This window comes from Microbacterium sp. PAMC22086, from assembly GCF_019443525.1.
Classification (GTDB): domain Bacteria; phylum Actinomycetota; class Actinomycetes; order Actinomycetales; family Microbacteriaceae; genus Microbacterium; species Microbacterium maritypicum.
Map to the genome: position 1 here is coordinate 571,869 of NZ_CP080380.1, position 112,201 is coordinate 684,069.

Sequence of the window (112,201 nt, forward strand, 5' to 3'; positions counted from 1 at the left end):
GACGAGGTCAGCGGGGAGTGGGCGTCGACCGCGGTCGGACTCGCCGGCAACCACGCCAAGATTGCCGTGCTGCAGACCCCCGACGGGCGCGGCCGGATCGAGCTGTTCGAGTACATCCACCCCGCCGCGATCGAGACCGAACCGACACTGCCGAACGAGATCGGCATGCTCCGCATCGCCTTCTCGGTCGACGACATCGACGAGTCGCTGGCGATCGCCGCCCGTCACGGCTATCACCCGCTCCGCGGCGTCGCCGACTATTAGGACGTCTACAAGCTGACCTATCTGCGCGGCCCGAGCGGCATCCTCGTGATGTTCGCGCAGGACCTGACGAAGAGCGGAGCCCGCCGAGAAGTAGGCTGAACTCATCATGGACGAGTTCATCCAGGGCTTCTGGAACTTCGCGCAGCACTACTGGTGGCTCATCTTCCCCATCATGGGAATGGCTGGCGGCGCCGCGAAGGCATGGGAGCGCAGCTCCAAGCGCCGACACGAGCGCCGTCTGGAGACTCTCCGCATGAAGGCGCAGCTGCAGACCGCCGAGATCGAGGCGCGTGCGCTGACCCAGCAGGCCCGGCGCCGCGGGCCCTCCGTCGTCGACACGACGGCATCCGTCGCCCCGAACGACCTGGTAGCGCGCCTGTTCAGCGAGCACGACGAGATCACCGCACGCTGGCTCGACTACGAACTCGACGTGGCGAAGCTCATCGCCTTCCCCGCCATGAGCGATGGTCGCCAGCCCCTGACCGCCGCGTTCCTGCGCGCCAAGAAGACGGCGGATGCCCTGCGACCGGCCTCGGCAGACGCGAAGGTGTCGGAGCAGCAGGTCACCGAGTATCTGCAAGCCGTCGGCGACTACGCGGTCGCGTTCGAGATCGCCGAGAAGGACGCCAGACGCCTGCGCGATTCGACCTTCACCGAACCGGAGCGCAAGCGCCTCGACCGCGCGCAGCAGCTGCTGAAGGTCGCGGTCGATGAATCAGCCACACAGGCCGAACGCAACGTCGCCTACAAGCGCGTGCGTGAAGAGCTCGACGGGCTCATCCTGCTCTCCGACGACGCGGTCACCGTGCTCGAGAAGCAGGTGGCCAGAGAGATCTCCGCGCCGGCAGCACCATCAGTGTCTGAGCCCGCCGCGCCTGAGCCCGAGCGGATCCGGCTCCCCCGCCGCGACGAACAGTCCTGAAGCACAGGTACAGCCGCGGGTTCTGCCCGCATCCCGCCCACCCGGGCGGACGACGACGGAGGCATGCCGCAGTGATCACTCGGTTCGAAGAGCTCGACTGGCAGTCCACCCCGATCGGCGACCTCACTCTGCGCCGGCGCACCGAGCCCGCTGTGGGACAGGAGATCTACGAGGTCAAGCTCGGCGACGAGTACCTGATGTCGAGCCTGTTCACCGTGGCGGAGGAAGAGCTCGCCGACCTGGGGTTGGCAGCGGTCGACGGCGACAACCTCTCGGTGCTGGTCGGCGGGCTCGGGCTCGGCTACACCGCCGTCGCGGCCCTGCGGGATGAGCGGGTGAGCGCCCTCAGGGTGATCGACCGGCTGGGCGCCGTGATCGGGTGGCATGAGCGCAAGCTCCTCCCGGTGTCGGCGGAACTCGTCGACGATCCGCGCACGACCCTGCTCGAAGACGACTTCTTCGCGGTGATGCGCTCCGCGCCCGTCGAGGGTCGCACCGGGTACTCGGCGATCCTCTTGGACGTCGACCACTCTCCGCGGCACCAGCTGGATCCGACGCACGCCGACCTGTACGACGCCGCCGGTCTGCGCGCGCTCGACCGTCATCTCGCCCCCGACGGCGTCTTCGCCCTGTGGTCGGATGACCCACCCGACGAGGAGTTCATGGTCGAGTTGACGGCCGTGTTCGATGACGCCGTCGCTCATGTCGTCGACTTCGAGAACGCCGTCACGGGCGGCACGTCGTCGAACACCGTGTACGTGGCGCGCAGTCGCAGAACGGGTGCCGAGGCGCTCGATGCCTCCGCCCCGCACGCGGGCGAGGACGCATGACCCCGGAGAACGTCACCGGTCCGATCGCCCACCACGCCGAAGCACCCGTCTGGTGGGCGGGCTGGGGCGGCTTGCGCTGGGTCGACGGAAGCGCGGGCGACCTGCTCGCGCTGCGTCCCGAGGGTGTGACCCGCCAGCACATCGACGACGAGTACCTGGCCTTCGCTCGCCCCCGATCCGGTGGCGGCCTGGTGGCGGTCGGCGCCCGCACGCTCTACCTCGCGGACGACGTCGACGGCGACACCAGGGCCGTGGCCTCGCTGGGCGACGACCCTCGTGTGCGCATGAACGACGGCTGCTGCGATCCTCGCGGCCGACTGCTGGCCGGTTCGATGGCCTACGACGCCGCGGCCGATGCCGGAGGCCTGCTGCGCCTCGACGCCGACCTGAACATCGCGACCGTGCTGGCGCGGGCGACGATCTCGAACGGCGTCGGCTTCTCGCCCGACGGACGACGCGCGTACTACGTCGACACCGCGACGCACCGCATCGACGTGTTCGACGTGGCCGAGGGGGAGCTGCGCGGGCGACGCGCCTTCGTCGTGATCCCCGAGGAACAGGGGTCACCCGACGGCCTCACGGTCGCCGCCGACGGCAGCGTGTGGGTCGCCCTCTGGGGCGGAAGCGCCGTGCACGGCTACGACGCCGCCGGACAGCGCATCGCGACGATCGATCTCCCGGTGCCCCAGGTCAGCGCGTGCACGTTCGGCGATGACGACCTCGGCACGCTCTACATCACCACCTCGGCGCAGGGCCTGGGGCCCGACCACGGCACCGAGGCGGGTTCGCTCTTCGCCGTGCGACCGGGCGTGCGCGGCCTCCCCGTCATCCCCTCGCCGGCTGAGACCTCGCGGCAGCACCGACGGCCTCTGCCCGAGGCACGGTGCACTCAGCGAAAGGAACCGTGCCCCGGACACAGGCCGCCGGGTGGAGGACGCAGGTCAGCGCAGGTGCACCCGCTCGGTGCGCTGGTGCTGGCGACCGAGGCCCTCGATCTCGATCGTCATCTCATCGCCGTCCTGGAGGTACGGGAACCGGCCGGAGAGCGCGACGCCCTGCGGGGTGCCGGTGTTGATCACGTCGCCGGGCTCGAGCACCAGGTAGTGGCTCAGCTCGTGCACGACCTGCAGCACCGGGAAGATCATGTCGGCGGTCGACGAGTCCTGCCTCGGCTCGCCGTTCACGAACGACCGCAGCCGCAGCGCCTGCGGGTCGACCTCGTCGGCGGGGACGAGCGCCGGCCCGAGCGGGTTGAACGTCTCGGAGCACTTGCCCTTCGACCACTGCCCGCCCGACACGTCGAGCTGATAGGCGCGCTCGGACACATCGTTCGAGATCGTGTAGCCGGCGATGACCTCGCGGGCGGCATCCGGAGACGACAGGTAGCGCGCGGTCTTGCCGATCACGACCGCCAGCTCGACCTCCCAGTCGACCTTTTCCGCACCGGGCGGCAGCAGCACGACATCGTCCGGGCCGACCCGTGACCCCGCAGACGATCGTCCTCACCGGAGCCTCCGACGGGATCGGCGCAGCGGCCGCCCGCCAGCTCGCCTCCTCCCCGCATTGCCTCATCCTCGTCGGCCGGTCGGTCGAGAAGACCCGCGCCATCGCCGAGGAGACCGGCGCTGCGTGGTTCACCGCCGACTTCGCGCGCCTCGACGACGTGCGAGCACTGGCCGCGAAGATCAGCGATGCCGTCGGCGACAGCGGCATCCACGTGCTGGCGAACAACGCCGGCGGCATCTTCGGGGATCAGACCCCGACGGTCGACGGCTTCGAGAAGACCATGCAGGTCAACCACCTGGCGCCGTTCCTGCTCACGAACCTGCTGCTCCCCCACGTGCTGAAGGCCGAAGGCTCAGTCATCAACACCTCCAGCATCGCCCACCGCCTGTTCGGACATCTCGACGTGGACGACCTCGACAACCGCCACCGCTTCAGCCCGAACAAGGCCTACGGCGACGCCAAGCTCGCGAACGTGCTGTTCGCCAAGAGCCTGCACACGAAGTTCCACGCCCAGGGGCTGAGCGCGGTCGCCTTCCACCCCGGCACCGTGCAGACGAACTTCGCGTCCGACTCGTCGAGCATCATGCGGCTGCTCTACCGCACCCCGCTCAAGCACCTCATGCTCATCGGTGCGGACAAGGGCGGTGCGACACTGCGCTGGTTCATCGAGGGAACCCCCGGTGAAACCTGGTTCTCCGGCGCCTACTACGACGAGCACCAGCTGACCACGAAGATCAATCCGCAGGTGAACGACGCCGCCCTCGCCGAGGCCCTCTGGCAGCGCAGCGCCGAGCTCGTCGGCATCCCTGCCACGTAGCCCGAACGCATCGAGCGGCCCCGGCTCGCGTGCCCGTTTCGCGCCCTCGGTTCGTCTCCCCGGAGTGCGCACCTGTCGGGAGATCTCACGGATGTCGGACCGGAACAGGCTTACCGGTCCGACATCCGGACATTCTCCCGACGGATGACCCTCCCGACGGATGCCCCTCCCGACGGATGCACCTCCCGACGGACGCACCACCCGGGGGTGCCCCGCCCGAAGCCAGGCGCCCGGGAGAGCGTCAGACCACGACGTTCGCGGTATCCACCACACGCGGGCCCGCGGCGGGGAAGGACGTGCGGGTCACACCCGACTCGACGTTGCCGGTGTGCAGCAGCGTGGACGATGCGCCGAACGCGGCATCCGCCAGCTCGATCGCGCCGCCTTCGAAACGGTTGCCGACGGCGCGGTAGTGGGTCGCGCCCTTCGTGACCGCGACATGCGTGGCCGACCCCTCCGCGCGGAAAGTGCTATCGGAACGACGGTGGCGCAAGCGCTCCCCAGTCATCCCCGTACATTGCAGACGGAAGATCCCGACCTCGATGACGCGATACTCAACTTTTTTCATCGGGCATTGCCGCTGCGACGAGTGAATTCCGGAATACCGGCCGTGCGCGTCATCGCCTGCGATCTCGCGTGTCTGTAATGCACAAGTCACTTTGACCGGAGGCTGTGCAGATGATTGCGACACTGGGGTTTGCTCGCCGTCATCCTGCGCCCGACGGTCATCGACTTGCGCCTCACCGGACGCGAGAACCTCGTGCTGGTCGCGAAGCTGCGGCACCTGTCAGACGCCGGGAAGGTCGCCGACGACCTGCTGGCGACCTTCCGCCTGACGGATGCCGGCGCCCGCAAGGTCGGCACCTACTCCGGCGGCATGCGTCGCCGCCTCGACATCGCGATGAGCCTGGTCGGACACCCCGAGGTCATCTACCTCGACGAGCCGACCACGGGCCTCGACCCCGAAGCCCGCATCGAAGTGTGGGGCGTGGTCAAGGAACTCGCGAACACGGGCACGACCGTGCTGCTGACCACGCAGTACCTCGACGAGGCCGAACATTTGGCCGACCGCATCGCGATCCTGCACGAGGGCCGCATCATCGCCGGCGGCACGCTCGCCGAGCTGAAGAAGCTGCTCCCGGCCGCGAAGGTCGAGTACGCACTTCGCCGCCGACACGGCGACACTCACCGGCCGCTCCATGCGGCACATCTTCCGCAGCCCCGACACGATCATCACCACGGCGGTCACCCCGATCGCGCTGATGCTCCTCTTCGTCTACGTCTTCGGCGGTGCGCTCCAGCAGAGCACCGGCACCGACAACTACGTGAATTACCTGCTCCCCGGCATCCTGCTCATCGCGATCGCCTCGGGCATCGCGTACACGGCGTTCCGGCTGTTCACCGACATGCAGAGCGGCATCTTCGAGCGGTTCCACTCCATGCCGATCGAGCGTGCTGTGGGCGCACGTGCTCACGTCGCTGACGGCGAACGCCATCACGCTGGCGATCATCTTCGGCGTCGGATTCCTGATGGGTTTCCGCACCGGGGCGAGCTTGTGGGCCTGGCTCGGAGTGATCGGCATCCTGATGCTGTTCACCCTGGCACTCACCTGGCTGGCGATCATCGCGGGTCTGAACGCCAAGACGGTCGACGGCGCGAGTGCGTTCTCGTACCCGCTGATCTTCTTGCCGTTCATCAGCTCGGCGTTCGTGCCGACCGACACCATGCCGGCTCCGGTGCAGTGGTTCGCCGACAACCAGCCCGTCACCTCGATCGTCAACACCGTCCAGGCGTTGTTCGCCGAGAAGCCCGTCGGCTCCGACATCTGGGTGGCCCTCGTCTGGTGCGTCGGCATCCTCGTGGTCGCCTACGTGTTCGCGATCATCTCCTACCGGAAGAAGGTCAGCTGATCTTCGCCCAGCGAGACGGGACGCTCCGACCGGGTCACTCGACCCGGCCGGGGCGTTTCGCCGCGCTCGGCGAGGTTCTACCGGCGCCGGAACGCAGAAGCTCCGGTCGCACTTCCTGCCGCCCGGCGGACCGGGAAGCGGCAGCAAGTGCGACCGGAGCGAACCTCTGAGAGGCGTGTGTGTGAGGCGGGTCAGCTGGTGACGGTCCAGTCGAACTGGTCGCCGTACTCCTTCAGCCATGCGTCGACCGCATCCGCTTCCTTGCCCTCGCCGTACTCGTTGACCACGAGGTCCTCGAGCGCGCCGTACTGCTCGTCGTCGAGCTTGATCTTCTCGATCAGCTCTGCAGCCTCGGGGAACTCCTCGGCGAAGCCCTTGGTACCCAGGAAGTGCAGGCCCTCGGCCTTGCCCATCGCGCCCTTCGGGTCTTCGAGGTCCTTCATGGCGAAGGCATCGTTGGCCCAGAACGGACGCCACAGCGTGACAACGAGGTCTTCCTGCTTGTCGGTCGCGGTCTTCAGCTCGGTGAGCATCGCCGCGGTCGACGAGGTGACGAGCTGGTACTCGCCGTCGAGGCCGTACTCGGGGATCATCTTCTCGGTCTGGGCGGTGAGGCCCGCACCCGGCTCGATCCCGATGATCTTGCCGTCGAACTCCGCACCCTTGCCCTTGAGGTCCTCGATCGAGTTCAGCTCGGAGTACTCCGGCACCGCGATCGTGAGCTTGGCGTTGTCGTAGTACGTGCCGATGTCCTCGATGTCGTCGCCGTACTTCTCCATGTACGTGGCGTGGGTGAGCTCGGGCCAGGCCGACGGGTACATGTCGACATCACCCTGCGCGAGGCCGGTGTAGAGCGGGCCCGCCTCGGTGAGCGTCTTCATCTCGACCGTGTAGCCGATCTTCTCGAGCTGGTCCTGCAGCAGGTATGCGGTGCTCAGGCCGTCGGTCCACGAGGGCAGGAAGCCCAGGGTGATCGTGCCCTTGTCGTCGGCGTTGCTGTCGCCGCCCGTGCCACCGGCGCCGTCACCGCTGCATCCCGCGAGGGTGAGGGATGCAGCGATGCCGACTGCTGTGATTGCGAGGATCTTCTTCTTCATGTGATTTCTCTCTCTCGGTTTCGTATGTGTGTTGTTCCGTAGGGGTGAAACTCTCAGTGCACTCCGCCGCCGATGGGCGCCCGACGCGGCGACGCCTGGACGCGCTCCGCCTCGTCCGCGGCATCCTGCTGCGCGGTGACCTCGGGGGCGGGGGCGGATGCTGTTCCGCCACCACCGTCGCGCGGCGCGCGGCGCCGCGCGAGCATGCCCAGCAGCGAGGAGCGGTTCTCGCCCGGTGCGCCCAGCGCTGCGGTGACGCGGTCGAGGAAGACGGCGATCAGCACGACGCCGAGACCGGCCTCGACACCCTTGGGGATGTTGATGGTCGAGATCGCCTCGACCACCATCTTCCCGAGGCCGTCCGCACCCGCCATTCCGGCGATGACCGCCATCGACAGGGCGAGCATGATGACCTGGTTGACGCCGGCCATGATGGTCGGCATCGCGAGGGGGAGCTGGATGCCGCGCAGGATCTGACCCGGCTTGGCACCGAACGCGTGTCCGGCCTCGACGGTCTCGGAGTCGACACCGCGGATGCCGAGCTCGGTCAGTCGCACGCCCGGGGGCAGCGCGAAGATCACGGTGGCCACGAGGCCCGGCACCACGCCGATGCCGAAGAACACGATCGCCGGGATCAGGTACACGAACGCCGGCATGGTCTGCATGAAGTCGAGCACGGGCTTGAGCACCGCGCGCACGGTCGCGTTGCGTGCCGACCAGATGCCCAGCGGCACGGCGATCAGCACCGCGATCACGGCGGCGACGAGCACGAGCGCAAGGGTCTGCATGGCGGGGATCCACAGATCCATCGCCACGATCAGGCCGAAGGAGACGACCGTTCCGATCGCGAGCTGCCACGAGCGCACGACCCAGGCGATGAGCGCGGCGATCACGATGATGACCGCGAAGTGCGGGGTCAGCAGCATGCGCGTGAGGCCGTCGACGAGGAAGCTCATCACGAACGAGATCACGTCGAGCAGACCGTCGAGGTTGTCCTTGATCCAGTCGACGCCGGATTCGATCCAGGTTCCGACGGGGATGCGGAAGTCATCCATCAGCGCACCTCCTCCGTGGTCGGGGCATCGGCCGGGTCGGCGGTCCACCCGTCATCGAGCACGGCATCGATCTCGGCCTGCGGCATCGGCATCAGCGGGAGGGTGATCTCCTCGGTCGCACCGGGGCCGGGGCCGAGGGCGGCGAGCAGGGTCACACGCGGGATCACGCCCACCAGGCGGCCGTCGGCATCGGTCACCGCGAGCGGCAGCGGTGATTCGACGGCGGGGACGAACAGGTTCATCAGCACCTCGTCCTCGCGCACGCTCTGCAGCACGGGCTTGAGGATCGAGTCGAGAGTGGTCGCGCCGTTGCGCACGAGCTTGACCGCATCCCGGTCGGTGACGACACCGACGAGCTGGCGGTCGCGACCGACCACGTAGGTCGCCGACATGTACGCATCGCGCATCTGGCGCAGCGCGGTGCGCGGACCTGCGGTGTGCGGCACGACGGGGCGCGGGCGCTCCATCACGTTCGCGGCGGTGAGCACGCGAGCGCGGTCGACGTCCTGCACGAACTGCTCGACGTAGTCGTTGGCCGGGTCCATCAGGATGTCCTCGGGGGTGCCGATCTGCACGATGCGGCCGTCGCGCATCACGGCGATCCGGTCGCCGAGGAACATGGCCTCGTTCAGGTCGTGCGTGATGAAGACGATCGTCTTCTGCAGCTTCTGCTGCAGTTCGAGCAGCTGCTCCTGCATCTCGCGACGGATCAGCGGGTCGAGCGCACTGAATGCCTCGTCCATCAGCAGGATGTCGCTGTCGGCGGCGAGCGCACGGGCGATCCCCACGCGCTGCTGCATGCCACCGGAGAGCTCGGACGGGAGCTTCTCGCCCTGGCCCTCGAGACCCACCAGGGACAGGATCTCCTCGGCCTTGGCCAGGCGCCCGACCTTGCCGACGCCCTTCAGCTCGAGCGGGTAGGCGACGTTCGCGGCGACGGAGCGGTGCGGCAGCAGGGCGAAGTGCTGGAAGACCATCGAGATGCGGTCGCGACGGATCTCGCGGAGCTTCGACGACGGAATGCCCGTGATGGGATCACCGTTCACCGTGACGGTTCCGGAGGTGACATCGTGCAGCCCGTTGAGCATGCGGATGATGGTGGACTTGCCCGATCCGGACAGCCCCATGATGACGAAGATCTCACCGCGGTTGACGGTGAAGCTGGCGTCGATGACCGCTGCGGTACCGGCATCCGCGACGGCGGTGCGGCTCTCACCGGCTTTCAACCGACGGACGGCGGTGCTCGGATTCTTACCGAAAACCTTGTACAGATTGCGCGCTTCGAGAGCGATTTCGGACACGTTTCCCCCGCGGCTCGCCTTCGGGTGGCTGAGCCTGCTCCGGTTACGCCCGGGTGAGCTCTCGGGGCCGTTCGACATGATCGCTGTGGCGGCACAGGCGGCGGATTTCGGATCCGCCGCGATAGAGCATCGACCGTACGTCCACGCCTCTTCGCAGCACAGCTCATCGAAAGAAGGACGTGGTCGCGGACTGGTCTTCGGGCCGTCAGGCCCACGTTCCAACGTAACGAAATGGCCGATCAGGGGCAAATCCCCGGTGCTCGACCTGCGCGAGTTTCAGCGGCTGACCGGGGAATTGCACGGGTATTCAACAATCCCCCTGACGAGGGCCCCGGCGTCAGGAATCGGGCGTGTCGGAACGGCGGATGCTGCGCGTCACGGTGAACTTCGCCGTGCGTGTCACCTGCGTGGTCGCACCGATCAGCCGGGTGAGTTCCGGACGATACGCGAGCGAGGAGTTGTAGACCGTGAAGAGCTCTCCGCCGGGTCGGAGCACGCGCGCCGCGGCCTCGAACAGGCGGGTCGCCGCCCCCGTGTGGACGCTCGCCCCGAGGTGGAACGGCGGGTTCAGCAGCCCCACGTCGACGCTCGCATCCGGGACGTCCGAGGCAGCGTCGTCGAGGGTGACCACGACCCGGTCGGCGACCCCGTTCACGGCCGCCGTCGCCCGCGCGGAGGCCACGGCCGCTGCCGACCGGTCGGTCGCCGTCACGCGCGCCTCGGGATGGGCGAGCGCGTACGAGACCGCGAGCGCCCCGGTGCCGCAGCCGAGGTCGAGCACGTCGACCGCCGCCCCCGTCGCCTGAGCGCCGAGCACCTCCAGCAGCACCCGGGTGCCGATGTCGAGGCGCGCGCCCGCGAAGGCCCCGCCGTGCGCCACCAGAGTGAGCCCGTCGTGCTGCGCGCTCACGGGGAACGGCGGTGTCGACGGGGCGGGGAGCGGCTCCGACGCCACGATCAGCCGCGACTTGCGCTCCGCGCGCTGGGCCTGCACCTGGGCGAAACGGTGCGCGAGCACCTCGTTCTGGGTGAGGGTCATGTGCTTCACACGACCTCCCGCGATGAGCACGACGTCGGACGCCGCCCAGCGGACCACCGCATCCGTGATCTCCTCGAGTTCCGCGAGTGCCTTCGGCAGCTGCAGCAGCACGACTTTCGCCCCGGCGAGCAGCTTGGCGTCGAGCTCGTGTGCGGTGAAGCCGGCGAGCCCGAGCTCCTCGGCATTGCGGCTCAGGGCTCGACGACCGGTCGCGAGGTCCTGATGCACCCGGATGCCGTGTCGTCCGGCAGCCGTCAGCGCCAGGGTGATCGCGCCGTACTCGTCACCGATCACGACGGTCTCGGAACCCGGGGCATCGAGGGCGAGCGCCCGTTCGACGAGCAGCAGATCGGTCGCGTCATACGCCTGGAGGTTGTCCGCCTCGACGTCGGGCCAGCGGCGCAGGCGGCTGTAGGGGAACTCCGGCACCAGCCCACTGTACGCGGGGGCCGTGAGGATTTCGCATGCGTCGTCTTCGCCCGATTCACAACTTCCTGAATCGGGCGTACGCTCCCGCGCATGACCACCGTCATCGCCACCCAGGACCTCGCCAAGCACTACGGCACCGTGTACGCGCTCGACGGCCTCGACCTCACCGTCGAGCACGGTCAGGTGCACGGCTTCCTGGGGCCGAACGGGGCAGGCAAGTCGACCGCGATCCGCATCCTGCTCGGCCTCGCCCGGCGCACCTCCGGCCAGGCGACCGTGTTCGGCGAAGACCCCTGGGAGCGCGCCGTCGACCTGCATCGACGCATCGCGTACGTTCCCGGCGACGTCAGCGTGTGGCCGAACCTGTCCGGAGGCGAGGCCGTCGATCTGCTCGCCCGTCTGCGCGGCGCCCGCACGAACGACCCCGGGTACCAGCGCGAGAAGAAGCGGCTCCTGGACGCCTTCCAGTTCGACCCACGCAAGAAGGGCCGCGCCTACTCGAAGGGCAACCGGCAGAAGGTCGCGTTGATCGCGGCGTTCGCGGTGCCCGCCGACCTCTACATCTTCGACGAGCCCACCAGCGGACTCGATCCGCTGATGGCGGTCATCTTCCAGCACGAAGTCGCCCGCGCCCATGCGAACGGCGCGACCGTGCTGCTGTCGAGCCACATCATGAGCGAAGTCGAGCAGCTGTGCGACCGGGTGATGATGGCGCTGATCGCCGCGCCCGCGGGTGGGTATACGGCCTCCCAGCTCGGCGAGCGTCTCGGCGTCTCGGCTGCGGCCGTCTCCGGTGCGGTGCGCTACCTGCAGCAGCTGCACTTCGTCCAGCGCCGCTCACGGCCGGGGGAGCGCCGCGACCGCTACGAGTTCGTGCACGACCCGTTCACGACTTCGATCGCGGGGAACATGCCCGTGTACTTCCGCCTGTCCGCGTACATCGACGACATCGCCGCCGCTCACACCGACGACCAGGGCGCCCACGACCGGGCCGTCGAGCTCGCCGAGTTCTTCCGCTTCCTCTCCGCGCGCATGCTGCAGATCGTCGACGACTGGCACGAACAGCGCCGCGAGACCGACCCGAGCTGACTCCCGCCCGCCCCTTTCCATCCCACCCCGCTACACCGTCCCGCCCGCCGTTCCGTCTCGCCTCGGATCATTTGTCGGGAGGATGCACGACTGTCGGGGCATTCGGTGCATTCTCGCCCGACATCTGCCCGCCCTCCCGACATCCGTTCCGCCAGCCTCCGGAACCGGCGCCCGGGTAGGGGTTGACACTCGTCTGGGTTATGTGGTTACTTAGTCGAGTAAGTAACCCACTAACCACGCGGAGGACTCGTGATCGAAGAAGGCAAGCCGCTCTTCGTCCAGATCGCCGAGCAGATCGAGGACTCGATCATCGACGGCTCACTCGCCGAAGAGGCCCAGGCCCCCTCCACGAACGAGCTGGCCGCTTTCTACCGGATCAACCCCGCCACCGCAGCGAAGGGAGTCGCCGTGCTCACCGACAAGGGAGTGCTCTACAAGCGCCGAGGCATCGGCATGTTCGTCGCGGAGGGCGCCAGGGATCTCCTCCTCGGCGAGCGCCGCGCCGCGTTCGCCGACCGCTACATCGACCCGCTCCTCGCCGAAGCCCGAACTCTCGGGCTCGGCGCCGAAGACCTCGCGGCCCTGCTCCGGCAGCGTGCCGCACTGACCACTGACGCAGAAGGGAAGACCTCCGCATGACCGCCGTCATCGAGGTGCACAACCTCAGCAAGCGCTACAAGGAGAAGCGAGCGCTCGACAACGTGTCGCTCGCCATCGAGGGAGGCGCGATCTACGGCCTCCTCGGCCGCAACGGTGCGGGGAAGACGACACTCATGTCGATCCTCACCGCTCAGAATTTCGAGTCGTCCGGCACCGTGAAGGTGTTCGGTGAGCACCCGTACGAGAACGCGCACGTGCTCAGCCGGATCTGCTTCGTCCGCGAGAGCCAGAAGTACCCGGACGACGCCCACCCCAAGCACGCGTTCAAGGCCGCGAGCCTGTTCTTCCCGAACTGGGATCAGGCCCTCGCCGACGAGCTCATCGCCCAGTTCCAGCTGCCGATGAAGCAGACCATCAAGAAGCTCTCCCGCGGTCAGCTCTCCGCGGTCGGGGTGATCATCGGACTCGCCTCGCGCGCCGAGATCACGTTCTTCGACGAGCCCTACCTCGGCCTCGACGCCGTCGCCCGGCAGACCTTCTACGACCGCCTGATCGAGGACTACGCCGAGCACCCGCGCACCGTCATCCTCTCGTCGCACCTGATCGACGAGGTCTCGAACCTCATCGAGAAGGTCATCGTGATCGACAACGGCCAGATCCTCCTGAGCGAGGACACGGATGCGGTGCGCGACCGCGCCGTGACCGTGGTGGGCGACACCGCGAAGGTCGACGCCTGGGTCGGCACCCGAGAGGTGCTGCACCGCGAGGCGCTCGGGCGCGTGGCATCCGTCACCGTCCTCGGCGCGATATCCGTGGAGGAGCGCGCGCAGATCGCGGCAGCAGGGCTCGATCTCGCGCCGGTCTCGCTGCAGCAGCTGATCGTGCGTCTCACACAGAAGGTCGACGCTCAAGCGACCAGAGACGCCGCCACGAGAGAGGAGGTGCGCTGATGCGACGCACATTCAACGTCATCCGTCTGCAGCTGATCAACAAGGGCACTTTCGTCTGGTACCCGCTGATGATCCTGGGTGCGGCGGTGGTGATCTCGTTGATCATCTACGCGATGATTCCGGGCGACGGCCCCAAGTACGGCGGCGGCGGCCAGGCACCTCTCTGGTACTTCTTCGCGATCGGCATGTCGGCGATGACTCTCACCTTCCCGTTCTCGCAGGCGATGAGCATCACGCGTCGGGAGTTCTTCTTCGGAACCCTGCTCACAGCCATCCTCGGCAGCACCCTCATGGGCATCCTGTTCCTGATCGGTGGCGGCATCGAAGTGGCCACGAACGGTTACGGCGTGAACGGCTACCTGTTCTACCTGCCGTGGCTCTGGCAGGCCGGTCCGCTCGGCGCCTTCGTGGTCTACTTCACCCTCGCGCTCTTCTTCTTCGTGATCGGATTTACCGGCGCGACGATCTACAAGAGCTGGGGGCAGCTGGTGCTGCTCATCGTGAGCATCGGACTCTCCCTGGTCCTGGTGGGACTCGTCTTCCTGGTGACACGCCTCGAGCTCTGGGGTGACGTCGGAGCGGGGATCATGAACCTCGGCGCGCTCGGCATCGCACTCTGGGGACTCGCGGTCGTCGCGGTGCTCACCGCCGTCTCGTTCCTCGCATTCCGCAGAGCCATCCCGTAGGAGAACACCTCCCGACGACGCCGGCCGCCCTCTTGGGCGGTCGGCGTCGTCACGTGCACGCGCTACCGGTACGTCGCCGAGCACGCAACCCGCTCGCCTCCTGCGCGCCGGAGCGCCTACGCTCGCGGAACCCCTGCCCCCGACAGAGAGGATGCCGTGACGCAGACCCGCACCCGGCTCCGGGTACGACGAGCGGGCGCCCGACGTGCGCTCCACGACGCCGTCCGTCCTGCCCGGCTGCTGCTCGTGGCCAAGACGACCCTGGCCGTCGGACTGGCCTGGATGATCGCTCCGCACATGCCCGGGGTCACCGACCAGTACCCGTACTACGCACCCCTCGGGGCCCTGTTGAGCATGTACCCGACGCTGATGGGTTCGGCGAAGTCGAGCCTGCAGACGCTGCTCGGTCTCGCCACGGGAATCGGTCTCGCCACGATCGTGGTGCTGACGGTCGGCCCGACCTGGTGGACGATCCCCCTCGTGGTCGGCGTCGGAGTGCTGCTCTCGGGCACGGGCTGGTTCGGCGTCGGCCGCGAATACGTGCCGATGGCCGCGCTTTTCGTGCTGATCATCGGCGGACAGAATGCCGACGACTATTCGCTCGGCTACCTCACCCAGACGGCGGTCGGCATGGTCGTCGGGCTGGTGGTGAACCTGGTGATCGCACCCGCACCACTCACCGTCGCCGCGGCGGGACGGGTGACGGCGTTCCGGGAGCAGTTGGCCGCGCACCTGCACGACATCGGATCCGCGGTCGCGGAGGCATGGCCGCCCGAGCACGCGCAATGGGCCGACGATGCGGCCTCTCTCGGCGACACCTCCTCCGCACTGCGAGCGGCGCTGACGGAGGCGGACGAGAGCCGAAGGGGCAACCCTCGCGCCAGGGGGCATCGCACGCGGATCCAGCATAGCCACGACGAGCTCGCGGCTCTCGATCGCATCGCCCACCTCATCCGCGACATCTCCGACGAGATCGCCGACACGATCTGGGACCGGCCGTCGGCACTGGCGCTCGACCCCGCTCTGCCTGCGCCCCTCTTTGCGGCCTGTCACGCGGTCGCCGATGTGATCGCGCGGGGGGATGCCTCCTCGAGCGACGATCATCGCGCCCGCGGTGAAGCGGCGCGCGCGATCCGACTGCTCCTCGAGACGGTCGACGACCGCACCATCGATGTGCGGCGTTCGATGGGACCCGGTGTGCTCACCGCGATGCACCTGCGTCGCATCCTGATCCTGAGCGGTACGCGCCCTCCGGCCGAGGATTGATCCGACCCGGGCCGCCGCCTCAGATGGTGTCGTCGGCGACGACCAGGTCCATCTGCCAGTAGCGGCCGTCCGGGTCCGCGCTGTCGTGCGCGTCGTCGGCCGCACTCAGGATGTCGTTGATCTTCACCATCACGTCGTCGAACTCTGACTCGGTGAGCCGGATCGTGCGCTGGGTGAAGGCGGCGTGCACCTCCCTCGTGCGTCCGGCGACGTACTCCGGGGTCCAGGCCATCACCCGACGGATCAGATCCTGATGGTCTTCGACGAGCGCGGCGACCACCGCGACGCCGAGGGCCTCATCCGGGACGGGGCTCTCCGGACCGCCGACGTTGAGCGCGCCCTTGTGCCCCGTCCAGACACGATCACGTCGGTCACGAGCTTTGTCTGGTGCCTCTTCGATGAGCCCGGCATCGGCGAGGGCGCGCAGATGGAAGCTGGCGCTGTTCGCCGGAACGCCGAGCTCGGCGGCGATGTCGGCAGCGCGGAGGAAGTCCCGCCGTGAGAACAGCCGGATCATCTGGCGTCGCAGGGGGTGCGAGTAGGCCTTGAGCATGGCCGAGGTCATCCAGACGGGATCGGTGCTCGTGCTCTTCGCGCTGTCCTCCGTCATGTGCCGATCCTACTCGCACCCACTATTGCGCAATAAGACTTGCGCAATAGTTCTTGCGCATCTACTCTCGTCCCATGACCACCGTCACCGAGCCCCACCGTCTGTGGCGCAACACCCGCTACCTCACCTGGTTGGTGAGCGACACGAGCAAGGGCCTCGCGGCCTCCCTGTTCGGCTTCGCCATCCCCCTGCTCGCCCTGATCGTGACGAACGACCCCGCCCAGGCCGGCATCATCGGCGGAGCCGGAATGGTCGCGCGACTGCTCATGACCCTGGCCGGCGGCGTGCTGGCCGACCGTCATCGCCGCATCGCGCTGATGCTCCTCGGCTCGCTCATCGGCATCGTGCTCGCCGGCGGCTTCACCCTCCTCGCCCTCGGCGACGCGATGACGTTCGGATCACTGCTCGTGATCGACGTGCTGCTCGCCGCGCGCAGCGGACTCTTCGACGTCGCCGGTGAGAGCGCGATCAAGGAGATCGTGCCCGACGACGCGATGGGCCGAGCGCAGGCGGCGAACCAAGGGCGCGACGCTGCGCTCCAGCTCGCGGGCGGACCGCTCGGCGGTCTGCTGCTGGGCGTCGGCGGATGGCTCGTGGGCGCGGTCATGACGCTGTGCCACGCGATCGCAGCCCTGACCGCGTGGATGCTGGGGCGTCAGACCCGTCGTGCAGGAGTGGTCGATGCGGGCGCGGACGACGACGTCGCTCCGGCCCCGACGACGAAGCCCAACGCCTGGGCGGAGCTGCGCGAGGGGTTTGGCTGGCTGCTCTCCCGCCCCGACCTCGGCGGTGTGCTGCTCATCACGACGGTCATCAACCTCGGCTTCAACGCCACGATCACGACCGTCATCTACGCCCTCCAGCAAGACGGGTACTCCGAGCTGTTGATCGGCACCCTGAGCGCATCGATCGGGTCCGTGATGCTCGTAGGCGCCGTGTGCGCTCCGCTGCTCGTCCCGCGGATCAAGACCGGGATCCTGACCATCGCCGGACTCTCGGTCGTCTCGGTCGGCGCGATCGTGCTGTCGATGGTCACCGGGCCCTGGGCCATCGCGGTGGTGCTCGGCGCCTCGGTCCTGCTCGTGCCCGCGCTCAACGCCGGCATGATGGGCTACTTCATGGTCGCCACCCCGAGCCACCTGCTCGGTCGAGCCAACAGCGCCGCCGGAGTACTCGGCATGGGTGCGATGCCACTCGCTCCCCTGATCGCCGGCTTCGGACTCGCCTGGATCGGCCGCGAAGGCACCATCCTGATCTGCGCCGCGCTGTGCCTGGTCGCGGTCCTCCTCGCCTTGGGCAACAGGGCGCTGCGGGCACTGCCGGTCGAAGCGCGCTGGGCCGCGCACGCGAAGCAGTACGAGACGGCTTGATGCCGCAGAGGTGTGCGCCGGCAGCCGTACGGGGCTAGAGCGCGCCGGTCAGTGCCGCGATGCCGGCGAGCAGGGAGACCAGGGCGAGCACGAGAGCGATCGCGATGAGGACGGCGTGCACCTTGAGGAATGCCGTGGCCCTGCCGTTCTCGTCGCGCGCCCGCGGATCCTTGGCGACGCGCGTGTAGAACCGCGGCCAGACGAGGGCGTTGAAGGCGGCGTTGAGCAAGAGCAGGATGGCGAGCGGGATCACCCCTCAACGCTATCGACATCGCCCGTGAGCGCCGACCGCCGCGGGGATGCGGAGTTCTTGGATGCGGACTTGTATCAGAAAGCCCTTGCCGCGCTCCTGGTAGGTGTGATCACAATGGGCTTCATGATCGACGGTGCACCCGGCGCCGGTCTCGATCATGCCTCGGATGACGGGCGTGCACGCTGGGAGCGCGCCGCAGATCTGTTCGACGCATGGCGCGAGAGCGACAGCCGCGCGATGGACGAGCTCGTACGGCTGATGACGCCCGTGCTCTGGCACGTCGTGCGCGCTTACGGACTCGAACGCACCCTCGCCGAAGACGTCGTGCAGACCACCTGGCTGCGGCTGGTGCGCGGTCACGGATCGATCAGCGATTCGCGGGCCGTGTCAGCCTGGCTCACCACCACCGCACGCCGCGAGGCCTGGAAGGTCGCGAAGGCACACGGCAAGGTCGACACGACCGATGTCGACGACCTCGACACCCTGCTCCCCGAGCAGGCTTCGGCCGAGGAGCACGCGACCATCGGCGACGAGAACCGTCGGCTGTGGTCGGCCGTGCGCCGCCTGAACGACCGCTGCCAGAGGCTGCTGCGCGTGATCGCCTTCGAGGACCGCCCGGACTATGCGCACATCGCCAGCGACCTCGCGATGCCCATCGGCAGCATCGGCCCCACACGGAACCGGTGCCTCGCGAAGCTCCGCGCCCTGCTGGACGCACCGCCGACAGCGCCGGCGGGGGGACTCGCATGACCGACCACGAAGACGCCAGGATGCTCGCCCGGCTCCGCACGCACTGGAGAGCGGTCGACCCGGTGCCCGCGGGCCTGATCGACCGCATGGTCGCCGCAGTCGCTTCGGACGGCCTGAACAGCGAGTATGCGCTGCTGACCCTGGTCGAGGGACAGCTCGGCGAGGTGCGCGGCGAGGCGGATGCACTCACCCTGCAGTTCAGCGACGGCTCCACCAGCATCCTGCTGCATGTGACGACCACCGCTTCCGGCCGCCGCCGCGTCGACGGCTGGGTCGACACCGCGGCCGCCGAGATCGTCCTGACGCAGGGAGAGAAGGCCAGGTCGGTCTCGCCAGAGGAGACCGGACGCTTCGTGTTCGACGAGGTGCCGCCCGGTCTCACGCGCGTGCGCCTGACGACCGTGGTCGGGGACGAGACGCGCACGCTCGCGACCCCGCAGTTCGAGCTGTGACCACGGGCGCCGCCCGTCGATGAGGACGCGGGACGACCCGCAGGGAGAGGATGACGCATGGATCAGCCCAAGGGATGGACCTGGCAGGACCGCGCGGAGGGATCGATCCGCCGGGGAACCGCGCTCGATCCGAGCACGGAGCCGGTGGACGGCATCCGCGCGTTTCCGACGGCGTATCTGCCGGAGCGGCTGCTGATCACCCGCGCCCTCGGCGACGGGGAGGCCGACGACCGCGAGGTGCGCACTCTGCGTGATGCCGCCGACACCTTCGGATGGCAGCTCGAGATCGAGGACGGCACCCGCTCGGCGGTCGACGGCGAGCTGGTTCCGGGGGTTCCCGGCTTCCTGCGCGCACGGCTGCGGACTCCCGACGAACCAGTCAGGGGCGAGTCACCCGTCGCCCCCGACGCCTGGCGAGTGCTCCAGCGCGCACGCCGCATGTCGCGCTCGACGATGCCGCGGACGAGCCTCGACCACGTGCTGTCCATCGATCCGGTCGGGCTCAATCCCTTCACCAGGACGAACCCCTTCACCCGCACCAACCCGTTCACCCGCACGAACCCGGTGCGCGGCGCCGGAGGGGGCGCGGGCGGCAGCGACGACTACCTCGAGCCCGGACGCGGCGCACGGCAGCCCGTGAGCTGGTTGGGCCCCGCCCCTGTGCGCGGACCCGCGCCGAAACGCGGACGGCGCCCGGTGGTCGCGGTGCTCGACACCGGTTGCGGCGAGCACGCCTGGCTGCCTGCCGACATCGTCACGCGCACGGTCGACCTCGACGGCGTGCCGGTCGGGCTGACCGACGACGCCGATCCGGAACGCTACCCCGACCTGTACGGGCAGCTCGACGGTGAGATCGACGCGGTCGCCGGACACGGCACGTTTATCGCCGGCATCGTCAGACAGGCGGCTCCGGAGGCGGACATCCTCTCGATCCGGGTGGCGGGAGCCCTCGGGGTGGTCGACGAGAGCACTCTGCTCGAGACCGTGGCCCAGGTCGTGACCCTGCTGGCCCGCCACCGGGAGGATCCGAAGACCGGCTTCCCGATCGATGTGCTGAACCTGTCGCTCAGCTACTACCACGAGACGCCGATCGACGGATTGTTCAGCCTCACGCTGTACCAGCTGCTGGCCAAGGCACGCGAGCTCGGCTGCGTGGTCGTGTGCTCGGCCGGCAACGACGCGATCGACCGCCCCTCGTTCCCGGCGTCGCTCTGGTCCTGGCCCGGCGCCGACAACGGCATCCGTCGGGACAGAGACGCGCCGCTCGTGTCGGTCGGAGCACTGAATCCCTCGGCGCAGTCGGTCGCCCTCTTCTCGAACATCGGCCCGTGGGTTCAGGCCTACGCGCCGGGGGCCGCCGTGGTGAGCACGTCGCCCGCGTTCGTGGGCGGCACCCAGGCGGTCACGAGAGCCGACGTCGAGGGCCTCCGCCGCGAGACGATCGATCCCGACGACTATCGGGGCGGGTTCGCGGTGTGGAGCGGCACCTCGTTCTCGGCCCCGTACGTCGCAGCGCGCATCGCCGCCCAGCTCGGCACCGTCCCCGCCGGCGGTGTCAGCCCCGCCGCTGCGGCGAAAGCCGTCGCCGCCGTCCTGAAGTCCCTGCCGACCCCGGTCGACCTCGACTGACGCACCCCCGGGACGAGCCGTCCGTACCGATGCGGGCGGCTCGTCCTGGTGCCGAGCGCCGCCCGAGCGGCTCGCGGGACACGCTCCGGCGGCTCGTCCTGGTGCACCTGTCGGGCGGATGTTCGGCTGTCGGATCCGAACGCGGCGTGTCGCCCGACACGTGCTCTTCCTCCCGACAGGTGTCCACTGCCTCACCCGAGCGATCACGCACCGCTCCCGCTCGGAATACGCGCTCTTCCCTGCAGCCCCGAGGCAGGGCATTCTGAAGGGATGCCCCTGTCCGCGATCGAGCTGCACCGGCGCGGGGTCGAAGCGGCCAACGCCCGGCGATTCACGCAGGCGCAGCGCGCTCTCGACGCGGCATCCGCCCGCACCGAAGACCCTGATCTTCGTGCGCGCATCGACGGCACGACCGCCTATGTCCTCGCCCAGACGGGAGAGCCGGCGGCCGCAGAGCAGCTGTGTCGCGACGCCCTCGGCCGATCCGGGCTGCGCGCCGAGACCATCGCGGTGCTCAGCGGCCAGCTCGGCACGCTCCTGACGCACAGCGGTCGTCTGGGCGACGCCGAGGCCGAACTCACCCGTGCGATCGAGACGCTCACGGCGGTCGGAGACGAGACGACCGAACTCGCGAACTGCCTCATGAACCGATCCGTGGTGCGGATGCAGCAGCGCGAGCTCGACTCCTGCATCGCGGATCTGCGGCGCGCGGTGGCCGTGTACGAGGCGAACGACGACGAGGAGCCGCTGGCGGAGGCCCGGCACAATCTCGGGTACGCGGCGCTGCTCGGCGGAGACCTCGTCACCGCGCTCACCCTGATGACCCGCTCCCGACCGAAGCTCGCCGCGATCAGCGACCTCGCGGCGGCGATCAGCGACCTCGACCGGGCTGAGGTGCTGCGCGACGCGGGCCTCACGACCGAGGCCGAAGCGCTGCTGGAGCAGGTCGCCACCCAGTTCGGCGCGCAGCGGATGCGGCAGGCCAGAGGCGAGTCCGAGTTCCACCTCGCCCGCTCGCTCCTGCGCCACGATCCCGCCGCCGCCGAGCGCGCAGCCCGCACCGCGGCGCGACGGTTCACGGCACTCGCGAACCACGGGTGGGCGGCGCGAGCCGAGGCGGTGCGTCTCGAGGCGCAGCAGCGGGCGAGACCGCACCGCCCCATCGACGAAGCGGAGTTCGCCCGCACAGCGAAAGCCTTGGACCGGGGAGGTTTTCGCACCGAGGCGACAGGACTGCGACTGAGTGCTCGACGCGACGGCACCGGACGCCTCCCGCGACTGGACGACGCCGCCCCCACGCCTCTGCGCCTGCGCGCCCAGGAGGTGCGTGCTGCACGCGCCGCGGCTGCCGGCCGTGACCGCGACGCGCTGCGTGCGGCTGCCGAAGGCCTCGACCTGCTCACCGCCTGGCAGCAGTCCTTCGGTGCACTCGACCTGCAGGCATCCGTCGCGATGCACGGCAGCGACCTGATGTTCGCCGGCCTCGCCGCTGCTGCCCGGCTGCGCAACCCCGCGATCCTGTTCGAGTGGTCCGAACGCGCGCGCCACCTCAGCCAGCAGGTCGCCCCGGTGCGGCCCCCGCGTGACGAATCCCTGGCGGTGGATCTGGCGGAGTTGCGAATGCTGCGCGCCGAGCTGGCCGGCGCCGATTGGACGACGGATGCCAGGGTGCGCACCCTCCGCGACCGCGTGCGCGAGCGGCAATGGGCGGCCACAGGATCCGGCGGCACCCGCGAACGATGGGGACTCGCCGAGGCGACCTCGATGCTCGACGCCGACGTCGTCGTCCTGTCCTACGTGTTCACCGGTGCGACGCTGCATGCCATCGTGGTCACCTCGTCGGGGGCGACCATCGTCGACCTGTCATGGGAGCGGGTGCAGTCGGCTCTCGACGGCCTCCGCGCCGACCTCGACATGGTCGCACTGACCCGTGGCGGGCTGATGGGGGAGGTCACCGCGCGGGCGCTCGCGTCACGGCTGGCGATCCTCGACGCCGAGCTGCTCACCCCGCTGCTGCTGGCGGTGCCGACCACGGCGCGGCTCGCGATCACCGTGCCAGGAGCACTCGGCGGCGTGCCGTGGGCGATGCTCCCCGGCATGTCCGGCATCGCGTTCACCCTCGCGACGTCCGTGTCGCGTCTGCTGGCCGCGCCCGCCCGCGACCGGGCCCGGCCGACGACGATCGGCTTCGCCGCAGGCCCCCGCGTCCCGCGCGCCGGAGACGAGGTCGCGCGTGCGGCTGCGGCCTGGCGTGAGGCGGGCCGCGCACCGCGGATCCTGGAGTCCTCCGCGGCGACGGTCGCGGCGGTCACCGAGCTCGCCGCCGCCACCGACGTGCTCCACATCGCCGCCCACGGCCGGCACGCGGTGGACAACCCGCTGTTCTCCGGGTTCGAGCTCACCGACGGCATCCTCTTCGGCTACGACGTCGACCTGATACCGCGCGTACCGACGACCGTGATCCTCTCGGCCTGCGAACTCGGGCGCTCCTCTGTGCGCTGGGGAGAAGAAGCGCTGGGCATGACGCGGGTGTGGTTGCACGCCGGAGCCGACTGCGTCATCGCCGCCCCCGTCGCCGTCCCCGACGATGTGGCCGGGGAGCTGCTCAGCGCCGTGCACACCGGTCTCTCCGAAGGCGCAACGCCCGCTGTCGCGCTCGCGAGGGCAGGCCTCGACACCGGTCTGAGCGCGCCGTTCCAGTGCCACGGCGACGGATTCTGAACTTTTTCCTCCATTCGGTGTATCAGAACGGATGCCGCACGCTCCTGTTCTTCGGAAGGTGCCAGGCGAAGGGCCTCGAAGGGTGAGGCGCGAGGGAGGCGCTGTCGGATCTGGGGATCATGCGCACTGGGGAGCGCGAACACGACACGGACACCATCTACTCGGGGGCATCGCGGCGCACAGCCGTGACGCCCTCAGAGGGCCTCGACGTTGTGGGGACGTCGAGGCCCTCGGGGTGTCCGGGGCGTCAGGCGACCAGCACCGCGTACCCGGCCGCCCGCAGCGACGCGAGTGCTTCGGCGTCCGCTCCGGCGTCGGTGATCACGGTCGGGAAGAGGTCGACCCCGCCGACGGCCGTGAACGCCTCGACACCGAGCTTGCTGGCGTCGGTCACCACGACCGCCCGGCGGGCACGCTCGGCCATCATGCGGTTGACCGCGGCCTCGCGCTCGTCCTGCGTGGTCGCACCGGCGGCGGCATCCATCCCGTTCACACCGATGAAGGCGATGTCGAGCCGCACCCCGCGCAGCAGCTGCTCCACGAACGGACCGACGAGTTCGTAGCTGCGCGAGTGGATGACGCCGCCGGTGACGACGACCTTGATCTCGGGCCGCGTGGCGAGCTGGGCGGCGATGTTCACGGCGTTGGTGACGACGGTGATGCCGCCGTTCGCTGCGAGATCGTCGCGCGCGGCGAGGGCTGCCGCGATGGCCGTGGTGGTCGTGCCACCGGAGAGCCCCACCACCATGCCGGGTGCGACGAGGCCGGCGGCGGTCTGCGCGATGCTCTCCTTCTCGTGCGTGCGCAGGTGGCTCTTGTAGCGGATGGGCAGCTCATAGGCGACGGTCTGCGCCACCGCACCGCCGTGGGTGCGGGTGAGCAGGCGCTGGGGATGCGGCGCGCAGCTGCTCGGGGTTCCAGCGCACGCCGAGCGCACCGGTCAAGGCTGCTTGCGCCGCCCCGGCCGCGAGCGACGCACGAGGGTCGGCGTAGCGCACCGGCACCTGGGCGGTTCCGCGAGCGGGGTACTCGGTCTCTTCCCGCACCCTGTCGAGGAAGCGCGGTCCGAGCTCGGTCGCGGGTCCGCCGATGACCACCTCGATCGGATCGAGCAGAGCGCTGATGAGCTTGACCGCCCTGGCCAGCGCTCGTGCGCCCTCGTCGCGCTGCTCTTCGTCGGCCTGCGCGGCGAGCGCACGGATCTCGGACGCGTCCATGGCGTCGGAGAACTCCTCGCCCAGCATCGCACCAAGAGCGGCGGCCGACTCGAGGCATCCGCGCTGACCGCATCGGCATGCACGGGCCGCCTCGCCGAACACGACCTGCACGTGCCCGATCTCCCCCGCACGATCGCGCGGCCCCGGCGCCAGCTCGCCGTCGAGGGTGACGGCCGCACCGACGCCGCCACCGAGGTGGATGAAGAGCCGGTAGCCGGACGGCGACTCCTCCATGCCGGCTTCGGCGATGGCCTCGGCGTCGACGTCGTTGATGAGCAGCACCGGAGCACCGAGCACCCGCTCGAACCGCTCCGCGAGGGGGACGTCCTGCCACTTCAGCTGCACGCTCTCGAGCACCACACGTCCGTCGGTCGTGCCCGGCAGCTGCACACCGGCGGCGAGGAGTCGACCGCCGAACTCCGCTGCCACAATGAACCTCAAGCTCCGGACGGGCGAGTGCTGCACACACCGTCGCCCGTCCGGCACCTCCTTCTCAGCGACTCTCGGCCGCTTCGGTGTGGTGACGGATGACCTCCGCGACCACGAAGTTGAACCACTTCTCCGCGAACTCCGGATCCAGGTGCGCTTCCTCGGCGAGGGCACGCAGTCGTGCGACCTGCTGCTCCTCCCGGTTCGGGTCTGACGCCGGCATCTCGTGCTCCGCTTTCAGATGCCCGACCTGCTGGGTGGCGCGGAAGCGCTCCGCCAGCATGAAGATGAGTGCAGCGTCGATGTTGTCGATGGTGGCACGAAGACGGAGCAGTTCGGCCTTCGGGTCTTCGGCGGCGGTCATGCCCCCTACTCTAGAGCCGCGTGACAACCTGGTTTCGATCCGGGCCACCGCTATCGTGAGCACATGAGCAACGAAGAGTCGCCGGAAACCGCGCCGCACGACGAGGACGCACCCGCCACCGCTCCTGCCGCACCGGCCCCCGGGCGCCGTCGGCAGTCCGCATCCGGCTCCGCCGCCGCGGTGATCGCGTCGGCGGCCGACTCGCCTCGTCCGGTCGTGATCGAGCCGACCACGCCGAGCCGCTCCTTCTGGACGCGCATCGACCGTCCGTTCGTCTTCGGGTTCCTGGTGACTCTCGGCGGCCTGGGCGCGATCGTGATCGGTCTCGCGCTGTCGAACCTGTCCACGGTGCTGATCTACATCGCACTGGCCCTGTTCGGTGCGCTCGGGCTCGACCCCGCCGTGCGTTTCCTGGAGCGCCGCGGTCTCTCCCGCGTCATCTCGGTCGTCATCACGATCCTCGCGCTCATCGTCGTGTTCGCCCTGGTGATCTGGATGATCGTCCCCGTGGTGATCGATCAGATCGTGAGCTTCGTGCAGTCCGTGCCCGGCATGATCAAGGACTTCACCCACAGCGACATCTACGGAACCCTGGAAGCGCAGTTCGGCGATCAGTTCCAGGACCTCGTGGCCCAGGTGCAGTCGTTCCTGACCGACTTCGGCAACCTGGCCACGATCGGCGGCGGCGCCCTCGCCGTCGGCGCCTCGATCGCCACCAGCATCTCCGGCGCCATCGTCGTGCTCGTCCTCACGCTGTACTTCCTCGCATCGCTCCCCACCATGAAGCAGGGGATGCTGCGTCTCGCTCCGGCCCGCGACCGGGCTCGCGCCGGAGACATCGCCGACCAGATCACCGACTCGGTGGGCGGTTATGTGATGGGGATGGTGATCCTGGCGTTCTGCAACGCGACGCTGGCCTTCCTCCTGTACCTGTTCCTCGGACTGCCGTTCCCGCCGCTGATGGCGGCGATCGCCTTCTGCATCACGCTGATCCCGCTGGTCGGCTCCGTGCTCTTCTGGATCCTCGGCACCTGTCTCGCGCTGTTCACCAACCCGATCGCCGCCCTGGTCTTCGCGGCGATCTACCTCGTCTACATGCAGATCGAGGCGTACGTGATCACCCCGCGTGTGATGAACAAGGCGGTGTCTGTCCCCGGTTCGCTGGTCGTGATCGGTGCCCTGGCCGGAGGCACCCTGCTCGGTCTGCTCGGTGCCCTGGTGGCGGTGCCGGTGACCGCGTCGATCCTCATCATCATCAAGCAGGTCCTCGTGCCGAAGCAGGACGCCAGGATCTGACCCCCGCAACGACGAAGCGCCCGGACCCTGTGCGGGTCCGGGCGCTTCTGTCTGTGCGACTCAGCTGAGGTCGTTGTCGGACAGCCACTTCTTGGCGATGTCCTCCGCCGACTTCTGGTCGACCGTGCTCTGCACGTTGAGGGCGACGAGCTCTTCCGCGGTGAGCTTCTTGCTGACCGCGTTGATCACGTCGGAGATCTCGTCGGCGACGTCGCTCGATGCGATCGGCACGACGTTCGAGGCCAGGATGATGTTCTCCGGGTCTTCGAGCGCGACGATGTCCTCGGTCTGGAACGCCGGGTCGGCCGAGTAGATGTCCGCCACCTGGATCTCACCGGCGAGCAGGGACTCCAGCGTGGTCGGGCCGGTCGCGGAGAATCCGAGGTCGACGCCGTAGACCTCCTTGGCCTTCGCGGGGCCGTAGGGGCGCTGCTCGAACTCCGGTGCGGCGCCGATCGTGACCGGGGTGGTCACCTTGGAGAGGTCGCCGATCGAGGTGAGGCCGTTCTCCTCCGCGAAGCTCTTGAGCACCGTGTAGGTGTCCTGGTCGGAGGCTTCGGCGTAGTCGAGAGCGGTCAGGCCGTCGGGCAGGGCGTCCTTCAGCGCCGCGTACACGTCGTCCGGGCTCGTGGCGGTCGCATCCTTGTCGAGGTACTCGAGCAGGTTTCCGGTGTACTCGGGGAACAGGTCGATCGCGCCGGACTCGACGTCGGGCATGTAGGCGTCGCGCTGGCCGATGCTGAACTCGCGGTCGACCTTGATGTCGGCACCCTCGAGCGCCTGGGCGTAGATCTCGGCGATGATCTCGTTCGAGTAGTAGGCCTGCGAGCCGATGACGATGGTGTCGTCTCCGGAGCTCGATCCTTCACTCGGGGTGTCGAGCGGGTTGCTGTTCGCGCAACCGCCGAGGACGAGCACCGCGGCGAGCGCTGCTCCACCGGCGAGGGCGAGACGTGACTTCCGTGCTGTGAACATGGGACTTCCTCTTCTCTGGGACAACGGGGGTGAGACTGTGGGACGATGTTGCGGCTGTGGGAGGTGTGAGGCTGTGGTGCGCGTCAGGCGGCGGCCGGTGCCGGCGAGGCGGCGGCGGCACGGGAGCGGCGCGTGGTGGTCGGAGCGCGCACACCCTTGGGGACGGCGGCGTGCTGGAGGAGAGCGAAGATCAGGTCGACGACCAGCGCGAGCACGGCCACGAGGATCGCACCGCCGAGCACCTGGTCGAACTTGCGCAGGGGGATGCCCTGGATGATCGGCCAACCGAGGCCGCCGAGGTTCACGTATGCGGCGATGGTGACCGTGGCGATCACCTGCAGCAGGGCCGCGCGGATGCCACCGACCAGCAGCGGGAGCCCGAGGGGCACCTCGACCTTCCAGAACACCTGCCACTCGGTCATGCCCATCGAGCGCGCGGAGTCGAGCACGCGACGGTCGATGGCCTCGAGCCCGGTGTAGGCGCCGGCGAGGAGGGAGGGGATCGCGAGGAGCACGAACGTGATGATCGCGGCCTCGGGCACCCGCAGCACGCCCAGGAGGAGCACGAGCAGCACCATCAGGCCGAACGACGGGATAGCGCGCGCCGCACCCGACACCGCGACGGCGATCTCGCGACCCTTGCCGGTGTGGCCGATGAGCCACCCGAGCGGTATCGCGATGACGCCGGCGATCAGCACCGAGATCAGCGTGTAGTACATGTGCTGACCGAACAGGACCGGCAGCGAGTAGGTGCCCACCCACCGGTCGGGGGAGAAGAGCCAGGCGAAGGCTTCCGTGAAGACGTTCATGCGGCGGCCCCCCGTGCGGCGGTCTGCTTCGCGGCGGACGGCGTCTTGGTGGCGCGAGTCCAGGGCATGAGGGCGCGGCCAAGGAGCATGAGCAGCAGATCGATGAGGAGGGCGATCACGACGACGGCGATCACTCCGGCGAAGACCTCGGCGAGGATGCGTCGCTGCAGACCATTGGTGAAGAGGTAGCCGAGGTTGGTCACCCCGACGAGGATGCCGACCGTGGCGAGGGAGATGGTGCTCACTGCTGCCACGCGGAGGCCGGCGAGCACCACGGGACCGGCGAGGGGGAAGTCGACGGTCCAGAACCGGCGGAAGCCGCCGTATCCCATCGCGGTGGCCGACTGGCGGATGGCGGGGTCGACCGAGTCGAGGCCGTCGGACACGGCCCGCACGAGGATCGCGACCGCGTAGATCGTGAGGCCGATGATGAGGTTCACGGGGCTGCGGGCGGGATAGCCGGCGACCGAGGGGAGCAGGATCAGCAGCGCGAGGGAGGGGATCGTGTAGAGCAGTCCGGTGAGGACGATGACCGGCCCCTTCACCAGCTGATAGCGCCACGCGACCCACCCGAGGGGCAGCGACAGCACGAAGCCGAGCACGATCGCGATCGCACTCTGCTGCAGGTGGATGGCGGTCAGCTCGAGGATGAGGCCGATGTTGTCGACGATCCAGTTCACGGAGCGCCCTTCGTCACGCTCTCCTCGCTCAGGAGCGCGTCGGTCACCGCATCCGGCACATCGACGATCGACCCCTGGGTGCGCCCCTCGGAGTCGACCACGACCGTGCCGCGGGGAGTCTGCTTGAGGTGCAGGGCGCGGCGACCGCGGTCGGCGCCGATGAACGCCGAGACGAAGTCGTCCGCAGGGTTCTCGATGATCTCGCTGGGGCTGCCGACCTGCACGATGCGGGCGCCCTTGTCGAGGATGACGACCTGGTCTCCGAGCAGGAACGCCTCGTCGATGTCGTGCGTAACGAACACCACCGTCTTGTCGAGTTCGCGCTGCAGCCGCAGGGTCTCCTGCTGCAGGTCGGCCCGCACGATGGGGTCGACCGCGCCGAAGGGCTCGTCCATGAGCAGGATGTTCGGGTCGGCGGCGAGTCCGCGGGCGACACCGACGCGCTGCTGCTGCCCACCGGAGAGCTGGCTGGGGTAGCGGTCGGCGAGCGCCTGGTCGAGGCCCACCGTGTCGAGCAGCTCACGCGCCCGCTTGTGGGCAGCCGTCTTCTTCACGCCGGTCAGCCGCAGCACCGTGGCCACGTTGTCGATCACCGTGAAGTGCGGCATGAGGCCGGAGTTCTGCATGACGTAGCCGATGCGTCGGCGCAGGGCCACCGGGTCACCCTGGAGCACGCTCTCGCCGTCGATCTCGACCTCGCCGGAGGTGGGTTCGACCATGCGGTTGATCATGCGGAGCAGGGTGGTCTTGCCGCAGCCGGACGAGCCGACGAACACCGTGGTCTTGCGCGAGGGCAGCACGAGGCTGAAGTCGTCGACGGCGAGGGCGCCGCCGGGGAAGCGTTTGGTGACGTTGCGGAACTCGATCATGGGCTGGTCTCCAGTCGGTCGATCGATGTGCGAGCGGACGAGTCTTGGCTCTTCAGATGGCTACGGGCCGACCTCGACGCGGGGATCGAACGCGACGTACCCGGAGAAGTCCTTGCCCACGCGATCGAACGCGGAGGGGAAGGGGTTCGGGTAAGACCAGGCGTAGTCGGTGTAGAGCTCTCCGTCGGTCTGCACCGAGAAGTACTGCGCCGCGCCCTTCCACGGACAGGTGTACGGCGTGGGACTCTCGACGAGTGCCCCGGGTGTGATGGATGCGGGCGGGAAGTACCAGTTCCCTTCGATGCGGGCGAGATCGCTCTCGTCGGCCTCGGCGATGACGGTTCCTGCGAGTACAGCCTTCATGGTCCTGCCTCCTCGGATGTGAGTTCGAGCGTATAAGACGGCTGCGACATCGGGGATGAGGGTTGCGTCGCGGCCGTCAATATGAGAAACAATCCCGTTCCTGTTCGGCACGATCACGCGAACGGATTGCTCCCGATGTCGGGATCGACTCCCTCCACGGCTCAGGCGGAGTCGCGGCCGTATCCCTCGAGCAGCCGCAGCCAGATCTCGCTGATCGTGGGGTACGACGGCACCGCGTGCCAGAGGCGGGCGATCGGGACCTCGCCGACGATCGCCACGGTGGCGGCATGCACGAGCTCCGCCACCTCGGGACCGACGAACGTCGCACCGACCACGACGTCGCGGTCGGTGTCGATCACGAGCCGCGCCTGGCCCTCGAAGCCGTCTTCGTAGAGGCTCGCGCCGGCGACCCAGCCCAGGTCGTAGTCGACGGCCTTCACCGCGATGCCGGCCTTGACCGCCTGGGCCTCGGTGAGCCCGACGGAGCCGACCTCGGGAATCGAGAACGTGACCTGCGGCACGGCAGCCTGGTCGGCTGTGGCGACGTGACGGCCCCACGGGGCGCCGTCCACGTCTTCGCCCTGGGCGCGGGCCACGATCACGTCACCCGCGGCGCGCGCCTGGTACTTGCCCTGATGGGTGAGGAGCACGCGCCCGTTGACGTCGCCGACCGCGTAGAGCCAGTCCGATCCGGGGACGCGGAGCGTGTCGTCCGTCTCGATCCAGCGGCCGGGTTCCAGCCCCACCACGTCGAGGCCGATGTCACCGCTGCGCGGCGAGCGACCGGTCGCGGCGAGCACCTCGGTCGCAGTGATCTCCTCGCCACCGTCGAGGGTGATGGTGACGCCGTTCGCGCCGCGGTGCACGGATGTCGTTCCCGCACCGGTGCGCACATCGACGCCGAGTTCCTTGAGGCCTGCCACGACGCGCTCGCCCGCGAAGGGCTCCATCCCGCCGAGCAGACCGCTGCGGGCGATCACGGTGACCTTCGAGCCCAGTGCAGCGTAGGCGGTCGCCATCTCGACGGCCACGACGCCTCCGCCGATCACGGCCAGGCTCTCCGGAAGCTCCTCGGCGCTGGTCGCCTCGCGGCTCGTCCACGGGGTGGCCTCGCGCAGGCCTTCGATGGGTGGGATGACGGCATCCGATCCGGTGCTGATAGCCACCGCGTGCCGGGCTTTGAGCACGCGCTCTGCGCCGTCGGCATCCGTCACGGTCACCTCGCGCTCGCCCGTGATGCGTCCGTGGCCGCGGGCCAGGTCGATGCCGGCCGAGTCGAGCCACTTCACCTGACCGTCGTCGGACCAGTTGCTGGTGAACGAGTCGCGGCGATCGAACACGGCGCGCACGTCGAGCTTCCCGGTCACCGCCTGCGAAGATCCGCCCACGTGCTGAGCGGCACGGAGCGCCTGCGCCGAACGCAGCAGCGCCTTCGACGGCATGCACGCCCAGTAGGAGCACTCGCCTCCGACGAGCTCGCTCTCCACGATGATCGCGGTGAGTCCGCCCTGCACGGCCCGATCGGCGACGTTCTCTCCCACCGGCCCTCCGCCCAAGACGATCAGGTCATACTCGTCGGTCTTCTCCGCAGCGTTCATGCGTCGCACCTCTCCGTGAGCCGGTTACGTGGCCCAGTCTCGCTCATGAGCAACGTCGAGTCACGGGTGTGTTGTTCCCTGCGGCGTGGCGCGGGTGGCGAGGATGCCGGCTTGCGATGGGGCTTCTCCGTGTGCTGTCGGGCACGGGGAAAGAGCGCCGGCCGAACCTACACCGCCGCCACCGCGGCCTCCCGCATCCGCCGGTTGTCGGCGAAGGCACGAGGGTAGGCACGACGGAGCGCGACCACGACCAGCGTCGCTGCTGTCACCTTGATCAGATCCCCCGGGAGGAACGCCAGGCTCGACAGAGCCGTCGGCCCGAGCGGCACTGCCGTCACGAGGGCCTGCACGGGGATGCCGAACGCGTAGACCACGAACACTCCGCCGATGAGCGCGGCGCCAGCGGAACGCCACCACGTGAAGCGCCCGGTGCGCATGAGGAGGCCGATCACCACGACACCGGCGATCCAGCCGAGGAGGTACCCGGCGCTGGGGCCGACGAACACGCCGAGCCCTCCGCGGCCACCCGCGAGCACCGGGAGCCCCACCGCGGCGAGCGCCAGCACCAGCACGACGGCGAGCGGTGCGAGGCGCGGTCCCAGCACGAGACCGGCGAGCATGACCCCCAGGGTCTGCGCGGTGATCGGCACGCCGCTGGGCAGGGGCACGATCACGGTGCCGAGCACGACGATCAGTGCGGCGAAGACCGCGATGCGGCCGAGTGCGGCGCTGGTATCGGTGGTGCGGGACGTGGTCATATTTCCTCCTGAACACCGTTCACCTGAACGGTGTTCATTAGAATAGGGATGCCCTCGTCCCCACGCAAACCCGCCCCAGGAGTCCTCACGTCCCTCTCCCCGATGCTGCGTCGCATCGCCGCCGAAGACCCCGACCGGCCGGCGATCGTCGGCCGCGACGCCCGCATGACATATGGCGAGCTCCACACCGATTCGCGCCGGATCTCCGCAGCCCTGGCGCACGCGTTCATGGATGCCCGCGCGATGGCGACTTCAGGAGCTCACCCACCGCTGCCGCCGGTCGTCGCCATCTGCCTGTCCACCGCGTTCGACACCGCGCGCGCCGTCGTCGCGGTGGAGGCGGGCGCGCGCATCCTCACCGTCGTCGATGCGCACTGGCCCGTCGCACTCCAGATGCAGCTGATCGTCACGACCGGAGCGGCCGCCGTCATCACGGATGTTCCGACGATCCGGGCCGCTCTGCATTCGGCCGGATGGTCGGGACTCGTCGTCGGACTCGACGATCTCGCACGAACCCCCTCCCTCGCCTCGACCCACGCAGAAGCAGCGGCTGACGATGCGCCGTTCCTGATGCTCACGTCTTCGGGGACGACGGGCACGCCGAAGGCCTTCCTCAAGACGCGCAGGCAATACGCGGCGAACATCGACGTCTCCCGCGACCACCTGGGCGCGAGAGACCGGGTGGCGACCTTCGCCCCCGGCCCGATGTCGTACAGCCTGACCCTGTACACGCTGTTCGAGGTGCTCGCCACGGGCGGTCGAATGCACGTCGCCGACCGCCTCGACGAGCTCTGGCTCAGCTCTCGGGTGCACGACGAGCGCATCACACGCCTGGTCGCGGTTCCTGCGGCGGTGACGGCTCTCACCGACGCGGCGCGGCGCCACCCGGCACGGTACGACGGCATCGATCTGATCGTCACCGGGGGCGCGGGGTTCCCGGCATCGGCGCGCACGGCCGTCGCCGACGTCCTCCCCCACGCGCGGACGATCAGCTACTTCGGCACGGGCGAACTCGGCTTCATCGGTGACGACCGCGCCGGCCACGACAGCATCCGGCTCTACCCGCAGGTGGAGGCGCGGGTGCGCGGCGACGACGGCAGCGACCTGGAACCGGGCGCGCTCGGCAGCCTCTGGGTGCGCTCCCCCTCATGCTCGGCCGCCTACCTGGCGGACACGGCCTCGACGCCGTTGACAGACGGCGACGGCTGGGCGAGCGTGCACGATCAGGGGCGGCTGCGCGGCCGGGACTTCACGTTCGCCGGCAGAGCAGGCGACGTCGTCACCACCGGCGGGCACACCGTCGCGCTCGACGAGGTGGAGCGCGCCTTCGACGGCATGCCGGGCCTCAGCGCGTGGTGCGCCATCGCCGAGAGCGACGATCGCCTGGGTCTGCGGATCGCGCTGGTGACCGAGGGCGATGCGCCGCCGGCCGCAGAGCTGCGCCGATGGGCGCGCGAGCGTCTCGCACCCGCCGCCCGGCCCCGTCGCTGGCACACGGTGGCGGAGCTCCCCCGGACAGCGGGTGGGAAGATCCGCCGCGCCGCGGTCGCGGATCTCGTGGCAGTCGGGCGGGGACGATCGTGAGCGCCGGGCGCTCCGTGGTCGTCACCGGCGTCGGGGCGGTCACCCCCAGTGGCCTCACGGCACCGGAACTGTGGACGTCTGTGCGCGCGGGACGCAGTGGCATCACGCGGATCCCCCGGGAGATCGCCGGGTCAGGGCCGGTGCAGGTCGGCGGAGTGGTGCGTGGATTCACCGGCGCCTCCGACCTGTCGGCACCCCTCGCGCGTCGCCTCACGCCGATGCAGCAGTGGGCGATCGCCGCGGCCGATGAAGCACTCGCCGATGCGGCCCTGGGCGCGCCATCGGGGATCGCGGACGTCGCGCAGGTGATCATCGCGACAGGGTCGGGCCCGGTGGATGCGACGGTGCAGGCGGCAGGCGCGCTGCGAGATCGCGGCCCCCGCCGGGTACCGCCAGGGCTCACCGTCTATGGAACCGCGGATGCGATCGCGACAGTGCTCAGCAGACGATACGGATTCCTCGGCCAGACCCACGCGATCGCCGCGGCCTGCGCGAGTGGCGCGGTCGCGATCGGAGAAGGTCTCCGGTGGATCCGTCACGGCTACGCCGACGCAGTGCTGGTCGTCGGGATGGAGGATTGCCTCGGCCCGCTGCACCTGGCGTCGCACACCAACCTCCGCTCGCTCGCCACGGGCTTCGGCGACGACCCCTCGGCGGCCTCGCGCCCTTTCGACCGCGCACGTACGGGCTTCGTGATGGCACAGGGCGCATCCGCCGTGCTGCTGGAGGCCGCGGACCTCGCACACGAGCGCGGCGCTCGACCCCTCGCGACCATCGCCGGGTTCGGTGCGACCAGCGACGCGCATCACGCCACGGCACCGGACCCGGACGCCGCCGGGGCGACCAAAGCGATCGATGCGTGCCTCGCCGACGCCGACATCCGCGCCGCGCAGGTCGACCATGTGAACACCCACGGCACGGGCACGGTTCTCGGCGACAAAGCCGAGCTCGTCGCGCTCGCACAGGCGCTGGGATCAGGAGCGCCATCCGTTCCACTCACCGCGACGAAGTCGACCACCGGGCATCTGCTCGGCGCAGCGGGCGTCACCGAAGCGGCCATCGCCGCGATGACTCTTCGCGATCAGGTGCTGCCTCCGACCATCAACCTGTCGCATCCGTGCGCGGACGGGTGGGACTTCGTCCGCGACCGGGAGCGACCGCATCCGGTCCGCACGGTGCTGTCGACCTCGTTCGGATTCGGAGGTCACAACGCGGCGCTGCTGCTCACGGCGTGCGAGTGAGCCCGACCGGCGCCCGTACCCGTGCCAGGTGTCGGGAGAACGGACGGATGTCGGAGCAGGACGCGGCGCGTCGCCCGACATCCGCTCCCACTCCCGACAAGTGTCCCCGGCAGGCAAGGCCGACCCGGCCGCACGAGCCGCGGTCAGCGCACCGGAAGGAAGTGCGTCGGGGTCGGAACCTGCGCCTCGTGGCGGATGCCGAGGGGCGCGCCCGTGCGCTCGTCGAGGTCGATCAGCGTGATGGTGTCGGAGCGCTGCCCCACGACGAGCATCTTGCCCTCGTGGACGAGGTGGTGCCGCGGCCAGTCGACCCCCGCGTCGGCGAGCGCCACGGACTCCAGAGACTCGCCGCCGCCGCGCACCCGCAGCGCCGCGATCGTGTTGCTGCCGCGCAGGGCCGTGTACAGGAACTGTCCGTCGCGCGTGCGGGCGAGCTCCGCGGGGAAGTCCGTGCCCACCTCGGCGATCGGGCTCGTCAGCGTCACCGACACGACGCTCCAGGTGCCATCCGCCGCCGGCGCGAGCGTGAACACTTCGCACGAGTACTCGGTGACCACGTGCAGGTGCCCGCTGGGGTGCAGCACCATGTGCCGCGGACCGGTGCCGAGCGGGAGCACCACCTCGTGGTCGAGGGTGAGCCCGCTGCCGCTCTGCCGCCAGAACCGCACGAGGTCGAACCCGAGGTCGGTGGTCGCGACACGGCCGTCGGGGAGGAACGTCGCCGCGTGCGCGTGCGAGACGCGGTCACCGCCGACCCCGTACGGATCGACCGCCGCGACGCCGTCTCCGGGAGGAGTCGCGGCCGGAGCATCGGGGTCGGCGTCGCCGAACAGGGCCGCGCGAAGCGCCGCCGCGGCATCCGGCTTCGGGGCGACGATGCGACCGTCCGCATCCAGATCGAACCGCACCACGCGGCCATCGCCGTAACAGCTGGCGATCAGGGCCGAACCGTTCGGGGCGACCGCGACATGACAGACGTACTGGCCGACCGCTGCGGGCGGCCCCAGAGGCGCGAGAGCGGCTTCACCCGCACGGACGAACGCCTGCACCGCGGAGTCGCCCTCGAGTGCCGCGTAGACGACGTCGAGGGTCGGGTGCTGCGCGAGCCACGAGGGCGAGGGCGTCTCGACCACGGCGCCACGGTAGGCGAGAGTGGAGGCCTCGCGCCCTTCATCCCCCGCGAGCAGGCCGATACCCTCGGCCGAGCCGTCCATCGCGGCCCCGTAGCCGCCCAGCCAGAAGCGCGTCACGACGCGGGTCAGTCGAGCAGGTCGTGACGGACGACGACCTGGTCACGCTCGGGCCCGACGCCGATCACCGAGATACGCGTGTTGCTCATCTTCTCGAGCGCCAGCACGTAGTCCTGTGCGTTCTGCGGCAGGTCCTCGAAGGTGCGCGCGACGGAGATGTCTTCGCTCCAACCACGGAAGTACTCCAGGATCGGCTTCGCGTGATGGAAGTCGGTCTGGTTGACCGGCACGTCGTCGAACCGCTCGCCGTCGACGTCGTAGGCGACGCACACCGGGATCTGCTCGAGGCCCGTGAGGATGTCGAGCTTGGTGAGCACCAGGTCGGTGATGCCGTTGATGCGCGTGGCGTAGCGCGTGATGGGCGCGTCGTACCAGCCCACACGGCGCGGACGACCGGTGGTGGTGCCGAACTCGAAGCCCTGCTTGCGCAGCCACTCGCCCTGCTCGTCGAAGAGCTCGGTCGGGAACGGACCGGAGCCGACGCGGGTCGTGTACGCCTTGACGATGCCGACGATGCGGTCGAGCGCACCGGGACCGACGCCGGAGCCCGTCGCAGCTCCTCCGGCTGTCGCCGAAGACGAGGTCACGAACGGGTAGGTGCCGTGGTCGATGTCGAGCATCGTGGCCTGGCCGCCCTCGAACACCACGACCTCGTCGCGGTCGAGAGCCTCGGCGATCAGGTAGCCCGTGTCGGCGACCATCGGCCGCAGCCGCTCGGCGTAGGAGAGCAGGTCTTCCACGATCTCGTCGCACGTGACCGCGCGGCGGTTGAAGACCTTCACCAGCAGGTGGTTCTTCTGGTCGAGAGCGCCCTCGACCTTCTGGCGCAGGATGTTCTCGTCGAACAGATCCTGCACCCGGATGCCGACACGGTTGATCTTGTCGGCGTACGCCGGGCCGATGCCGCGGCCGGTCGTGCCGATGTTGCGCTTGCCGAGGAACCGCTCCGTCACCTTGTCGAGCGTGCGGTGGTACTGCGTGATGATGTGCGCGTTGGCGCTGACCTTGAGTCGCGAGACGTCGATGCCGCGGGCGGCGAGCGCCTCCAGCTCGGAGAACAGCACCTCGAGGTCGATGACCACGCCGTTGCCGATCACCGGAGTGACGCCGGGCGACAGGATGCCGGAGGGCAGCAGGTGCAGCGCGTACTTCTCGTCGCCGACGACGACGGTGTGCCCGGCGTTGTTGCCGCCGTTGAACTTCACCACCCAGTCGGTGCGCTCACCGAGAAGATCGGTGGCCTTGCCCTTTCCTTCGTCGCCCCACTGCACGCCGACGATAACGATTCCTGGCATGGGTAACCCCCTGGCTTTCGCCGGGTTTGCACCGGCCGATGAGCTGGCCCTCTTCGGGCGGTCCCATCCTATCGAAGCGATTCGCAGCGCCCTCCCGTGAGGTGAGCGCAGCGGGCGTCGACCGGCGGAGTCGGCGGGAAAGCGACGGCGGATGGCGCTGCGGCGGCTCGCCCGATGTCGGACGCCACTGCCAGGATCGAAGGATGTCAGCAGCCGCATCCGGCGACCCCGGGATCCGCACCGATACCGGAGCGCCGAAGAAGCAGGGCGCACTCGTGCTCGCCGCCGCGCTGGTCACCGTGGTGCTGTGGGCTTCGGCCTTCATCGGCATCCGCGGCGCGGGCCCGCACTACGACCCTGGCGCTCTGGCACTGCTGCGCATGGCGGTCGGCACCGTCCCAGGCGTAGAGCAGCAGAGTGTCGCGGTCAGCTTTCGAGAGCCGGCGAAGCGCCTTCTTCAGCCGTCGAGCCAGCCTCTGGGCGTCGATACGCGCGCCCGCCTGCTCGATGAAGTCCGGGACGATCTGGGCCGCCAGGTCTGCAGACACCCCTTTCCACGCGGTGGCCTCCAGGCGCACGTGCTTGCGCATGAGCCGCGTCGCGATGCCCAGCAGCCACGGCCGGGCGTTCTGCACCGTGACGCCGAGCGTCGCTCGAAGGCCACCAGGAACGTCTCCGCCATCACGTCCTCGGCGGCATGGTCGCCGAGGCGCTGCGCCGCGTAGCGGTACACGGACGTCGCATGACGACTGTAGAGCGACTCGAACACCGCCGGTTCGCGGATCGAGCGCTCAATCACCTCGTTATCGGGGCTCACATCCGTATTGCTCGATTCCTTCGATCAGGTTCACGGCAATTCTGGCGGAGTGTCCTCCCGGATGCGGCGACTACCCTGGCCTGGGGGGAGAAGCACCGTGCTCCCCAGGAGGAGAGAGCATGCACGATCTGAACGCCGCAGCCCCGCAGCCCGCGGCACCGCCGCCTCCGCCCGCCACTGCGCAGGCCCCAGCGCCGGCAGCCCCGCCCACCGCGACGAACGGCGCACCGACCGACGCCGAGATGGCCAGGGCCTCCGAGGTGCTGCGGATCATCTCCGCCTCGTACTCCGCGAAGATGGTCGGCCAGGACCGGTTGCGCACGAGCCTGCTCGTCTCGCTCATCGCCGGCGGCCACATCCTGCTCGAGAGCGTGCCGGGGCTGGCGAAGACCACCGCCGCCAGCACCCTCGCCGACACGGTGAAGGCGCAGTTCAAGCGCATCCAGTGCACGCCCGACCTGCTGCCCAGCGACATCACGGGCAACCAGATCTATGACGCGGCGACCGGATCCTTCCGCACCGTGCTCGGCCCCGTGCACGCGAACTTCGTGCTGCTCGACGAGATCAACCGCTCCAGCGCCAAGACCCAGAGCGCCATGCTCGAGGCGATGCAGGAGCATCAGACCACGATCGGCGGGGAGATCCACCACCTGCCGAAGCCGTTCCTCGTGATCGCGACGCAGAACCCCATCGAGCAGGAGGGCACATACGAGCTGCCCGAGGCGCAGATGGACCGCTTCCTGCTCAAGGAGATCGTCGAGTATCCGAGCCCCGCCGAAGAACTCGAGGTGCTCAGCCGCATCGACTCGGGAGTGCTCGACCCCGACCGGCACGTGGCCAGCGCGGTCAGCCTCGACGACGTGCGCCTGCTGCAGGATGTGGCCAGCCGCATCTACGTCGACCCCGCGATCCGCAACTACATCGTGTCGATCGCCTACGTCACGCGGAACCCGGCGCCGTACATCGGCGAGGAGCGGGCCCGCTTCATCAAGTACGGCGCGAGCCCGCGTGCGAGCATCGCGTTCCTGCAGGCTTCGCGAGCGCTGGCCCTGCTCAAGGGGCGCTCGCACGTGCTGCCCGAAGACATCCGGGAGCTGCGGCACCTGGTCCTCCGCCACCGCGTGCTGCTGACGTTCGAGGCCGACGCCGAGGGCGTCCGCAGCGAGGAGATCATCGACCAGATCTTCGCGTCGGTCCCCACGCCCTGATCCCCATGCCGAGCCTGATCACGCAGGTGAAGAGCAAGCTCTTCATCCACTCGACGCGCAAGTCGCTGCACGCGCTCGACGGCGCCTACGCGTCGTTGCTGCGCGGGCGGAGCCTCGACTTCGAAGACCTGCGCAAGTACGAGTACGGCGATCAGGTGCGCGACATCGACTGGCGGGCGACCGCGCGACTGGGAACGCCCCTGGTCAAGCGCTCGCGCGCGACGCGCATGCACACCGTGCTGTTCGTGGTCGATACAGGGCGCTCGATGTCGGCCCTCGCCGCCGACGAGCGGTCGAAGAAGGAGCTGGCGATCCTCGCGACCGGGGTGCTCGGGGTACTGACGCTGCGCCACGGCGACGACTTCACCACGGTCTACGGCGACTCCGCGAAGGTGCGCCGGCTCGCGCCCGGCCGCAGCGAGGGTGCGCTCGAACATGCGCTGCGCACGATCGACAGGACCATCGACGACAGCAGTGCTCCGAGCGACCGCGACGCACTGCTGTCGTTCGTCACACGCACGATCGCCCGCCGCATGATCGTGGTGGTGATCACCGACGAGGCCCCGGTCACGAGCGAGACGGAGCGGATGCTGCGCCGGCTGCGCGTGCAGCACGACGTGCTCTGGCTCACTCTCCGCGACGCCGAGCCCGTGCTGGACCACGCCACCGGACGCATCCGCTCGGATGTCGACAGCCGCTGGCAGGTGCCGGGTTTCGTGCAGGGCGACCGCGAGATCGTGCAGGAGCTGACCGCGCAGCGCGAGGCCGATGCCGCGCACCTCACCGAGCTCCTCACCCGCATGGAGATCAGCCACTCCACGCTGGACGGGCAGGACGACGCGGTCGCCCAGCTGCTGACGCTGCTGAACCGGAGGTCGAATGCCCGGCTCTGACGACCTCTACCCGCCGGCGCAGTACGGCTGGGGCTGGATGCTGCTGGCGATCGGCATCCTTGCTCTGCTGGTGCTGGGCGCCTGGCTGCTGATCGTGCTCACCCGCCCGCGCCGCACGCTGGCGACCGCCGACGCGAATGCCGGCCAGGCTCCGCTGATCATCGACGTGCTCTCGCAATTGCGCACCGAATACCAGGCGCGCATCCAGCAGATCGAGACCGAGTACCTCGAACGCCGCATCTCCGCCCGACAGGCGAACCTCGAGCTGAGCCGGGTCGTCCGTGCCTTCGTGAACGAGTACAGCGGCCTGGAGGCTCCGGTGCTGGCGCTCGACGATCTCGTGGCGCGCGGCGTGCATCCCGCCCTGATCGACGCACTGGGCAGGCACTACTACCCGAGCATCTTCCGTCAGGGACCGGTGATCGACCCGGTGGCCGGCGCTGATGCGGCCAGGACGGTGGTGCGCACGTGGCACTAGCCAACATCTGGATGCTGGTGGCCGCCGTCGCCGTCGTGCTGATCGCGCTGACGATCGGCCTCGTCGTCGGACTCCGACGGAGCGGGCGCACCAGCGGTGGGGACGCGGCGCGCATCGCCCGAGCCGAGCGCCTGCGCACGCTGCCCTCCTTCCGCCGGGCACTGGCTCGACGGGCGCTCGCCCTCTCCGGAATCCTCGCCCTCGGCGCGACCACCGTGATCGTCGCGGGCGTTGTGGCCGCACGGCCGATGTCGGCGCAGACCGTGCAGCCCGTCGACACGAGCCGCGACATCATGCTGTGCCTCGACGTCTCCGGCTCCATGACCGAGGTCGACGTCGAGGTGCTGACCGTCTTCGACGAGCTGCTCGACAGCTTCGAGGGCGAGCGGATCGGCCTGACGATCTTCAACAGCTCGCCGGTGCAGATCTTCCCCCTCACCGACGACTACGACTTCGTGCGCGAGCACCTGGCGAGCATGACCCAGAGCTTCGACTACGTCGACCGGGTCCCGGAGCACTGGGTCGGCACCCTCAACGGCGACGGCGCCTCCCTGATCGGCGACGGGCTGGCCGCGTGTGCGATGGGCTTCGACCACCCGGACGACGACCGCTCACGCTCGGTCATCTTCGCCACCGACAACGAGGTCAACGGCGCCTCGATCGTCACCCTCGAAGAGGCTGCCGCCTACGCGGCCTCGAAGAACGTGCGCGTCTTTGCGCTGAATCCGGTGCAGGGCAAGGATGCCGACGTCAGCGCCGAGCTGAGCGCCGCGGCCGAGGCGACGGGCGGTGCCGCATTCGGCCTGCGCGACACGACGACTGTCTCGGACATCGTCACCCAGGTGCAGGAGCAGGAGGCGACCGAGCTGCGCGGCGAGGCGCAGGTCGTCTGGACCGACACCCCGAACCTGTGGATCGTGCTGCTCTCGATCTGCCTGCTCGGTCTCGTCGTGGTGCTGTGGAGGGTGCGACTGTGATCTTCCAACCCGTGCTCAACCCCCTCCTAATCGCGCTGCTGTGCGCGCCGGTCGCCGTCGTCGCAGCCTGGGCGCTGGTGCGTCCGCCGAAGTCGGCCGGAGTGCCGATCACCGATCGTCGGGCGCTCGCCGGGCATCGTGGCCTGTGGGCCCTGCGCCTGCTGCTCGTGCTCGCCTGCTTCGCGATGCTGCTGCGCCCGGGCATCCCCGGCGGTGCCACCCAGACCCTCGCGACGGACACCGACATCGTGCTCGTCGTCGACACCACGGCGAGCATCGTGGCCGAGGACTGGGGCGACGGCGAACCGCGGCTCGACGGCATCCGCGACGACGTACGCGCGCTCGTCGAGGAGTACCCGGGGGCACGTTTCGCCCTCATAACCTCGGATGCGGCGGCCCAGCTGCGCATGCCGCTGACCACCGACACCACCGCGCTCATGAGCTCGCTCGAAGTGCTGCGCCCCGAGGTCACCAGCCAGTCCCGAGGGAGCTCCATCGGCATCGCGGCTCCGCTGCTGTCGGAGACCCTCGCCTCGGCGGCAGAATCCTCCCCCGACCGCTCGCGCATGGTCTTCTACTTCGGCGACGGCGAGCAGACGGTCGACACACCACCGGAGTCCTTCCGCTCGAGTGAGAAGTACACCGATTCGGGAGCGGTGTTCGGGTACGGCACGGCCGAAGGCGGACCGATGCGCATCACCACGGGCGGCGTCTCGGATCAGGGTGGCGGCTACATCCAGTACCAGGGCACCGACGCGCTCTCGGTGCTCGACGAGGCGAACCTCGAAGCGATCGCCGACGAGCTCGACGTCGAGTACGCACGTCGGACGGCGGATGCCGCGCCCGTGCTTCCCGAGGCGCCGTCGACCACCACCGATTACACCGATTCGGGCGAGGTCGGCAACGTCGCCGAGCTGTACTGGATCGCAGCGCTCGTCATCCTCGGCATCCTCGGCGTGGAGCTCACGCGCGCCACGGTGCTGATCGCACGGCTCCGGCGGTTGCGCGCACCGCGGCGGCCCGACGCACGCCAGGGAGGCATCTCGTGAGCATGCCGAACGAGGCGGCCGCCCTCCTCCGGTCCAACCGCCGTCGCCGACGCATCCGTCGCTGGGTCGCGATCGGCACCATCCCGCTCACCCTCGTGGCGCTCCTCTTCGTGGGCAAGCTGCTGAGCATCTACGCCTTCGCGCATCAGGCCATCACCGCCTACGTGGTGGACGATTTCGCCGGGTCGGAGGCATCCGCACGCGGACAGGGCTTCCTGAACTGGTTCGAGCCGTACAAGGCGCCGTTCAACATCGGCACGGCACTGGGCGCGGCGGAGCAGCTGCCGCACGCACGAGCACAGCTCGAAGAGGCGCTCGACCTCGCGACCGGGCTGGAGGTCTGCGGGGTGCGGATCAACCTCGCCCTCGTCGTCGAGCGCATGGGCGATGCCGCCCGCGCAGACGGCGACGGCGCGGGCGCGGCCGAGCTCTACGGCGAGGCGCTCACGATCACGATCGAGACTCCCGAGGCGTGCCGCAGCAAGGAAGCCCAGCTGCAGTCGTCCGACCCGCAGCGTGACATGGCGGACTCCCTCGACGGCACCGCAGACCGGTTGAAGCAGAAGCAGCAGGAGGAGCAGCAGCAGCAACAGCAGCCCCAGCCTCAGCCCGGAGAGAAGGAGCAGCCCTCCGAGGACAAGCTGAAGGGGCTCCAGGACAAGCTCGAACAGGGCACGCAGGAACGCGATCAGCAACAGGGCGACGACCAGGGCGGTTCGGGAACGGAGAAGCCGTGGTGAGCGATCACGAAAGGCAGCGAGCGCGATACATCGCGGGCACGGAGGGGGCTCCTCCCGTTCCACCGCCCGGAGGCTACCGCGGCGCGCGGCGCGAGGCGTTCGGATCGACGCCGAGCCCGACCGTCGTGAGCACTGCGCTGCCGGAGGAACCGAAGAAGCCGGCGAACGCCCTCGGGTGGATCGCCCTCACCGTGTCGATCCTGTTCGCCCTGATCCTGCTCGGCACGCTCATCGCCGGCGGCACCGACATCCTCTACGGCGTCACGATGCTCACCCTGCAGCTCGTGGTGGTCGGCACGATCGTCGCTGCGCTGTTCTCGGCACGTGGCCGCACGCTCGGGGCGATCGCCCTGGTCGTGACGGTCCTGTTCAACGTCGCCACCGTCGGCGGCATGAGTGCGCTGCAGACCTCGGCCTCCGGCAACTACGAGGGCACGAAGACGGCCGCGCAGAAGCACGCGGAGGCCTATCCCGCCATCAAGGGCACCGATCCGCAGAAGACGCTCTCGCAGGAGTCGCTCGAGGAGGTGCGCGCGCAGGCGGAGACGATGTTCGCCGACATCCGCACGCGGCTGACCGCGGAGTTCGGCTACACCTGGGTGCAGGTGGGCGAGGAAGACCTTCGACCCGAGCGCAACGGCTACGGCGGGGAGTCGATGCTGGTCGAGTTCACCTCTGCGTCGTGGGCGACCGTCGAGCCCATCCAGGACTACGAACGCAAGCTCGAGGTGATGGCCGCGATCAGCGAGGTCGTCATCGATCACGGGCTGTGGGCTCTGTACTCGTTCAACGATCCGACCGCGTCGGGCATCGACCGCGCGATGATCGCCAAGCTCTACGGCAGCGACGACCCGCGCACGCAGACCACGTGGGAGTACTACACCGAGAACTTCCCCGGTCCGCTGCGCTTCTACGCCACCATCAACGACCTCTCCAACGATCCGGACGGCGGATTCCTGGCCGCCCGCGAAGCGCAGAACGCCCGTACCGGCGAGCCTCTCGAAGGCCTGCAGCTGACCGTGATCGCGAGCGCCGTGCTCAGCGAAGCCGATCGCGAGGAGTTCCAGACGAGGCTGCAGGACTATCCCGGCTTCGAGTGACCGGCGTCAGCGCCCCGGATCGGGCACGGTTCAGGAGCCGAGCGTCAACAGCATCCTGGCCAGCACGTAGCGGGCATGACCCCGCGACGTGCGCGGGTCGTACCCCAGGGTCTCCACGAGCGCGGTCAAGCGCTCCTGCACGCTGGAGTGGTGCCTCCCGAGCCGCGCGGCAGCCGCGCGCACGCTCTGCTGCTCGGTGACGGCATCCAGAAGCTCGCGACTGCGATGGTCGAGGGCCGCGAGCGCGGCGGCGTCGGGGTGGAGGGGGCCTGACTCGGCTGCCTCGGCGACGAGCAGCAGCGCCCCGAGGTCGGCGGAATCGACCACCGGCTCCCCCGGGCTCGTCAGCCGCACCGCCACGAGCGCCGACGCCCACGACGCGGGAAGACGATCCCCGGGGCCCGGGACGCCGAGACCCAGGCGCAGGTCCACGCCCTGCGGCCAGGCATCCGGCGCGTCCGTCGCAGTGTCGAGGATCGTCGCGCGCGTGAGGCCGTGCCGGGTGGCGACCACGGCAGAAGGATGCGTCGGCAACGGTGCGGGGTCGGGAGGAGAGGCGACCAGCCGCAGCGACCTCGCGGCGAGTCGGAGCCGCGGCAGTGCGGCGGCCCTCTCCTCCGCGCCGGCGTAGGAGCTGATGGCGAGCTCGACAGCGCTCTCGGGTCCGACCGAGCGGCGCGCACGGATGATGCCGAGCGCGAGGCTCAACCGTTCCAGGATCATCGCGTCGTTCGTGTGCGCATCTCCCTCGCGCTCGATCCAGGCGACGGCATCCGGTCCGCTCTCCCTGACCGGCCAGGCAGGGGACGGCTCGAGCGGATCCACACGCACCCCATCGGGGCGCACGCGCACGATCTGTCGACCGTCGCGCTGTCCGACCGTCGCGCCGCTCAGCACCGCCGCGCCTCGCACCATGCTCTCGACGCCCACAGAACGGGCGACGAGGGCATCGAAGTACGTGACGACCTTGAGCGTCTCGCTGGCATCCGGGTCGAGGGCGGTGAGACGCCCCAGCAGATCTTGCATGTCGGGCTCCATCACGCAGGGATTCCACCCTACGGGGTCGGCGCACGGCCCCGTAGAGCGGAGTCCGGACTCAGGAGAGCAGGCGGTTCACCCAGTTGTCGCGCGCGGCGAGCATGGCCTGGGCGACGGCGGCGTGCGGGGCGAACATGTCGAAGCCGTGGAAGCCGCCTGCCCACACGTGCAGCTCGGCCTGCACCCCGGCCTCCCAGAGAGAGGTCGATGCCGAGCTCCTCGGCGTTCTCGGCCGTCCACAGCAGGGCCGCGTAGCAGTCCTCCACCGGATACGGATCGGGGAACTCGGGGGCGAGCCGGTACTCGACCGTGACGATCACTCCGTTGAAACGCTCGGCCCACTCGAGGAACCCGGCCACACCCAGCCAGCGGTTGCCGATGATCATGCCCCCGCCGTGGGTGTGGAAGAAGCCGGGGCCCGTGCCCGTACGCCCCTCCTTCTCGACCACCGATACGACGATCTCGTCGCCACCGTGGCCGGCGATCGTGACATCGCGCCGGGTGAAGCCCCGCTCGGCGAGCACGGCGAAGATCTCCTCCTCACCGCTCACCGGCGACTGGCGCATCAGCGGGATCATCTCGGGCGTCAAGGTCGACGGCAGCTGGTCGCCGACGAGGGCGAGGGCGGCCTCGAGCTCGGGATCGAAGGGCGGTCGTCTCAGCGTGGTGTCAGTCATCAGAACTCCTTTGTCCTCGGCCGCCATCGCGACGGCGTTCCGCCAGCCTCGCGCACGCCGCACTCGAGGCTAACCCGCCAGCCGGGGCCGATCCGGAGCCCGGAGTCCGCCGGATGGCGGGGGCAGAGTGTCTTGCACGGAGAACCCCTTGAGGGCGTGTGCCGCGCTGGATAGCCTGGCGCCAGAGGGAAGGAGTGCGCGAAATGATCCGAGTGCTCGACGAGCAGCAGTCCTATGAGTTGCTGACCACCACCACCATCGGCCGCGTCGGTTTCGTCCATGAGGGACGAGTGCAGATCCTTCCCGTGAACTTCGCCGTCTCGGGGCACGATCTACTTCTTCGCACCACGCCCGACGGCGTGCTGGGCGCCCTGAGCAGCGAGCCGCTGGAGGTCGCGTTCGAGGTCGACTACCACGACCCCCTCGGCAGCACGGCCTGGAGCGTGCTGATGCACGGCTCGCTCACGCGGGTGCCGGACGACGAGGCCGCGGGCGACGCCGCTCGCGTGCACCCGTGGGCGGGCGACGACCGGAGCCTTCCGCTGAGCCTGCACATTGACACCATCACGGGTCGCAGTGTGAAACGGGACCAGTTCCGCGGCAAGGACTGACCCGGGGCCGGATCTCGGCTCACCGATCTGCTCTCACGGATCTGCTCTCACGACGCGAGAGCCAACCCCGCGGCGAGCGCGAAGCCCAGCACGGTCGCGAGTCCTGTCGACTCCTTGGCCTTGGACTGCGCCTCGGGGACCATCGAGTCGACCAGCATCACCAGCAGCGCCCCGGCAGCGAAGCCGCTCGCCGCCGCACGGAACTCGTCGCCGGTGACACTCGCGAGACCGAATCCCGCAACCGTCGCGACAGCGCAGATCACGGCCACGCCCGCCCAGAGCAGCAGCACCCGCGACTTCGCCATGCCGCCTTCGAGCAGGTCGGCGGCCGAACCGATCGACTCCGGCAGGTTCGAGACCAGGATGGCGACCACGAGCGCGATGCTGACGGGTTCGCCGGATGCGAGCCCGATGCCGAGGACCAGCTGCTCAGGGATGCCGTCGAGCAGTGCCCCCACGGCGAGCTGGCCTCCGCCCGCCTTCTCCTTGGCCTTCGCGGCTCGGGCGTCGAGGATGCGGTCGGCGATGTAGTAGCTGATCGCTCCCGCCGCGACGCCGATCACGAGAGGGATGGGACCGGCGAGGTCGAGTCCCTCCTCCCAGAGTTCGAAGGCGATCGAGGCCATCAGCGCGCCTGCGCCGAAACCCAGCACGATGCCGAGCCAACGCGGCGGCCAGGTGCGCAGCAGCGCGAGCACCGCACCGACGAACAGCGGCGCCGCCGCGACCAGACCCCACAGGATCGCTCCACCCATGTCCGACCTCCGTGCGCCCTACTCTCCCACTTCTGCGGCGCTCTGCCACCCTGGCGTCGCCGAGGACGGCGACGTGTCGCGTGACGGCGACGGGAGTTCCTTCCTCGCTGCGCCTGGCGCGCCACGAAGATGTCGTTCAGTCGGAGTAGTCGGCGTTCGGGGTGACGAACGTCGCCGTGTACTCCTCGGTGCAGGGTGTCAGGACATTGCCCCAACCCCAACCCCAGCCCATGAGCATCGGATCGTCCTGGCTCAGACGCGTCTGCCGGTCGCCCGTCTCGATGACGACCCGCCCCGCATCGTCCGTCCGCCAGCTGGCCTTCCCGACGACCGGGGTCACGTCACCGTCGAGACACACCCGCCCGTCGTCGAGCTCCCGTTCCTCGGTGCCGAGCATCAGCGCCGAGACCTCGGCTGTGCCGTCATCGTTGAGTGTGAAACCGGCGAGTTCCGAGGCCTCTTCGAAGCCGTGATACGTCGCGGGGAACGACAGGTGCGCCGCCATGTCCTGCCGCGCGAGCGTCGACCCGCGGAAGGTCTGAAACGCCGCGACGAGAAGCACGGCGAGGATCACGCCTCCCGCGACGAACCACCACAGTCCACGCAACCGTGCTCTCTGCATGCGGGCACTGTATCGATGCGTCCTGCGCGTATGCCGCCGATATGAAGCACTCCGCATCCGCCTTTAAAATGGTACCGTCATGGCATGAGAGCAACCATGGACAAGGCAGGCCGGATCGTGATTCCGGCCGCGCTTCGCGAGCGCGTCGGATTGATCCCCGGCCCGGTCGATCTCATCCTCGACGGCAACGGCATTCGCATCGAGATCGATGCCCCGGACAACGTCGTCGAGAAGGATGGCCGTCTGGTCATCACAGGAGGACCGACACTCACCGTGGATGAGATCCGGGAGCTCCGACTTGCCGATCAGCGCTGATCTCCTCCTCGACACCAGCGCCGCGATCGCGCTGGTCCACGACCAGAATCCGGCACACGAACGCATACTCCAACTCACCCACGGTCGCGTCATCGGCCTCGCCGGGCACGCGTCCGTCGAGATGTACTCGGTACTGACGCGGATGCCGGGCGCCGCGCGCGTCAGTCCCGGTCGCGCGCAGGAGATCATCGAGCGGTCGTTCCCCGCTTCCGCACCGCTCTCGCCGACGTCGGCGGAGGCCGCGATCGCCTCCTTCGCAGACGCGGGAATCGCAGGAGGATCGGTGTACGACGGACTCGTCGGCCTCGCCGCACGTGATGCCGCCATCACGCTTCTCACGTGCGACCGCCGCGCCATGGGCACGTATGCCGCGTTGCGGGTGGAGGTCCTCCTCGCCTGACGGGCTTTCGTCACTGTCATGCGAGACAGGGCGACACGCCGCCCGCGGATAGACTGGGAGCCATGTCCAAGGTCCTCCAGTCCCTGCCCGTCGGCGAGCGCGTCGGCATCGCCTTCTCCGGAGGACTCGACACCTCCGTCGCCGTCGCCTGGATGCGTGAGAAGGGCGCCGTGCCCTTCACCTACACCGGCGACCTCGGTCAGTACGACGAAGACGACATCGCATCGATCCCCGGTCGCGCGCTGGAGTACGGCGCCGAGGCCTCGCGGCTGATCGACTGCAAGACCGCCCTGGTCGAAGAGGGCTTCGTCGCCCTCTCCTGCGGCGCCTTCCACATCCGCTCCGGCGGCAAGACCTACTTCAACACGACGCCCCTCGGGCGCGCGGTCACCGGCACCATGCTGGTGCGCGCCATGAAGGAGGACGGCGTCGACATCTGGGGCGACGGCTCCACCTACAAGGGCAACGACATCGAGCGGTTCTACCGCTACGGCCTGCTCGCCAACCCGCGCCTGCGCATCTACAAGCCGTGGCTCGACGCCGACTTCGTCACCGAGCTCGGCGGCCGCAAGGAGATGAGCGACTGGCTCGTCGCCCGCGACTTCCCCTACCGTGACTCCGCCGAGAAGGCCTACTCGACCGACGCCAACATGTGGGGTGCGACGCACGAGGCGAAGACGCTCGAGCACCTGAACGTGTCGCTCGAGACCGTCGACCCCATCATGGGCGTCAAGTTCTGGGACCCGGCCGTCGCCATCGAGACCGAAGACGTCACTGTGACCTTCGAGGCCGGCCGCCCCGTCGCGATCAACGGCGTCGAGTACAGCGACCCGGTGGCCCTGGTCATGGAGGCCAACACGATCGGCGGACGCCACGGCCTCGGCATGAGCGACCAGATCGAGAACCGCATCATCGAGGCGAAGTCCCGCGGCATCTACGAGGCCCCGGCCATGTCGCTGCTGTTCATCGCCTACGAGCGCCTGGTCAACGGCATCCTGAACGAAGACACCCTCGCGACGTACCACGAGCAGGGTCGCCGCCTCGGTCGCCTCATGTACGAGGGGCGCTGGCTCGAGCCGCAGTCGCTCATGCTGCGCGAGTCGATCCAGCGCTGGGTCGGCCTCACGATCTCGGGCACCGTCACGATCCGTCTGCGCCGCGGCGACGACTGGACCATCCTCGACACCGTCTCGCCGAACCTCTCGTACGGCCCCGAGAAGCTGTCGATGGAGCGCGTCGGCGACGCGGCCTTCGGACCGGTCGACCGCATCGGCCAGCTCACGATGCGCAACCTCGACATCGCCGACTCGCGCGCACGCCTCGAGCAGTACGCGGGCCTCGGTCTCGTCGGAGGTGCAACCGGTGAGCTCGTCGGCCGCGTGACGGCGGGCGAGTCGAGTGAGATCACCGACTCGGTCCCCGGTTCGATCTCCGAAGCCGACGAGACTCTGGCCGGCGCCGTCGACTCCGCATCCGAGGGCGCGGCCTTCGACTCCGGAACCGACTGACCCGACGAACGAACGACGGATGCGCCGACGCCCTGAGGGTGTCGGCGCATTCGTGCGTCAGGCCACTCTGCTCGCCTCGGCGATCCGCGTCGCAGAGCGATCGATGATCCCCGGGAGCACGTCGTCGAACAGGAACAGGAGCGCGGTACGCCCCCATCGCGCAACGCGTGACGCCACACGACGCGGACGGAGCCGGCGGGGCACCCGTCGCCGAACGCCTCGCGGCGAGCGCCGGTGCGGATATGATGCGAAGGCGCGACCCTGAAACGCGCACTGGGGCTCGGTGGGACTGAGTTCCACCTGTCTACCCGAAAGAGTTCTCGACGATGATGACCGATTCGCAGGAATCCGCCGTACCTTCTCGCCCCTCGCTGGGCGTTCGCATCGGACGCATCGCGTTCCTCGTGGTCGCCGGAATCATCGTGATCGCCGTGGCTGCGGCGTTCTTCGTCACGTGGACGATCCAGCGCTCGTTCCCGCAGATCGACGGATCCGTCGAGCTCGACGGACTCACGGCCGAGGTCACGGTGCAGCGCGACGACCGCGGCATCCCGACCATCACCGCCGACTCGACCGACGACCTGTTCTACGCTCAGGGGTTCGTGCACGCGCAGGACCGCTTCTTCGAGATGGACTTCCGTCGCCATGTCACCGCCGGCCGCGTCGCCGAGATGTTCGGGGAGTCGCAGGCGGGGACCGATGCCTTTCTGCGCACGCTCGGCTGGCGCAAGGTCGCCGAGGCCGAGGTCGAGGCGATGGACGACACCACCCGCAGCTACTACGCGGCGTACGCGGATGGCGTGAACGCCTATCTGGCCTCGCGGTCGGGCGCCGAACTGTCGCTCGAGTACGCCGTGATCGGCCTGCAGAATCCCGACTACGCGCCCGAGCCCTGGGAGCCCGCGGATTCCGTGGCCTGGCTCAAGGCCATGGCCTGGGACCTCCGCGGCAACATCGAGGACGAGACCGAACGATCGCTCCTGGCAGCCGAGCTGAGCGGCGACACGGAAGGCGAGGGCACGGATCCCACGGCGACCGAAGACACTCTCGCCAAGCTCTACCCCGACTACCCGTTCGACGAGAACCCCGTGATCGTCCCGAAGATCTCGACCGTTCCGACGCTCGGCACCGACGCGGAGCCTGCGGCGTTCACCCCCACCGAGACCGAGGGAGAAGTCCAGCAGGCCTCCACGACCATCGAATGGGAGGAGACGTCGAGCGTCATCGAGGCAGCGAGCGTTCTGGTGGGCGACGTCGGCGAGGGCATCGGCTCGAACTCCTGGGTCGTCTCCGGCGCCCTCACCGAGACCGGGATGCCCCTGCTCGCGAACGACCCGCACCTCGGAGCATCCCTCCCCTCGGTCTGGTACCAGGTGCAGTTGAAGTGCTCGACGGTGGACGAGGCGTGCCCGTTCGATGTCGGAGGCTTCTCGTTCTCAGGGCTCCCCGGCATCGTGATCGGCCACAACCAGAAGGTCGCCTGGGGGTTCACGAACCTCACCACCGACGTCACCGACCTCTACATCGAGCGCGTCGAAGGCGACCAGTACTGGCGCGACGGGGCACTGGTACCCCTCGAAGAGAGCACCGAGACGATCAAGGTCGCGGGCGGTGACGACATCGAGCTCACCATCCGCTCGACCGTGCACGGGCCCCTCATCTCGGGCCTCACCGACGACTTCACCGCGATCGCCGGCGACCCCGAACCCGCGCTCGAGGCTGAGGCCGCCGCCCCGACCGCCCCGGTCCCCGGTTCCGAGGACGACGCCGAGTACGCCGTGAGCCTCCGGTGGACGGCCCTGGACCCCGGCACCGCGGCGACCGCGATCTTCGCGCTCTCCACCGCGCAGGACTTCGAGGACTTCCGCTACGCCGCCTCGCTCTTCGACGTGCCGGCCCAGAACCTCATCTACGCCGACACCGAGGGCAACATCGGGTACCAGACGCCCGGTCGCCTCCCCATCCGCGGCGCCGGGGACGGATGGATGCCTCAGCCCGGATGGGACAGCAGCTACGACTGGACGGGCTTCATCCCGTTCGAGAAACTGCCGGTGTCGTACAACCCGAACTCCGGGTACATCGTGACCGCGAACAACGCGATCGTGACCGACGACTACGAGTACTTCCTCTCCCGGGACTGGGACTACGGCTACCGAGCGGCACGGATCGCCCTCCTCATCGAACGGCGGGCGGCCGTCGCGCCCCTGACCGCGGAAGACATGCGCGAGATCCAGATGGACAACGAGATGTGGATCGGCACGCAGCTGGCGAGCGTCATGGGCGACGTCGACGTATCCGGCGCCGGTCCGACCGAGGCCGTCGAACTGCTGCAGGGATGGGACGCCCAGAACACGGCATCGTCGCCTGCCGCGGCCTATGCGAACGTGCTGTGGTCGAACCTGGTGCAGAATATCTTCGCCGAGCGCGCCCAGCCCCTCCCCATCGACGGTCAGGCCCGCCTCTTCACGGTCGTCTCCGCGATGCTGGCCGATCCCTCCGACCCGCTCTGGGTCAACGAGCAGATCGACGTCGACGGGATGGAGCAGATGCTGGCGCTGTCGGCGCAAGAGGCCTACGACGAGCTCGCGGCACTGCAGGGAACTACCGTCTCACGCTGGAACTGGGGCGACCTGCACGCGATCACCCTCACCAGCGACACGCTCGGCTCGTCGGGCATCGCGCCGATCGAAGCGCTCTTCAACCGAGGGCCGTTCCCGGTGGGCGGAGGTGCGTCCGTGGTGAATGCGACCGGGTGGGAGCTCGGCGTCTCGTACGCGACCACCACCGTGCCGTCGATGCGCATGGTGATCGATCTGTCGGATCTCGACGCGTCGACGTGGAACCACCTCACCGGTGCCTCCGGCCATGCCTACAACGAGCACTACACGGATCAGACGGCGGACTGGGCAGCAGGCATCCAGAAGCCGTGGGCGTACTCGGCGAAGGCGGTGAAGGCGGCTGCCGTCGACACTCTGGTGCTGACTCCGGCCGGCTGAGCGAACGGCGCGCGACGGCGTCCCGAGCGGCGCCTCAGGATGCTCGGCTACCGTTGGTGGGTGCCATCCAGCTATCTCGCCCCCAAGGGCACCTCCGTCACGCTCCTGGAGTTCGAGCACGGAGGTGCGACGCTCATCGCCGAGACGTTCGGCGATGGACCGCACACGTACCTTCTCCTGCACGGCATCGGCATGGGTCGCAGCGTCTACCTCGACGTCGTGCAGCGCCTGGAGGGGCGGGTCATCGCGGTCGATCTGCCCGGCTTCGGCGAAGCGCCCGAGCCCACGCGGACCCTCACGATGGAACGGCACGCCGACCTCGTCGCCGCCTACCTCCGACACGTGGACTCAGGCCCCGTCGTGGTGATCGGTCACTCGATGGGCAGCCAGATCGCGGCCGAGCTCGCCGCGCGGCATCCGTCCCTCGTCGAGGCGGTGGTGCTCGCCGGCCCGACCGTCGACAAAGCGGCACGCAACATCGGCGCGCAGGCGCGGTATCTGCTGACCGACCTCGTCGGAGAACGACCGCTCGTCCTCTGGCGCGGAGCCAGGGAGTACCTCCGCGGCGGCCCCCACCTCTTCCGCAAGATGCGCGCCACCATCGTGCACGAGCCCGAAGACGCCTTCGTGCGCATCGAGTGCCCCGTGCTCCTGCTGCGGGGAGAGAGCGACCCGCTCGCCCCGATGAGCTGGTGCCGCGAGATCATCGACGCCATCCCGGACGCCGACCTCGAGGTCATCCCCGACCACGGTCACGGCACGCTCATCAGCGACTCCGAGCCGGCGGCGCGCCTGATCCACGAGTTCACCGCCCGCCTCTGAGACGGTGGCCGCGGGTCAGCCTGCGGCGGGCGGGGTCTGCTTCGACTCGGCGAGCTCGTCCACGACGAGGCCCCGCTGTTCGATGGTGCCGTTGCGGTAGGCCTGCCGCCCGACCATGTGCGCCGAGAGCGGAGCGGTCGCGAACTGCATGAGCACGACCGGGGCGACGAGCACGAAGCCGAGCAGGATGCCGCCGATCGAGCGCTGCGACAGCGCGATAGCGATGCAGATGAGCAGCAGTCCGAGCACCTGGGGCTTGGTCGCCGCGTGCAGACGGGACGGCACATCCCGGAAGTGCAGCAGCCCGACGGCCGCCGACAGGCACAGCACGGCGCCGAGCAGGATGAGCACCAGCACCGCCACGTCGATGACGGCATCGGGGATCATGAGACCGAACACGTTCATGGTGTCGTGTTGTCCCTTCTCGCGACGAACCGGGCGACGGCGATCGACCCGAACACTCCGACGGCCGCGATGATCAGGAGCACGGGGATGTTGCGGGTGTGGCCGTTGATGGCCATCTCGGCACCGATCACGCACATCACCTCGGTGAGGAGCACGTCGGAGGCGACGGCTCGGTCGAGGATCGACGGCCCGCGCACGATGCGGATCAGGGCGAGGACGGCGGCGAGGCCGAACACCACCATGATCAACAGCAGCAGGATGTTCATCGGGCACCGCCCTTCGTCGCTCCGACGCCCGCACGCTCGTCAGCCTTGAGGGCGCGGTACTGAGCAGGGTCGCCGAGGGCTCGCACGACGCGACGCTCCCAGCGGAGCACCCCGGCGCGCTGCTTCTCGACGTCGTCGAGGTCGCGCACGCCGATCACGTGCAGATAGAGGATCTGCCGATCGCGATCGGTGTCGACGACCAGGGATCCGGGGATCAGCGAAGACACGACAGCGACGTGCGTCATCACCAGGTCGTCGGCGTAGCGCAGCGGCACCGCGATGATGGCCGTGCCCGGCTGACGACGGAAGTCGAACACCTGCACCGTGACCGAGAGCGCGCCCCTCAGCACGGCGAACAGGAACTGCACCACGAACAGCGCGGCGTACCAGAGGTTGATCCGGCCCGAGAGCGCGACGGTCGGCAGGCGGAAGACGCGGGTGACGAAGATCGCGACGACGAGTCCGGTGAGGAACGACAGCACGGTGAACTGCGCCCACAGCAGCATCCAGAGCACGACCAGCCACGCGAGGAAGGGCAGCTGCACGCGGATGTCGCGCCAGAGGTGACGTCGGGTGTCACGCGCCATCAGCCCACCTCCTCTTCCAGCTGCACGAGACTCACGGGCTGCAGCAGCGCGGCGCCGATGCGGTCGCACAGTGCGTAGAGAGGGCCGGCGAAGATCGTCAGGGCCAGTGTGACCGCGACCATGCCGCCGGTCGCCAGGGTCATGATCTTCGGGATGCGGCGACGCTCCTGCTGCTCATCGGCGGCCGGTGCGTTGCCGAGGTACGAGATGCGCCCCTCGGTCTCGGTGGAGTCCTCCTCCTCGCGCCAGAAGGCGAGGTTCCAGGCGCGCATCAGGGCGTACAGGGTCAGCAACGACGTGACGATGCCGCCGAAGATCAGCACGATCATGATCGGAGTGCCGACCGACGCCGCCGCCTCGAACAGCGCGAACTTGCCGATGAACCCCGAGAAGGGCGGCAGGCCGCCGAGGTTGATCGCGGGCACGAAGTAGAGGATGGCGATCAGGGGCGCGACCTTCAGCAGTCCCTTGACGCGCAGGATCGACGTGCTTCCCGCTCGGCGTTCCACGAGCCCCACGGCGAGGAAAAGAGTCGTCTGCACCACGATGTGGTGAACGATGTAGTACACCGTGGCGCCGATCGCGGCGGGCGTCGCGATCGCGAGACCGAAGATCATGTAGCCGACGTGGCTCACCAGAGTGAACGACAGGATTCGTTTGAGCTCGGCCTGCGCCACGGCGCCGAGCACACCGACGATCATGGTCGCGAGGGCGATGATCAGCAGCACGGTGTCGATGCTGTTCGAGGCGAACAGCTGCGTCTCCGTGCGGATCAGCGCGTACACGCCGACCTTCGTCAGCAAGCCGGCGAACACCGCCGTGACCGGAGCCGGTGCGGTCGGGTACGAGTCCGGCAACCAGAACGACACCGGGAAGATGGCCGCCTTGATGCCGAACGCCACCACGAGCATGAGGTGCAGCACCAGCTGCGTCTCCTGCGGGAGTTCCGACATCCGCTCGGCGATCTGAGCCATGTTGACCGTGCCGAGAGCCCCGTAGATCATCGCGATCGAGGCGAGGAACAGGATCGACGAGACCAGCGAGACGACGATGTAGACGGCGCCGGTGCGGATGCGGGATTCGGTGCTGCCGAGCGTGATCAGCACATACGAGGCGACGAGCAGGATCTCGAAGCCGACGTAGAGGTTGAAGAGGTCGCCCGCGATGAAGGCGTTGAAGATGCCGGCCGCGAGGATCAGGTACGAGGGGTTGAAGATCGAGATCGGGGTCTCGTCGGTGCCGTCCGCGGCGCCCTGGCCGATGGAGAAGAGCAGCACCGCGAGAAGCACGATGCTGGAGATGAGCACCAGGAGCGCGGCGAGCCTGTCGACGTAGAGCACGATGCCGAAGGGCACGGGCCAGCCGCCGACCGACACCGCCAGCGGCGCACCGGAGTCGACCACGACCAGGAGCACGGCGGCGATCACCGAGACGGCAGCGAGGGTCGCGACCGTGACGACGACCTGCAGGCGCGGGTTCCGACCGAACACGAGCGTGACGGCGGCCCCGAGCAGAGGCAGTGCGACCAGGAGCGGGACGAGGGCGGTCATGGCTTGCCCTCCTCGTTCTCGTCGCGGTCATGGGGTTCGTCGGGGCTCGGTTCACGGCCCTCGTCTGAGGGCGCAGCGGGTTCGCTCCCCCATCCGGTCGGGGCGTCGAAGGGAGCGTCGTCGTGGATCGACGGGTGGTCGCGCATGTGCAGAACCGTGATCGGCGCGGTCTGCACGCCGACGAAGTCCGTCGTCGCCTCGTCGTCGTCGGTCTCGGACTCGTCGTCCATGAGGTCTTCTTCGGCGTCGGTGCGCCCGCGGAGCGCGATGTCGGCCTCGTCGTCCTCGACCGTGTCGGCCTGGCCCAGCTGCCAGGAGCGGTAGATCAGGGCGAGGAGGAATGCCGAGACCGCGAACGTGATCACGATGGCGGTGAGGGTGAGCGCCTGCGGGAGCGGATCGCTCATCTCGCCCTCCGTGCCGAAGAACGGGGCATTGCCGGGGACGCCCATCACGATCAGCAGCAGCAGGTTCGTGGCGTTGCCGAGCAGCAGGAAGCCGATCAGCACGCGGGTCAGGCTGCGCTCCAGCATCGCGTACACACCACACGCGAAGAGGATGGCCATGATGACGATGAGGGTGAGGGAGACGTCCATCAGCTGCTCCTCCCGCCCCGGGAGAGGAATCCTTCAGGACCCGGCGTGGTGCGAAGTGCCGCCTGACGGTCGACCTCGGCACCGAGGCTGCGCAGCACATCGAGCACGAGCCCGATCACGACGAGATACACGCCCGCGTCGAAGATGGTCGAGGTGACGAACTCCATGTGCCCGATGCCGGGGATCTCCCACTCCCAGAAGGTGCTGGTCAGGGGCGCCAGGCCGAAGAACAGCGGGACGACGGCGGTGCCGACGGCCAGGATGAGGCCGGTGCCGAGCAGCCGACCCGCATCGGTGGGAGCCGCGGCGCCCAGCTCCCAGCGACCGCCGGCGATGTAGCGCATCACCAGGGCCATGCCGGCGACGAGACCGCCGGCGAAGCCGCCGCCGGGCAGGTTGTGACCGGCGAACAGCAGGAAGATCGACACCACGATGATGGTGTGGAACAGGATGCGGACGATCACCTCGAGCAGGATCGATCTGTTCTCGGGCTTCATCTTCTGCCCGCCGACGAGCCAGGCCCGGGGACTGCTCTCGTTCTCGGAGGTCTGGAAGCGGATGCCCTCGGTGGTCTCGACGAGCGGACGGCTGCGCGCAGCCTTGCGCGTGGCGCGCGGGAGGTTCTTGGTGGCGGCGAGCAGGTCGGCGCGGTGCGTGACGAACACGAGGGAGGCCACACCGGTCGCGGCGAGCACCAGCACCGAGAGCTCGCCCATGGTGTCCCAGCCACGCAGGTCGACCAGCGCCACGTTGACGACGTTCTTGCCGTGGCCGATCTCGTACGCGAGCCTCGGGAAGGCCTCCGAGATCGGGGTGGCCACACGGGACTGGGTGGCGACGACCGCGACGAAGGCCATCGTGACGCCCACCCCGATGGCCAGCAGCGCCCGGGGGATGCGTCCGACCGAGGCGTTGTGCTCACCCATGCGTGCGGGGAGGCGACGGAGCACGAGCGCGAAGGTGACCATCGTCACCGTCTCGACGAGGATCTGCGTGAGCGCGAGGTCAGGGGCGCCGCTCGTCGCGAACAGCACCACCATGCCGAGGCCGGTGACCGAGACCAGCACCACCCCGGTGTACCGCTTCTGCGCGCGGACGGCGAAGACGCCGGCGATCGCCATGATCGGCGCGACCACGATCTGCGCCGGGGTGTGCCAGGCCGACAAGTGGTACCGATCGATGTCGCTCGCGATCAGCGCCGTGACCTCGGCGGCGACGAACACGACGAAGATCGTGCCGACGTAGACCGGCAGCGAACCGCGCTGCGTGAGCGTGGTGCTGAGCACCGAGAGCCGGTCGACCCCGCGCATGACGAGGTAGTACACGTCGGCCGCGGTGAAGCGCAGGAACCGCGCCTTGCGGTCCCAACCGGTCTTCCGAGTGAGCAGGAAGAGCCCGATGCCGAGGACGATCGACAGGATCGAGATGCCCAGCGCGGGTTCGAATCCGTGCCAGAGCGCGAGGTGGCCGGGGCCCTCGACGGCCTCACCGGCGTGGTCGAGCCCGGGTGTCGCGGTGAGGGCGTAGCCCTGCAGAGCCGTGTCGAGTGCGGGGGCGCCGATACCCGCGGCGAGTGTGACGCCGGCGAGGATGATCGGTGCGGACAGGAAGCCGACCGGCGGGTCAGGCCACGCCGTGTCCGGCAGTTGCCCACCCTGTTCGTCGCGCTTCTTCCAGAACGCCCCCCAGAGGAAGCGCACGCCATATGCCGCAGTGAGCATGGATCCGAGGACGATCCCGATCAGGGCGACGAGTCCCCAGGGAGAACCGCCCTGCGCGTCGTCGAGGAGGGCCGTGAGAGTCGACTCCTTGGCCACGAAGCCGATGGTGGGGGCGATGCCGGCCATCGAGGCGACCGAGATGAATGCCGCTGTCGCCATGACCGGCGCCTGCCGCCCGACACCGGAGAGCTCGTTGATGTCACGCGTCGACAGCTGACGGTCGATGACGCCGACGATGAGGAACAACGCCGACTTGAACAGCGCGTGCCCGATGACCAGGGCGAGTCCCGCGAGCGCGGTCGCCTGCGTGCCGTAGCCGACCACGATGGCGAAGAAGCCGAGCTGGCTGACCGTGCCGAACGCGAGGATGCGCTTGAGGTCGGTCTCGCGCAGCGCCTGGATGCCGCCGAGCAGCATCGTCACGATGCCGAGGGTGATGACGATCGGGCGCCACGTCGTGCTGAAAGCGAAGATCGGTGCGAAGCGGGCGATGAGGTAGATGCCGGCCTTGACCATCGCGGCCGCGTGCAGATAGGCGCTCACCGGCGTGGGAGCGGCCATGGCGCCGGGAAGCCAGAAGTGGAAGGGGAACAGCGCCGACTTGCTGATCGCTCCGATCAGGAGCATCACGATCGCGGCATCCACGAGGGGCCCGCTGGGCGCGATCGCGAGGATCTCGCGGATGCTCGAGGTTCCGGTGTCGACCACGAGCAGCACGACGCCCACGAACATCACGAGGCCGCCGAGCGTGGTCACGAGCAGGGCCTGCAGCGCCGCACGACGGCTGGCCGCGCGACGGCGGTAGTGACCGATGAGGAGATAGGAGAGGATGCTCGTGACTTCCCAGAACATCACGAGGATCACCAGGTCGTCGGTCAGGACGAGTCCGTACATGGCGCCCGCGAAGCCCAGCAGCACCCCGGCGAACTGCCCGACGCCCGCCGAGTCCTCGTAGAAGTACCAGCGGCAGTAGAGGAGAACCAGTGCGCCGACGCCCGTGACGATCAGGGTGAGCACCCACCCGAGCACGTCCATGTTCATGGAGAGGTTCAGACCCAGTTGGGGGATCCACTCGACCGATTCGAACGGTACCGGCCCGTCGAGCACCTGCGGCGTCATGACCAGCGCGTGCACGAAGGCGGCGGTCGGAACGAGGGCGGCGATCGCGAAGGCCTGAGCTCCGAGCCAGCGCACCAGAACGGGCATCAACAGCGACCCGAGGAGGAACACAGCGAGGAGCATCAGCATATACGCGGCTCCCTCAGGGCTCGTCGGCCGTTTGGCTCAGGCGGGCGGGTGTACATGCAGTCTACCGGCACGAGAGGTTCCTGAGGTCCACCGTTGCACGATCGTGCGAGAGTAGGCCCATGCGGCGGGTCTGGGTTCGAGAGCTCGCGGGCTGGTCGGGGGCGCTGGCCGTCGCGCTGATCACGGCGGCACAGGTCGCTTCGTCCGCTCGCTCTGAGCTGCTGTTCCGTGACGGGGATTCCCTGATCGTGGCTCTTTTCGCGAGATCCGTCCTCTCAGGTGTACCGCTCGACTGGGCGATGTCGAGCGTGCTGTTCCTGCCCGAGTCCGCGGTGTTCGCCGGCCTCGACACGCTGCTTCCGCTCGACGTGAACGGATTGCTCGCCGTCAATGCCGTCATCAACATACTCGCGCTCTACGGTGCCCTCCGGCTGGCCGCGGGCCGGCGGCGGAAAGGCACGGCTCCGGTCGCGTGGGCTCTCGTGGGACTGGTGACCTTCGGCGTCCTGGCCATGACCGACGTGTCGGGATCGAGGGACGCTCTGGACCTCGCATCCCTCGTGTTGACGACGACCTACTACTCGCCGACCGTCGTCGCCGTCGTGCTGTCGGTCGGCCTGGTGCGGCGGCTCGTCGACCGGGATCGATTCGGTGGAGCGCTCCTGGTCGTCCTCGGTGCCACGGCCGCGATCGCCACGCTCTCGAACCCGCTCTACGCCGTCTGGGCGACGGTTCCGATCACCCTGGTCCTCGCCCTGATGCTCCCTCGCGCGCCCCACCGCATCCGCCCGACGATGATCCTCGTCGCTCTCATCACCGGCACCGCCCTCGGCTTCCTGGGTCGCATTCCGCTTCGGGCATGGATCAGCAACACCGGAGCCGACTACATCCAGCCCGAGCAGTGGACGGAGTCGGTGGGGTATTACGGAGCCCTCCTCACCACGCGCGCGGGGACGCCGGCCGGGGTGATCGGCATTCTGATCGTGATCGCGCTCATCGTGCTCGCGGTCGTGGGCACGGCACGGGCGGAAGACTTCGGGTCGCGGTTCGTCTCCACCGTCGCGTGGACCATGCCCGTCCTCGTGATCATCGGCGCGATCGTCCTGGGCACGCACGCCGCCCGCTACCTGCAGCCCCTCGCGTTCGCCCCGGTGCTCGCCCTGGTGGCGGCGACGCGTTCCTGGCGAGCGCCGTTCCGGGTGCAGTCCGTCGTCGCGGCCACCGTGTCCGCGCTTCTCTTGATCGGCGGCGCGCTCAGCGTTCCCCGGCTGGTCGGCGCGAGCGCGAGCCCCGATCCCGATCTGACGTGCGTGACCGATTGGGTGAACGCCTCGGGTCGCACCGGTGCCGGCCAGTTCTGGACGGTGCGCCTGCCCAAGCTGCATGTGGAGGATCCCGCCCGTCTCGTGCAGGTCGATCATGAGCTCAACGGCTATGCATGGCTCGTGAACCGAGAGGACTTCGAGGCCCGCGAGGTGTCGTTCCTCGTGGAGGATGCGCAGACCGTCGAGTGGCGTCTTCCCACATCGGAGATCCCCGACGAGGTGATCGGCTGCGGTCGATATCGCATCATCGACTTCGGCGACGCCACTGTGCCGCTCGGCCCGCAGCACAGCTGAGGCGACGGTCGTCCCAGCCGCTCAGCGGGGAACGGGGCCGGTCGTCGTGCCGGCGCGGAACACACACGTGAGGTGCTGCGTCATCCCGGGCTCACCGCCGAGCATGCGGGCGACCTGCTCCCCCGCCGCGCGGCCCTTCTCGACGGCCGGCTGCACGCTGGTGGTGAGGGTGAGACCGCCGAGTCCATCGACCTCGATGCCGTCGAAACCGGCCACGGAGAGATCTTCGGGCACGCGCAGCCCGAGTTCCTCCGCCGCGCGGATCACCCCCACGGCGAGCAGGTCGCTCTGTGCGAGCACGGCGGTCGGTCGAGTGGCGGGGTCCGTCAGGAGCATCCTGCCGACCAGCACCCCCTCGTCGATGAGGCTGCCGGATGCCGAGATCGCCGGGGCGTCGGGGAACACCTGGCGCATCCCCTCGAGTCGATGCACGGTGACGTCGACGGTGGCGTTCGCGATCCGCTCCGGGCTCACCGCGGCCCGCTCCCGCTCGCTGTCGAGCGGGAGCGTGACCAGGGCGACATCGCGGTGGCCGAGATCGTGAACGTGTCGCGCGACGTCGGCGGAGGCGGCGACGTTATCCAGGGTGATGCGCGGGATCTCCCCTCCGGCATCGCCTTCGATCACGACGACAGGCAGACCACGACCGACGACCACTTCGAGCGAGGCCTTCGTCCGCCCGGAGCAGCCGATCAGCACGAAGGCATCGACGGGTGCGTGCGTGATCGCGGCACCCTCCTCCCCCGGCTCGTCCCGCATCAGAAGGATGCCGGCGCTGAGGTCGGCGAGCCCGTCGGTGAGCCCGTCCATCATGGCCGTGGTCACCAGGTCGAGGAATGCGGCGCGCAGATGCCCTTCGAGAACGACGGCGACGATGCCGCTGCGTCCGCGGCGCAGGGATGCCGCGCGAGGATCCGGACCGGCGTAACCGAGGTCGGCAGCGGCGGCGAGCACACGCTCCCGTGTGGCAGCCGCCACGTTCGCCTTGCCGCTGAAGACGACCGAGGCGGTGGATGTCGCCACGCCCGCCTCGCGTGCGACGTCGGCGATCGTGGGCCGACGCGGCGTCTCCTGACTGCTCATACTTCGAGGATAGCTCCCTTCGCTTCCCTCGGGTCGAATCGATTCGATAGGCTGTCCGACATGGAAACAGCCCTCTCCCGTTCGCAGTTCGTGCGCTGGCGCGCCGCGATCTTCGCCATCTTCCTCGCGAGCGGCCTCTCGATCGCGACCTGGGCGTCACGCGTCCCCGGGATCAAAGAGGCGCTGGGTCTGGACAACGCGCAGGTCGGTCTCATCCTTCTCGGCATGGGCGTGTCGTCGATCGTCGGCATCTCGACGGGCCCGGCCGTGATGGCGCGCCTGGGTGCTCGACGCGGGATGCTGCTGACGATGCTGACGTTCGCGCTCGGCATCGTGCTCGTCGGTCTGGGCGCCAACGTCTTCGGTTCGGTCCCCGTCGTCCTCATCGGCATGGTGCTCTTCGGCTTCGGCAACGGATCGGTCGACGTCATGATGAACGTCGAGGCGACCGCGATCGAACAGCAGATGGGCCGGACGATCCTCCCGGTCTTCCATGCGTTCTTCAGCTTCGGCACGGTCATCGGCGCGGGGATCGGCGCCCTCGCGGCGCGGCTCACGATCGACGTCGCCACCCACGCCGCGATCATGGGCGCACTGATCGCCGTAATCGCCGTCGTCTGCTTCTTCCAGGTGCCTGTGCGCGAGGCCGCCCTCGACCCGGCGCCGCACGAGAAGCCGGCGTTCCGCGCACGCATGCACACCGCGCTCGAAGCCTGGCGCGAACCACGCACCTACCTGATCGGCGTGGTCATGCTCGGCATGTCGTTCGCCGAGGGCGGCGCCAACGACTGGATCGCCCTGGGCACAGAACAGGGTCACGGCTTCGCCGAGGGCACCGGCGCCGTCTCGCTCGCCGTGTTCTCGGTCGGCATGACCGTCGTGCGCCTGTTCGGCGGACCCCTCGTCGACCGGTTCGGACGCGTCCTGGTGCTGCGCGTTCTCGCGGTGGCGGCGGCCTCGGGCATCCTGCTGTTCATCCTCGCTCCCACCTTCCCGCTCGTGCTCGTCGGGGCGGCGCTCTGGGGTATCGGCGCATCGCTCGGCTTCCCTCTGGGAATGTCCGCCGCGGCGGACGATCCCGCTAAGGCGGCAGCCCGGGTGAGCGCTGCGGCCACGATCGGCTACATCGCGTTCCTCGGCGGACCGCCCGTCCTCGGAATCATCAGCGAGCACATCGGCCTGCTGAACACCCTGTTCATCCTGGTCGCTCTGGTCGTGACGTCCGGACTGTTCTCAGGTGCAGCGCGTCCGCTGCGCGAAGACGAGAAGATCCCGGTCACGACGGCGTCACAGGACTGACGTTCAGCCCTCGCGACCCCGCACGAGGGCTGCAGCGTGCGAGCGGCTGCGCGCTCCGAGTTTGGTGAGAACGTTCGAGACATGCGTCTTGACCGTGGGCACCGAGATGCGCAGCCTCGCGGCGAGCTGGGCGTTGGACCACCCCTGCAGTATCCCGTCGAGCACCTCCTGCTCCCTCACCGTCAGGTCGGAGAACTCCCCCCGACGCGAGACGGGCACCGACGGCATCGGACTCTGGGCGACCGCGGCGAGCGCGCGTCGGGTCACCCGCGGATCCAGCGCGCCCTCCCCCGCCGCGACCGCGCGCACGGCCTGTGCGAGAGCGGGAGCGTCGACCGTCTTCAGCAGGAAGCCCACCGCGCCGGCACGGATCGCTCCGAACACGAGGTCGTCCTCGTCGAAGCTCGTCAGGACCAGGACATCGCCGAGACCGCGCTCGACGATCTCCCGGGTCGCCGAGATCCCGTCTCGCCCCGGCATCCGCAGGTCCATGAGGACGACGTCGGGACGCAGCGCCGCGGCATTGCGCACAGCGACGTCGCCGTCGGCGGCCTCCCCGACCACGGTGATCCCCTGCGCCTCGAGCATGATGCGCAGCCCCGCCCTGATCGCTCCGTGATCATCCGCCAGCAGCACAGTCGGAGCCGTCATGCCGTCGCCTCCCTCGGGATCCGGGCGTGGACCGACCATCCGCCGGCGACCGGACCCGCTGCGAAGACACCACCCAGTGCGCCGACGCGTTCCCGCAGCATCTGCAGCCCCCAGCCCTCGTCGCCGTGGGCGGCTGCACGGCTGGCGACGCCACCACGCGAGCGCACCTCCACCCGCACCTCGGCGCTGCTCCCACGGATCCCGACCTCGACGTCGGCACCGCTCGCATGGCGGACACAGTTGTTCAGCGCCTCCCGCACGATGCGGATGACGGCTTGTTCGCGTGCCGCTCCGAGATCGTCGACGTCATCGACGACCAGGCGCACCACCAGCCCTCCACGTTCCGCCTCCTGCACGATTGCCCCGAGATCCGCCCACCGCGGCGTGGGGGCGAGGGTGCCGTCGCCTCGCCGAAGCACCGAGATCATGGATCGCAGCGCCCCATGGGCATCGAGCCCCGCATCACGCACGGCCTGCAGGGCTTCTCGGTCCGCCGTGCGGTCGGGCACGGTCGACAGTGCGGCCTCGGCCCGGATCGCCATCGCCATCACGTGACCTGCGACCACGTCGTGCAGCTCCCTCGCCATCGTCTCGCGCTCCCGCTGCACCGCCTCGGCGCGGTCACGCTCGGCGACGGCAGCCGCGGCCTCCGCACGCTGGCGGTGCAGCTCGGCGAGCTCGTGCGCCTGGGAGACGGCCACCGCCCACCAGTAGTCGGTACCGAAGATCGCACCGAACTGGACCCCGATGAGTAAGGCCGCGGCGAGCGACACATCGGTGAAGAGCCAGGCGGCGAGGAACAGCACGGCCGTCGACAGCGCCAGCGCGATGAGCAGCACCCGTCGCCCCTGCGGCCCCGCGAGGAAAGACGCCGTCCACAGCACGTCCAGGAGCACCACCAGGGTGCCGATGCCCCCGACGGTGAGCAGATCGACAACGAACAGGAGCGTGACGAGCACGAGAACCGTCACGGGCAGGCGCCTCTTGACGAGGGCGAGGGCGCAGGCGGGCAGGGCGAGCGCCAGCGACCACCACGGGGAGACGGCTTCCTGGAGGATCGAGAACGGACCCCAGATCCCGCGGAACCCGAACCAGGCCATGACGACCGACAGGAGCGCCATCCCCAACGGGTCCGCCCACCAGCGGTGCCGACGGTACCAGGCGCCGAATCCGCCTTCGACCTGCTCGTGCATGCCCTCATGCAATCACGGTGCGCGCCACCGCGCATCCGACGAAGGGATGAGGAGGTCGGAGGGAACGGTACTTTCGCCCGATCCGCCGCGGCCCCGGCTCGGCGAGCGTGGAGACATGGAACTCTTCGGCGGACTGCCGCTCCCCTTCTCTCACGCTCTCCTGGCGCTGATCGACGGGCTGAGCGTCGGCACACTCCTCATCCCCGTCTTCCTGCTCCTGCATCCGGGGCGGGTGCACGCCCGACGCATCCTGCTGTACCTGGGGACGATCGCCGCGTTCTACCTGCTCGTCGGCCTCCTGTTCCTCTGGGGGTTGGTGAACCTCGTCGACGTCGCGTCCGACTTCCTGGCCTCGCCCGCCGGACTGATCATCCGCCTCCTCGTGGGCGGAGCGCTCCTCATCACCGCCTTCGTGATGCCGACCGGTGACAAGAGTGCCGCAGCGGCCTCCCTGTCCGCCTCGCTGCCCGCCTCCGCGTCGGTCCTGCCGGGAACGGACCTGCCGACCGCACACGAGGCGAGCGGATCGTCGATCACGACCCCGCCTCCTGCGCCAGCCGCAGTGGCGGAGCCTCGGGCGCGCGCCGGTCGCATCACCCGGTGGCGGGAGCGACTGCTCGACCCCCGCACCCGCGGCACCGCGGTGATGGCCGTGGCTGTCGCGGCAGTGCTAGTCGAGGTCGCCACCATGCTTCCCTACATCGTCGCGATGACGATGCTCGCGGATGCCGGAATCGACACCCCGCTGCGCGTGCTCTCGCTCGTCGGCTACTGCGCGCTGATGATCCTGCCCGCTGTCGTGCTGCTCGTCCTCCGCCTGGTCGCCGCCCCGCTGGTGCAAAGGCCGCTCGAACGATTCGCCGCCTGGATGGAGCGCACCGGCGCCGAGAACACCGCATGGATCATCGGCATCATCGGATTCCTCATCGCGCGCTCCGCCGCCACCGAGCTCGGGCTCTTCCAGGCGATCGGATCCTTCCTCGACCGATGACCGCCGCGCCCGCGGAGTGCGACCGCGGCGCACCCCCCGACGAAGTAGGCTCGACGGGTGCGTCTCGTCATCGCCCGCTGCTCGGTCGACTACACCGGTCGGCTCAATGCCCATCTCCCGCTTGCCACGCGTCTGCTCGTGCACAAGGGAGACGGGAGTCTGCTCGTGCACTCCGACGGCGGCAGCTACAAGCCGCTCAACTGGATGAGCCCGCCGTGTTCGCTCTCGAGCGAAGAGCCGGGCGAGGAAGAGGCCAGCGCCGGCGTGGTCGAAGTCTGGCGCGTCACGCACAAGAAGACCGGCGATGCGCTGCGTGTGCAGATCTACGAAATCATCCACGACACCTCGCACGAGTTGGGCATCGATCCCGGGCTCCAGAAAGACGGCGTGGAGGCCGACCTGCAGCGACTTCTCGCCGAGCAGGTCGAGCGCATCTCCGAGGGCGCCACGCTCGTGCGCCGCGAATACCCGACGGCCATCGGCCCCGTCGACCTTCTGGTGCGCGATGCCGACGGCGCCGCGATCGCGGTCGAGATCAAGCGACGCGGCGACATCGACGGCGTGGAGCAGCTGACCCGCTATCTCGAACTTCTGGGTCGCGACCCGCACCTCTCCCCCGTGCAGGGTGTGTTCGCCGCGCAGGAGATCAAGCCGCAGGCACGCGTGCTCGCTGAGGACCGCGGGATCCGCTGCCTGGTGCTCGACTACGACGACATGAAGGGCATCGAGTCGGGCATCCCCCGCCTGTTCTGAGGCGTCGCCCGTCAGCGCGCGGCGATGAGCCGGGGTGTCGGGCCCTCAAGGCGCGCGATCGCGATCTTCACCTCGACGATCTCTTGCTCGATACGGTCGAACCGCGCATCGAGCTTCGCGTCCTGCGCTTCAAACCGCGCACCGAGCTTCGCGTCCTGCGCTTCAAACCGCGAATCGAGCTTCGCGTCCTGCGCTTCAAACCGCGCATCGAACTTCGCGTCCTGCGCTTCAAACCGCGCATCGAACTTCGCGTCCTGCGCTTCAAACCGCGCATCGAACTTCGCGTCCTGCGTTTCGAACCGCGAATCGAACGTCGCCACCACCTCCGCGAATCCCGCGTCCATCCGGTTGATCATCCAACCGAAACCGCTGATGATCGCCACCAGTAGCGTCACTGCTGTCGCCAGCATCGTGATGACTTCCACCGACACGTACATGCCCCCTATTCTCGCCCGCGAATCCACCGTTGTCACGACCTTATATGTGGACACTAGGCGTTCACATGAGGCGTGCAGAAGTGACTCAGTTGCACACCTGTGCAGGAAGAGCGGCCATCGCCGTCCCGGCCCATAGGCTGGAGAGATGCCTCACTCCCCCTACTCCTGCGTGCTGTGGGACGTCGACGGCACCATCGTCGACGCGTCCGTCGGCATCCTTCGCCGGCTGAATGTCGCGCTCACCCACTTCGGGCGTCCGGCACCGACACGCGAGGAACTGGTGCACTGGATCGGCCCGCCCATGTTCCAGTCCTTCCAGGACCAGGCGGGCATGACGCCGGAGCAGTCCGCCGAGGCGGTCGCCTTCTACCGCACGCTCGGCAAGGCCGACGGCTACACGACCGACGCCGCGACCTACCCCGGCGTGGTGGACCTCATCAACGAACTGCACGCTACGGGAGTGCCGCAGGCGACAGCCAGCTCGAAGCCCGAGAACCAGGTCGACGCACTGGTCGACCACTTCGGACTCCGGCCCGCATTCCTGACGACCGTCGGGGCGACGCCCGACGAGTCGACCCTCGCCTCGAAGACCGACATCGTCGCCGAAGCTCTTCGTCGGCTGCGCGAGCACGGCGCCGACACCTCACGCCCCGTCCTCATCGGCGATCGGCACCACGATGTCGAGGGTGGCAACGCCAACGACGTCCCGGTGATCTTCGTCGAGTGGGGCTTCAGCGACGCCCACGAGGGTGACGAGGCCGCGTTCCGGGTGGCCTCCGTGGCCGAACTCCGCTCTCTGCTGCTGACCTGACCGGCGCGCTGGTGCGCGACCTGCAGACCACACGCCACGTGCAGGGAGCCGAATCGGACCCGGAAAGCACAGAACTCCCCGCCGGATGACGCATCGGGACGCGATCCGGTGGGGAGTTCTGTGTCTCGCCCGTCTCAGACGGGGCGAATGTTCTCTGCCTGCAGGCCCTTCGGGCCCTGCGCCACATCGAACTCGACTCGCTGGTTCTCTTCGAGAGACCGGTAGCCGGATGACTGGATGGCGGAGTAGTGCGCGAAGACGTCAGCGCCTCCGTCGTCGGGGGAGATGAAGCCGAAGCCCTTCTCCGAGTTGAACCACTTAACCGTGCCCTGGGTGCTCATGTACTGCCTGTTCTGCTGGTGAAGAAGCCGACGCAGGGATGCCCCGACATCGCTAACGCTAGTGGAGGAGGCCCCGAGCGGAATAGCACCTGCAAGAAGGTAATCCAAATGTTGCACGAGCGGCACGCGGCCGTCATCCGGCGCGTTCGGAGGCGCACGGCCCAGAAGGCGCCCAGAAAATGGTGTGGCCCTCACCGCGGGGGGAGCGATGAGGGCCGAAGACGACCGGAGGGTGCGTCAGAGACAGCTTAGCTCCTTTTCGACGTCCTTGTCCCCCTTTTGGGGGACAAATCTGAACTTCGTCGCGAGGGCGAACGATAGCGGCCCCCTCGAGTAGCCCATTGGGGACTGAACTACTCGAGAGGGCCCAATCGCACGCACAGATCGTCTGCCCCTGGGGTGGGCCGCCGCCTCGTGGGGAGAGACGTAGACGATCAATCCCCTCGTGCATGCACCTTCACCATAGGGGAGGAAGCGCCGTCCCGCCATCGAATTTCACCCGGGCTAGACCGGCGCGGTCGGGACTTGACCCTGAGGGGTCCGCGGGTCTCGTCCAGGTGTGTCACGGATGGTCGCGTCGGCGACATCGCACGCGACGACCGGCTCGCGAGTAGCCTGATCCGGTGACTCTGCTCAACAAGGACATGACGCTGTGCATCTCGCTTTCGGCACGGCCGAGCAACAACGGCACGCGCTTCCACAACCACCTCTACGAGGCGCTCGGGCTGAACTGGATCTACAAGGCCTTCGCCCCCACTGACCTCTCCCAGGCGATCGCAGGCGTGCGCGGACTCGGCATCCGCGGATGCGCGATCTCGATGCCTTACAAGGAGGACGTCATCGCCCTCGTCGACCGGATGGACCCCTCGGCGAGCGCGATCGACTCCGTCAACACCATCGTCAACGATGACGGCGTGCTCACCGCACACAACACCGACTACTCCGCGATCGCGCAGCTTATCGAACGTGATCGCCTCGATCCCGCGGCCTCGGTGCTGCTGCGCGGGTCGGGGGGAATGGCGAAGGCCACTGCCGCCGCGTTCCGCGACGCCGGATTCACGCGCGTGACGATCGTCGCCAGGAACGAGCGGAACGGCCGCATGCTCGCCGACCTCTACGGCTTCTCCTGGGTGGCCGAAGTCGGAGACGCCACCGCAGACATCCTCGTCAACGTCACTCCGATCGGCATGGCCGGTGGCGCGGAGGAGCCCACGCTCGCGTTCTCGGAAGACGCGATCGCCGCGGCATCCGTGGTGTTCGATGTCGTGGCTCTTCCTGCGGAGACACCGTTGATCGCCGCCGCGCGCTCCGCAGGCACCCCCGTGATCACGGGGGCCGAGGTCGCGACGTTGCAGGCGCTGGAGCAGTTCGTGCTGTACACCGGCATCCGGCCGTCGGCGGAGCAGGTGCGCGAGGCCGAGGAGTTCATGCGCGCCGGGAACGCGTGATCGGAGCGTTCTGATCGCGGAGACCTCGTCTGACGAACGCGTAGCAACGTAAGTTGACAGCGCCTCGTTAGCAACGTAGGTTGACGACATGGAATCCCTCGATGTCGCACAGATCGCCGCGGACACGACCGACCCGCGTGCGGGCCTGCGTGCGGTGGCATCGCTGCGCACGCTCGCGGACGCACTCGAATTGCGCCAGGTCGAAGCCGCACTGCGGTCCGGCATGAGCTGGCAGGCGATCGCCGATGCCCTGGGCGTCACCCGCCAGGCAGTGCACAAGAAGCACGCGAAGCGGATCGATCCGACCATCGCCGTTCCCCGGAGGAGCTCATGAGCAGATTCACCCACGCCGCCGCCACGATGCACACCCTGTCGCTGGCCGCCATGGAGGAGGCTTCACGCTTCGGAGTGCGCGACGCCGACATCGATCATCTGCTCCTCGCCCTGACCATCGACCCCGACACGGGAGGGCAGATCCTGCGCGGCATGGGCGCCGGTCTCGATGCGGCCCGCGCGGCGGTCGCGGCACAGCATGCAGCTCAACTCGAGCTCGTGGGCATCGCCTCAGACACCGACGGTCTCGGTCGCATCGTCTTCCACGAGACCTCGGGATACGAGTGGACGGAACGGGCGCTCACTGTCCTGAAGGAAGCATCGAGCGGGGATCGGCACGGCGACTCCGCTGCGGTGCTGCGCACCCTCATCGACGAACCGAGCGGTCTCATCCAGGAGATCCTGCGACGAATCGACGTCGACCCGGAGATCCTCAGCGCTCGCCTGGATGAAGTGCAGCGACTGCGACTGGTGCCGCTGCAGGCGCCCGACACGCACACGCTGTCCGGCACGCGCTCCCTCTTCGCCCCGGCTTCGCGAGAAGACGTCTGGGCTCTGCTGTCATCCGCCGGCCGGATTCCCGAGTGGGATCCGGCTGTGGGCACCATCCATGCCGACCACGACACGACCGGGCCGTGGGAGGCGGAGTCCACGACAGAAGCCCCGGACGGCAGACCCGTGCGCGTGAAGGAGGAGTTCCGGCGACAGCGCGTCGAGCTGGTGGAGTGCGAGAAGCCCGCCCTCATCCGGTGGCGCTTCTCCTACCCGGACGCCGTCCGATCGAATCCGAGGCTCGTCGACTTCGAACTCGAACATGCCGCTGGTGGAACGCAGATCCGCGCGACCCTCACGTGGGAGGCAACGCAACGCCGTGGTGGCCGGCGCCTGGTGCGCGCCCTCCTGAAGCCGCTCCACCGTCTCCTCGTCTTCATGCAGCTCGCGCAGATCGAGAGTGGGATCACCCGCGTCTTCCGTTGACCCTGCGCCCCCATGGCGGGCGCACCACGCGGATGCGCCCGCCGGACGAATCCGATCAGCCCTTCGCGCCCTTGCGAGGCTTGATGAACTCGGCCGGGGCGTTCTTCTCGCGCTTCGCAGCTCGCTTCTCCTTGAGCGAGAGCTGCGGCGCCTTCTTGCTGTCGCGACCCTGGATGGACTTTCCGGACATGGTTACTCGCTTCCCCTTCGGTGGCTGGCGTAACCTCCGACCATAGCCCGGAACCAGGGGAAGTCAAATTTCCTTTTGACCGGGAAAAACACACACCGCTCAGTGCTCGTGGCTTTCATGCCGTTTTCGGAATGTTCCCGCCGCAACACCACAGCGCCGACGCGGTTTACTACCGTGGGGCGGGAAACGACGACGGAGGACGACCTCCGACGGTGAGGCAGATCGGGGACGGCCCCACCTCGAAGGAGTCCGGCGATGTCACGCACGGAGCTTAAGCAGTTGATCGGCGTCACCGATATCGTCCGCGTCGCATTGGGGTGGGGCGCTTTCGCTGCCCTCCTCCTCTTCCGCCCGGTTCTGGAGCCCCCTGTGCCCGTGCCGGTACTCGTGATCGCGCTCGGGGCGATCATCGTCGTGATCCTCGTCTGCGCGTTCGGTGTCGTCAAACAGGCCGAGGCTCTCGCCCACAGGCTCGGCGACCCGTACGGCTCACTCGTGCTGACCCTGTCTATCGTGCTGATCGAGGTCATCCTCATCTCCGCGGTCATGCTCGGTCCTGGTGAGCACGCGACCATCGCCCGCGACTCGGTCATGGCCGTCGCGATGATCATCCTCAATCTCGTCATCGGGCTCGCACTCCTCCTCGGCGGACTCCGCCACCGCGGCATGGCGCACAACCGCACCGGCACGTCGGCGTATCTGTCGATGCTGGTGGTGCTGGTCGCGCTCGCGTTCGGCCTCCCCGCTCTGATCGGAACGGACGGCTCGTACACGACGGCGCAGGAGATCCCGATCATCGTGCTCACCCTCGTGCTGTACGCCTTCTTCCTCTACCGGCAGATGGGCGCGCAGGCGAGCGACTTCACCGAGGTCGATCCGCGTCTTCTCCAGACGGTGGAGGACCAGGAGAAGGGCGAGGCCAGCGGCGGGATCCGCCAGGTGCTGTCCGCGCACCGCACGGAGGTCGTCTTGCGCCTCGCGCTACTGGTGGTCACCGTGATCCCCATCGTGCTGCTGTCGCACGACATGGCGGCGCTGCTCGACGACGGGCTGGGCCGCCTCGGCGCCCCGGTCGCCCTCGCCGGTGTGCTCATCGCGGGCATCGTGTTCCTTCCGGAGTCGATCGCTGCGGTGCGCGCCGCGCTCGGCGGTGAGGCCCAGCGCGTGAGCAACCTCTGTCATGGCGCGCTGGTGTCGACCGTGGGCCTGACCATCCCGGCGGTGCTGATCATCGGCATGTTCACCGGCCAGACCGTCGTGCTCGCGGAATCGCCGGCGAATCTGCTGATGCTCGGCGTCACGCTGCTGCTGTCGGTGACGACCTTCGCCGCGAAGAGGGTGACCGCGATGCACGGCGCTGCACACCTCGTGACGTTCGCGGTCTACCTGGTGGTCCTCTTCAGCTGAGCGCGGCCCATCCCGACAGTTGCCGCACGCAACTGAACTTATATCCTTAGTGTCATGGCGGTCGATGACGAGATCGAAGACATCCGCGAGGCGCTGGTTCGCGTGGTCGCGGAGTGGACGCAGGGCGAGTTGCAGACGCAGGTGGCCGCGAGCGTCGGAGGTTCCCTCGACGCCATCGAGGTACGAGCCCTGTACGTGGTCGGCATGCACGGCGGCTCCCTCGGGTTCAGTCGACTGGCCGACCGAGCGGCGATGTCACGCCCGACGACGTCGAAGCTGGTGTCGCGCATGTCGGCGTGGGGGCTCTTCGATCGCGTACGAACGGGGCGGACGGTCGAGGTGCGCTTGACGGATGCGGGCCGAGACGCTTACGCCCGCCTCGTCGCCTCCGGGCAGCAGATGGTCGGCGGCGCGCTCACCGGCTGGTCCGCGCACGAGATCACCCAGTTCCAGGCCCATCTCAGCCGCTTCGTCGCCGCCCTTCCCGAATCGACATCCAGGGCCACCACATCCCCGTCGTCATCCGACCACGTCCCATCACCCCAGGAGGAAACATGACCCGCACCTACGTCGTCACCGGCGCCGCATCCGGCATCGGTGCCGCGACCGCCGAACTGCTTCGCGCCCAGGGACACACCGTGATCGGGGTCGACCTGGGCGGAGTGGAGGTCGCGGGTGATCTTTCGACACCCGCCGGTCGGACCGCTGCGGCGGACGCCGTGCTCGCCGCCGCCGACGGCGGCATCGATGCGATCATCGCCTGCGCCGGAATCGCCGCGCCGATCGCCAAGACCATGGCCATCAACTACTTCGGCGTGACAGAGTTCCTCACCGCGCTGCTGCCGAAGCTGAGCCTGGCAGACCAGCCACGGGCCGCCGTGGTGCCAGCCCGGAGGGTCTGGCGCAGGTCGACGCCGCCGTGCCGATGCCGCTGAACTACCACCAGCCGGCATCCTCGATCGCCGAGTTGCTGGTGTGGCTGACGAGCCCGGCCAACACCCACATGGCCGGCCAGACCATCTACTGCGACGGCGGCGCCGACGCGGTGCTGCGCGGTGACGACATCTGGTCCTGGAACGACGCCCCGCGCGACTGACCCGCCACGCCACGCGACGAAAAGGTCCGATCCCGCTGCGGACCGGGCCTTTTCAGCATCCTCCTCTTGTCCCGTCATCTCCTTATTTTTAGCGACTCAAAATAAGGTATATTCTCGAAGAGAACCGGACGACCACATCCCCTTCTTCCCACCGGCATCCGGCCTCACTGGGGAACGGTCTGGCCGCCGGACAGCGCGTCGTCCATCGGGGGCAGCATCGCCACCCCGGGTGTGTTCGGCGTGCCCGCGCACAGGACCGAGTGCACCCGCATTCAGGGGCACCCGAAGACAGGAGAGGAATCGCTGATGGAGGAGAACCGAAACGACTGGAAGCCCAACCCGGTGTTCAGCTCGATGCCGCATTCAATGGGCCGCGGCTCCCGCGAAGACATCGTCTGGGAGGCGCTGGACCGGGTAAACGGCAAGCCGGCACCCACGATGGACGCCATGCGGGCCGCGATGGGGAACGAAGCACAGATCCGCATCGTCCACGACACGATCCGCGCCTACCTCGAAGCGCACGGGCTCCGCGACACCAGCGAGCTGGGTGTGCGCACCTCGCCCTGAGCGGATTACGAGCGGGTGCCGTGAGGACGGTCATCCTCCGAACACGGCCACCGAGCCCGCCCGTGCGCGAGCAGCCCTGAGCGCAACGGCACCCAGCGCCCCGGTGGCGAGGATGCACGTCAGGATCAGCACATTGGAGACGAGGATCATCGCGTTCTGGTCGGAGACACTGCCCGACATCATCGCGACCTCCATCAACGACCCCAGCACCACGGCGGCGAGCGCGATCGCAGGGATGAACCGCCACGGCTTCGCCAGCGAACTGCGGAGCACCCCGGCGACGATCGCACCGCACAGCCCCAACTTCACGAGGGCGTTCACGTAGACCGGCGCCGCCGAGGTGAAGTCGAACGAAACCATCAGAAGTGGCGGCCCCACAGGGAGCCAGACCGCGAGGAGGAACAGGGCGACGATCCCCCCTCTGGAAAGTCGAAGAGTGCCATCGCGGCGCGCAGCTCCGATACCAGCGGCGACCAGCGCGAGGCTGAAGGCCAAGGTCGATGCGGTCGAGATGATCGCGAGGGCATCGACGTCGAGCGTCCCGGGAAGACTGCGGAACGCGGCCAACAGGGCCGCCGTGATGAACAGCGCTCCGGATGCCAGCCACCACGTCGACCACCGTGATGACGCGCCCTCGACCGCGATCACCGGGAGATCAGGTCCGCTCATCTCTCACCCTTTCGTCGCTCAGGGGCACATCCCGCATCCACCATCTCAGACACCGCCCTGCCGCACGAGAGGGGAGAACGGCTCGGCGGTATGGCAAACTGGATCGTGCATCTGTCCGTCTGCGAACACCGAGAGCGTCGTGACCTTTGAGCAACATCCGGATCAGGGATGTCGATCCTCGCGACGTCGCAGAGCTTCTGCGGTGGAACGGCATCCTCCGAGACGGCTACTCGGCCGGGCGGCAGAAGGTGTGGTCCCGCAGCGACGAGGCGACGCGCCTGCAGTTCCAGAGCCCGCATCCGACTCGCCGCTCAGTGCTGCTGCTCGCGGAGATCGACGAGGTGCCGGTCGGGGCGGCCGAAGCGCACGTGCATCCTGGCGAACCTGCCGACGTCGAGATCGCGGTTCTCGACGCCTTCCGCCACCGCGGCGTCGCCCGTGCACTGGTCCACGCAATCCGCAACGCGCTGCGCGGCACCGCCACGATGATGCGCACCGAGACGTACTCCGATGCCGGGGTCTCGTTCGCACGCTCCGAGGGGCTCCAGGTGGGCGTCCGCGAGAGTCGCCAGGTGGTCGATCTCCCGGTCTCCACGAAGACACTCGACCGGCTCCCGACTGCACTCGCAGACGTCGACATCGTCTCCTGGGTGGGCGCGTGTCCGGATGAGCTGCTCGATGACTGGGCGAGGCTTCGCGCTCACATGTCGGAGGACGTGCCGATGGGCGACCTGACACGGACCCCCGCGCCCGCCGACGTCGCGGCCGTTCGCCGGAACGAGGAGCGCATGTCCGAACAGGGGTATGCCCTGGTGCGGAGCGTGGCGCGCGCGGACGGGGAGGCCGTGGGGTACACCGAGATCCTGCTGTCACGGCCGGATCCGAAGATCGTCCTTCAGGACGACACCTTCGTCGCGCAACGGGTTCGTGGTCGTGGGATCGGCCGCGCGTTGAAGGTCGCCAACCTCCGTCGTCTCATGAGCCTCCCGGAGAGCTCGGACTCGCGGTTTCTGCAGACCTACACGGCCCTGACGAACGCGCCGATGCTCGCCCTCAACAGATCGGTCGGATTCGAAGAGGTCGATGTGCTCACCATCCTCGAGGGCCCGCTGGGCTGACGATCTCGCCGGTTCAGGACGCACTCACCTCACGACGCGGGTGTTCCGGCTCGTCAGCGGGTTGCCGTCTGTACCGACCGGCTCAGTCGCAGCCACGGTCGCACCGGCGGCATCGACCAGGACCGAATGAGACGAGTACGGAGAGAATGCCCGTGATCGACGCATCGAGCTGGATGCCGACGGCGCTGGCGACCTGTCGGGCGACGATTCCCGCGAGTGCGTCGGCCAGGCCGATGACGACGAGGGGGACGATCCACAGCCATGGACTGCGGTAGGTGATGAGCAGCAGAACGGCGACGACGATGACGGTGGTGAGGAGAAGGGTGAAGTCCGCCCCGTCGAACACGGCGGCGATGTCGACCTCGAAGCCTTCAGCGCCCGTGAGATAGACGCGAACTCCCTCCAGATCCGCCGCGGCGATGTCGCGGATCTCCTGCGCGCGCGCAGTCTGCTCCGCGACGTCGGGCTCCGGCTCGAGAGGCACCACCACGAGGGCGACCGTTCCGTCGTCGGAGACCTGAGCGGGCGGTACGGCGCCGTGGAGGGCGAGCGCGGCAAGATCGCCGAATGCCTTCTGATCGATGAGGGAGAGCGTTTTCTCGTCGAGCACGCCGGCTTCGGAGGCGAAGACCAGCAGCGCCGAGGTCGCGTCGGCGCTGGGGAACTCTTCGAGCAACTGATCGACCTTGACGGATTCGGCGGAAGAGGGCAGGCCGACGGACGGGGCCGTCTCGGACTCCTCGCTGCCGGCGAGGGCGAACAGCGCGGTTGCGGCGAGCGCCGTGATCACGAGAATGATCCACGATGTCTTCGCCGACGTCAGGAACCGTGTGAGCGCGCCCATGAAAAGTTCCAACCTTGGATAGTAGTTCGATCATCGAACTATATGACTATCGAAAGATAGTAGCGATATCGTGGAGGTCATGCAATCGAGCGGGGTGCCACCTTTCGACGCCGACGGGGCGGACTTCATCCCTGCCCGTCCGGCGACGGCCCTGCTTCGGGACTTCATCGAACTCAGCGAACTCTTCGAGTCCTCCCTCGCGGATGAACTCGGGGTCAACCCCACCGATCTGCAGGTGATGGAGCACCTGCTCATGAGCGGTCCTCTGGCCCCGACCGAGCTCGCGCGGAGAGTGGGGCTCTCTGCGGGCGCGACCACCACGTCCGTCGACCGCCTCGTCGCGCTCGACCACGTCTCCCGAGAACCCCACCCGAACGACCGCCGAGGAATCCTCGTAGCTCCGCGGCGCGCGTCGCGTGACAAGGCGATGGGTCGCCTGATCCCGATGATCATGGGGATCGACGCCGAACTGGACGCCTTCACGCCGGCCGAACAAGACGTGATCACCCGCTACCTGCGGCAGGTCAGCGAGTCTCTGCGGCGGCACGCCCATTCGGGATCATCGGACTCCGAATGAAGGGCGCCGAAGCCGCAGGGTGGCCCCGCTCGATCGGCGTTTCCGGAAAAGCGAAGGGCCCGATCCATGGACCGGGCCCTTCATCTCGCTGTGCGCGAGGGGGGACTTGAACCCCCACGTCCTTACGGACACTGGCACCTGAAGCCAGCGCGTCTACCATTCCGCCACTCGCGCGAGTGTCTCGTTCCGAAGAACTCAACTTCCCAAAGATATCATGCGTTTTCGGCCTCGTTGCACATGCCTGGAGGGCCATCGGCGGCGTTCCCCCAGGACACCTGGCTACGATGTGTCTACCAGTCGGCATGCCAGAGGAGCCCAGTGGGACTACTTGACAGCTTTGAGAAGGGTCTCGAACGCGCAGTTAACAGCGCGTTCGCCAAGACCTTCCGTAGCGGCATCCAGCCTGTGGAGATCGCTTCGGCGCTGCGGCGTGAAGCCGACACGAAAGCCGCGGTCGTGAGCCGCGACCGCATCATCGCGCCCAACAGCTTCGTGGTGCGTCTGAGCGCCGACGATGCGGAGCGGATGCGCGGGCTCGGCGGCGCTCTCACGGACGAGCTGCACGCTCTTCTGACAACGCACGCCACGTCGCAGGGCTACAGCTTCGCGGGCCCGCTCTCGATCAGCCTCGAAGCCGACGAGAAGGTCGCCACCGGCACGGTGCGCGTGAGCTCGGGCACCGTCGAGGGCCGCGTCAGCTGGCAGGCCGTGGTCGACGTCGACGGTCGTCGCCACTCCATCTCCCGCGCCCGCACCGTGATCGGTCGAGGCTCGGATGCCGACATCACGATCGCTGACGCGGGGTCGAGCCGCAAGCACGTCGAGATCCTGTGGGACGGCGAGCGCGCCATGATGCGCGACCTCGGTTCCACCAACGGCACGAAGGTCAACGGGCAGAAGCTGCGCGAAGCCGCCCTCCCGACAGACACGACGATCACGATCGGACGCACCGACCTGGTGTTCCGCATCGTCCCCGTAGCCGCACCCTCGCGTCCTGCGGCCAGGGGCGATGACGCCACCCGAGCGTTCGGAGCCCTCGGTTGAGTGAACTGATCCTTCTTCTCCTGCGCATCGGGTTCCTCCTCCTGATGTGGTTCTTCGTGTTCGGTGTCGTGTACTCGCTGCGCGCCGACCTCTTCGGTGTGCGAGTGCGCAAGCTCCCCGTCGGGGCGACGGCAGGGGCACCTGCGGCGGCGGGTGCACCCGCGGCCCCCGTTTCGAAGCCGGCATCCGCCCGCCCGTCGACCGGACCGGCGACGGTCGCGACCGCCAAGCGCCTCGTGATCACCTCAGGCCCCAAGGCGGGCCTCGAGCTGCCGCTCAGCGCCGACTCCCTCACGATCGGCCGCTCCAGTGAGTCCGCTCTCGTGATCCGTGACGACTACACGTCCAGTCACCACGCGCGCCTGATGCTGCGCGGCGACAGCTGGGCGATCCAGGACCTCGACTCCACCAACGGCACCTTCGTCGCGGGCCAGCGCGTCTCCGGCTCGCCCGTCGCCCTCTCGCTCGGCACGCCCATCAAGGTGGGCGCCACGACCTTCGAGCTGCGAGCCTGACGCCAGCATGGTTTTCGAAGGCTCGAGCGTCGCGATCTCCCACACCGGGAAGGTCCGCTCCAACAACCAGGATTCCGGTTACTCCGGAGCGAACCTCTTCGTCGTCGCCGACGGCATGGGCGGCCACGCCGGTGGTGACGTCGCCTCGAGCATCGCGATCCAGCGTCTGGAGCCCCTCGACCAGCCGTATGCGTCGACGGAAGACGCGCAAGCCTCACTGCAGGCCGCGGCCACCACGGCAGCGGGCGACCTCATCCGTGCCGCGAAGGATCGACCGGAGCTCGCCGGTCTCGGAACCACCGTCAGCGCGATCATCATGGTCGACGAGTACGCGGTCATCGGCCACATCGGCGACTCGCGCATCTACCTCTACCGCGACGACGCGCTGACGCAGATCACCACCGACCACACCTTCGTGCAGCGCCTGGTCGACTCGGGCCGCATCACCCCGGAAGAGGCGCGCTACCACCCCCGCCGCTCCGTGCTCATGCGCGTGCTCAGCGACATGGACTCCGACCCCGAGCTCGACATGTTCGTCATGCACACGCAACCCGGCGACCGCTGGCTGCTCTGCTCCGACGGACTCTCCGGCGTGGTCGATGAACCCCACATCCTCAAAGCCATGCAGCTCGGCCTCGCTCCGGGACGCACCGCCGACAACCTCCTCAAGCAGGCGCTCGACGGCGGAGCGCCCGACAACGTCACGATCGTCCTGGTCGACGTCGGCGGTCAGCACCCGATCCACTCGGGCACGCCCACGATCGTGGGCTCGGCCTCGAACCCCGACGGCGTGTACGTGCCCCCGGTGCGCCCTCCCCGCGGCAACTGGCTGCACCCGGTGCGCCAGGCCGCGAACGAGCCGAGCCACTTCGAGCCGGCCCCCGAGTACCTCGAGGAGCTCATCGAAGAGGATCGTCGTCGTGCCAAGCGCCGTCGATTCGGTTGGATCGCCGGTGCTCTCGTGGTGATCGCGATGCTGGGAGTGACCGCCTTCGCCGCGTACAGCTGGACCCAGACGCGCTACTTCATCGGCGCCGACGAGGACAGCGTGGTGATCTTCCAGGGCGTGCAGCAGAACATCGGACCGATCACGCTGTCGACCCCGATCCAGGACACCGACATCCTCCTTGCGAACCTGCCGCCGTACCAGCGGGCATCGGTCGAGCGCACGATCACCGCGCGCTCCCTCTCCGACGCGATGGCGATCGTGGACCGGCTCAAAGCGGGTGCCGACGCGAACACGATCGAGACCCCGCTGCCCACGCCCATGCCGACACCTGTCGACACCCCCGAAGGCGGTGAGGGATGAGCACCGACGTCGCGGCCGACACCAGTGTCATCAAGGCCCTCAAGCGCATCCGGATGCCGCAGAACCAGCGCAACCGCGAGTTCTGGCTGCTGCTGTTCGCGTGCGCGATCAGCGGCGCCGCCCTGACGCTCGTGCAGCTGGGCGCACTCGGCGTGATCGACCCGATGATCCTGGCGATCGGTGGCGGCCTCGCCGCTCTCGCCTTCGCCCTGCACATCGTGCTGCGCTTCGTCGCGTCCGACGCCGACCCGTTCGTCGTGCCCATCGCGACCCTGCTCACCGGCCTCGGCATCGCGATGATCTATCGGATCGACATCGCCTTCAAGAACACCGGCTGGAACGCCTACTCGACCAAGCAGCTCGCGTGGACCGCGATCTCGCTCGCGGGTGCGATCGCGGTGGTCATCCTGCTGCGCAACTACCGCATCCTGTTCCGGTACACCTACATCTTCGGCCTCGCCGGAATCCTGCTCCTGCTGCTGCCGTTCGTGCCCGGCCTGCGCATCCCGGACGCGAACGCGGCGGTCTGGGTGTCGCTCGGCGGCGCGTTCGCCTTCCAGCCGGGTGAGCTCGCCAAGATCTGCCTGGCCATCTTCTTCGCCGGCTATCTGGTGCGCACCCGCGAGAGCCTGACCTCCGTCGGCAAGCGCGTGATGGGCATCACCTGGCCCCGCATGCGCGAGCTCGGCCCCGTGCTCGTCGTCTGGCTCATCTCGCTGGGGATCATCGTGTTCCAGCGCGACCTCGGCACGGGAACGCTGATCTTCGGCATGTTCGTCGCGATGCTCTACGTCGCGACAGGCAAGACCAGCTGGGTGCTCATCGGCCTCGCCCTCGTGGTCGCCGGTGTCGCCCTCGCGACGCAGATCCTCAGCTATGTGCAGGGCCGCTTCATCAACTGGCTGTTCCTGTTCGATGCCGATCAGGTCGACCCCGACGGCGCCGGGTACCAGCCCATGCAGGGGCTCTTCGGGCTTGCCCGCGGTGGACTCATGGGCACCGGCTGGGGCCAGGGCCGCCCGGAGGTCACGCCTCTGGCCCACAGCGACTACATCATCACCAGCCTCGGCGAAGAGCTCGGACTGATCGGACTGTTCGCGATCCTCTGCCTGTACATGGTGTTCGTCAGCCGCGGCATGCGCATCGGCCTCGCGGGACAGGACGACTTCGGCAAGCTGCTAGCCACCGGGCTCTCGTTCACGATCGCGCTGCAGGTGTTCATCATGGTCGGCGGTGTCACGCGCCTCATCCCGCTGACCGGTCTGACCACACCGTTCCTCGCGGCGGGCGGCTCCTCCCTCGTGGCCAACTGGCTCATCGTGGCGCTGCTGCTGCGCATCTCCGACGGGGTGCGCCGTCAGCCCAGGGTGGTGATCGGCTGACATGACCAAGGAACTCCGCCGTCTCAGCATCATCATGCTGTTCATGTTCATCGCCCTCTTCGCCGCGACCAGCTGGATCCAGGTCGTCGAGGCGGATGCGCTGGCCCAGAACAGCAACAACAAGCGCACCCGGCTCGACAGCTACGAGATCCAGCGCGGGTCGATCATCGTCGACGGTGTCGCTATCGCCAGCTCGGTGCCCAGTGACGACCGGTACCAGTTCCAGCGCGTCTACACCGATGCCCCGATGTGGGAGCCGGTGACCGGGTACTTCAACCCGGCTCTGGGCTCGAGCACCGGCATCGAGAAGGCCATGAACGCCGAGCTCTCCGGCACCGGCTCGAACGCGTTCCTCGGCGAGGTCGAGCGCATCCTCTCCGGCCAGCCGCAGCGCGGCTACAGCGTGGAGCTCTCCCTGAACACCGCGGCGCAGCGGGCTGCCTACGAGGCCCTCGACGGGCTCAAGGGCGCCGTCGTCGCGATGGACCCGAAGACGGGACGCATCCTTGCGATGGTCTCGACCCCGGGTTTCGACGCCAACCTGATGGCGACGCACGACGCGGATGCGGCGAACGCGACGTACGACCAGCTGGTCGCCGATGCGAACAAACCGCTGTCCAACCGGGCGATCGCGGGAGATCTGAACCCTCCCGGTTCGACGTTCAAGGTCGTCGTCGCGGCCGCTGCCTACGCGACAGGCAACTGGACTCCCGACTCGACGCTGCCGAACCCGATCTCCTACACCCTGCCCGGTTCGACGAACCGCGTCTCCAACGCCTGGGGCGGCACCTGCGGCCCCGGCGAGACGGTCACCATCGCCGAGGCGATCAGGCTCAGCTGCAACATCCCGATGGCCGAGCTCGCCGTGGAGCTCGGCGACGACACCATCCGCGAGATGGCGGACAAGCTCGGGTTCAACCAGACGTTCGACACGCCGTTGACCTCGACGGCCTCGAGCTACCCGCGCGCCCTCGATGACGCCCAGACCGCGCTGACCGGATTCGGCCAGGGCAAGGTCACCGCGACCCCGCTGCAGATGGCCATGGTCTCTGCCGGACTCGCGAACGACGGCGTCGTGATGAACCCGCGCATGGTCGACGCCGTGATCGGGAACGACCTCTCCGTCATCAAGGCGTTCCAGGACAGCGAGTTCGGACGAGCGATGGAGGCCGACGTGGCGAACAACGTGACCGCGGCCATGGTCGCGAGCGTCGCTACGGGCGCGGCCCAGGGTGCAAGAATAGACGGGATCGACGTGGCCGGTAAGACGGGCACCGCAGAGAACGGAAACAGGCCGCACACGTTGTGGTTCACCGGCTTCGCGCCGGCGAACGACCCCGCGGTCGCAGTAGCGGTCGTCGTCGAAGACGGCGGCGGCGGACAGGGACAATCAGGTAGCGGCGACACCATCGCCGCTCCGATTGCGAAGAAGGTCATAGAGGCGGTGCTGGGCAGATGAGGCCGACGCAGGGTGTGTCGTTCGGTGGTCGTTACGAGCTGCAGTCGCGTATCGCGATCGGTGGCATGGGCGAGGTGTGGGAAGCGACGGATCACGTCATCGGACGTACCGTCGCCATCAAGATCCTCAAGGACGAGTACATGGGGGACCCCGGGTTCCTCGAGCGTTTCCGGGCCGAGGCCCGTCACGCCGCTCTCGTCAACCATGAGGGCATCGCCAGCGTGTTCGACTACGGCGAGGAGAACGGCAGCGCCTACCTCGTGATGGAGCTGGTGCCCGGCGAGGCGCTCTCGACCGTGCTCGAGCGCGACGGCGCGCTGAGCGCCGACAAGACGCTCGACATCGTGGCCCAGACGGCTTCCGCTCTGCAGGCGGCTCACGCCGCCGGCCTCGTGCACCGCGATATCAAGCCGGGCAACCTGCTGATCACGCCCGACGGCCGCGTCAAGATCACCGACTTCGGTATCGCCCGCATCGCCGACCAGGTGCCGCTCACCGCGACCGGTCAGGTCATGGGCACCGTGCAGTACCTCTCGCCCGAACAGGCATCAGGACACCCGGCATCGCCCGCGACCGACACCTACTCGCTGGGCATCGTCGCGTACGAGTGTCTGGCAGGCAAGCGTCCGTTCACCGGCGAGTCGCAGGTGGCGATCGCGATGGCGCAGATCAACGAGCAGCCGCCACCCCTGCCCCCCACCGTTCCGATCCCGGTGCAGAACCTGGTCATGGCCATGATCGCCAAGAAGCCCAGTGACCGTCCGTCGTCATCGGCGACGGTGGCACGCGCGGCCCAGGCCCTGCGTCGCGGAGATCTGAACTCGGCGGCCATCGCCGTTCCCGCCATCGCGACCGGCGGCATCGCCGGCGGCGACGACGCGACCAGGCTTCTGAACGCTTCTGGCGACGACGGCACCACGCGCATCCTCCCCACCACCGCTCAGCTGCCCACCGAGGACGCTGCGGAAGAGGAGAAGAAGAAGAAGCGCAGCCCGTGGACCTGGCCGCTGATCGCCCTGATCGCGTTGCTGGTCATCGTGCTCGGCGGAACGGTGTGGGCGATGCTGGCGAACCAGGGCAACGGCGACGACAAGCCCTCGGCCTCGCCCAGCGCGTCGGCATCCCGCACCCCGACGCCGACGCCGACTCCGACACCCGTGGTGACCCGCGTCGATGTGACCGCGCTGAACCTGAACGGCAAGGACTGCGGGGCGGCCACCGCCGCGCTGACCGAAGCAGGCTTCAACAGCGAGATCACCTGCGTCGACGGCGACCAGGCGCCCACCGATGCCGAGGTCGGCACGGTTTACCGCGTCGCGCCTTCCGGCAACGTCGAGACCACCCAGCCGATCACCCTGACGGTCTACGCCGCTCGCGCCGGTCTGCCGACGCCGAGCGATGCCCCGACCATCACCGGTGACCCCGTCGCCGGCTCCACGGTGACGATCTCCTGGGGCACCGGCTTCACCTGCCCCAGCGGCACGACCCTCTCCGGCTACGTCGTCTCGGTGCAGAACGGCTCGTTCGTTTCGGGCGGACCGAACTTCCAGCCGACCCAGCGCAACACGCAGGTGAAGATCGCCGACGCCGAGGGGCAGCAGCTCATCGTCACCTACCAGGGCATGTGCTCCGGCGGCGACCAGCGCACCTCGGCCGCCTCTCCGCCGCTCTCGGTCACGATCACCGCGGCAGCGAATCCCGGCGATGGGGACACCGGCACCGACGGGTAACCTGTAGTTCAGTTTCAGCAAGAGTAGTTTCCAGGGGGGTCATCCGTGTCCACAGAGCCACGAGTCATCGCGGGCCGGTACCGCGTCGACGAGCTCATCGGGCATGGCGGAATGGCGAAGGTGTACCGCGGGTATGACCTGACGCTCGGGCGCGAGGTCGCGATCAAGGTCCTCGACCCCGAACTGGCGCGTGACACCGCCTTCCGCAACCGATTCAGGCTCGAGGCGCAGGCTGCGTCGCGCATGTCGCATCCGTCGATCGTCCGCGTCTTCGACGCCGGCGACCCGTCGACGAGTGAGATCGGCTCCGACGAGCCGCCGTACATCGTCATGGAGCTCGTCAAGGGCACCCTGCTCAAGGACATCATCTCCGCCGGCCCCGTGCCGGTGGCCGACGCGGTGCGCTACGTCGACGGCATCCTCGAGGCGCTCGACTACTCGCATCGTGCCGGTGTCGTGCACCGCGACATCAAGCCGGGCAACGTGATGGTGACCGACAAGGGTCAGGTCAAGGTGATGGACTTCGGGATCGCCCGAGCCGTCTCCGACTCGTCGTCGACCGTGGCGGAGACCACCCAGATCATCGGGACCGCCGCCTACTTCTCGCCGGAGCAGGCGAAGGGCGAGCCCGTCGACGCTCGAGCCGACCTCTACTCCACCGGTGTCGTCCTGTACGAGTTGCTGACGGGCCGCCAGCCCTTCCGCGGCGAGTCACCGGTGGCCGTCGCCTACCAGCACGTCAGCGAGACACCCGTTCCTCCGACCGAGGTGAACGAGGAAGCTCCCCGCACCCTCGACCCGATCGTGCTCCGCGCGCTCGCGAAGGACCCGTACCAGCGATACCCGGATGCCGCGCACTTCCGCGCGGCCTTGGATTCCGCCATGACGGGAAACGCTCCGACCCGTAAGGAACTCGGAGCGCTGACCAGCGAGCTCTACGGCGCGAGCCCGCGGCAGGCGCAGGAGACCGCGCGGTCGCTGCGTCAGCTCAGCACCGACACGACCATGACCAGAACCCAGTCCGGTCCGCCGGTCGCGTGGATCTGGGCGGGCGTGGCTCTGCTCGCCGTGCTGCTGGCCTCCGTGCTGTTCTGGGTCGTCACGATCAGCATGCGGCCCCCTGAGGTGTCGAGCAGCTCACGGATCATCCCGAACCTCGTCAACGTCTCCTCGGAACGCGCGCAGGACGACCTCGCAGGGCTCGACCTCTCGTCGAAGATCGTGATCGAGACGAGCTCCGAGGTCGCCGAAGGCAACGTGATCCGCACCGACCCCGAAGCGGGCGTGTCGGTGGAGGAGGGATCCACGGTCACGTTGTACGTCTCCGCGGGCGAAGAGACCGTGGTCATGCCCAAGATCGAGGGCATGGCGCTCAGCGATGCCACGAACGCGCTGAAGGCGGCAGGGCTCGAGCTCGGCACCGTCATCCAACGCAACGACAAGGCCTTGGCGGCGAACACCGTCATCTCCGCCAGTGAGAAGGCCGAGACCGAACTGGATCCGGGAACCGTCATCAACCTGGTCGTGGCCAGCGGCAAGGTGACGCTGACCGACCTCGTCGGCTGGACCGTCGATGCCGCCACGACCAACCTCGGCGATCTCGGTCTGGTCGCCGTGCCGGCAGAGACGGCGGAGTGCCCGGCCACGCAGCCGGCGACCGTCCACTCGATGTCGGTGGCTCCGGGTGACGTTCCCGTCGGCTCGTCGGTGCAGATCTTCTTCTGCACCGGATAGCGGTCGCAGGTCGGGGAGCCGACCCCGCCGTCACCTCGACAGCGGGTGCAGGTCCTCTGCGCGCGCCACGGCATTCTCGTCCCCGCACAGCTCCAGCCAGTTCGCCAGAAGCCGGTAGCCTCCCTCGGTGAGCACGCTCTCCGGATGGAACTGCACACCCCACAGCGGCAGGTCACGGTGCGCCAGGGCCATCACTGTGCCGTTCTCGGTCCAGGCGGTCACGATGACATCGGAGGGCAGGTCGGACGCCGCGAGCGCCAGCGAGTGATAGCGACCCGCGTCGAACGGAGAGGGGACGCCGTCGAACAGCGGGGAGCCGTCGTGCGTGACCGCCGACACCATGCCGTGCATGAGCTCCGGCGCGGCGATCACCGGTGCCCCGAAGGCCTCACCGATCGTCTGATGCCCGAGGCACACACCGAGGGTCGGTATGCGCAGCCGCGTGGCGATGCGCACCGCGTCGAGCGAGGCACCGGCGTCGGCCGGGGTGCCCGGCCCGGGTGAGAGCATCACCGCGTCGTATGCGGGGAGCATGTGCTCGAGCTGTGCGGCGTCGGTGGCGTCGGACTCGATCATCACGGTCTCGGCGCCGAGCTCGCTCAGGTATCCGACCAGGGTGTGCACGAAGCTGTCGTGGTTGTCGACCACGAGCACTCGCGTCATTCGACGTCGACCTCGCCCGGAGCGATGATCGGGCTCACCCAGGGGAAGACGTACCAGAACAGTCCGTAGAGCACGGCGGCGATGACGACCACGAGGATGAGCACACGCAGCCACCACGGACCGGGCAGCAGGCGCCAGATTGCGGCGTACATCAGTCTTCTCCCTTGTCGACGTCCACGATCACACCGATGGTGCGGCCGGCGGGGGCGGCGGGTCGGTCAGAGCGGTCGGCGGGCCCTCAGCGCGCGGCTGGAAGCCCTCGAAGACCCCGTAGGCGACGATGCGCTCGGCGAGGGAGTAGAGCGGGGAGCAGGCGGTGAGGGTGATGTACTGCTCTCCGGTCTGCTGCTCCGGCATCTGCGGCACATCCGCGAGCACGTCCGTCTGCGTGGGCTTCACGTATTCGAGGGTGCGGAAGCGGTAGGTGTACCAGCCGTCGGGCGTCTCCACGACGATCGCGTCGCCGAGCTGCAGCTTGTCGAGCTGGTTGAACGGCTTGCCCCAGGTGGTGCGGTGTCCGGCGAGAGAGAAGTTGCCGACCTCGCCGGGCATCTTCGAGTTCGTGTAGACCCCGATGCCCTGCTGATCCAGGGTGCGTGCGCGGCTCGTGCCCCCGAAGATCCCGAAGTTGTAGTCCGCGCCGAATCGAGGGATGTGCATCTGTCCGAACCACTGGGCATCGGCCGGAGCTGCGGGGACCGGCGGGACGTATGTGGTGACACCGTCTTCACCCTCGATGACGGGCGGGAGCTCTGGTGCCTCGGCCTGTGCGAGGGCCTGCGAGACAGCGGCCCCCTCATCGTTCTTCTGGGCGCTGATGATGATGTCGCCGATCCACATCTGCCAGGCCACGAAGAGGAGGACCACCACGCCGGCGGTGAGGAGGAGCTCGCCGAGTACACTCGCGAACGTCGCGCGAGAGCGTGGTCGCTGCCGCCGCGGACGTCGCCCCCCAGGCACGACGGATGCAGTCATGCGGTGATCATATCCGGGAACGCTGGGCGGACGCCGAGGCCTCCCCGTCTGTGCGGGCATATGTGCCTCGGCGGAGGACAGCTCTGATGGGTACAATGACGGAATGGCACGTGACCGCAAGACTGAAGAACCCGCCGTCGAGCGCGCCGAAGGCGAGGCCGCTCCCAACGCCGTGTGGTTCAAGCCGGTGATGATCGGCTTCATGCTGCTGGGCCTCGTGTGGATCCTGGTCTTCTACATCTCCGGCATGCAGTACCCGATCCCGGGTCTGTCGAACTGGAACCTGGCCATCGGCCTCGGCATCGCGCTGATCGGCTTCCTCATGACCACCCGCTGGCGCTGACCCTCCCCCCCTTCTTCCAGAAAGGCCCTCTCGCATCGCGAGAGGGCCTTTCTCATACCTGGAGCGAAAGTTATCCACAGGTCCATCCACAGCCTGGGGAGAATTACACCGGTGTTATTCACAGGGGTTAACAACCCTGTTAACAACTCGGGATCAGGACAAAAGGATGAGCGGCGGCACGAACGCCACGACGACGATCAACAGGATGACCACCGCGGACAGCAGCACGATCTGCAGGGTGCGCTGTTCTCGGCGCTTCGTCTTGACGTAGATGAAGGCGACGAGGGCCCCGATGAGCACGCCGCCGAGATGCGCCTGCCAGGAGATCCGTCCGCCGCCGAAGACCAGGCCGTAGACGAAGTTGATGCCGAGGATCACGAGAAGTCCCGTGACGTTGGCGCCGAGGTGCCGCCCGACGATGAGGAGGGCGGCCATCAGGCCGAAGATCGCGCCGGAGGCGCCGACGGTCGAGGTCAGCGGCGCGAGCACCGCGACCATGACCGAGCCGCCGAGCCCGCTGATGAGGTAGAGGGCGAGGAATCGGACCCTGCCGAGCATGGGCTCGAGGCTCTGCCCGAGCATCCACAACGCGAGCATGTTGAGGGCGAGGTGGATGAAGCCGCCGTGGGCGAAGACGGCGGTCAGCAGTCGCCACGGCTCGAAGGGCAGGGGAGAGAGGTTCGGATACAGATACGGCGACGCGAAGAGCAGCTGAGCGGTAATCTGTTCGCCGATACCGGGGATCAGCTGCAGCAGGCCGATGAACGAGGTGACCGCGAGCAGCGCGTAGGTCACGACCGGCTTGCCGCCGCGGGTCATCGCCATGGTGGCGCCGCCGCCGCGCCAGCGTCGTGCCGCCTTCTTCTGCGCGGGAGTGCGGTTCTTGCGATCGGCGCTCATGCACTCCGGGCAGATGACGCCCACGGGCGCCTGTGTCTGGCACTCGGGGCAGATGGTGCGCATGCACCGCTGGCAGAGCACGAAGCTCTGCCGATCCGGATGCCGGTAGCAGAAGTTGTCGCGATTGCTCGTGAACTCAGGCGTGGTCATCCGGATCGGCCGCAGCTGTCGTCAGGCCGCGACGATGTCGATCGACTGCAGCACGACCGGCTCGACGGGTCGGTCGCCCGCACCGGTCTGCACAGCGCCGATCGCGTCGACGACGGCCTTGGAGGCGTCATCGGCGACCTCGCCGAAGATCGTGTGCTTGCCCTGCAGCCACGGGGTCGGGTCGGTCGTGATGAAGAACTGCGACCCGTTGGTGCCCTCGGGCTTGCCCGTGATGGCGTTGCGACGCAGGCCCGCGTTGGCCATCGCGAGGATGTAGGGCTCGTTGAAGTTGAGCTCCATGTTGATCTCGTCGTCGAAGTTGTAGCCGGGGCCGCCGACGCCCTGTCCGAGCGGGTCGCCGCCCTGGATCATGAAGTTCGGGATGATGCGGTGGAAGATGACGTCCTTGTAGAGAGGTCCCTCGCCGGGCTTGCCAGTGGCGGGATCGGTCCACTCCTGGGTGCCGTCGGCCAGGCCGACGAAGTTCTTGACCGTCTTCGGGGCGTGGTCACCGAAGAGGTTGATGACGATGTCACCGTGGTTGGTGTGCAGGGTTGCGACATGAGAAGCGTGAGCCATGTCAACATTCTCGCAGAACTTCCGGTGAGTTGGCCGTGGTGACTACCCCTGTTCGGTCGAATAAGCAAGGGGCGGGCGATTCCCGCCCGGCTTCCAGCCTCTCGTGGCAAGATGGGGAACCCGTACTCCAATGGACAGGAGAGCATCGTGAGCCTCAGCCGCAAGCGGAAGAAGGAACTGCGTCGTCTTCAGAACGACGCGAACCAGCTCTGGGAGAACCAGCAGGTGCTCGTCGGTCACGCCGCCGATGTCGCCCGTGAGGCCGGCCGTCAGCTCGGCAACCTCAATCGTGAGCAGGTCGTGCCGGTCATCCAGGACACGTACAACCGCCGTGTCGCCCCGGTCGTCGACCGCGGCGTGAAGATCGGCAAGCACGTCGTCGACGACAAGTTCGTGCCGATCGTGGGCGGAGTGGTCGGTACTGCTCTCACCGCGTGGGACGTCGCCAACGCCAAGCGTCACGGCGTCGCCGTGAAGGTGCGCAAGGCGACCGCGCCGCAGAAGTCGGGCCCCGGCCTGGGCTCCATCATCGCGATCATCCTCGGTGCTGCCGCGGCGGTCGGTGTGCTCTACGCCGCATGGCAGACGCTGCGCGCGGACGATGAGCTCTGGGTCGCGGACGACCCGCTCGCCGCACCCGACGCGTGAAGCCGTCTGACCCCGCCTCCGTCGCCCCTGGTGACGGAGGCGATCAGCATGCCCGGGTGAAAGAGGCGGCCGCGGCCCGGGGACTCGAGATCGAAATCCGCGAACGACCCGCCGCCGGCAGCCTCTTCGAGGCAGCAGAACTGCTCGGCATCCCGGCGTCGGGCATCGTGAAGACCCTCGTCGTGAAGCGGTCGGATGACACGTTCCTGTTCGCGCTCGTGCCGGGTGGTCGATCGATCTCCTGGCCCAAGCTGCGTGCTCTGGTCGGTGTGAACAAGCTGCGCCTGCCCGAGCCCGAGTTGGCGCTCGCGGCGACCGGCTACGAACGGGGAACCATCGTCCCGATCGGCAGCACCACGGATTGGCCGATCTACGCCGACGAGTCGATCGTCGGTGAGCGGATCGCCATGGGCGCGGGTGCCCATGGGTACAGCCTGTTCGTCGAGGCGGACGACCTGATCGCCGCGTACGGCGCCATCGTCGCCGACATCTCGGTGCCCGAAGAGCGCTGATCCTCATCGCCGCGTTCGCGGCACGAGCGCAGCACGTCGACAGGGTCGGTCAGAGGATGCCGGCCATCCTCAGCGCGATGTCGACCAGTTTGACGCGCTGCAGCTCCGCGACCGTCTTCAGGGGGAACCACTCGGCCATGTCGGTCGAACCGCCGGTCTCGAACCGGAGCTTGCCACCCGTCACCTCGGCGCGGTACACGATGCGCAGGGTATGCAGCGGATCCGCGGCCTTCTGCACGCGACGACCGGCGGGGATCACCCGGGAATGGATGCCGAGCAGTTCGCCGACCTTGACTGTGTAGCCGGTCTCCTCGCGAAGCTCGCGACGCACCGCGTCCTCCGGCGACTCACCGGCCTCCAGCCCGCCGCCCGGCATCGTCCACGCCACGCGACGGCCCTCGGTCCAGCGCGCCAGCAGTAGCCGCCCGTCGTCATCGGTGACGACCGCGTACGCCGCGACACGCAGGTCCATGGATCACACACTATCCGTCGACGACGATGGGCGATGACAGCGCGTCAGACCACTCGCACACCGGCCACGTACGTGGACTTCACCTGCGTCGCGGCGAGCTCTTCGGAGGACACCGTGACCGGGTCGCGATCCACCACGATGAAGTCCGCGAAGAGGCCGGGGGCGAGGGCACCCACCTCGTGCTCGCTGAACAGCTGCCAGGCCGCGTTCACCGTGTGCGCGAGGAGCGCCTGATCCCTGGTGACCGGTGAGCCGCCGGGCATGCGATACCCGTTGCGGGTGGTGCGGGTCTCGGCGACTGCCATGTTGCGGAAGGGCTCGTCGGGGGTGACCCACCCGTCGTTGTGGAACGTCATGCGGTGGCCGGCTGCGAACGCGGCGCCGGCATCTGCCCATGCGCCCCCGTGTTCCGGACCGAAGAGGTCATCGACGAGCACCTCGCCCCAGTACGTGATGTGGTCGACGAACAGGCTGACCGTGAATCCCAGAGACGCCGCGCGCTCGAACTGCGCTGGCGTCATGGCGCCGCAGTGCTCCAGCCGGAAGCGATGATCGGTGAGTCCGTGCCGCGCGATGATCTGCGCGTAGACGTCGAGGGTCGCATCGATCGCGCGGTCCCCGTGCGCGTGACAGGCCAGCTGCCAGCCCGCGGCGGCATAGGGCTCGGCGATGGCCGAGAGCTCGTCCGAGGTGTAGTTCGCCCGCCCGATGTGGTGGGGCTCGAGTCCGAGCGCACGGGTCGCCGGGGTGTCGAGATAGGGGAAGGACGTGGCGATGTTGCCGACCCACGGAGAGCCGTCCGACCACGTCTTCACGCCCGTCTGGCGGAAGAACGCATCGCCGCCGCCTCGTGCGGAGGGCATCCCACCCGGACGGGACATCTCGTACCACCGCAGGCGCACCGGCATCGCACCCTTCGCGCGCAGGGCGTCGATGAGAGGATCGAGTCCTCGATTCCACGACAGGTCGGACACGGTGGTGATGCCGCGCGCGGCCAGATCGCGCAGGTGCGCAGGAAGGATGCGGGGGAGATGCTCCTGCGCCGTGGCGAGCATCGGGGCGACGACCATCTCGACCGCAGCCGCCTCGAGCGCGACGCCGGTGAGCTCCCCCTCGGCATCACGACCGAACGAGGCGCCGACCGGATCGGGTGTGGTGCGGTCGATGCCTGCAGCGAGCGCGGCGGCGGTGTTGAAGTAAACCGAGTGCCCGGAGTTGTGGATCACGACGAGAGAAACACGGCCGGCGAGGTCGTCGAGGAAGCGGATGTCGGGGTCGGGGAGTCCGCGCTGCAGCAGCGAGTCCCATCCGTTCGCGAAGACGGGTTCCCCGTCGGCCTCCGCGACCGCCGTGCGCAGAGCTGCGAGGACATCCTCGGCCCGGGGCACGACCACGGGCCGGAGGTCGACGACCAGATCGGAGAGCAGGATCGCGGCGAACCCGGGATGCCCGTGCGGCTCGATCAGCCCCGGCATGACCCATCCGTCGAGTGCGACCATCTTGGCGTCGGGGTAGGTGCGGCGAATCTCCTCCGCCGAACCCACGGCCACGATCGTGGCGTCGTCGACCGCCATGGCTTCGACTTCGATGTCTGTGCTCGGCGCGAACGGGCGGATGCGGCCGGTGAAGACTGTCGTCATGGCGTCAGTCTGGCACTCGGGTGCGGCGCGGCGAGGGATCGATCAGGAATCGAGAAGCGCATCCGTGTCCTTCCTCCGTAGTGTGAGCACCACACCGGCAGCACATCGAGAGGACCGATCATGGCCGAGAACGAGAAGAACTTCAGCGCCGAGGAACGCGAGGCCATGCAGGCTGCCGCGAAGGAGGCCCGCACACGGCGTTCCCGGGCGAAGAAGTCACCGGAAGAGCTGCGGGCAGCGGGGGAGGCCGACCTCAAGGAGGCCATCGAGAAGCTCACTCCCGAAGACCAGGCTCTGTCGAACAAGCTGCACGCTCTCGTCTCCGAGGTCGCCCCCGAGCTCGTCCCTCGCACGTACTACGGGATGCCGGCGTGGGGTCGCGACGGGAAGGTGCTCTGCTTCTTCCAGCCGGCGAGCAAGTTCAAGGTGCGCTACGGCACCTTCGGCTTCGAGCCGATCTCGAACCTCGACGACGGCACCGTCTGGCCTACCGCGTATGCGGTGACCGATCTCACGGAGGCAGACCTCGCTTTCCTGGCCGAGCGCATCCGTGTCGCGATCAGCTGACGCGCAGTAGCGTGGAGCGTGTGAGCACACTGCCCTTCCCCGCCGCCGTCTACGCCGCCCGCCTCGCCCGTGCCGCCTCCCTCGCCGCCGAGGCCGGGCTCGACGCCATCATCGTGGGACCGGGCCCCGATCTGCAGTATCTGGTCGGCGTCGAGGGCGACACGATCGAGCGACTCACCGCTCTGGTGCTCGGACCCGGCGTCACCCCGACGGTCGTGGTGCCGAGGATGGAGCTGGCGAAGGTGCGCACCACCGCGGTGGGCGAGCTCGGACTCGCCATCGCCGACTGGGTCGACGGTGAAGACCCGTATGCACTGGTAACCGCAACCGTGGGCACCGCATCGCGCGTGGGTGTCTCCGACGCCCTTCCCGCCCTGCACGTCATCCCGATCGGCGAACGACTGGGCGTGCGCCTGGAGCTCGCGACTCCGGTGCTGCGGGAGGGGCGGATGATCAAGGACGCCGAAGAGATCACAGAACTGCGGCGAGCAGCCGACGCCATCGACGCGGTGCACCGCCGCGTGCACGAGTGGCTGCGGGCAGGACGCACCGAGCGCCAGGTGGCCGCCGACATCGCCGAGGCCATCGTCGCCGAGGGCCACCGCACGGTCGAGTTCGTGATCGTCGGGTCGGGCCCGAACGGCGCCGACCCGCATCATGAGGTCTCGGACCGGGTGATCGAGAACGGCGATGTGGTCGTCGTCGACATCGGCGGTGCGGTGCCGAGCGGCTACAACTCCGACAGCACCAGGACCTACGCCGTCGGCGCCCCCGACCCCGCAGCGGCTGAGCGCATCGCGGTTCTCGTGCGAGCGCAGCAGGCGGCCGTGGATGCCGTGCGTCCAGGAATCACCGCAGCCGAGGTCGATGCCGCGGCGCGTAGCGTGCTCGCCGAGGCGGGCCTGGGTGAGGCCTTCCTGCACCGCACGGGGCACGGCATCGGCGTCTCGGTGCATGAGGAGCCCTACATCGCCCCGGGCAACGATCTGGTGCTGCGCGAGGGCATGGCGTTCAGCATCGAGCCCGGCATCTACTTCGCCGGCGAATGGGGTGCCCGCGTCGAGGACATCGTCGTGGTCACGGCCGACGGGGGAGAGCGGTTGAACGTCGCGCCGCACGAGCTCACCTCGGTGATCTGAGCCTCGCTCGATCAGCCTGAGAGGCCGCCCTCCCCGATCACGGGGAGGGCGGCCTCTTCTCGCAAGGGGTCAGGACTCCATGCGGCGCCGACGGGTCACGAGCACCCCCCCGGTCACCACGAGCAGGAACAGGATCGCGATCACCGCGGCCGGAACCGCACCACCGGTGCCGGCGAGACCGCCACCTGCGCCCGCCGCGGCCGTGACAGTGAGGTCTCCTTGTGCTGTCAGTCCTGTGCGTGCTCCCACGGCGATCAGCGTGTGGTCACCGACCTCCGCCTTTGCCGGGATCGTCACCTCCACGCGGAACGCACCGTTCGCGTCGGCGACGACCTCAGCCAGGTGGAGGGGCTCGGAGTGGAGCGTGAGCGAGATGGTCTCTCCGGAGCCGAATCCCCGCCCCGTCACCTGCACGGTGCCGCCTTGCGCCACCGTGCTCGCTCCGATCACGAGCTCCGCCTGCAGCACCGGGGTGTCGCGCGCGTTGATCGTGAGCGGTGACGACTCCGAGCCACGGTAGGCCGTCTCGTCGGACGGGATGAAGCGCGCCACGTAGGTGTGCACGCCCGAGGTCGCAATGGTGACATCGGCAGTGGCCGTACCGCCGGTGACCTCGGCCGAGCCCACTACATCGTCCCCCTCGAAGAAGTCGACCTTGCCGGCGGCACCCGCAGGCTTCACCGTCGCCACCAGGGGGATCGACTCGCCGGCAACCGGATCGTCGGCCCCGGCCGCGAGCGCCACCGAGGTCTTGCGCGGGGCCTGCGGATCGGCAGCGACCAGAACAGAGGCACGAGCCTCGACCTGAGAGACCTCGCCGAGCGCGATCACCGGGTGGGAACCATCGATCGCATCGACCGGCACCATCAGGTCGGCATCGAGACGACCGCTCTCGTCGGCCGATGTCTGTACCGGGGTCTCATCGTCGATGCGGATAGAGACGTTCTCCTTCGGCGCGAAGCCCGTTCCGGTGATCGTCACGGTGTCGCCCGGCGTCGCCGTGGGAGTCACCTGGATCTCGGGTGTGTACTCGGGCTCGGGATCGACGACCGCGATCTCGAGTTGCGCCCCAGCCGACCGCACCCCGTCGTCCGCCGTCACCGTCACCGCATAGGCGCCGGCGACGGCGTAGGTGTGGGTGCCGGTGACGGCGCCGTCCACGATCGACACCGGCGCGACGGGTGAGCCGTCTCCCCAGTTCACGACCGCCGAGGTCTCACCCTGTCCGCCCGCGATGACGGCGAGGGACGCCTCGAACTCCTCGCCCGCGATCTGCTCTCCCACAGCGCCAGCCGTGACGCTCAACGGCTCCATGGCCGCATGCTCGCCATCGGAGGCGATCGCGAAGATGTGCACGCGTCCATCGTTGAGCGAGCCGGCCTCCTTCGGCATCGTGAACGACTCGACGACCTTGGCGACACCGTCCTCGTCCACCGCGAGATCGATCGGAGCCGTGGCATAGATGGCGGTGTTCTTGACCGACCCCTCAGCACCGGTTCCCGAGAGGCGTCCCTCCGAGACGGCGAGCACGGTATTGCTCTTGTACGGATTCCCTGATGCACCGACCCAGTCGCCGAGGCTGATCGTCACCTGTTGCGTCGAGCCGTCGGTGAAGTGCAGCGTCGCGATGGAGTCGCGATTGCTCTCGGTGGCCGTTCCGATGAACGCGATCTGCTTCGCGCCGCTACCGAACGACACCTTGACCGTCTGTCCTTCACCTGTGATGTTGTCGGGAGCCCCCGCCGGGATCGCCGGGAGGTCGTAGGTCAGCGTCGTCCCGGGGACCGTGAGGGTCTGACCCTGCACGAACCCGTCGGCGTTGATCTTGTCGCGGAAGTAGCCGTGGCCCTGTGAATCGCAGTTCGCAGCCGTGACACCGAGGTCGCCGATGCAGACGTTGTTGAAGGCGCCGTTCAGCGTCTCGTCTCGGAACACGGTGACCGTCGCGGTGGTCTGAGCCACCGCACCTGCCGAGTCCCGCACCGTGACGGCGGCCGAGTAAGTGCCTGGCACCGTGAAGGTGTGCGGCGCACTCACCTTCCATCCGCCGAGGTCGTCGCGCATCAGCTTCACCTCATCTACCGGAGCGTCATCACCGTAGTCGACGGTGACGGTGTAGCCGGAGGCCTCGGTCTCCGTCCCGACCACGGTCGCGAGCGGGCCGGAGAACTCGCGGTCGACCGCCACACCCTGCGGCGCACCGGGCGCGATCGACAATCCGTCTGCCGCCGAGGCGGAGGCGAAGAGCTCGATCTCCGACAGTGCCAGCGTTGCCGCATCCGTCTTCAACGTCACTCTCACGCTCGTGTAGCCATCCTGGTTCGCGGCCGTGAAGGGGCGCGTCTGCGAGTCCCACGTGAACGACTCACCGGAGCGACTGTCCAGCTCGGTCCACGTGCTGCCGTCGAGCGAACCCTCCAGCTTCCAGCTGGACGGGGCATTCGTCTTCGCCGCGCTGGTGAGCGTGTACTGACCGATGGAGACGGGTCCGGACTGCGAGGTCCAGACGAGCTCGGCGGTGTCGCCCGAGAACGAGACCTTCGAGTTCATGCTGTCGTCGGCCAGAGCACCGACGGGGGTGCCGTCAGTCGCCGCCAGAACTCCGCGGCCGACCTTCGTCGCATCCACCAGCGTGGTGGGCACGTCGAGCTTCTCGTCGAGGTCCTTGGCGCCCCAGGTCGAAGGCGTCGCGCTCATGGTGAAGTCGAGCGTGCCGCCGTCGCGCACCAGGTCGCCGTCGAACGTCGTCTCGGTGATCGCCGTGCCATTGATGCTGGCGCCTGCGACGTACTTGTCGCCCGCGGATGCTCCGGGAGCGTTGATCACCAGTTCCTTGTCACCGATCGAGAGCGTCGCACTGTCGAAGAGCGGTGAGCCGATGGTGTAGTCGCCGGAGCCGACCTCGAGCGGGTAGAAGCCCAGCGCCGAGAACACGTACCAGGCCGAGAACTCGCCGTTGTCCTCGTCGCCCGGATACCCCTGGCCGATGTCGGAACCCACGAAGAGACGGTCCTGGATGTCGCTGATCAGCTCCTGCGCCCCCGACGGGTCACCGGCTTCGGCGAGCACGTAGGGGATGTGATGTGCGATCTGGTTCGACATGCCGAGCATCCCGAGTCGCACGTCGCGCGCTTCCCTCGCCTCGTGGATGCCGGAGTAGTCGGCCTTCTCTCGCGTGGTGAGGAAGTCGTGCATCACGTCGACGAGTCCCTGGCGCCCGCCGTAGAGGGCGGCCAGGCCATCCACGTCGTGCGGAGCATGGAACCCGAAGGTCCACGCGCTCGCCTCCGTGAAGGCACCGCCCCAGGCCTTCTTGTCGAAGTCGGCGCCCGAGGTCCAGGTGCCGTCGGCATTGCGGGAGGTGAACGTGCCCGCCTCGGGGTTGTACATCTCGACGTAGTGCTCGGCGCGCGCCTCGAAGTACGTGGCTTCCTCCTCGAGCTGCGCCACGCGATCGGCCGGGGTGTTCGGGTCCTCGGAGAGGGCCTTCGCCATCTCCGAGATCCCGAAGTCGTTGATGTAGCCCTCGAGGCCCCAGGATGCGCTCTCGTGCGTCGTCTCCTCGGTGTACCCGAGGAAGATCGACTGGCCGAGGCCCTTGCGGCCGACGGCGTTGGATGCCGGGAGCACCGTGGCGTTCTTGACCGCGGCGTCGTACGCCTCGAGTGCCGTATCGGTGCTGAGGGCGCCGGCGAGATACGCTTCCGCGAAGGCGACGTCGGAGCTCGTGCCGGTCATGAGATCCGCATAGCCGGGGGAGGACCATCGGGCGACCCAGCCGCCGTCGCGATACTGCTGCACGAAGCCGTCGACGAGCTCCTCTGTAACCTCGGGGTAGAGCAACGAGTACAGCGGCCACGCGGTTCGATAGGTATCCCAGAAGCCGTTGTTCACATAGACCTTGCCGTCGACGATCTTGGCGTTGGTCTGGGTGTCGCTGGCCTGCCCGGTCGTCGCCGACACAGGGCTCGCGTACTTGAAGACGGGGTCTGTCTCGGTACCCGTGTTCTCGAACTGCGAGTTCGGGTACAGATTCAGTCGGTAGAGACTCGAGTAGAGGGTGACGAGCTGGGTGTCGCTGGCCCCCTTGACGTCATGCACGACGGAGAGTCGCTCGTTCCACGCATCCTTGACGGCGGCATGCGCCTCATCGAAGGAGACGCCTTCGACCTCGAAGCCGTGGTTCTTCTCGGCCTGTTCCTGCGAGATGAACGACGACGACAGCCGCAGCTCGACCGTGCGGTCGCTGGTCGTATCGAATGCCGCATAGCGCGCGGTGGCGTTGCGGTTACCCACCGTGGTGGGTCCCGCCGCGGACGGGGCGCGGTCGAACGTGCCGTAGACGAACATACGCGTGCGCCCCGGCCACCCGGATCCGCCGTCGACCCAGCCGCTGACCGTGTCGCCCGAGATCGTCAGCTTCGACGAGTCGACGAGCTGGTCGATCAGGATCGAGCTCGCATCACCTGCGAACTCGAACCGATAGATCGCGCCATGATCGGTGGCTGTCACCGCAGTGCGGATGCCGTTGTCGAACGTGACGTCGTAGATGTCGGGGCGCGCGATCTCGTTCTCGTGCGAGAACGTGATCCTGCGGTCGTTCAGATTCGAGGTGGGATTGGCGTTCGCGGCGGGAAGAACGGCGATCTGGTTGCGATCTCCCATCCAGATGCTGGGCTGGTGGGAGAAGCCGATGCCGTTGAGACCGGTCCTGTTCTGCGCATTGTTCGCGCGCTGGTACTGGTAGATCGTCCCGACGTTGTCGGCGTTGGTCATCGGTGTGATGAAGTTGAATCCGTTGGGCCAGGCGGTGGCAGGCAGGTTGTTCCCGCGCGAGAAGCCGCCAGTCGAGTTCGTGCCCCGACGGGTGTCCACATAGGAGACGAAGCCGTCCGAGGTGTCCCGTGCGGCGGCGACACCGATCTCGACGTCGTCGAGCCAGCCCGTGAAGGAGGTCGCTCCGGTGGGCACCTCGATGCCCTTCACGTCGGATCCCGGGTGGTCGTAGGTGAACAGGATGTCGTCGATCGTGCGCCCCTCGAACGAGCCGAGGTCGACGGTCACCTTGTTCCACTGGTTCGGCCAGAGCGCGTTCGAGAGTCCCTGCTGGCGCGCATCCGTGCCGTATCCATAGGTGTCGACGGCACCACTCGCCGAGAGCGTCGTACCGTCGTCGAACGCGAGGTCGACAGCGACGAACGTCGCAGCATAGGTCTGCTCACCGTCGAGCACAGGGAACACGAGGTAGGAGAGCTCGCTGTCCGCAGCCACGTCGATGTCGACGTCGCTGTACAGGGTGCTGGTCGACGAGGCGGGCCCGTCGGCCAGATGGCGGCCGGAGTACTGCACGGCCTTGGTACCGGTGAAACCGACGCCGGTCTTCGCGGTGTCGGATGCCGTGGGGCCGTTGCCGATGGCGAGGCGCAGATCCTGCGCGACAGGAACGCCGTCGGTCGCCGTGAGGGGCTCGAAGTCGGCGAGCTGAACGAGTCCCGTCGTGGCGACGCGGGTCTCGAGGACCTCGAGCCGGTAGTACTGATATGCGGCGCTCGGAGCGGCGAGGTCGAAAGTGCGGGTCTGGCCGCGACCGGTGAACATCTCGTCCGTGCGCTCGTCGACGGTGGTCCAGTCGGTGCCATTGTCGGATCCCTGCACCCGGAAGTTCTTGGGGTCGCGCTCGGGGGCATCAGCGCCCGACGTGAGCGTGTAACGGAGCAGGGGCTGCGCAGCCGTGAGCTGGTACCGGATCCAGCCCGTGCGTGCGAAGGCGAGCCACTTGGTCGACGCGTTCGCGTCGGCGGCGAACGTCGCGGCCTCGTTGGGAGGATTCTCGGCCGACGCGGTCACACCGTTCGGCGCGATGCTCGGCAGCATGCTGCCCGGCACGAAACGGCTGCCGGTCACATTGACGGGCTGACCCGTTCCCGTGAGCACGGGGGCGGCATCGGCAGACTCGAATGACGATGAGAAGGCGCCTCCTGCGGCGGCTGCCGCCGGCATGGGCGTCAGCATCGCGAGGGTCACCGTCAGGGCTGCGCCTGCAGCGATCCAGCCGCGGCTCAGGGGTCGTTCTCTTCTCGGACGGGCAACCGTCATGATGTGCTCCTCAAACTCCACCACTGTGTGTCGTTCGCCTGTCGCAGATGCCGGGTGAGCCTGCGTGGGGCGGTATGACATCGCTGTCATATGATGAGGAACCTATCACAGCGGTCGCGGCGTGGGGAAGGTGCATCTCCTGTCTCCGCAGGCGTCATAATGAGCAGATCGCTCGAAGCGCGGCAAGGAAGACGATGAGACCAGAAGACGACGGGGTTGCCCCTCGCCCCACGCTCGCGCAGGTCGCCGCCCGTGCCGGGGTGAGTCTGAAGACGGCTTCGCGTGCGCTCGGCGGGGAGTCGTATGTGAGTGAGAAGACCCTCAACAGCGTGCTCGCAGCGGCCGCAGATCTCGATTACCAGCGCAACGCCGCCGCCAGCCTCCTGGCCAGTGGACGCCTCGCCGACTCTATCGGTCTCATCACCGGCGACTTCACGAACCCTTTCTACTCGGCACTCGCACAAGCCGTCGAAGACGAGATCCGACCACGGGGCATGCACCTGTCCGTGGCGAACTCGCGCGAATCCCCGGAGCAGGAGAAGCGCGTGGCGCTCGACCTCGCCGATCGTCAGACGAAGGCCGTCATCACCGTGTCGTCGATGGTCGACCACAGCGACTACGCGCAGTTGCAGACTCGCGGCATCCCGGTCGTCTTCGTCGACCGTCCGGCTGAGAACGTCGCCGCCGACTCCGTCGTCTTCGACAATCGCGAAGGCGGTCGGCTGGTCGCACGGCACCTCATCGAGCGCGGCCACCGGCGCATCGCGTTCATCGGCGACTACGCCTGGCTCCCCACCTACCGTCAGCGCCTCGCGGGTATGGGCGATGTCCTCGACGACTCCGACGTCCAGTGGCGCGAGTTCCTCCGAACCGACGCGCACGCCGTCGCCTCATCCCGCGCGAGCGTGCGCGAGCTGCGCTCTCTCGACAACCCGCCCACCGCGATCGTCGCGGGCAACAACCGGGTGCTGCTCGGCGTCATGGAGGAGATCGCTGAGAGTGACGCACCACCTGCCGTGATCGGCTTCGACGATCCGGAATGGGCTCGAGTGCTCGGCATCAGCGTCGTGTCCGGCGAGGTCGACGAGCTCGGCCGGATCGCCGCCCGCCTCGCCGTCACGCGCCTCGCCGATCGCACACGCGAGCCCGAGAGCGTGGTCGTGCCCATGCGTCTGATCCCTCGACGGTCCACCGACCCGCGCTGACCGCCGCTCCCCACCGCGATAACATCGGGCCATGCGCCGCCGCCGCAAGGTCTCTTCCGCCAATGTGTCGCCGGCGACCCGTGCACGCTACGCCAAGCGCCGACAGAATCGGCTCGCGCGCGTCGACAACGACCTCACCGACGAGCAGTGGTACGACCTCATGGAGGCCTGGGGCGGATGCGCCTACTGCGGCGGCGAAGGCTCCGCTCTGCAGCGCGACTGCATCCAGCCCGTGTCGCGCGGCGGCCGCTACACGCTCCAGAACGTGGTCCCGGCGTGCGCCTCCTGCAATGCGAGCAAGCATAACGACGAGGTCACCGCCTGGCTGCGTCGCAAGAAGCTCGATGAGCGCACCTTCCTCGTGCGGCACGCCACGATCCTGCAGGCACTGCGTCCTGTCGAATGACGTCTCCGCCCACACTCGCTACCCTCGACTCATGACGACGATCGCGCCGATCACTGCCGACGACCGCGCCGAATGGGACGCCCTGTGGAGGGCATACCTGGCCTTCTACGAGACCGACCTGGATGACGCGACCACCGCGGCGACCTTCCGAAGGCTCGTCGACCCCGGGTCCGGCATCCGCGGAGCGATCGCGCGCGACGACCGCGGCGCCGCGGTCGGCATCGTGCACTGGCTGACACACCAGGGAACGTGGACGATGACGGACTACTGCTACCTCGAGGACCTCTTCGTCGCTCCCGGGGTTCGTGGCGGCGGAGTCGGCCGGGTACTGATCGCTCACGTACGTGCCTGGGCCGAGCAGCACGGCTCAGCGAAGCTCTACTGGCTCACGGCGGAATCGAACACCACCGCCCGCGGCCTCTACGATCGCGTCGCCTCCCGGTCGGGGATGATCCACTACGAGATCGATCTCGACTGACAACGCAGGAAAAGAAGAAGCCCCCGGCAGGTGCCGGGGGCTTCTCGATCCTGTGGAGCCTAGGAGATTCGAACTCCTGACATCCTGCTTGCAAAGCAGGCGCTCTACCAACTGAGCTAAGGCCCCGTAAGGGATTTTCTTGAGTTAAGGAGTGGGGCTACCAGGACTTGAACCTGGGACCTCTTCATTATCAGTGAAGCGCTCTAACCGCCTGAGCTATAGCCCCGTCAACCTCCAAGACTTTACCGGAGAAACACGGAAAATCCGAATCGAGGGGGAGCACCCGGGAGTGTCTTCCCCCTCGACCGTGTTCAGCGGCCCGGTCTGATGGTCGCGGTACCCGCCGAGAGCGAGACGTCGATGCTCCTGCGCGAGCTCGATGCCTCCTCGACCTCGGCGTTCAACGTGCCGGCACTGATGTCCTGAGTGATCGCGTACTCGACGTCGGGAACCGTCAGATCCAGGGTCCCTGCGCTCACGTCGACTGCCGTCTGCGTCGGAGGGGTCCCCGTCAGCTCCACCGTGAGATCACCCGCGGAGACACCCAGATCGGCCATGGTGACGCCGTCCAGGAGGATGTCGGCGCGACCCGCACTCATCTGCACGTCGAGTTCCTTCGCGGCTCCCTCGACATCGAGCGCACCGGCGCTCACGCTCACATCGAGCACTCCGAAGTCGCCGACCACGTCGAGGCTGCCCGCATCGAGGTTCAGGTCGGCATCGAGTCGCGCGTCACGCAGGCTCTCGGGGAGGGTGAGCACCGCGATCTCCTCGTCGCCGAACCAGGCGCCGATCCACCAGCCGAACACCCCCTGGGGGCTCCGCACGACCAGCTCATCGCCGTCGCGTTCGAACGTCCACGGCGTACCGCGGCCATTCGTGATGGCGAGCGTCGCCTCGTCGACATCGCCGAACTCGACCCGCATGCTGCTGGCGTCGGCGTCCACGTCGACGCTCTCGAGTCCGTCGACCTCCACGCTCTGCACGGAATCAGGACGGCTCGAGGAGACGATGGTCCCGGCCGCCGCAGCTGCTGCCGTTCCCCCGGCCCCGAGCAGGGCGAGTCCGCCGACGACCGCGGTCACGACCATCACCGCGGTGGCCCCCGACGATCGTCCACCGCCGGAAGGAGGAGGAGGCGTCGGAGCGGACGGCGATGCCGGCGCCTGGGGAGGGGATGCGGGCGGAGGGGTGAGCGGGGTGTGCTCGCCCTGGGTGCCGTTGTTGTCGGTGGTCATCGTGCCACTCCTGTCTGGCCGGTCGGCGGCGTCGGGCCACCGGTGTTCTCGATGTGGGCGAGGGCGGCGAGCACGCGGCGGTTTCCCGACTCGTCCTGCTCGAAGCCCAGCTTCTGGAAGATGGAGGTGATGTGCTTCTCGACACTGGCCTCCGAGAGGAACAGGATCCCGGCGATCGCCTGGTTCGACTTCCCCTCCGCGATCAGAGCGAGGACGGTGCGTTCGCGCTCGGTGAGCCGCAGCATCCGGTCGTCCCGGTTGCGACGGGTCAGCAGCTGCGCGACGACCTCGGGGTCGAGCACGGTGGCCCCCTCGGAGATCCGCTGCACGGAGGCGAGGAACTCGGAGACATCGGCGACGCGGTCCTTGAGCAAGTAGCCCAGCGGACCCCCCTGCGCTGCGATCAGATCCGAGGCGTACCGCTCCTCGACGTACTGCGAGAGCACGAGGATCGCGAGCGTCGGATGCGTCGAGCGCAGACCGAGCGCGGCACGGATGCCCTCGTCGGTGAATGTCGGCGGAAGGCGTACGTCCAGGATGCACAGGTCGGGCGTCGTGGTGGCGACGGCCTGGTCGAGACCTTCGATGTCGGGGAGGGCCGAGACCACGTCGTGGCCGGCGTCCTCGAGAAGACGGACCAGACCTTCTCGAAGCAGGACCGAGTCCTCGCAGATCAGGATGCGCATGGGACGTTCACCTCCAGGCTGGTCGGTCCGCCCTGCGGACTGTCGAGACGGAAGGTTCCCCCCGCGGCGAGGATGCGGTTGGCGATCCCGTCGAGTCCGCCTCCCGGCTGCACCTGCGCGCCACCGATGCCGTTGTCCTCCACGCGTGCCCAGAGGGTGTTGCCCTCGCGGAGCCGCACGATCACCCGCGCTTCACTGGCCCGCGAGTGCTTCGCCGCATTGGTCAGGGATTCGGCGATGGAGAAGTACACGGCGGCCTCGGCCTCGCGACTGCAGCGACCCTCCATGCGCACATCGAGGTGCACGGGGATGTGCGAGCGTCCGGCGAGTGCCGACAGAGCAGCGTCGAGACCGCGGTCGTCAAGCACCGAAGCGTGGATGCCGCGGGCCAGCTGACGCAGCTCAGTGATGGCTGCCTTGGTGGAGGTGTGGGCCTCGTTGATCAGTTCCTTCGCGGCGTCGGGATCGCTGTCGATCTTCTGCTGCGCGAGTCCGAGGGTCATGCCGACCGAGACCAGTCGGGGCTGAACGCCGTCATGCAGGTCGCGCTCGATGCGGGTGCGCTCCACGTCGGCGGCCCGCACGGCGCCTTCCCGCTGCGCCGTGGAGGTACGCACGCGTTCGGTGAGCTCGGTCTCCTTGCTGCGGATCACGATCGCGAGCGACAGGGTGCGATGCAGCAGGGCCAGCCCGATCATGCCGACGACGCACGCCGCGATGCCGAGGATGCCGACCAGGGGAGCCCAGGCGACGGGGATGCCTCCGCCGCCGAACGGACCCACGACGGAGTCTGCCGCGGTGAGGGGAGCGAACGAGATGATGATCGACCACACCAGGCCCCAGAACAGACGGAGAACGACCCAGCCGAGCAGTGCGGAGATGGCGAAGTTGGCGATCGCACGCCACATGCGCCCATCGATCGCCTGACGTCCGAGCGCACGCAACCAGCCGACGAACCCGGGGCGGTCGCGCGGCTGCAGGCGCAGCGGAGCGATCGGCGTGAGGTACAGCGTGCCGACGCGCGCGACCTCGAACCAGCCGAGTCCGTACAACGCGTAGACCAGTCCCACCAGCAGGACGAGGCCGATGCCCGCGGCGAAGAGGAGGCCGAGGCCGGTGCCGAGGAGCCCGCCGAGCATGCTGAAGATGGCACCGCCGAGGATGCCGACGCCTGCCAGGTGCAGGATCGTGAGGAAGATGCGCAACGGCGGCTTCACCGCCGTTGCGGGAGCCGGGGTCGCAGTCTGAGTGGTCATGATTCCAAGGTACGGCGGGCCGGGTGAGCACGACACCGAGTCAACCGGACACTCCGATTCGGGTTTTCCGTAACATGCCCGCTCGTCTCTTCCTGCTTCGTTGACGCTCTTCGGCAGTACAGTTAGATAGCAAAAGAAGACAAGTCTTTTGTTTTGTCATGCTTTGAACAGGAGGACATCGACTCATGCCGCTACGTCATCCGGCTCCAGATCTTGTTGAACTTCAGTCACGTGTGCTCAACAAGGACGCCGATAGTGTGCGTGGGCTCCTGTTCACCCCTCCACTGGACGACTCGCGCTACCTCCACTGGGAGCAGTTGATCCGCCGGACTCCGCCAGACGGCCTCACTCATGATGAGTGGTGGTTTCGGCTCAAGCTCCAGCGCAGTGCCCAGATGCGAACGGTGCCGTTGCGAGCAAAGGACGGATCGTCCTTCACCTTCGCGATGACCGACGAAGTTCTGCAACTCACCGAGGAGATCGGACGCAGAGCCGGAGGCAGCGTAGCCGGGGGCGGCACTGCCATGACCCCGGGCGGCCGCGATCAGTTCATTGTTCGATCTCTCGTTGAAGAAGCGATCACATCGAGTCAACTTGAAGGCGCTTCTACGACCCGGCGGGTCGCCGTGGAGCTCCTGAGCACTGGACGAGACCCGCGGACTAAGTCCGAACGAATGATCCTCAACAACTACCGCGCTATGCGCCAGGTCACCGAGCTCTCGAGTGACCCGCTCACGCCCGGGTGGATTCTTGAACTGCACCGAATCCTTACCGAAGGAACCCTGAGCGACCCCGCAGATGCCGGACGCATCGAAACTCCTGAGCACGAGCGAGTAAGCGTTTGGGCAGGGGAGGTCCAAGTTCACATACCACCTCCGGCAGAGGAGCTTCCCGATCGCCTAGGAGAGCTCAGCGCCTTCGCGAACGGCTCGTCGTCCGAATCGCCCTACATCCCTCCCATTGTCCGCGCGATCATCACCCACTTCATGTTCGGGTATGACCACTACTTTGCTGATGGAAATGGCAGGATCGCCCGAACCTCCTTCTACTGGTCGATGCTTCACAACGGGTACTGGCTGGCCGAGTACCTTGCGATATCAAAGATCCTCCGTGCCGCTCCCGGAAGGTATGGCGACAGCTACCAATACACCGAAGACGACGGCAATGACCTCACGTACTTCATCCTCCACCAGCTCCACGTGATCGCACGGGCTCTCGACGAGCTCGACCTCTACATCGAAGGCCGCCAGCGTGAATCGCAGCGGGTGCAGTCCGCGCTTCGCAGCGCTGTCCGGGACTTCAATATGCGTCAGACTCAAATCCTCGAATGGCTCACGCGAGAATCTCCTTCAGGAATCACTGCGATCGAGATCGCCAACCGCTATCGAGTTTCCACCCAAACGGCTAGGAACGATCTCTCATACCTAGAGTCGTTCGGACTACTCACCCGCGGGGTGGCCAAACACCCGATCGTTTGGCACCCGACGAACGATCTATCGTCACGGCTTGCTCAGCTGGGAGATCAGGAGAGCTCATAAAGCCAAGCGCATGTTCTTCTTTGGCTTTCTTGTCGCTTCGGAGTCGAACCGGGCACCCTCGTCACATCCCCATCGCCGATCTGCTTCACTGGGGGCATGACGACACACGAAGGGGAGCCGCACGGCGCCGGGCTCGGTCAGCGACTGAACTGGTTGCGCGCGGGGGTGCTGGGCGCGAACGACGGCATCGTCTCGGTCGCCTCGCTCGTGGTCGGAGTCGCCGGCGCGACGACCGACAACGCCGCACTCCTCACCGCGGGAATCGCCGGCCTCGTGGGTGGAGCCATCTCGATGGCGCTCGGCGAGTACGTTTCGGTGAGCAGCCAGCGCGACAGTGAGCGTGCCCTCATCGCGAAGGAGAGCGAAGAGCTGCGCACCATGCCCGCAGCGGAGCTCGACGAGCTCACTCAGCTCTACCGCGACCGTGGACTCTCCGACGAGACGGCGCGTCAGGTCGCGGAGGAGCTCACGGCGCACGACGCCCTGGCTGCGCACCTGGAGGTCGAGCTCGGCATCGACCAGGACGACCTGGTGAATCCGTGGCACGCGGCGATGTCGTCGGCGATCGCCTTCACTCTCGGCGCGCTGCTGCCCTTGCTGGCCATCCTGCTTCCGCCCCCGGAGTGGCGGGTCCCGGTCACCTTCGTGGCCGTCCTCCTGGCTCTGGCCGTGACGGGCATGCTGTCCGCGAAGATCGGGGGTTCGGCGCCGGTGCGCGCATCGATCCGACTGGTCATCGGCGGCGGGCTCGCCCTGGCCGCGACCTGGCTCATCGGCACCCTTCTCGGCACCACGGGCGTCGTCTAGCGACCACCGCGACGAGGAACGACGAAGGGCGGATGCCGCAGCATCCGCCCTTCGTCTGATCCGTTCCGAGGATCAGTTCGACATGAAGCCGACGAGCAGTCCGCCCGTCACCTTCACGGCGAGGTTGTAGATTCCGGCCACCACGGCGCCGAGCACCGTGAAGACGATCAGGTTCAAGATGGCGACCACAGCCGCGAAGGCCATCACCTGAGGAAGACCGACCACTTCGGAGAGAACGAAGCTGTTGTCGGTGATGCCGAGCAGGAAGCTCTCCGCCGTCGTCATGATCCCCGTCGCCTGGAACACCAGGAAGATGAGGAAGAACGACACCATCGTGACGACCGCGAGGGCGACCGCTCCGAGGAACGAGAGCTTCACGGCCGACCAGAAGTCCACGTAGACCAGTCGGAGGCGTACCTGCTTGCCACTGGTCTTGCGGGTCGACTTCTTCGCCAGCTTGTCGGCCACTGTGCTCATGCGTCTGTATCCTCGGGGGTCTGTGTCGTCTCGGGGGCCTGGGTCTCGGCATCCTCCGCTTCCGCCTCGTCTTCGGCGAGGCCACGCTCGCCGTTACGGGCGATGGCGAGGATGCGGTCGGCCTCCGTCGTACGGGCGAACACCACTCCCATGGTGTCTCTACCCTTGGCGGGGACCTCGGCCACGGCAGAGCG

General features: G+C 68.4%; 110 protein-coding genes, 3 tRNA genes and 6 pseudogenes (2 of these 119 only partly in view). 65 read left to right on the plus strand and 54 right to left on the minus strand.

The window, feature by feature from the left end; all coding sequences use genetic code 11:
* The 4 genes and pseudogenes from KY497_RS02720 to KY497_RS02735 all read left to right on the plus strand — a co-directional run.
* Positions 1–363, plus strand: a pseudogene (locus KY497_RS02720) (VOC family protein) (it extends 96 nt beyond the left edge of the window).
* Between the two features lie 7 nt (positions 364–370).
* Positions 371–1,186, plus strand: coding sequence for a hypothetical protein (locus KY497_RS02725; RefSeq protein WP_219869774.1), 816 nt, complete (start codon positions 371–373; stop codon positions 1,184–1,186).
* Between the two features lie 71 nt (positions 1,187–1,257).
* Positions 1,258–2,016, plus strand: a complete 759-nt coding sequence (locus KY497_RS02730; protein WP_219869775.1) for a spermidine synthase — start codon at positions 1,258–1,260, stop codon at positions 2,014–2,016.
* Positions 2,013–2,702, plus strand: a pseudogene (locus tag KY497_RS02735) (SMP-30/gluconolactonase/LRE family protein); the annotation flags it as partial. The gene KY497_RS02730 and the pseudogene KY497_RS02735, both read left to right, overlap by 4 nt.
* A gap of 255 nt (positions 2,703–2,957) precedes the next feature.
* On the opposite strand, the pseudogene KY497_RS02740 reads toward KY497_RS02735, so the two are convergent.
* Positions 2,958–3,494: pseudogene (locus KY497_RS02740) on the minus strand (fumarylacetoacetate hydrolase family protein); the annotation flags it as partial.
* A 2-nt stretch (positions 3,495–3,496) separates the two neighbouring features.
* Between KY497_RS02740 and KY497_RS02745 the strand changes: the two are divergent.
* Positions 3,497–4,339 (plus strand): SDR family NAD(P)-dependent oxidoreductase, encoded by an 843-nt coding sequence (locus tag KY497_RS02745; protein ID WP_141385543.1) that lies wholly within the window; start codon positions 3,497–3,499, stop codon positions 4,337–4,339.
* A gap of 241 nt (positions 4,340–4,580) precedes the next feature.
* Here the strand turns inward: KY497_RS02745 and KY497_RS16580 are convergent, their stop codons facing one another.
* Entirely contained in the window at positions 4,581–5,123 is a 543-nt protein-coding gene (locus tag KY497_RS16580) for a hypothetical protein (protein ID WP_258185826.1), read from the minus strand.
* Between KY497_RS16580 and KY497_RS02755 the strand changes: the two are divergent.
* Together KY497_RS02755 and KY497_RS02760 are read left to right on the plus strand one after the other, a co-directional pair.
* A pseudogene (locus KY497_RS02755) lies at positions 5,067–5,498 on the plus strand (ABC transporter ATP-binding protein); the annotation flags it as partial. The gene KY497_RS16580 and the pseudogene KY497_RS02755 sit on opposite strands and share 57 nt — an antisense overlap.
* A 40-nt stretch (positions 5,499–5,538) precedes the next feature.
* Positions 5,539–6,250 (plus strand): annotated as a pseudogene (locus KY497_RS02760) (ABC transporter permease).
* Positions 6,251–6,441: 191 nt separating this feature from the next.
* Here KY497_RS02760 and KY497_RS02765 read toward each other — a convergent pair.
* The 4 genes from KY497_RS02765 to KY497_RS02780 form a co-directional block, all read right to left on the minus strand.
* The gene (locus tag KY497_RS02765) at positions 6,442–7,347 is read right to left on the minus strand and encodes a glycine betaine ABC transporter substrate-binding protein (RefSeq protein ID WP_141385545.1); all 906 of its coding nucleotides are present in this window, start codon (positions 7,345–7,347) and stop codon (positions 6,442–6,444) included.
* A gap of 53 nt (positions 7,348–7,400) precedes the next feature.
* On the minus strand, positions 7,401–8,402 hold the full coding sequence (locus KY497_RS02770) for a proline/glycine betaine ABC transporter permease (RefSeq protein WP_141385546.1): 1,002 nt from the start codon (positions 8,400–8,402) through the stop codon (positions 7,401–7,403).
* Positions 8,402–9,703, minus strand: coding sequence for a glycine betaine/L-proline ABC transporter ATP-binding protein (locus tag KY497_RS02775; protein ID WP_219869776.1), 1,302 nt, complete (start codon positions 9,701–9,703; stop codon positions 8,402–8,404). Before KY497_RS02775 ends, KY497_RS02770 begins: the two co-directional genes overlap by 1 nt.
* A gap of 337 nt (positions 9,704–10,040) precedes the next feature.
* On the minus strand, positions 10,041–11,171 hold the full coding sequence (locus KY497_RS02780) for a class I SAM-dependent methyltransferase (RefSeq protein WP_219869777.1): 1,131 nt from the start codon (positions 11,169–11,171) through the stop codon (positions 10,041–10,043).
* A 90-nt stretch (positions 11,172–11,261) separates the two neighbouring features.
* Between KY497_RS02780 and KY497_RS16585 the strand changes: the two genes are divergently transcribed.
* From KY497_RS16585 to KY497_RS02805, 5 genes are all read left to right on the plus strand, one after another.
* The gene (locus tag KY497_RS16585) at positions 11,262–12,260 is read left to right on the plus strand and encodes an ATP-binding cassette domain-containing protein (RefSeq protein ID WP_258185827.1); all 999 of its coding nucleotides are present in this window, start codon (positions 11,262–11,264) and stop codon (positions 12,258–12,260) included.
* Between the two features lie 249 nt (positions 12,261–12,509).
* Positions 12,510–12,899, plus strand: a complete 390-nt coding sequence (locus tag KY497_RS02790; RefSeq protein WP_141385549.1) for a GntR family transcriptional regulator — start codon at positions 12,510–12,512, stop codon at positions 12,897–12,899.
* Positions 12,896–13,810 (plus strand): ABC transporter ATP-binding protein, encoded by a 915-nt coding sequence (locus KY497_RS02795; protein WP_141385550.1) that lies wholly within the window; start codon positions 12,896–12,898, stop codon positions 13,808–13,810. Before KY497_RS02790 ends, KY497_RS02795 begins: the two co-directional genes overlap by 4 nt.
* On the plus strand, positions 13,810–14,496 hold the full coding sequence (locus KY497_RS02800) for a hypothetical protein (protein ID WP_127481455.1): 687 nt from the start codon (positions 13,810–13,812) through the stop codon (positions 14,494–14,496). Before KY497_RS02795 ends, KY497_RS02800 begins: the two co-directional genes overlap by 1 nt.
* Positions 14,497–14,652: 156 nt before the next feature.
* Positions 14,653–15,762, plus strand: coding sequence for an aromatic acid exporter family protein (locus KY497_RS02805; RefSeq protein WP_219869778.1), 1,110 nt, complete (start codon positions 14,653–14,655; stop codon positions 15,760–15,762).
* Positions 15,763–15,781: 19 nt separating this feature from the next.
* Here KY497_RS02805 and KY497_RS02810 read toward each other — a convergent pair whose 3' ends face one another.
* Positions 15,782–16,372, minus strand: coding sequence for a helix-turn-helix domain-containing protein (locus KY497_RS02810; protein ID WP_055871813.1), 591 nt, complete (start codon positions 16,370–16,372; stop codon positions 15,782–15,784).
* Positions 16,373–16,446: 74 nt separating this feature from the next.
* On the opposite strand from KY497_RS02810, the gene KY497_RS02815 reads away from it, so the two are divergent.
* A complete protein-coding gene (locus KY497_RS02815; RefSeq protein WP_219869779.1) occupies positions 16,447–17,742 on the plus strand; it encodes an MFS transporter in 1,296 nt (431 codons plus the stop codon).
* A 34-nt stretch (positions 17,743–17,776) separates the two neighbouring features.
* On the opposite strand, the gene KY497_RS02820 is transcribed toward KY497_RS02815, so the two are convergent.
* Complete coding sequence (locus tag KY497_RS02820; RefSeq protein WP_219869780.1) at positions 17,777–17,995, minus strand: SCO4848 family membrane protein; 219 nt, start codon at positions 17,993–17,995, stop codon at positions 17,777–17,779.
* Between the two features lie 123 nt (positions 17,996–18,118).
* On the opposite strand from KY497_RS02820, the gene KY497_RS02825 reads away from it, so the two are divergent.
* From KY497_RS02825 to KY497_RS02840, 4 genes are all read left to right on the plus strand, one after another.
* On the plus strand, positions 18,119–18,745 hold the full coding sequence (locus KY497_RS02825; protein WP_229778765.1) for an RNA polymerase sigma factor: 627 nt from the start codon (positions 18,119–18,121) through the stop codon (positions 18,743–18,745).
* Entirely contained in the window at positions 18,742–19,197 is a 456-nt protein-coding gene (locus KY497_RS02830) for a hypothetical protein (RefSeq protein WP_055871801.1), read from the plus strand. The genes KY497_RS02825 and KY497_RS02830 overlap by 4 nt, the downstream gene beginning before the upstream one ends.
* Before the next feature lie 57 nt (positions 19,198–19,254).
* The gene (locus tag KY497_RS02835) at positions 19,255–20,826 is read left to right on the plus strand and encodes a S8/S53 family peptidase (protein WP_219869781.1); all 1,572 of its coding nucleotides are present in this window, start codon (positions 19,255–19,257) and stop codon (positions 20,824–20,826) included.
* Positions 20,827–21,096: 270 nt separating this feature from the next.
* Positions 21,097–23,547, plus strand: a complete 2,451-nt coding sequence (locus KY497_RS02840) for a CHAT domain-containing protein (RefSeq protein ID WP_219869782.1) — start codon at positions 21,097–21,099, stop codon at positions 23,545–23,547.
* Positions 23,548–23,794: 247 nt separating this feature from the next.
* Here KY497_RS02840 and KY497_RS02845 read toward each other — a convergent pair whose 3' ends face one another.
* The 3 genes from KY497_RS02845 to KY497_RS02855 form a co-directional block, all read right to left on the minus strand.
* On the minus strand, positions 23,795–24,403 hold the full coding sequence (locus KY497_RS02845; RefSeq protein ID WP_258185829.1) for a DeoR/GlpR family DNA-binding transcription regulator: 609 nt from the start codon (positions 24,401–24,403) through the stop codon (positions 23,795–23,797).
* The gene (locus KY497_RS02850) at positions 24,381–25,193 is read right to left on the minus strand and encodes an ROK family protein (protein ID WP_258185830.1); all 813 of its coding nucleotides are present in this window, start codon (positions 25,191–25,193) and stop codon (positions 24,381–24,383) included. The genes KY497_RS02845 and KY497_RS02850 overlap by 23 nt, the downstream gene beginning before the upstream one ends.
* A 64-nt stretch (positions 25,194–25,257) precedes the next feature.
* Positions 25,258–25,557 carry a chorismate mutase gene (locus tag KY497_RS02855; protein ID WP_021200128.1) on the minus strand — a complete coding sequence of 100 codons (300 nt, stop codon included), beginning with the start codon at positions 25,555–25,557 and terminating at the stop codon, positions 25,258–25,260.
* Between the two features lie 63 nt (positions 25,558–25,620).
* On the opposite strand from KY497_RS02855, the gene KY497_RS02860 reads away from it, so the two are divergent.
* Positions 25,621–26,853 carry an AI-2E family transporter gene (locus KY497_RS02860; protein ID WP_141385562.1) on the plus strand — a complete coding sequence of 411 codons (1,233 nt, stop codon included), beginning with the start codon at positions 25,621–25,623 and terminating at the stop codon, positions 26,851–26,853.
* Positions 26,854–26,913: 60 nt separating this feature from the next.
* Here the strand turns inward: KY497_RS02860 and KY497_RS02865 are convergent, their stop codons facing one another.
* The 7 genes from KY497_RS02865 to KY497_RS02895 all read right to left on the minus strand — a co-directional run bounded on the left by KY497_RS02865 (position 26,914) and on the right by KY497_RS02895 (position 32,905).
* The gene (locus KY497_RS02865) at positions 26,914–27,828 is read right to left on the minus strand and encodes an ABC transporter substrate-binding protein (protein WP_141385563.1); all 915 of its coding nucleotides are present in this window, start codon (positions 27,826–27,828) and stop codon (positions 26,914–26,916) included.
* A gap of 83 nt (positions 27,829–27,911) precedes the next feature.
* Positions 27,912–28,637, minus strand: a complete 726-nt coding sequence (locus KY497_RS02870; RefSeq protein WP_219869783.1) for an ABC transporter permease — start codon at positions 28,635–28,637, stop codon at positions 27,912–27,914.
* Entirely contained in the window at positions 28,634–29,317 is a 684-nt protein-coding gene (locus KY497_RS02875; RefSeq protein WP_219869784.1) for an ABC transporter permease, read from the minus strand. The genes KY497_RS02870 and KY497_RS02875 overlap by 4 nt, the downstream gene beginning before the upstream one ends.
* The gene (locus tag KY497_RS02880; RefSeq protein WP_141385565.1) at positions 29,314–30,186 is read right to left on the minus strand and encodes an ABC transporter ATP-binding protein; all 873 of its coding nucleotides are present in this window, start codon (positions 30,184–30,186) and stop codon (positions 29,314–29,316) included. The genes KY497_RS02875 and KY497_RS02880 overlap by 4 nt, the downstream gene beginning before the upstream one ends.
* A gap of 60 nt (positions 30,187–30,246) precedes the next feature.
* Positions 30,247–30,549, minus strand: coding sequence for a DUF427 domain-containing protein (locus KY497_RS02885; protein ID WP_218682804.1), 303 nt, complete (start codon positions 30,547–30,549; stop codon positions 30,247–30,249).
* A gap of 161 nt (positions 30,550–30,710) precedes the next feature.
* Positions 30,711–32,147, minus strand: coding sequence for an NAD(P)/FAD-dependent oxidoreductase (locus KY497_RS02890; RefSeq protein WP_141385567.1), 1,437 nt, complete (start codon positions 32,145–32,147; stop codon positions 30,711–30,713).
* Positions 32,148–32,314: 167 nt separating this feature from the next.
* Positions 32,315–32,905, minus strand: a complete 591-nt coding sequence (locus KY497_RS02895; RefSeq protein WP_219869785.1) for a biotin transporter BioY — start codon at positions 32,903–32,905, stop codon at positions 32,315–32,317.
* A 48-nt stretch (positions 32,906–32,953) separates the two neighbouring features.
* Between KY497_RS02895 and KY497_RS02900 the strand changes: the two genes are divergently transcribed.
* Positions 32,954–34,489, plus strand: coding sequence for a class I adenylate-forming enzyme family protein (locus KY497_RS02900; RefSeq protein ID WP_258185831.1), 1,536 nt, complete (start codon positions 32,954–32,956; stop codon positions 34,487–34,489).
* Positions 34,486–35,730 (plus strand): beta-ketoacyl-[acyl-carrier-protein] synthase family protein, encoded by a 1,245-nt coding sequence (locus KY497_RS02905; RefSeq protein ID WP_219869786.1) that lies wholly within the window; start codon positions 34,486–34,488, stop codon positions 35,728–35,730. Before KY497_RS02900 ends, KY497_RS02905 begins: the two co-directional genes overlap by 4 nt.
* Before the next feature lie 143 nt (positions 35,731–35,873).
* On the opposite strand, the gene KY497_RS02910 is transcribed toward KY497_RS02905, so the two are convergent.
* Both KY497_RS02910 and KY497_RS02915 read right to left on the minus strand, forming a co-directional pair.
* The gene (locus KY497_RS02910) at positions 35,874–36,980 is read right to left on the minus strand and encodes a beta-propeller fold lactonase family protein (protein WP_219869787.1); all 1,107 of its coding nucleotides are present in this window, start codon (positions 36,978–36,980) and stop codon (positions 35,874–35,876) included.
* Between the two features lie 8 nt (positions 36,981–36,988).
* A complete protein-coding gene (locus KY497_RS02915) occupies positions 36,989–38,275 on the minus strand; it encodes an adenylosuccinate synthase (protein ID WP_219869788.1) in 1,287 nt (428 codons plus the stop codon).
* 203 nt (positions 38,276–38,478) lie between these two features.
* On the opposite strand from KY497_RS02915, the gene KY497_RS16935 reads away from it, so the two are divergent.
* From KY497_RS16935 to KY497_RS02955, 8 genes are all read left to right on the plus strand, one after another.
* Positions 38,479–39,000, plus strand: a complete 522-nt coding sequence (locus KY497_RS16935) for a hypothetical protein (RefSeq protein WP_375140922.1) — start codon at positions 38,479–38,481, stop codon at positions 38,998–39,000.
* A 211-nt stretch (positions 39,001–39,211) separates the two neighbouring features.
* Positions 39,212–40,300 (plus strand): AAA family ATPase, encoded by a 1,089-nt coding sequence (locus tag KY497_RS02925; RefSeq protein ID WP_375140923.1) that lies wholly within the window; start codon positions 39,212–39,214, stop codon positions 40,298–40,300.
* A 5-nt stretch (positions 40,301–40,305) separates the two neighbouring features.
* Positions 40,306–41,193 carry a DUF58 domain-containing protein gene (locus KY497_RS02930; RefSeq protein WP_141385573.1) on the plus strand — a complete coding sequence of 296 codons (888 nt, stop codon included), beginning with the start codon at positions 40,306–40,308 and terminating at the stop codon, positions 41,191–41,193.
* Positions 41,180–41,671, plus strand: coding sequence for a hypothetical protein (locus KY497_RS02935; RefSeq protein WP_055875608.1), 492 nt, complete (start codon positions 41,180–41,182; stop codon positions 41,669–41,671). Before KY497_RS02930 ends, KY497_RS02935 begins: the two co-directional genes overlap by 14 nt.
* A complete protein-coding gene (locus KY497_RS02940) occupies positions 41,662–42,648 on the plus strand; it encodes a VWA domain-containing protein (RefSeq protein ID WP_258185832.1) in 987 nt (328 codons plus the stop codon). Before KY497_RS02935 ends, KY497_RS02940 begins: the two co-directional genes overlap by 10 nt.
* Complete coding sequence (locus KY497_RS02945) at positions 42,645–43,697, plus strand: VWA domain-containing protein (protein ID WP_141385574.1); 1,053 nt, start codon at positions 42,645–42,647, stop codon at positions 43,695–43,697. The genes KY497_RS02940 and KY497_RS02945 overlap by 4 nt, the downstream gene beginning before the upstream one ends.
* A 2-nt stretch (positions 43,698–43,699) precedes the next feature.
* Entirely contained in the window at positions 43,700–44,437 is a 738-nt protein-coding gene (locus KY497_RS02950; RefSeq protein ID WP_258185957.1) for a hypothetical protein, read from the plus strand.
* Positions 44,438–44,562: 125 nt separating this feature from the next.
* Positions 44,563–45,537: a DUF4064 domain-containing protein gene (locus KY497_RS02955; protein ID WP_258185833.1), complete on the plus strand. Its 975-nt coding sequence runs from the start codon at positions 44,563–44,565 to the stop codon at positions 45,535–45,537.
* Between the two features lie 30 nt (positions 45,538–45,567).
* On the opposite strand, the gene KY497_RS02960 is transcribed toward KY497_RS02955, so the two are convergent.
* Together KY497_RS02960 and KY497_RS02965 are read right to left on the minus strand one after the other, a co-directional pair.
* Positions 45,568–46,575, minus strand: a complete 1,008-nt coding sequence (locus KY497_RS02960; protein ID WP_219870290.1) for a hypothetical protein — start codon at positions 46,573–46,575, stop codon at positions 45,568–45,570.
* Positions 46,576–46,592: 17 nt separating this feature from the next.
* Positions 46,593–47,252, minus strand: coding sequence for an alpha/beta hydrolase (locus KY497_RS02965; protein WP_258185834.1), 660 nt, complete (start codon positions 47,250–47,252; stop codon positions 46,593–46,595).
* Positions 47,253–47,455: 203 nt separating this feature from the next.
* Here KY497_RS02965 and KY497_RS02970 point away from each other — a divergent pair, with 203 nt between their 5' ends.
* A complete protein-coding gene (locus tag KY497_RS02970; RefSeq protein ID WP_055875585.1) occupies positions 47,456–47,863 on the plus strand; it encodes a pyridoxamine 5'-phosphate oxidase family protein in 408 nt (135 codons plus the stop codon).
* A 47-nt stretch (positions 47,864–47,910) separates the two neighbouring features.
* On the opposite strand, the gene KY497_RS02975 is transcribed toward KY497_RS02970, so the two are convergent.
* A complete protein-coding gene (locus KY497_RS02975; protein ID WP_055871679.1) occupies positions 47,911–48,618 on the minus strand; it encodes a ZIP family metal transporter in 708 nt (235 codons plus the stop codon).
* Positions 48,619–48,754: 136 nt separating this feature from the next.
* Positions 48,755–49,240 carry a hypothetical protein gene (locus KY497_RS02980; protein WP_219869791.1) on the minus strand — a complete coding sequence of 162 codons (486 nt, stop codon included), beginning with the start codon at positions 49,238–49,240 and terminating at the stop codon, positions 48,755–48,757.
* Positions 49,241–49,324: 84 nt separating this feature from the next.
* On the opposite strand from KY497_RS02980, the gene KY497_RS02985 reads away from it, so the two are divergent.
* The 5 genes from KY497_RS02985 (at position 49,325) to KY497_RS03005 (ending at position 55,281) form a co-directional block, all read left to right on the plus strand.
* Entirely contained in the window at positions 49,325–49,555 is a 231-nt protein-coding gene (locus KY497_RS02985; protein ID WP_229778774.1) for an AbrB/MazE/SpoVT family DNA-binding domain-containing protein, read from the plus strand.
* The gene (locus tag KY497_RS02990) at positions 49,539–49,955 is read left to right on the plus strand and encodes a PIN domain-containing protein (RefSeq protein ID WP_219869792.1); all 417 of its coding nucleotides are present in this window, start codon (positions 49,539–49,541) and stop codon (positions 49,953–49,955) included. Before KY497_RS02985 ends, KY497_RS02990 begins: the two co-directional genes overlap by 17 nt.
* Before the next feature lie 62 nt (positions 49,956–50,017).
* Entirely contained in the window at positions 50,018–51,463 is a 1,446-nt protein-coding gene (argG, locus tag KY497_RS02995) for an argininosuccinate synthase (RefSeq protein ID WP_219869793.1), read from the plus strand.
* Between the two features lie 329 nt (positions 51,464–51,792).
* Entirely contained in the window at positions 51,793–54,459 is a 2,667-nt protein-coding gene (locus tag KY497_RS03000; RefSeq protein WP_219869794.1) for a penicillin acylase family protein, read from the plus strand.
* Positions 54,460–54,519: 60 nt separating this feature from the next.
* Positions 54,520–55,281, plus strand: a complete 762-nt coding sequence (locus KY497_RS03005; protein WP_258185835.1) for an alpha/beta fold hydrolase — start codon at positions 54,520–54,522, stop codon at positions 55,279–55,281.
* 15 nt (positions 55,282–55,296) lie between these two features.
* Here KY497_RS03005 and mnhG read toward each other — a convergent pair whose 3' ends face one another.
* The 6 genes from mnhG to KY497_RS03035 are packed head-to-tail and all read right to left on the minus strand — an operon-like array spanning position 55,297 to position 61,654.
* Complete coding sequence (gene mnhG / locus KY497_RS03010; RefSeq protein WP_046748040.1) at positions 55,297–55,686, minus strand: monovalent cation/H(+) antiporter subunit G; 390 nt, start codon at positions 55,684–55,686, stop codon at positions 55,297–55,299.
* A complete protein-coding gene (locus KY497_RS03015) occupies positions 55,683–55,952 on the minus strand; it encodes a monovalent cation/H+ antiporter complex subunit F (protein WP_017829980.1) in 270 nt (89 codons plus the stop codon). The genes mnhG and KY497_RS03015 overlap by 4 nt, the downstream gene beginning before the upstream one ends.
* On the minus strand, positions 55,949–56,539 hold the full coding sequence (locus tag KY497_RS03020; RefSeq protein WP_017829979.1) for a Na+/H+ antiporter subunit E: 591 nt from the start codon (positions 56,537–56,539) through the stop codon (positions 55,949–55,951). The genes KY497_RS03015 and KY497_RS03020 overlap by 4 nt, the downstream gene beginning before the upstream one ends.
* Entirely contained in the window at positions 56,539–58,089 is a 1,551-nt protein-coding gene (locus tag KY497_RS03025) for a Na+/H+ antiporter subunit D (protein ID WP_219869796.1), read from the minus strand. The genes KY497_RS03020 and KY497_RS03025 overlap by 1 nt, the downstream gene beginning before the upstream one ends.
* A complete protein-coding gene (locus KY497_RS03030; RefSeq protein WP_219869797.1) occupies positions 58,086–58,685 on the minus strand; it encodes a Na(+)/H(+) antiporter subunit C in 600 nt (199 codons plus the stop codon). Before KY497_RS03030 ends, KY497_RS03025 begins: the two co-directional genes overlap by 4 nt.
* The gene (locus tag KY497_RS03035; protein ID WP_219869798.1) at positions 58,685–61,654 is read right to left on the minus strand and encodes a Na+/H+ antiporter subunit A; all 2,970 of its coding nucleotides are present in this window, start codon (positions 61,652–61,654) and stop codon (positions 58,685–58,687) included. Before KY497_RS03035 ends, KY497_RS03030 begins: the two co-directional genes overlap by 1 nt.
* Positions 61,655–61,773: 119 nt before the next feature.
* Here KY497_RS03035 and KY497_RS03040 point away from each other — a divergent pair, with 119 nt between their 5' ends.
* Positions 61,774–63,273: a hypothetical protein gene (locus tag KY497_RS03040; protein ID WP_219869799.1), complete on the plus strand. Its 1,500-nt coding sequence runs from the start codon at positions 61,774–61,776 to the stop codon at positions 63,271–63,273.
* A gap of 21 nt (positions 63,274–63,294) precedes the next feature.
* Here KY497_RS03040 and KY497_RS03045 read toward each other — a convergent pair whose 3' ends face one another.
* Complete coding sequence (locus KY497_RS03045; protein WP_219869800.1) at positions 63,295–64,356, minus strand: LacI family DNA-binding transcriptional regulator; 1,062 nt, start codon at positions 64,354–64,356, stop codon at positions 63,295–63,297.
* 60 nt (positions 64,357–64,416) lie between these two features.
* On the opposite strand from KY497_RS03045, the gene KY497_RS03050 reads away from it, so the two are divergent.
* Complete coding sequence (locus KY497_RS03050; RefSeq protein ID WP_218682995.1) at positions 64,417–65,655, plus strand: MFS transporter; 1,239 nt, start codon at positions 64,417–64,419, stop codon at positions 65,653–65,655.
* 3 nt (positions 65,656–65,658) lie between these two features.
* Here KY497_RS03050 and KY497_RS03055 read toward each other — a convergent pair whose 3' ends face one another.
* Together KY497_RS03055 and KY497_RS03060 are read right to left on the minus strand one after the other, a co-directional pair.
* Entirely contained in the window at positions 65,659–66,306 is a 648-nt protein-coding gene (locus KY497_RS03055) for a response regulator transcription factor (protein WP_219869801.1), read from the minus strand.
* Positions 66,303–67,499 carry a sensor histidine kinase gene (locus tag KY497_RS03060; RefSeq protein WP_219869802.1) on the minus strand — a complete coding sequence of 399 codons (1,197 nt, stop codon included), beginning with the start codon at positions 67,497–67,499 and terminating at the stop codon, positions 66,303–66,305. Before KY497_RS03060 ends, KY497_RS03055 begins: the two co-directional genes overlap by 4 nt.
* A 115-nt stretch (positions 67,500–67,614) precedes the next feature.
* On the opposite strand from KY497_RS03060, the gene KY497_RS03065 reads away from it, so the two are divergent.
* Positions 67,615–68,490: a GAP family protein gene (locus KY497_RS03065; RefSeq protein WP_219869803.1), complete on the plus strand. Its 876-nt coding sequence runs from the start codon at positions 67,615–67,617 to the stop codon at positions 68,488–68,490.
* A 57-nt stretch (positions 68,491–68,547) separates the two neighbouring features.
* Positions 68,548–69,243 carry an endonuclease NucS gene (gene nucS, locus KY497_RS03070; protein ID WP_055871644.1) on the plus strand — a complete coding sequence of 232 codons (696 nt, stop codon included), beginning with the start codon at positions 68,548–68,550 and terminating at the stop codon, positions 69,241–69,243.
* Positions 69,244–69,254: 11 nt separating this feature from the next.
* Here nucS and KY497_RS03075 read toward each other — a convergent pair whose 3' ends face one another.
* Positions 69,255–69,680 carry a response regulator gene (locus KY497_RS03075; protein WP_219869804.1) on the minus strand — a complete coding sequence of 142 codons (426 nt, stop codon included), beginning with the start codon at positions 69,678–69,680 and terminating at the stop codon, positions 69,255–69,257.
* A 145-nt stretch (positions 69,681–69,825) separates the two neighbouring features.
* Between KY497_RS03075 and KY497_RS03080 the strand changes: the two genes are divergently transcribed.
* Positions 69,826–70,491 (plus strand): HAD hydrolase-like protein, encoded by a 666-nt coding sequence (locus KY497_RS03080; RefSeq protein ID WP_055875546.1) that lies wholly within the window; start codon positions 69,826–69,828, stop codon positions 70,489–70,491.
* Positions 70,492–70,625: 134 nt separating this feature from the next.
* On the opposite strand, the gene KY497_RS03085 is transcribed toward KY497_RS03080, so the two are convergent.
* Positions 70,626–70,832, minus strand: a complete 207-nt coding sequence (locus KY497_RS03085; RefSeq protein WP_017203899.1) for a cold-shock protein — start codon at positions 70,830–70,832, stop codon at positions 70,626–70,628.
* A 644-nt stretch (positions 70,833–71,476) separates the two neighbouring features.
* On the opposite strand from KY497_RS03085, the gene KY497_RS03090 reads away from it, so the two are divergent.
* From KY497_RS03090 to KY497_RS03100, 3 genes are all read left to right on the plus strand, one after another.
* Entirely contained in the window at positions 71,477–72,280 is an 804-nt protein-coding gene (locus KY497_RS03090) for a shikimate 5-dehydrogenase (RefSeq protein WP_219870291.1), read from the plus strand.
* An 88-nt stretch (positions 72,281–72,368) separates the two neighbouring features.
* Complete coding sequence (locus tag KY497_RS03095) at positions 72,369–72,614, plus strand: hypothetical protein (protein WP_055871634.1); 246 nt, start codon at positions 72,369–72,371, stop codon at positions 72,612–72,614.
* The gene (locus KY497_RS03100) at positions 72,611–73,591 is read left to right on the plus strand and encodes an SRPBCC domain-containing protein (protein WP_219869805.1); all 981 of its coding nucleotides are present in this window, start codon (positions 72,611–72,613) and stop codon (positions 73,589–73,591) included. The genes KY497_RS03095 and KY497_RS03100 overlap by 4 nt, the downstream gene beginning before the upstream one ends.
* A 55-nt stretch (positions 73,592–73,646) precedes the next feature.
* Here KY497_RS03100 and KY497_RS16590 read toward each other — a convergent pair whose 3' ends face one another.
* Positions 73,647–73,781 carry a hypothetical protein gene (locus KY497_RS16590; RefSeq protein ID WP_017829963.1) on the minus strand — a complete coding sequence of 45 codons (135 nt, stop codon included), beginning with the start codon at positions 73,779–73,781 and terminating at the stop codon, positions 73,647–73,649.
* A 255-nt stretch (positions 73,782–74,036) separates the two neighbouring features.
* Here KY497_RS16590 and KY497_RS03105 point away from each other — a divergent pair, with 255 nt between their 5' ends.
* From KY497_RS03105 to KY497_RS03120, 4 genes and pseudogenes are all read left to right on the plus strand, one after another.
* Positions 74,037–75,188 carry a calcium:proton antiporter gene (locus KY497_RS03105; protein ID WP_219869806.1) on the plus strand — a complete coding sequence of 384 codons (1,152 nt, stop codon included), beginning with the start codon at positions 74,037–74,039 and terminating at the stop codon, positions 75,186–75,188.
* Positions 75,189–75,242: 54 nt separating this feature from the next.
* Positions 75,243–75,746, plus strand: coding sequence for a MarR family winged helix-turn-helix transcriptional regulator (locus KY497_RS03110; protein WP_218682368.1), 504 nt, complete (start codon positions 75,243–75,245; stop codon positions 75,744–75,746).
* A pseudogene (locus KY497_RS03115) lies at positions 75,743–76,284 on the plus strand (SDR family NAD(P)-dependent oxidoreductase). The gene KY497_RS03110 and the pseudogene KY497_RS03115 overlap by 4 nt, the downstream one beginning before the upstream one ends.
* Positions 76,285–76,590: 306 nt before the next feature.
* A complete protein-coding gene (locus KY497_RS03120) occupies positions 76,591–76,851 on the plus strand; it encodes a hypothetical protein (RefSeq protein WP_141385595.1) in 261 nt (86 codons plus the stop codon).
* A gap of 30 nt (positions 76,852–76,881) precedes the next feature.
* Here KY497_RS03120 and KY497_RS03125 read toward each other — a convergent pair whose 3' ends face one another.
* Complete coding sequence (locus KY497_RS03125; protein WP_218682370.1) at positions 76,882–77,520, minus strand: hypothetical protein; 639 nt, start codon at positions 77,518–77,520, stop codon at positions 76,882–76,884.
* Between the two features lie 146 nt (positions 77,521–77,666).
* Here KY497_RS03125 and KY497_RS03130 point away from each other — a divergent pair, with 146 nt between their 5' ends.
* Positions 77,667–78,638 carry a GNAT family N-acetyltransferase gene (locus KY497_RS03130; RefSeq protein WP_219869807.1) on the plus strand — a complete coding sequence of 324 codons (972 nt, stop codon included), beginning with the start codon at positions 77,667–77,669 and terminating at the stop codon, positions 78,636–78,638.
* Positions 78,639–78,720: 82 nt separating this feature from the next.
* Here KY497_RS03130 and KY497_RS03135 read toward each other — a convergent pair whose 3' ends face one another.
* Positions 78,721–79,494: an MMPL family transporter gene (locus KY497_RS03135; protein ID WP_258185836.1), complete on the minus strand. Its 774-nt coding sequence runs from the start codon at positions 79,492–79,494 to the stop codon at positions 78,721–78,723.
* A 67-nt stretch (positions 79,495–79,561) separates the two neighbouring features.
* Here KY497_RS03135 and KY497_RS03140 point away from each other — a divergent pair, with 67 nt between their 5' ends.
* On the plus strand, positions 79,562–80,059 hold the full coding sequence (locus KY497_RS03140) for a MarR family winged helix-turn-helix transcriptional regulator (RefSeq protein ID WP_127481387.1): 498 nt from the start codon (positions 79,562–79,564) through the stop codon (positions 80,057–80,059).
* Positions 80,060–80,150: 91 nt separating this feature from the next.
* Here KY497_RS03140 and KY497_RS03145 read toward each other — a convergent pair.
* Positions 80,151–80,233: transfer RNA gene (locus tag KY497_RS03145), tRNA-Leu, on the minus strand.
* A gap of 144 nt (positions 80,234–80,377) precedes the next feature.
* On the opposite strand from KY497_RS03145, the gene KY497_RS03150 reads away from it, so the two are divergent.
* The 7 genes from KY497_RS03150 (at position 80,378) to pknB (ending at position 89,232) form a co-directional block, all read left to right on the plus strand.
* The gene (locus KY497_RS03150) at positions 80,378–81,103 is read left to right on the plus strand and encodes a DUF3662 and FHA domain-containing protein (protein ID WP_219869808.1); all 726 of its coding nucleotides are present in this window, start codon (positions 80,378–80,380) and stop codon (positions 81,101–81,103) included.
* Complete coding sequence (locus KY497_RS03155; RefSeq protein WP_219869809.1) at positions 81,100–81,618, plus strand: FHA domain-containing protein; 519 nt, start codon at positions 81,100–81,102, stop codon at positions 81,616–81,618. Before KY497_RS03150 ends, KY497_RS03155 begins: the two co-directional genes overlap by 4 nt.
* A 7-nt stretch (positions 81,619–81,625) precedes the next feature.
* On the plus strand, positions 81,626–82,927 hold the full coding sequence (locus KY497_RS03160; protein ID WP_219869810.1) for a PP2C family serine/threonine-protein phosphatase: 1,302 nt from the start codon (positions 81,626–81,628) through the stop codon (positions 82,925–82,927).
* The gene (locus KY497_RS03165) at positions 82,924–84,309 is read left to right on the plus strand and encodes an FtsW/RodA/SpoVE family cell cycle protein (RefSeq protein ID WP_017829947.1); all 1,386 of its coding nucleotides are present in this window, start codon (positions 82,924–82,926) and stop codon (positions 84,307–84,309) included. Before KY497_RS03160 ends, KY497_RS03165 begins: the two co-directional genes overlap by 4 nt.
* Before the next feature lies 1 nt (position 84,310).
* On the plus strand, positions 84,311–85,768 hold the full coding sequence (locus KY497_RS03170) for a penicillin-binding protein 2 (protein WP_219869811.1): 1,458 nt from the start codon (positions 84,311–84,313) through the stop codon (positions 85,766–85,768).
* Positions 85,765–87,498 carry a protein kinase gene (locus KY497_RS03175; protein WP_258185837.1) on the plus strand — a complete coding sequence of 578 codons (1,734 nt, stop codon included), beginning with the start codon at positions 85,765–85,767 and terminating at the stop codon, positions 87,496–87,498. Before KY497_RS03170 ends, KY497_RS03175 begins: the two co-directional genes overlap by 4 nt.
* A gap of 111 nt (positions 87,499–87,609) precedes the next feature.
* Complete coding sequence (gene pknB, locus KY497_RS03180; RefSeq protein ID WP_235563371.1) at positions 87,610–89,232, plus strand: Stk1 family PASTA domain-containing Ser/Thr kinase; 1,623 nt, start codon at positions 87,610–87,612, stop codon at positions 89,230–89,232.
* A gap of 30 nt (positions 89,233–89,262) precedes the next feature.
* Here the strand turns inward: pknB and KY497_RS03185 are convergent, their stop codons facing one another.
* The 3 genes from KY497_RS03185 to KY497_RS03195 are packed head-to-tail and all read right to left on the minus strand — an operon-like array spanning position 89,263 to position 90,870.
* On the minus strand, positions 89,263–89,895 hold the full coding sequence (locus KY497_RS03185; protein ID WP_055875485.1) for an aminodeoxychorismate/anthranilate synthase component II: 633 nt from the start codon (positions 89,893–89,895) through the stop codon (positions 89,263–89,265).
* Entirely contained in the window at positions 89,892–90,047 is a 156-nt protein-coding gene (locus tag KY497_RS03190; RefSeq protein ID WP_017829942.1) for a hypothetical protein, read from the minus strand. Before KY497_RS03190 ends, KY497_RS03185 begins: the two co-directional genes overlap by 4 nt.
* A 28-nt stretch (positions 90,048–90,075) precedes the next feature.
* A complete protein-coding gene (locus KY497_RS03195) occupies positions 90,076–90,870 on the minus strand; it encodes a class E sortase (protein WP_218681947.1) in 795 nt (264 codons plus the stop codon).
* Between the two features lie 103 nt (positions 90,871–90,973).
* Between KY497_RS03195 and KY497_RS03200 the strand changes: the two genes are divergently transcribed.
* Positions 90,974–91,213 (plus strand): cell division protein CrgA, encoded by a 240-nt coding sequence (locus KY497_RS03200; RefSeq protein ID WP_017829940.1) that lies wholly within the window; start codon positions 90,974–90,976, stop codon positions 91,211–91,213.
* 153 nt (positions 91,214–91,366) lie between these two features.
* Here the strand turns inward: KY497_RS03200 and KY497_RS03205 are convergent, their stop codons facing one another.
* On the minus strand, positions 91,367–92,263 hold the full coding sequence (locus KY497_RS03205; RefSeq protein WP_141385602.1) for a rhomboid family intramembrane serine protease: 897 nt from the start codon (positions 92,261–92,263) through the stop codon (positions 91,367–91,369).
* A 21-nt stretch (positions 92,264–92,284) separates the two neighbouring features.
* Positions 92,285–92,842, minus strand: a complete 558-nt coding sequence (locus KY497_RS03210) for a peptidylprolyl isomerase (protein WP_021201367.1) — start codon at positions 92,840–92,842, stop codon at positions 92,285–92,287.
* Between the two features lie 147 nt (positions 92,843–92,989).
* Here KY497_RS03210 and KY497_RS03215 point away from each other — a divergent pair, with 147 nt between their 5' ends.
* Complete coding sequence (locus tag KY497_RS03215) at positions 92,990–93,490, plus strand: hypothetical protein (protein WP_055871970.1); 501 nt, start codon at positions 92,990–92,992, stop codon at positions 93,488–93,490.
* Positions 93,491–93,546: 56 nt separating this feature from the next.
* On the plus strand, positions 93,547–94,002 hold the full coding sequence (locus tag KY497_RS03220) for an aminoacyl-tRNA deacylase (protein WP_174799514.1): 456 nt from the start codon (positions 93,547–93,549) through the stop codon (positions 94,000–94,002).
* Positions 94,003–94,051: 49 nt separating this feature from the next.
* Here the strand turns inward: KY497_RS03220 and KY497_RS03225 are convergent, their stop codons facing one another.
* On the minus strand, positions 94,052–94,474 hold the full coding sequence (locus tag KY497_RS03225) for an NUDIX hydrolase (protein WP_055871579.1): 423 nt from the start codon (positions 94,472–94,474) through the stop codon (positions 94,052–94,054).
* A 44-nt stretch (positions 94,475–94,518) separates the two neighbouring features.
* Positions 94,519–96,114, minus strand: coding sequence for an amidohydrolase (locus KY497_RS03230; protein WP_219869812.1), 1,596 nt, complete (start codon positions 96,112–96,114; stop codon positions 94,519–94,521).
* 120 nt (positions 96,115–96,234) lie between these two features.
* On the opposite strand from KY497_RS03230, the gene KY497_RS03235 reads away from it, so the two are divergent.
* Positions 96,235–96,681, plus strand: coding sequence for a DUF1801 domain-containing protein (locus KY497_RS03235; RefSeq protein WP_055871574.1), 447 nt, complete (start codon positions 96,235–96,237; stop codon positions 96,679–96,681).
* Positions 96,682–96,701: 20 nt separating this feature from the next.
* A complete protein-coding gene (locus KY497_RS03240) occupies positions 96,702–97,820 on the plus strand; it encodes a Xaa-Pro peptidase family protein (RefSeq protein WP_141385604.1) in 1,119 nt (372 codons plus the stop codon).
* 69 nt (positions 97,821–97,889) lie between these two features.
* Here KY497_RS03240 and KY497_RS03245 read toward each other — a convergent pair whose 3' ends face one another.
* Complete coding sequence (locus KY497_RS03245; RefSeq protein ID WP_219869813.1) at positions 97,890–103,916, minus strand: GH92 family glycosyl hydrolase; 6,027 nt, start codon at positions 103,914–103,916, stop codon at positions 97,890–97,892.
* Between the two features lie 194 nt (positions 103,917–104,110).
* Here KY497_RS03245 and KY497_RS03250 point away from each other — a divergent pair, with 194 nt between their 5' ends.
* From KY497_RS03250 to KY497_RS03260, 3 genes are read left to right on the plus strand one after another with little or no spacing between them, the layout of a single operon-like run.
* On the plus strand, positions 104,111–105,121 hold the full coding sequence (locus KY497_RS03250; RefSeq protein WP_167497355.1) for a LacI family DNA-binding transcriptional regulator: 1,011 nt from the start codon (positions 104,111–104,113) through the stop codon (positions 105,119–105,121).
* 31 nt (positions 105,122–105,152) lie between these two features.
* Positions 105,153–105,527: an HNH endonuclease gene (locus tag KY497_RS03255; RefSeq protein ID WP_219869814.1), complete on the plus strand. Its 375-nt coding sequence runs from the start codon at positions 105,153–105,155 to the stop codon at positions 105,525–105,527.
* Positions 105,528–105,558: 31 nt separating this feature from the next.
* Positions 105,559–106,005, plus strand: a complete 447-nt coding sequence (locus tag KY497_RS03260; protein ID WP_218681961.1) for a GNAT family N-acetyltransferase — start codon at positions 105,559–105,561, stop codon at positions 106,003–106,005.
* A 53-nt stretch (positions 106,006–106,058) separates the two neighbouring features.
* Here the strand turns inward: KY497_RS03260 and KY497_RS03265 are convergent.
* The 5 genes from KY497_RS03265 to KY497_RS03285 all read right to left on the minus strand — a co-directional run bounded on the left by KY497_RS03265 (position 106,059) and on the right by KY497_RS03285 (position 109,185).
* A tRNA-Ala gene (locus KY497_RS03265) sits at positions 106,059–106,131 on the minus strand.
* Between the two features lie 26 nt (positions 106,132–106,157).
* Positions 106,158–106,231: transfer RNA gene (locus tag KY497_RS03270), tRNA-Ile, on the minus strand.
* Positions 106,232–106,316: 85 nt separating this feature from the next.
* Positions 106,317–107,243 carry a hypothetical protein gene (locus KY497_RS03275; protein WP_219869815.1) on the minus strand — a complete coding sequence of 309 codons (927 nt, stop codon included), beginning with the start codon at positions 107,241–107,243 and terminating at the stop codon, positions 106,317–106,319.
* Positions 107,240–107,929, minus strand: coding sequence for a response regulator transcription factor (locus KY497_RS03280; RefSeq protein ID WP_055875456.1), 690 nt, complete (start codon positions 107,927–107,929; stop codon positions 107,240–107,242). Before KY497_RS03280 ends, KY497_RS03275 begins: the two co-directional genes overlap by 4 nt.
* The gene (locus KY497_RS03285; protein ID WP_219869816.1) at positions 107,917–109,185 is read right to left on the minus strand and encodes a histidine kinase; all 1,269 of its coding nucleotides are present in this window, start codon (positions 109,183–109,185) and stop codon (positions 107,917–107,919) included. Before KY497_RS03285 ends, KY497_RS03280 begins: the two co-directional genes overlap by 13 nt.
* 446 nt (positions 109,186–109,631) lie before the next feature.
* Here KY497_RS03285 and KY497_RS03290 point away from each other — a divergent pair, with 446 nt between their 5' ends.
* Both KY497_RS03290 and KY497_RS03295 read left to right on the plus strand, forming a co-directional pair.
* Positions 109,632–110,723 carry a Fic family protein gene (locus tag KY497_RS03290; protein ID WP_258185838.1) on the plus strand — a complete coding sequence of 364 codons (1,092 nt, stop codon included), beginning with the start codon at positions 109,632–109,634 and terminating at the stop codon, positions 110,721–110,723.
* 96 nt (positions 110,724–110,819) lie between these two features.
* Entirely contained in the window at positions 110,820–111,530 is a 711-nt protein-coding gene (locus tag KY497_RS03295) for a VIT family protein (RefSeq protein ID WP_141385620.1), read from the plus strand.
* A 72-nt stretch (positions 111,531–111,602) separates the two neighbouring features.
* Here KY497_RS03295 and KY497_RS03300 read toward each other — a convergent pair whose 3' ends face one another.
* Both KY497_RS03300 and gyrA read right to left on the minus strand, forming a co-directional pair.
* Positions 111,603–112,007 (minus strand): DUF3566 domain-containing protein, encoded by a 405-nt coding sequence (locus KY497_RS03300; protein ID WP_141385621.1) that lies wholly within the window; start codon positions 112,005–112,007, stop codon positions 111,603–111,605.
* Positions 112,004–112,201, minus strand: the 3' portion of a protein-coding gene (gene gyrA, locus KY497_RS03305; RefSeq protein WP_055875450.1) for a DNA gyrase subunit A. 2,358 nt of this gene lie beyond the right edge of the window; the window shows 198 of its 2,556 coding nt (coding positions 2,359–2,556); its start codon lies beyond the right edge, outside the window — the gene reads right to left on this strand; the stop codon is at positions 112,004–112,006. The genes KY497_RS03300 and gyrA overlap by 4 nt, the downstream gene beginning before the upstream one ends.

What these genes read in the sequence shown, in the direction of transcription:
- KY497_RS02725 (WP_219869774.1), top strand. Translation starts at nt 371, where the DNA reads ATGGACGAGTTCATCCAGGGCTTCTGGAACTTCGCGCAGCACTACTGG.
- KY497_RS02765 (WP_141385545.1), bottom strand. Translation starts at nt 7,347, where the DNA reads ATGAAGAAGAAGATCCTCGCAATCACAGCAGTCGGCATCGCTGCATCC.
- KY497_RS02770 (WP_141385546.1), bottom strand. Translation starts at nt 8,402, where the DNA reads ATGGATGACTTCCGCATCCCCGTCGGAACCTGGATCGAATCCGGCGTC.
- KY497_RS16585 (WP_258185827.1), top strand. Translation starts at nt 11,262, where the DNA reads ATGACCACCGTCATCGCCACCCAGGACCTCGCCAAGCACTACGGCACC.
- KY497_RS02795 (WP_141385550.1), top strand. Translation starts at nt 12,896, where the DNA reads ATGACCGCCGTCATCGAGGTGCACAACCTCAGCAAGCGCTACAAGGAG.
- KY497_RS02800 (WP_127481455.1), top strand. Translation starts at nt 13,810, where the DNA reads ATGCGACGCACATTCAACGTCATCCGTCTGCAGCTGATCAACAAGGGC.
- KY497_RS02810 (WP_055871813.1), bottom strand. Translation starts at nt 16,372, where the DNA reads ATGACGGAGGACAGCGCGAAGAGCACGAGCACCGATCCCGTCTGGATG.
- KY497_RS02815 (WP_219869779.1), top strand. Translation starts at nt 16,447, where the DNA reads ATGACCACCGTCACCGAGCCCCACCGTCTGTGGCGCAACACCCGCTAC.
- KY497_RS02825 (WP_229778765.1), top strand. Translation starts at nt 18,119, where the DNA reads ATGATCGACGGTGCACCCGGCGCCGGTCTCGATCATGCCTCGGATGAC.
- KY497_RS02830 (WP_055871801.1), top strand. Translation starts at nt 18,742, where the DNA reads ATGACCGACCACGAAGACGCCAGGATGCTCGCCCGGCTCCGCACGCAC.
- KY497_RS02835 (WP_219869781.1), top strand. Translation starts at nt 19,255, where the DNA reads ATGGATCAGCCCAAGGGATGGACCTGGCAGGACCGCGCGGAGGGATCG.
- KY497_RS02840 (WP_219869782.1), top strand. Translation starts at nt 21,097, where the DNA reads ATGCCCCTGTCCGCGATCGAGCTGCACCGGCGCGGGGTCGAAGCGGCC.
- KY497_RS02855 (WP_021200128.1), bottom strand. Translation starts at nt 25,557, where the DNA reads ATGACCGCCGCCGAAGACCCGAAGGCCGAACTGCTCCGTCTTCGTGCC.
- KY497_RS02860 (WP_141385562.1), top strand. Translation starts at nt 25,621, where the DNA reads ATGAGCAACGAAGAGTCGCCGGAAACCGCGCCGCACGACGAGGACGCA.
- KY497_RS02865 (WP_141385563.1), bottom strand. Translation starts at nt 27,828, where the DNA reads ATGTTCACAGCACGGAAGTCACGTCTCGCCCTCGCCGGTGGAGCAGCG.
- KY497_RS02870 (WP_219869783.1), bottom strand. Translation starts at nt 28,637, where the DNA reads ATGAACGTCTTCACGGAAGCCTTCGCCTGGCTCTTCTCCCCCGACCGG.
- KY497_RS02880 (WP_141385565.1), bottom strand. Translation starts at nt 30,186, where the DNA reads ATGATCGAGTTCCGCAACGTCACCAAACGCTTCCCCGGCGGCGCCCTC.
- KY497_RS02885 (WP_218682804.1), bottom strand. Translation starts at nt 30,549, where the DNA reads ATGAAGGCTGTACTCGCAGGAACCGTCATCGCCGAGGCCGACGAGAGC.
- KY497_RS02890 (WP_141385567.1), bottom strand. Translation starts at nt 32,147, where the DNA reads ATGAACGCTGCGGAGAAGACCGACGAGTATGACCTGATCGTCTTGGGC.
- KY497_RS02895 (WP_219869785.1), bottom strand. Translation starts at nt 32,905, where the DNA reads ATGACCACGTCCCGCACCACCGATACCAGCGCCGCACTCGGCCGCATC.
- KY497_RS02900 (WP_258185831.1), top strand. Translation starts at nt 32,954, where the DNA reads ATGCCCTCGTCCCCACGCAAACCCGCCCCAGGAGTCCTCACGTCCCTC.
- KY497_RS02915 (WP_219869788.1), bottom strand. Translation starts at nt 38,275, where the DNA reads ATGCCAGGAATCGTTATCGTCGGCGTGCAGTGGGGCGACGAAGGAAAG.
- KY497_RS16935 (WP_375140922.1), top strand. Translation starts at nt 38,479, where the DNA reads ATGTCAGCAGCCGCATCCGGCGACCCCGGGATCCGCACCGATACCGGA.
- KY497_RS02925 (WP_375140923.1), top strand. Translation starts at nt 39,212, where the DNA reads ATGCACGATCTGAACGCCGCAGCCCCGCAGCCCGCGGCACCGCCGCCT.
- KY497_RS02930 (WP_141385573.1), top strand. Translation starts at nt 40,306, where the DNA reads ATGCCGAGCCTGATCACGCAGGTGAAGAGCAAGCTCTTCATCCACTCG.
- KY497_RS02935 (WP_055875608.1), top strand. Translation starts at nt 41,180, where the DNA reads ATGCCCGGCTCTGACGACCTCTACCCGCCGGCGCAGTACGGCTGGGGC.
- KY497_RS02950 (WP_258185957.1), top strand. Translation starts at nt 43,700, where the DNA reads ATGCCGAACGAGGCGGCCGCCCTCCTCCGGTCCAACCGCCGTCGCCGA.
- KY497_RS02960 (WP_219870290.1), bottom strand. Translation starts at nt 46,575, where the DNA reads ATGGAGCCCGACATGCAAGATCTGCTGGGGCGTCTCACCGCCCTCGAC.
- KY497_RS02965 (WP_258185834.1), bottom strand. Translation starts at nt 47,252, where the DNA reads ATGACTGACACCACGCTGAGACGACCGCCCTTCGATCCCGAGCTCGAG.
- KY497_RS02970 (WP_055875585.1), top strand. Translation starts at nt 47,456, where the DNA reads ATGATCCGAGTGCTCGACGAGCAGCAGTCCTATGAGTTGCTGACCACC.
- KY497_RS02975 (WP_055871679.1), bottom strand. Translation starts at nt 48,618, where the DNA reads ATGGGTGGAGCGATCCTGTGGGGTCTGGTCGCGGCGGCGCCGCTGTTC.
- KY497_RS02980 (WP_219869791.1), bottom strand. Translation starts at nt 49,240, where the DNA reads ATGCAGAGAGCACGGTTGCGTGGACTGTGGTGGTTCGTCGCGGGAGGC.
- KY497_RS02985 (WP_229778774.1), top strand. Translation starts at nt 49,325, where the DNA reads ATGAGAGCAACCATGGACAAGGCAGGCCGGATCGTGATTCCGGCCGCG.
- argG (WP_219869793.1), top strand. Translation starts at nt 50,018, where the DNA reads ATGTCCAAGGTCCTCCAGTCCCTGCCCGTCGGCGAGCGCGTCGGCATC.
- KY497_RS03000 (WP_219869794.1), top strand. Translation starts at nt 51,793, where the DNA reads ATGACCGATTCGCAGGAATCCGCCGTACCTTCTCGCCCCTCGCTGGGC.
- mnhG (WP_046748040.1), bottom strand. Translation starts at nt 55,686, where the DNA reads ATGAACGTGTTCGGTCTCATGATCCCCGATGCCGTCATCGACGTGGCG.
- KY497_RS03015 (WP_017829980.1), bottom strand. Translation starts at nt 55,952, where the DNA reads ATGAACATCCTGCTGCTGTTGATCATGGTGGTGTTCGGCCTCGCCGCC.
- KY497_RS03020 (WP_017829979.1), bottom strand. Translation starts at nt 56,539, where the DNA reads ATGGCGCGTGACACCCGACGTCACCTCTGGCGCGACATCCGCGTGCAG.
- KY497_RS03025 (WP_219869796.1), bottom strand. Translation starts at nt 58,089, where the DNA reads ATGACCGCCCTCGTCCCGCTCCTGGTCGCACTGCCTCTGCTCGGGGCC.
- KY497_RS03030 (WP_219869797.1), bottom strand. Translation starts at nt 58,685, where the DNA reads ATGGACGTCTCCCTCACCCTCATCGTCATCATGGCCATCCTCTTCGCG.
- KY497_RS03035 (WP_219869798.1), bottom strand. Translation starts at nt 61,654, where the DNA reads ATGCTGATGCTCCTCGCTGTGTTCCTCCTCGGGTCGCTGTTGATGCCC.
- KY497_RS03040 (WP_219869799.1), top strand. Translation starts at nt 61,774, where the DNA reads ATGCGGCGGGTCTGGGTTCGAGAGCTCGCGGGCTGGTCGGGGGCGCTG.
- KY497_RS03045 (WP_219869800.1), bottom strand. Translation starts at nt 64,356, where the DNA reads ATGAGCAGTCAGGAGACGCCGCGTCGGCCCACGATCGCCGACGTCGCA.
- KY497_RS03050 (WP_218682995.1), top strand. Translation starts at nt 64,417, where the DNA reads ATGGAAACAGCCCTCTCCCGTTCGCAGTTCGTGCGCTGGCGCGCCGCG.
- KY497_RS03055 (WP_219869801.1), bottom strand. Translation starts at nt 66,306, where the DNA reads ATGACGGCTCCGACTGTGCTGCTGGCGGATGATCACGGAGCGATCAGG.
- KY497_RS03060 (WP_219869802.1), bottom strand. Translation starts at nt 67,499, where the DNA reads ATGCACGAGCAGGTCGAAGGCGGATTCGGCGCCTGGTACCGTCGGCAC.
- KY497_RS03065 (WP_219869803.1), top strand. Translation starts at nt 67,615, where the DNA reads ATGGAACTCTTCGGCGGACTGCCGCTCCCCTTCTCTCACGCTCTCCTG.
- KY497_RS03075 (WP_219869804.1), bottom strand. Translation starts at nt 69,680, where the DNA reads ATGTACGTGTCGGTGGAAGTCATCACGATGCTGGCGACAGCAGTGACG.
- KY497_RS03080 (WP_055875546.1), top strand. Translation starts at nt 69,826, where the DNA reads ATGCCTCACTCCCCCTACTCCTGCGTGCTGTGGGACGTCGACGGCACC.
- KY497_RS03085 (WP_017203899.1), bottom strand. Translation starts at nt 70,832, where the DNA reads ATGAGCACCCAGGGCACGGTTAAGTGGTTCAACTCGGAGAAGGGCTTC.
- KY497_RS03090 (WP_219870291.1), top strand. Translation starts at nt 71,477, where the DNA reads ATGACGCTGTGCATCTCGCTTTCGGCACGGCCGAGCAACAACGGCACG.
- KY497_RS03095 (WP_055871634.1), top strand. Translation starts at nt 72,369, where the DNA reads ATGGAATCCCTCGATGTCGCACAGATCGCCGCGGACACGACCGACCCG.
- KY497_RS03100 (WP_219869805.1), top strand. Translation starts at nt 72,611, where the DNA reads ATGAGCAGATTCACCCACGCCGCCGCCACGATGCACACCCTGTCGCTG.
- KY497_RS16590 (WP_017829963.1), bottom strand. Translation starts at nt 73,781, where the DNA reads ATGTCCGGAAAGTCCATCCAGGGTCGCGACAGCAAGAAGGCGCCGCAG.
- KY497_RS03105 (WP_219869806.1), top strand. Translation starts at nt 74,037, where the DNA reads ATGTCACGCACGGAGCTTAAGCAGTTGATCGGCGTCACCGATATCGTC.
- KY497_RS03110 (WP_218682368.1), top strand. Translation starts at nt 75,243, where the DNA reads ATGGCGGTCGATGACGAGATCGAAGACATCCGCGAGGCGCTGGTTCGC.
- KY497_RS03120 (WP_141385595.1), top strand. Translation starts at nt 76,591, where the DNA reads ATGGAGGAGAACCGAAACGACTGGAAGCCCAACCCGGTGTTCAGCTCG.
- KY497_RS03125 (WP_218682370.1), bottom strand. Translation starts at nt 77,520, where the DNA reads ATGAGCGGACCTGATCTCCCGGTGATCGCGGTCGAGGGCGCGTCATCA.
- KY497_RS03140 (WP_127481387.1), top strand. Translation starts at nt 79,562, where the DNA reads ATGCAATCGAGCGGGGTGCCACCTTTCGACGCCGACGGGGCGGACTTC.
- KY497_RS03160 (WP_219869810.1), top strand. Translation starts at nt 81,626, where the DNA reads ATGGTTTTCGAAGGCTCGAGCGTCGCGATCTCCCACACCGGGAAGGTC.
- KY497_RS03165 (WP_017829947.1), top strand. Translation starts at nt 82,924, where the DNA reads ATGAGCACCGACGTCGCGGCCGACACCAGTGTCATCAAGGCCCTCAAG.
- KY497_RS03170 (WP_219869811.1), top strand. Translation starts at nt 84,311, where the DNA reads ATGACCAAGGAACTCCGCCGTCTCAGCATCATCATGCTGTTCATGTTC.
- KY497_RS03175 (WP_258185837.1), top strand. Translation starts at nt 85,765, where the DNA reads ATGAGGCCGACGCAGGGTGTGTCGTTCGGTGGTCGTTACGAGCTGCAG.
- pknB (WP_235563371.1), top strand. Translation starts at nt 87,610, where the DNA reads ATGGCGAAGGTGTACCGCGGGTATGACCTGACGCTCGGGCGCGAGGTC.
- KY497_RS03185 (WP_055875485.1), bottom strand. Translation starts at nt 89,895, where the DNA reads ATGACGCGAGTGCTCGTGGTCGACAACCACGACAGCTTCGTGCACACC.
- KY497_RS03190 (WP_017829942.1), bottom strand. Translation starts at nt 90,047, where the DNA reads ATGTACGCCGCAATCTGGCGCCTGCTGCCCGGTCCGTGGTGGCTGCGT.
- KY497_RS03195 (WP_218681947.1), bottom strand. Translation starts at nt 90,870, where the DNA reads ATGACTGCATCCGTCGTGCCTGGGGGGCGACGTCCGCGGCGGCAGCGA.
- KY497_RS03200 (WP_017829940.1), top strand. Translation starts at nt 90,974, where the DNA reads ATGGCACGTGACCGCAAGACTGAAGAACCCGCCGTCGAGCGCGCCGAA.
- KY497_RS03205 (WP_141385602.1), bottom strand. Translation starts at nt 92,263, where the DNA reads ATGACCACGCCTGAGTTCACGAGCAATCGCGACAACTTCTGCTACCGG.
- KY497_RS03210 (WP_021201367.1), bottom strand. Translation starts at nt 92,842, where the DNA reads ATGGCTCACGCTTCTCATGTCGCAACCCTGCACACCAACCACGGTGAC.
- KY497_RS03225 (WP_055871579.1), bottom strand. Translation starts at nt 94,474, where the DNA reads ATGGACCTGCGTGTCGCGGCGTACGCGGTCGTCACCGATGACGACGGG.
- KY497_RS03230 (WP_219869812.1), bottom strand. Translation starts at nt 96,114, where the DNA reads ATGACGACAGTCTTCACCGGCCGCATCCGCCCGTTCGCGCCGAGCACA.
- KY497_RS03235 (WP_055871574.1), top strand. Translation starts at nt 96,235, where the DNA reads ATGGCCGAGAACGAGAAGAACTTCAGCGCCGAGGAACGCGAGGCCATG.
- KY497_RS03245 (WP_219869813.1), bottom strand. Translation starts at nt 103,916, where the DNA reads ATGACGGTTGCCCGTCCGAGAAGAGAACGACCCCTGAGCCGCGGCTGG.
- KY497_RS03250 (WP_167497355.1), top strand. Translation starts at nt 104,111, where the DNA reads ATGAGACCAGAAGACGACGGGGTTGCCCCTCGCCCCACGCTCGCGCAG.
- KY497_RS03255 (WP_219869814.1), top strand. Translation starts at nt 105,153, where the DNA reads ATGCGCCGCCGCCGCAAGGTCTCTTCCGCCAATGTGTCGCCGGCGACC.
- KY497_RS03260 (WP_218681961.1), top strand. Translation starts at nt 105,559, where the DNA reads ATGACGACGATCGCGCCGATCACTGCCGACGACCGCGCCGAATGGGAC.
- KY497_RS03275 (WP_219869815.1), bottom strand. Translation starts at nt 107,243, where the DNA reads ATGACCACCGACAACAACGGCACCCAGGGCGAGCACACCCCGCTCACC.
- KY497_RS03280 (WP_055875456.1), bottom strand. Translation starts at nt 107,929, where the DNA reads ATGCGCATCCTGATCTGCGAGGACTCGGTCCTGCTTCGAGAAGGTCTG.
- KY497_RS03285 (WP_219869816.1), bottom strand. Translation starts at nt 109,185, where the DNA reads ATGACCACTCAGACTGCGACCCCGGCTCCCGCAACGGCGGTGAAGCCG.
- KY497_RS03290 (WP_258185838.1), top strand. Translation starts at nt 109,632, where the DNA reads ATGACCGACGAAGTTCTGCAACTCACCGAGGAGATCGGACGCAGAGCC.
- KY497_RS03295 (WP_141385620.1), top strand. Translation starts at nt 110,820, where the DNA reads ATGACGACACACGAAGGGGAGCCGCACGGCGCCGGGCTCGGTCAGCGA.
- KY497_RS03300 (WP_141385621.1), bottom strand. Translation starts at nt 112,007, where the DNA reads ATGAGCACAGTGGCCGACAAGCTGGCGAAGAAGTCGACCCGCAAGACC.